At 30.7% G+C, this 107,205-nt stretch carries 101 protein-coding genes, 2 tRNA genes, 1 other RNA gene and 2 pseudogenes (1 of these 106 cut by a window edge); 74 read left to right on the top strand and 32 right to left on the bottom strand.

The window, feature by feature from the left end; genetic code table 11:
- From hemH to FBE93_RS07220, 3 genes are all read right to left on the bottom strand, one after another.
- Window positions 1-921, bottom strand: a 921-nt coding sequence (gene hemH / locus FBE93_RS07230; protein ID WP_165434320.1) for a ferrochelatase, incomplete at its 3' end; no start/stop codon positions are given.
- Window positions 918-1,784: a Gfo/Idh/MocA family oxidoreductase gene (locus FBE93_RS07225; RefSeq protein ID WP_002933367.1), complete on the bottom strand. Its 867-nt coding sequence runs from the start codon at window positions 1,782-1,784 to the stop codon at window positions 918-920. The genes hemH and FBE93_RS07225, both read right to left, overlap by 4 nt.
- 4 nt (window positions 1,785-1,788) lie before the next feature.
- Complete coding sequence (locus FBE93_RS07220) at window positions 1,789-2,862, bottom strand: DegT/DnrJ/EryC1/StrS aminotransferase family protein (protein ID WP_165434319.1); 1,074 nt, start codon at window positions 2,860-2,862, stop codon at window positions 1,789-1,791.
- Window positions 2,863-2,976: 114 nt separating this feature from the next.
- Here FBE93_RS07220 and alaS point away from each other — a divergent pair, with 114 nt between their 5' ends.
- Genes alaS through FBE93_RS07205 form a run of 3 tightly spaced genes read left to right on the top strand, consistent with a single transcriptional unit; the run spans window position 2,977 to window position 7,984 of the window.
- Window positions 2,977-5,505: an alanine--tRNA ligase gene (gene alaS, locus FBE93_RS07215; RefSeq protein ID WP_165434318.1), complete on the top strand. Its 2,529-nt coding sequence runs from the start codon at window positions 2,977-2,979 to the stop codon at window positions 5,503-5,505.
- Window positions 5,505-6,056 carry a septum formation inhibitor Maf gene (gene maf / locus FBE93_RS07210; protein ID WP_002855005.1) on the top strand — a complete coding sequence of 184 codons (552 nt, stop codon included), beginning with the start codon at window positions 5,505-5,507 and terminating at the stop codon, window positions 6,054-6,056. The genes alaS and maf overlap by 1 nt, the downstream gene beginning before the upstream one ends.
- Window positions 6,053-7,984, top strand: a complete 1,932-nt coding sequence (locus FBE93_RS07205; RefSeq protein WP_070316900.1) for a penicillin-binding protein 1A — start codon at window positions 6,053-6,055, stop codon at window positions 7,982-7,984. Before maf ends, FBE93_RS07205 begins: the two co-directional genes overlap by 4 nt.
- Before the next feature lie 27 nt (window positions 7,985-8,011).
- Here FBE93_RS07205 and FBE93_RS07200 read toward each other — a convergent pair whose 3' ends face one another.
- Together FBE93_RS07200 and FBE93_RS07195 are read right to left on the bottom strand one after the other, a co-directional pair.
- Window positions 8,012-10,585, bottom strand: a complete 2,574-nt coding sequence (locus tag FBE93_RS07200) for an AAA family ATPase (protein ID WP_002933378.1) — start codon at window positions 10,583-10,585, stop codon at window positions 8,012-8,014.
- Window positions 10,586-10,696: 111 nt separating this feature from the next.
- Complete coding sequence (locus FBE93_RS07195) at window positions 10,697-10,987, bottom strand: metal-sensing transcriptional repressor (protein WP_002855280.1); 291 nt, start codon at window positions 10,985-10,987, stop codon at window positions 10,697-10,699.
- Between the two features lie 117 nt (window positions 10,988-11,104).
- Between FBE93_RS07195 and FBE93_RS07190 the strand changes: the two genes are divergently transcribed.
- From FBE93_RS07190 to FBE93_RS07140, 11 genes and pseudogenes are all read left to right on the top strand, one after another.
- Window positions 11,105-12,439, top strand: a complete 1,335-nt coding sequence (locus tag FBE93_RS07190) for a S41 family peptidase (protein WP_002856815.1) — start codon at window positions 11,105-11,107, stop codon at window positions 12,437-12,439.
- Between the two features lies 1 nt (window position 12,440).
- On the top strand, window positions 12,441-13,151 hold the full coding sequence (purC, locus tag FBE93_RS07185; RefSeq protein ID WP_002933381.1) for a phosphoribosylaminoimidazolesuccinocarboxamide synthase: 711 nt from the start codon (window positions 12,441-12,443) through the stop codon (window positions 13,149-13,151).
- A gap of 8 nt (window positions 13,152-13,159) precedes the next feature.
- Window positions 13,160-13,405, top strand: coding sequence for a phosphoribosylformylglycinamidine synthase subunit PurS (gene purS / locus FBE93_RS07180; protein WP_002872631.1), 246 nt, complete (start codon window positions 13,160-13,162; stop codon window positions 13,403-13,405).
- 1 nt (window position 13,406) lies between these two features.
- Window positions 13,407-14,079: pseudogene (gene purQ / locus FBE93_RS07175) on the top strand (phosphoribosylformylglycinamidine synthase I).
- Window positions 14,051-15,247 (top strand): SH3 domain-containing protein, encoded by a 1,197-nt coding sequence (locus FBE93_RS07170; protein ID WP_002893747.1) that lies wholly within the window; start codon window positions 14,051-14,053, stop codon window positions 15,245-15,247. Before purQ ends, FBE93_RS07170 begins: the two are co-directional and overlap by 29 nt.
- Window positions 15,228-15,920 carry a lysophospholipid acyltransferase family protein gene (locus FBE93_RS07165; RefSeq protein WP_002882469.1) on the top strand — a complete coding sequence of 231 codons (693 nt, stop codon included), beginning with the start codon at window positions 15,228-15,230 and terminating at the stop codon, window positions 15,918-15,920. The genes FBE93_RS07170 and FBE93_RS07165 overlap by 20 nt, the downstream gene beginning before the upstream one ends.
- Window positions 15,914-16,282, top strand: coding sequence for a fluoride efflux transporter CrcB (crcB, locus tag FBE93_RS07160; protein WP_002859058.1), 369 nt, complete (start codon window positions 15,914-15,916; stop codon window positions 16,280-16,282). Before FBE93_RS07165 ends, crcB begins: the two co-directional genes overlap by 7 nt.
- A 73-nt stretch (window positions 16,283-16,355) precedes the next feature.
- On the top strand, window positions 16,356-18,182 hold the full coding sequence (gene htpG / locus FBE93_RS07155; protein WP_165434317.1) for a molecular chaperone HtpG: 1,827 nt from the start codon (window positions 16,356-16,358) through the stop codon (window positions 18,180-18,182).
- The gene (locus FBE93_RS07150) at window positions 18,179-18,496 is read left to right on the top strand and encodes a rhodanese-like domain-containing protein (protein WP_002870957.1); all 318 of its coding nucleotides are present in this window, start codon (window positions 18,179-18,181) and stop codon (window positions 18,494-18,496) included. The genes htpG and FBE93_RS07150 overlap by 4 nt, the downstream gene beginning before the upstream one ends.
- Window positions 18,496-18,930: a hypothetical protein gene (locus FBE93_RS07145; RefSeq protein ID WP_002866410.1), complete on the top strand. Its 435-nt coding sequence runs from the start codon at window positions 18,496-18,498 to the stop codon at window positions 18,928-18,930. The genes FBE93_RS07150 and FBE93_RS07145 overlap by 1 nt, the downstream gene beginning before the upstream one ends.
- Window positions 18,931-18,933: 3 nt before the next feature.
- On the top strand, window positions 18,934-20,703 hold the full coding sequence (locus FBE93_RS07140; protein ID WP_002933415.1) for a Na/Pi cotransporter family protein: 1,770 nt from the start codon (window positions 18,934-18,936) through the stop codon (window positions 20,701-20,703).
- On the opposite strand, the gene FBE93_RS07135 is transcribed toward FBE93_RS07140, so the two are convergent.
- From FBE93_RS07135 to mltG, 5 genes are all read right to left on the bottom strand, one after another.
- Window positions 20,700-22,508, bottom strand: coding sequence for a penicillin-binding protein 2 (locus FBE93_RS07135; protein ID WP_002880961.1), 1,809 nt, complete (start codon window positions 22,506-22,508; stop codon window positions 20,700-20,702). The two genes, FBE93_RS07140 and FBE93_RS07135, sit on opposite strands and share 4 nt — an antisense overlap.
- Window positions 22,509-22,514: 6 nt before the next feature.
- Entirely contained in the window at window positions 22,515-22,811 is a 297-nt protein-coding gene (fliE, locus tag FBE93_RS07130) for a flagellar hook-basal body complex protein FliE (RefSeq protein ID WP_002856884.1), read from the bottom strand.
- A gap of 6 nt (window positions 22,812-22,817) precedes the next feature.
- On the bottom strand, window positions 22,818-23,312 hold the full coding sequence (gene flgC / locus FBE93_RS07125; protein WP_002855235.1) for a flagellar basal body rod protein FlgC: 495 nt from the start codon (window positions 23,310-23,312) through the stop codon (window positions 22,818-22,820).
- A 9-nt stretch (window positions 23,313-23,321) separates the two neighbouring features.
- Entirely contained in the window at window positions 23,322-23,753 is a 432-nt protein-coding gene (gene flgB / locus FBE93_RS07120) for a flagellar basal body rod protein FlgB (protein ID WP_002861254.1), read from the bottom strand.
- A 79-nt stretch (window positions 23,754-23,832) separates the two neighbouring features.
- Entirely contained in the window at window positions 23,833-24,834 is a 1,002-nt protein-coding gene (mltG, locus tag FBE93_RS07115; protein ID WP_002880964.1) for an endolytic transglycosylase MltG, read from the bottom strand.
- Between mltG and FBE93_RS07110 the strand changes: the two genes are divergently transcribed.
- The 21 genes from FBE93_RS07110 (at window position 24,749) to FBE93_RS07010 (ending at window position 46,500) form a co-directional block, all read left to right on the top strand.
- Window positions 24,749-27,319 (top strand): DUF3971 domain-containing protein, encoded by a 2,571-nt coding sequence (locus FBE93_RS07110; protein ID WP_165434316.1) that lies wholly within the window; start codon window positions 24,749-24,751, stop codon window positions 27,317-27,319. The genes mltG and FBE93_RS07110 overlap by 86 nt on opposite strands.
- A 116-nt stretch (window positions 27,320-27,435) precedes the next feature.
- A complete protein-coding gene (locus tag FBE93_RS07105) occupies window positions 27,436-29,640 on the top strand; it encodes an NADP-dependent isocitrate dehydrogenase (RefSeq protein WP_002933424.1) in 2,205 nt (734 codons plus the stop codon).
- A complete protein-coding gene (locus tag FBE93_RS07100) occupies window positions 29,637-30,539 on the top strand; it encodes a malate dehydrogenase (protein WP_002933426.1) in 903 nt (300 codons plus the stop codon). The genes FBE93_RS07105 and FBE93_RS07100 overlap by 4 nt, the downstream gene beginning before the upstream one ends.
- Complete coding sequence (gene sucC, locus FBE93_RS07095) at window positions 30,540-31,703, top strand: ADP-forming succinate--CoA ligase subunit beta (protein ID WP_002933428.1); 1,164 nt, start codon at window positions 30,540-30,542, stop codon at window positions 31,701-31,703.
- Between the two features lie 9 nt (window positions 31,704-31,712).
- The gene (gene sucD, locus FBE93_RS07090) at window positions 31,713-32,582 is read left to right on the top strand and encodes a succinate--CoA ligase subunit alpha (RefSeq protein WP_052782881.1); all 870 of its coding nucleotides are present in this window, start codon (window positions 31,713-31,715) and stop codon (window positions 32,580-32,582) included.
- 13 nt (window positions 32,583-32,595) lie between these two features.
- Entirely contained in the window at window positions 32,596-32,907 is a 312-nt protein-coding gene (locus FBE93_RS07085) for a 4Fe-4S binding protein (protein ID WP_002933431.1), read from the top strand.
- Between the two features lie 8 nt (window positions 32,908-32,915).
- Window positions 32,916-34,040 carry a 2-oxoglutarate synthase subunit alpha gene (locus tag FBE93_RS07080; protein ID WP_002933433.1) on the top strand — a complete coding sequence of 375 codons (1,125 nt, stop codon included), beginning with the start codon at window positions 32,916-32,918 and terminating at the stop codon, window positions 34,038-34,040.
- Window positions 34,041-34,886 (top strand): 2-oxoglutarate ferredoxin oxidoreductase subunit beta, encoded by an 846-nt coding sequence (locus tag FBE93_RS07075; protein WP_002933439.1) that lies wholly within the window; start codon window positions 34,041-34,043, stop codon window positions 34,884-34,886.
- On the top strand, window positions 34,883-35,440 hold the full coding sequence (locus FBE93_RS07070; protein ID WP_002933440.1) for a 2-oxoacid:acceptor oxidoreductase family protein: 558 nt from the start codon (window positions 34,883-34,885) through the stop codon (window positions 35,438-35,440). Before FBE93_RS07075 ends, FBE93_RS07070 begins: the two co-directional genes overlap by 4 nt.
- Window positions 35,441-35,578: 138 nt before the next feature.
- Window positions 35,579-35,842: a DUF2018 family protein gene (locus tag FBE93_RS07065; RefSeq protein ID WP_002854834.1), complete on the top strand. Its 264-nt coding sequence runs from the start codon at window positions 35,579-35,581 to the stop codon at window positions 35,840-35,842.
- Between the two features lie 2 nt (window positions 35,843-35,844).
- Entirely contained in the window at window positions 35,845-36,381 is a 537-nt protein-coding gene (locus FBE93_RS07060; RefSeq protein ID WP_002933442.1) for a hypothetical protein, read from the top strand.
- A 13-nt stretch (window positions 36,382-36,394) separates the two neighbouring features.
- Window positions 36,395-37,288 (top strand): hexaprenyl-diphosphate synthase, encoded by an 894-nt coding sequence (locus FBE93_RS07055; RefSeq protein WP_002933443.1) that lies wholly within the window; start codon window positions 36,395-36,397, stop codon window positions 37,286-37,288.
- The gene (gene hemA, locus FBE93_RS07050) at window positions 37,288-38,586 is read left to right on the top strand and encodes a glutamyl-tRNA reductase (RefSeq protein WP_002933444.1); all 1,299 of its coding nucleotides are present in this window, start codon (window positions 37,288-37,290) and stop codon (window positions 38,584-38,586) included. The genes FBE93_RS07055 and hemA overlap by 1 nt, the downstream gene beginning before the upstream one ends.
- Window positions 38,570-40,279, top strand: a complete 1,710-nt coding sequence (locus FBE93_RS07045; RefSeq protein WP_072225840.1) for a proline--tRNA ligase — start codon at window positions 38,570-38,572, stop codon at window positions 40,277-40,279. Before hemA ends, FBE93_RS07045 begins: the two co-directional genes overlap by 17 nt.
- Window positions 40,276-40,665, top strand: a complete 390-nt coding sequence (gene fxsA / locus FBE93_RS07040) for an FxsA family membrane protein (RefSeq protein WP_002933450.1) — start codon at window positions 40,276-40,278, stop codon at window positions 40,663-40,665. The genes FBE93_RS07045 and fxsA overlap by 4 nt, the downstream gene beginning before the upstream one ends.
- A complete protein-coding gene (gene hemC / locus FBE93_RS07035) occupies window positions 40,662-41,585 on the top strand; it encodes a hydroxymethylbilane synthase (RefSeq protein ID WP_002933453.1) in 924 nt (307 codons plus the stop codon). The genes fxsA and hemC overlap by 4 nt, the downstream gene beginning before the upstream one ends.
- Window positions 41,582-43,384, top strand: coding sequence for a menaquinone biosynthesis decarboxylase (locus FBE93_RS07030; RefSeq protein WP_165434315.1), 1,803 nt, complete (start codon window positions 41,582-41,584; stop codon window positions 43,382-43,384). The genes hemC and FBE93_RS07030 overlap by 4 nt, the downstream gene beginning before the upstream one ends.
- Window positions 43,385-43,540: 156 nt before the next feature.
- On the top strand, window positions 43,541-43,906 hold the full coding sequence (locus FBE93_RS07025) for a FlaG family protein (protein WP_002933458.1): 366 nt from the start codon (window positions 43,541-43,543) through the stop codon (window positions 43,904-43,906).
- 2 nt (window positions 43,907-43,908) lie between these two features.
- A complete protein-coding gene (gene fliD, locus FBE93_RS07020; protein ID WP_002933462.1) occupies window positions 43,909-45,846 on the top strand; it encodes a flagellar filament capping protein FliD in 1,938 nt (645 codons plus the stop codon).
- Window positions 45,847-45,857: 11 nt separating this feature from the next.
- Window positions 45,858-46,244 carry a flagellar export chaperone FliS gene (fliS, locus tag FBE93_RS07015; protein WP_002933464.1) on the top strand — a complete coding sequence of 129 codons (387 nt, stop codon included), beginning with the start codon at window positions 45,858-45,860 and terminating at the stop codon, window positions 46,242-46,244.
- Complete coding sequence (locus FBE93_RS07010; RefSeq protein ID WP_002933471.1) at window positions 46,225-46,500, top strand: hypothetical protein; 276 nt, start codon at window positions 46,225-46,227, stop codon at window positions 46,498-46,500. Before fliS ends, FBE93_RS07010 begins: the two co-directional genes overlap by 20 nt.
- Here the strand turns inward: FBE93_RS07010 and rnpB are convergent.
- An RNA gene (gene rnpB, locus FBE93_RS07005) (RNase P RNA component class A) lies at window positions 46,497-46,817 on the bottom strand. The two genes, FBE93_RS07010 and rnpB, sit on opposite strands and share 4 nt — an antisense overlap.
- Window positions 46,818-46,930: 113 nt before the next feature.
- Between rnpB and efp the strand changes: the two genes are divergently transcribed.
- The 6 genes from efp (at window position 46,931) to FBE93_RS06975 (ending at window position 52,525) form a co-directional block, all read left to right on the top strand.
- Window positions 46,931-47,500, top strand: a complete 570-nt coding sequence (gene efp / locus FBE93_RS07000; protein WP_165434314.1) for an elongation factor P — start codon at window positions 46,931-46,933, stop codon at window positions 47,498-47,500.
- A 159-nt stretch (window positions 47,501-47,659) separates the two neighbouring features.
- The gene (locus FBE93_RS06995; RefSeq protein WP_002933474.1) at window positions 47,660-48,352 is read left to right on the top strand and encodes a DUF969 domain-containing protein; all 693 of its coding nucleotides are present in this window, start codon (window positions 47,660-47,662) and stop codon (window positions 48,350-48,352) included.
- On the top strand, window positions 48,339-49,292 hold the full coding sequence (locus FBE93_RS06990) for a DUF979 domain-containing protein (RefSeq protein ID WP_002933476.1): 954 nt from the start codon (window positions 48,339-48,341) through the stop codon (window positions 49,290-49,292). The genes FBE93_RS06995 and FBE93_RS06990 overlap by 14 nt, the downstream gene beginning before the upstream one ends.
- 9 nt (window positions 49,293-49,301) lie before the next feature.
- Window positions 49,302-50,306 (top strand): DUF2891 domain-containing protein, encoded by a 1,005-nt coding sequence (locus tag FBE93_RS06985; RefSeq protein WP_002933478.1) that lies wholly within the window; start codon window positions 49,302-49,304, stop codon window positions 50,304-50,306.
- A 118-nt stretch (window positions 50,307-50,424) separates the two neighbouring features.
- Window positions 50,425-51,717, top strand: a complete 1,293-nt coding sequence (locus FBE93_RS06980; RefSeq protein ID WP_165434313.1) for an SLC13 family permease — start codon at window positions 50,425-50,427, stop codon at window positions 51,715-51,717.
- 10 nt (window positions 51,718-51,727) lie between these two features.
- A complete protein-coding gene (locus tag FBE93_RS06975; RefSeq protein ID WP_002933481.1) occupies window positions 51,728-52,525 on the top strand; it encodes an amidohydrolase in 798 nt (265 codons plus the stop codon).
- Here the strand turns inward: FBE93_RS06975 and FBE93_RS06970 are convergent.
- Together FBE93_RS06970 and FBE93_RS06965 are read right to left on the bottom strand one after the other, a co-directional pair.
- Window positions 52,522-53,607: an FUSC family protein gene (locus FBE93_RS06970; protein ID WP_052785385.1), complete on the bottom strand. Its 1,086-nt coding sequence runs from the start codon at window positions 53,605-53,607 to the stop codon at window positions 52,522-52,524. The two genes, FBE93_RS06975 and FBE93_RS06970, sit on opposite strands and share 4 nt — an antisense overlap.
- Complete coding sequence (locus tag FBE93_RS06965; RefSeq protein ID WP_165434312.1) at window positions 53,604-54,836, bottom strand: glutamate-5-semialdehyde dehydrogenase; 1,233 nt, start codon at window positions 54,834-54,836, stop codon at window positions 53,604-53,606. The genes FBE93_RS06970 and FBE93_RS06965 overlap by 4 nt, the downstream gene beginning before the upstream one ends.
- A gap of 70 nt (window positions 54,837-54,906) precedes the next feature.
- Here FBE93_RS06965 and FBE93_RS06960 point away from each other — a divergent pair, with 70 nt between their 5' ends.
- Together FBE93_RS06960 and FBE93_RS06955 are read left to right on the top strand one after the other, a co-directional pair.
- The gene (locus tag FBE93_RS06960) at window positions 54,907-55,842 is read left to right on the top strand and encodes an NAD(P)-binding domain-containing protein (RefSeq protein ID WP_002933485.1); all 936 of its coding nucleotides are present in this window, start codon (window positions 54,907-54,909) and stop codon (window positions 55,840-55,842) included.
- Window positions 55,843-56,048: 206 nt separating this feature from the next.
- Complete coding sequence (locus FBE93_RS06955) at window positions 56,049-57,377, top strand: MATE family efflux transporter (protein WP_002933492.1); 1,329 nt, start codon at window positions 56,049-56,051, stop codon at window positions 57,375-57,377.
- A 38-nt stretch (window positions 57,378-57,415) separates the two neighbouring features.
- Here FBE93_RS06955 and FBE93_RS06950 read toward each other — a convergent pair whose 3' ends face one another.
- A complete protein-coding gene (locus tag FBE93_RS06950) occupies window positions 57,416-58,345 on the bottom strand; it encodes a DUF2860 family protein (protein ID WP_165434311.1) in 930 nt (309 codons plus the stop codon).
- 133 nt (window positions 58,346-58,478) lie between these two features.
- On the opposite strand from FBE93_RS06950, the gene FBE93_RS06945 reads away from it, so the two are divergent.
- Window positions 58,479-59,855 (top strand): replicative DNA helicase, encoded by a 1,377-nt coding sequence (locus tag FBE93_RS06945; protein ID WP_002933494.1) that lies wholly within the window; start codon window positions 58,479-58,481, stop codon window positions 59,853-59,855.
- 277 nt (window positions 59,856-60,132) lie between these two features.
- The gene (locus FBE93_RS06940; RefSeq protein ID WP_165434323.1) at window positions 60,133-63,216 is read left to right on the top strand and encodes a hypothetical protein; all 3,084 of its coding nucleotides are present in this window, start codon (window positions 60,133-60,135) and stop codon (window positions 63,214-63,216) included.
- Between the two features lie 226 nt (window positions 63,217-63,442).
- On the opposite strand, the gene FBE93_RS06935 is transcribed toward FBE93_RS06940, so the two are convergent.
- Together FBE93_RS06935 and FBE93_RS06930 are read right to left on the bottom strand one after the other, a co-directional pair.
- Window positions 63,443-63,518, bottom strand: a tRNA-Met gene (locus tag FBE93_RS06935).
- Window positions 63,519-63,552: 34 nt separating this feature from the next.
- Window positions 63,553-63,627 (bottom strand) — tRNA-Gln (locus FBE93_RS06930).
- Window positions 63,628-63,719: 92 nt separating this feature from the next.
- On the opposite strand from FBE93_RS06930, the gene FBE93_RS06925 reads away from it, so the two are divergent.
- From FBE93_RS06925 to lpxD, 5 genes are read left to right on the top strand one after another with little or no spacing between them, the layout of a single operon-like run.
- A complete protein-coding gene (locus FBE93_RS06925) occupies window positions 63,720-64,739 on the top strand; it encodes a bifunctional 3,4-dihydroxy-2-butanone 4-phosphate synthase/GTP cyclohydrolase II (protein WP_002933496.1) in 1,020 nt (339 codons plus the stop codon).
- 11 nt (window positions 64,740-64,750) lie between these two features.
- On the top strand, window positions 64,751-65,194 hold the full coding sequence (locus tag FBE93_RS06920) for a GatB/YqeY domain-containing protein (RefSeq protein ID WP_002933497.1): 444 nt from the start codon (window positions 64,751-64,753) through the stop codon (window positions 65,192-65,194).
- Window positions 65,195-65,211: 17 nt separating this feature from the next.
- The gene (locus FBE93_RS06915) at window positions 65,212-66,912 is read left to right on the top strand and encodes an acetolactate synthase large subunit (protein ID WP_165434310.1); all 1,701 of its coding nucleotides are present in this window, start codon (window positions 65,212-65,214) and stop codon (window positions 66,910-66,912) included.
- Window positions 66,909-67,373 (top strand): acetolactate synthase small subunit, encoded by a 465-nt coding sequence (gene ilvN / locus FBE93_RS06910; protein WP_002852211.1) that lies wholly within the window; start codon window positions 66,909-66,911, stop codon window positions 67,371-67,373. The genes FBE93_RS06915 and ilvN overlap by 4 nt, the downstream gene beginning before the upstream one ends.
- Window positions 67,370-68,335, top strand: coding sequence for a UDP-3-O-(3-hydroxymyristoyl)glucosamine N-acyltransferase (gene lpxD / locus FBE93_RS06905; RefSeq protein ID WP_002852180.1), 966 nt, complete (start codon window positions 67,370-67,372; stop codon window positions 68,333-68,335). Before ilvN ends, lpxD begins: the two co-directional genes overlap by 4 nt.
- On the opposite strand, the gene queA is transcribed toward lpxD, so the two are convergent.
- The 4 genes from queA to hemW are packed head-to-tail and all read right to left on the bottom strand — an operon-like array spanning window position 68,324 to window position 71,616.
- Complete coding sequence (gene queA / locus FBE93_RS06900) at window positions 68,324-69,352, bottom strand: tRNA preQ1(34) S-adenosylmethionine ribosyltransferase-isomerase QueA (protein ID WP_165434309.1); 1,029 nt, start codon at window positions 69,350-69,352, stop codon at window positions 68,324-68,326. The two genes, lpxD and queA, sit on opposite strands and share 12 nt — an antisense overlap.
- Entirely contained in the window at window positions 69,345-70,082 is a 738-nt protein-coding gene (gene tatC / locus FBE93_RS06895) for a twin-arginine translocase subunit TatC (RefSeq protein ID WP_002856930.1), read from the bottom strand. Before tatC ends, queA begins: the two co-directional genes overlap by 8 nt.
- Window positions 70,083-70,490, bottom strand: coding sequence for a Sec-independent protein translocase protein TatB (gene tatB / locus FBE93_RS06890; RefSeq protein WP_002933507.1), 408 nt, complete (start codon window positions 70,488-70,490; stop codon window positions 70,083-70,085).
- 58 nt (window positions 70,491-70,548) lie between these two features.
- The gene (hemW, locus tag FBE93_RS06885; protein WP_002933508.1) at window positions 70,549-71,616 is read right to left on the bottom strand and encodes a radical SAM family heme chaperone HemW; all 1,068 of its coding nucleotides are present in this window, start codon (window positions 71,614-71,616) and stop codon (window positions 70,549-70,551) included.
- Window positions 71,617-71,716: 100 nt separating this feature from the next.
- On the opposite strand from hemW, the gene FBE93_RS06880 reads away from it, so the two are divergent.
- Genes FBE93_RS06880 through cmoA form a run of 10 tightly spaced genes read left to right on the top strand, consistent with a single transcriptional unit; the run spans window position 71,717 to window position 80,881 of the window.
- The gene (locus FBE93_RS06880) at window positions 71,717-72,187 is read left to right on the top strand and encodes an RNA pyrophosphohydrolase (RefSeq protein WP_032581179.1); all 471 of its coding nucleotides are present in this window, start codon (window positions 71,717-71,719) and stop codon (window positions 72,185-72,187) included.
- 1 nt (window position 72,188) lies between these two features.
- Window positions 72,189-73,391 carry an aspartate kinase gene (locus tag FBE93_RS06875; RefSeq protein WP_165434308.1) on the top strand — a complete coding sequence of 401 codons (1,203 nt, stop codon included), beginning with the start codon at window positions 72,189-72,191 and terminating at the stop codon, window positions 73,389-73,391.
- Entirely contained in the window at window positions 73,392-73,928 is a 537-nt protein-coding gene (locus FBE93_RS06870; protein WP_002861289.1) for a HobA family DNA replication regulator, read from the top strand.
- Window positions 73,929-73,933: 5 nt separating this feature from the next.
- On the top strand, window positions 73,934-74,533 hold the full coding sequence (locus tag FBE93_RS06865) for a DNA polymerase III subunit delta' (protein WP_002867699.1): 600 nt from the start codon (window positions 73,934-73,936) through the stop codon (window positions 74,531-74,533).
- 1 nt (window position 74,534) lies between these two features.
- Window positions 74,535-75,677 carry a dihydropteroate synthase gene (gene folP / locus FBE93_RS06860; protein WP_002931927.1) on the top strand — a complete coding sequence of 381 codons (1,143 nt, stop codon included), beginning with the start codon at window positions 74,535-74,537 and terminating at the stop codon, window positions 75,675-75,677.
- Window positions 75,678-77,621: an NAD-dependent DNA ligase LigA gene (gene ligA / locus FBE93_RS06855; RefSeq protein ID WP_165434307.1), complete on the top strand. Its 1,944-nt coding sequence runs from the start codon at window positions 75,678-75,680 to the stop codon at window positions 77,619-77,621.
- Complete coding sequence (locus FBE93_RS06850) at window positions 77,602-78,606, top strand: hypothetical protein (RefSeq protein WP_165434322.1); 1,005 nt, start codon at window positions 77,602-77,604, stop codon at window positions 78,604-78,606. The genes ligA and FBE93_RS06850 overlap by 20 nt, the downstream gene beginning before the upstream one ends.
- Window positions 78,603-79,364 carry a TlyA family RNA methyltransferase gene (locus FBE93_RS06845; RefSeq protein ID WP_002931934.1) on the top strand — a complete coding sequence of 254 codons (762 nt, stop codon included), beginning with the start codon at window positions 78,603-78,605 and terminating at the stop codon, window positions 79,362-79,364. The genes FBE93_RS06850 and FBE93_RS06845 overlap by 4 nt, the downstream gene beginning before the upstream one ends.
- Window positions 79,330-80,184, top strand: a complete 855-nt coding sequence (locus FBE93_RS06840; RefSeq protein WP_002931935.1) for a bifunctional riboflavin kinase/FAD synthetase — start codon at window positions 79,330-79,332, stop codon at window positions 80,182-80,184. Before FBE93_RS06845 ends, FBE93_RS06840 begins: the two co-directional genes overlap by 35 nt.
- On the top strand, window positions 80,171-80,881 hold the full coding sequence (cmoA, locus tag FBE93_RS06835; protein ID WP_072225838.1) for a carboxy-S-adenosyl-L-methionine synthase CmoA: 711 nt from the start codon (window positions 80,171-80,173) through the stop codon (window positions 80,879-80,881). The genes FBE93_RS06840 and cmoA overlap by 14 nt, the downstream gene beginning before the upstream one ends.
- Here the strand turns inward: cmoA and FBE93_RS06830 are convergent.
- Genes FBE93_RS06830 through nth form a run of 5 tightly spaced genes read right to left on the bottom strand, consistent with a single transcriptional unit; the run spans window position 80,871 to window position 83,498 of the window.
- Window positions 80,871-81,092 (bottom strand): EexN family lipoprotein, encoded by a 222-nt coding sequence (locus FBE93_RS06830; RefSeq protein WP_072225837.1) that lies wholly within the window; start codon window positions 81,090-81,092, stop codon window positions 80,871-80,873. The genes cmoA and FBE93_RS06830 overlap by 11 nt on opposite strands.
- On the bottom strand, window positions 81,083-81,523 hold the full coding sequence (locus tag FBE93_RS06825) for an EexN family lipoprotein (protein ID WP_002931936.1): 441 nt from the start codon (window positions 81,521-81,523) through the stop codon (window positions 81,083-81,085). Before FBE93_RS06825 ends, FBE93_RS06830 begins: the two co-directional genes overlap by 10 nt.
- A 58-nt stretch (window positions 81,524-81,581) precedes the next feature.
- On the bottom strand, window positions 81,582-82,214 hold the full coding sequence (locus tag FBE93_RS06820; protein WP_002861298.1) for a trimeric intracellular cation channel family protein: 633 nt from the start codon (window positions 82,212-82,214) through the stop codon (window positions 81,582-81,584).
- A gap of 10 nt (window positions 82,215-82,224) precedes the next feature.
- A complete protein-coding gene (locus tag FBE93_RS06815; protein ID WP_059110965.1) occupies window positions 82,225-82,875 on the bottom strand; it encodes a DNA/RNA non-specific endonuclease in 651 nt (216 codons plus the stop codon).
- Entirely contained in the window at window positions 82,872-83,498 is a 627-nt protein-coding gene (gene nth / locus FBE93_RS06810; protein ID WP_002931938.1) for an endonuclease III, read from the bottom strand. The genes FBE93_RS06815 and nth overlap by 4 nt, the downstream gene beginning before the upstream one ends.
- A gap of 80 nt (window positions 83,499-83,578) precedes the next feature.
- Between nth and peb4 the strand changes: the two genes are divergently transcribed.
- The 5 genes from peb4 (at window position 83,579) to FBE93_RS06785 (ending at window position 88,813) form a co-directional block, all read left to right on the top strand.
- Window positions 83,579-84,400 carry a peptidylprolyl isomerase PEB4 gene (gene peb4 / locus FBE93_RS06805; protein ID WP_165434306.1) on the top strand — a complete coding sequence of 274 codons (822 nt, stop codon included), beginning with the start codon at window positions 83,579-83,581 and terminating at the stop codon, window positions 84,398-84,400.
- Window positions 84,400-85,464, top strand: a complete 1,065-nt coding sequence (gene fbaA, locus FBE93_RS06800; protein ID WP_002931943.1) for a class II fructose-bisphosphate aldolase — start codon at window positions 84,400-84,402, stop codon at window positions 85,462-85,464. Before peb4 ends, fbaA begins: the two co-directional genes overlap by 1 nt.
- A 94-nt stretch (window positions 85,465-85,558) precedes the next feature.
- On the top strand, window positions 85,559-87,001 hold the full coding sequence (locus FBE93_RS06795) for a MotA/TolQ/ExbB proton channel family protein (protein ID WP_126219551.1): 1,443 nt from the start codon (window positions 85,559-85,561) through the stop codon (window positions 86,999-87,001).
- On the top strand, window positions 86,998-87,951 hold the full coding sequence (locus FBE93_RS06790) for an OmpA family protein (RefSeq protein WP_002931952.1): 954 nt from the start codon (window positions 86,998-87,000) through the stop codon (window positions 87,949-87,951). Before FBE93_RS06795 ends, FBE93_RS06790 begins: the two co-directional genes overlap by 4 nt.
- Complete coding sequence (locus tag FBE93_RS06785) at window positions 87,938-88,813, top strand: 1-aminocyclopropane-1-carboxylate deaminase/D-cysteine desulfhydrase (RefSeq protein WP_002931953.1); 876 nt, start codon at window positions 87,938-87,940, stop codon at window positions 88,811-88,813. The genes FBE93_RS06790 and FBE93_RS06785 overlap by 14 nt, the downstream gene beginning before the upstream one ends.
- Here the strand turns inward: FBE93_RS06785 and FBE93_RS06780 are convergent.
- The 3 genes and pseudogenes from FBE93_RS06780 to FBE93_RS06770 all read right to left on the bottom strand — a co-directional run bounded on the left by FBE93_RS06780 (window position 88,805) and on the right by FBE93_RS06770 (window position 92,566).
- On the bottom strand, window positions 88,805-90,148 hold the full coding sequence (locus FBE93_RS06780) for a sodium-dependent transporter (protein WP_002899674.1): 1,344 nt from the start codon (window positions 90,146-90,148) through the stop codon (window positions 88,805-88,807). The genes FBE93_RS06785 and FBE93_RS06780 overlap by 9 nt on opposite strands.
- Before the next feature lie 50 nt (window positions 90,149-90,198).
- A pseudogene (locus FBE93_RS06775) lies at window positions 90,199-90,866 on the bottom strand (MOSC domain-containing protein).
- On the bottom strand, window positions 90,863-92,566 hold the full coding sequence (locus FBE93_RS06770) for a protein-disulfide reductase DsbD (protein ID WP_002931957.1): 1,704 nt from the start codon (window positions 92,564-92,566) through the stop codon (window positions 90,863-90,865). Before FBE93_RS06770 ends, FBE93_RS06775 begins: the two are co-directional and overlap by 4 nt.
- A gap of 94 nt (window positions 92,567-92,660) precedes the next feature.
- Here FBE93_RS06770 and ppk2 point away from each other — a divergent pair, with 94 nt between their 5' ends.
- The 5 genes from ppk2 (at window position 92,661) to FBE93_RS06745 (ending at window position 99,289) form a co-directional block, all read left to right on the top strand.
- Entirely contained in the window at window positions 92,661-93,542 is an 882-nt protein-coding gene (ppk2, locus tag FBE93_RS06765) for a polyphosphate kinase 2 (RefSeq protein WP_165434305.1), read from the top strand.
- 8 nt (window positions 93,543-93,550) lie between these two features.
- The gene (locus FBE93_RS06760; protein WP_002931963.1) at window positions 93,551-94,741 is read left to right on the top strand and encodes a M20 family metallopeptidase; all 1,191 of its coding nucleotides are present in this window, start codon (window positions 93,551-93,553) and stop codon (window positions 94,739-94,741) included.
- Between the two features lie 78 nt (window positions 94,742-94,819).
- Window positions 94,820-95,992, top strand: a complete 1,173-nt coding sequence (locus FBE93_RS06755) for an efflux RND transporter periplasmic adaptor subunit (RefSeq protein WP_165434304.1) — start codon at window positions 94,820-94,822, stop codon at window positions 95,990-95,992.
- Window positions 95,992-97,917, top strand: coding sequence for an ABC transporter permease (locus FBE93_RS06750; protein WP_048818602.1), 1,926 nt, complete (start codon window positions 95,992-95,994; stop codon window positions 97,915-97,917). The genes FBE93_RS06755 and FBE93_RS06750 overlap by 1 nt, the downstream gene beginning before the upstream one ends.
- A gap of 1 nt (window position 97,918) precedes the next feature.
- On the top strand, window positions 97,919-99,289 hold the full coding sequence (locus tag FBE93_RS06745) for a TolC family protein (protein ID WP_002931967.1): 1,371 nt from the start codon (window positions 97,919-97,921) through the stop codon (window positions 99,287-99,289).
- 2 nt (window positions 99,290-99,291) lie between these two features.
- Here the strand turns inward: FBE93_RS06745 and FBE93_RS06740 are convergent, their stop codons facing one another.
- The 4 genes from FBE93_RS06740 to ctf are packed head-to-tail and all read right to left on the bottom strand — an operon-like array spanning window position 99,292 to window position 103,390.
- Window positions 99,292-100,470, bottom strand: coding sequence for an SGNH/GDSL hydrolase family protein (locus FBE93_RS06740; protein ID WP_165434303.1), 1,179 nt, complete (start codon window positions 100,468-100,470; stop codon window positions 99,292-99,294).
- Window positions 100,457-101,467 (bottom strand): GDSL-type esterase/lipase family protein, encoded by a 1,011-nt coding sequence (locus FBE93_RS06735; RefSeq protein ID WP_002931970.1) that lies wholly within the window; start codon window positions 101,465-101,467, stop codon window positions 100,457-100,459. The genes FBE93_RS06740 and FBE93_RS06735 overlap by 14 nt, the downstream gene beginning before the upstream one ends.
- The gene (locus FBE93_RS06730; protein WP_002876670.1) at window positions 101,468-102,844 is read right to left on the bottom strand and encodes an MBOAT family protein; all 1,377 of its coding nucleotides are present in this window, start codon (window positions 102,842-102,844) and stop codon (window positions 101,468-101,470) included. It abuts the gene before it with no gap.
- A 42-nt stretch (window positions 102,845-102,886) separates the two neighbouring features.
- Window positions 102,887-103,390, bottom strand: coding sequence for a non-heme ferritin (ctf, locus tag FBE93_RS06725; RefSeq protein ID WP_002852256.1), 504 nt, complete (start codon window positions 103,388-103,390; stop codon window positions 102,887-102,889).
- Window positions 103,391-103,569: 179 nt separating this feature from the next.
- Here ctf and FBE93_RS06720 point away from each other — a divergent pair, with 179 nt between their 5' ends.
- The 4 genes in view from FBE93_RS06720 to pstB are tightly spaced (at most 9 nt apart) and all read left to right on the top strand, a layout consistent with a single transcriptional unit that may run on beyond the window.
- Window positions 103,570-104,565, top strand: a complete 996-nt coding sequence (locus tag FBE93_RS06720; RefSeq protein WP_002921170.1) for a substrate-binding domain-containing protein — start codon at window positions 103,570-103,572, stop codon at window positions 104,563-104,565.
- Between the two features lie 9 nt (window positions 104,566-104,574).
- Window positions 104,575-105,489, top strand: coding sequence for a phosphate ABC transporter permease subunit PstC (gene pstC, locus FBE93_RS06715; protein ID WP_165434302.1), 915 nt, complete (start codon window positions 104,575-104,577; stop codon window positions 105,487-105,489).
- Window positions 105,486-106,574: a phosphate ABC transporter permease PstA gene (gene pstA / locus FBE93_RS06710; RefSeq protein WP_002931974.1), complete on the top strand. Its 1,089-nt coding sequence runs from the start codon at window positions 105,486-105,488 to the stop codon at window positions 106,572-106,574. Before pstC ends, pstA begins: the two co-directional genes overlap by 4 nt.
- Window positions 106,571-107,205, top strand: partial view of a phosphate ABC transporter ATP-binding protein PstB gene (gene pstB, locus FBE93_RS06705; RefSeq protein WP_052786404.1) — the 5' portion only. 106 nt of this gene lie beyond the right edge of the window; only the first 635 of its 741 coding nucleotides appear in the window; it begins with the start codon at window positions 106,571-106,573; its stop codon lies off the right edge, out of view. Before pstA ends, pstB begins: the two co-directional genes overlap by 4 nt.

The raw sequence follows: 107,205 nt of genomic DNA, 5'->3' as shown, positions 1-107,205 counted from the left end.
AGTTTTTCTTGCTAAGGGTGAATTTATAGAATTTAAAATAAATTCCATAAATTCATCACTATCATTAGGGCAACTTATCAAATCATAATCACATTTTGCTAAATGTTTATACTCCATACCTAGTTCAAAAATCGTTTCAGAACAATCAATGCAAAAAGAAATAGGATAAATCAAAGCTTTATCGTTTAAATTTGCCAAAACATCGCTTGTATTTGGTTCAAGCCATTTTACAGGACCTAGTTTAGACTGATAAGCTAAAATAAATTTATCAAAATGATCTTTTAGCTTTTCTTTTAAAATTTCTACATGATCATTTACATGTTTTTCGTATAAATCACCTTTGTCAATAATGCTTTGTGGTAAAGAATGTGCTGAAAAAATCAAAATTTTGGCATCAAATTTACTTTTTTTATCCAAAATGTGCGAAACTATCATCTCATTATAAAGCTCATTTTTGTAAAAAATATCTATAGTTTTTACTTTTGCTTGAATTTTTTGCTTTGAAATTTCATTTTGCAGAACTTCTAAAGATGAAGTTACTGTGGTGCAAGAATGGTGCGGATAAAGTGGAAAAAGAATGATTTCATCACTTTCATTTAAAGTGTATTTTTGCAAAATTTCTGTGGCAAAAGGAGGCACATAAAGATTTACAAAATCAAATTTAAATTCATCTTGTTTTAAATTAAGCTTGTTACACAGGCTTTGAGTAAGTTCATTTAAAGGGGATTTTCCACCCATTTTTTTATAGTTTTCTTGCATGGCTTTAACGCGAGCCTTTGTTATGATCCATGCTACAAATTTTCTTAAAAATCGATTTTTGATTCCTAAAATATAAGGATCATTAAACATATTTTTTAAAAAAACTTCACAATCTTGTAAATTCGTAGCTCCGCCCATATTTAAAAATAAAACTAATTTCACGCAAACCTTTCTAAAATTTCTTGAACTTTGTAAGCATCGCTCGTACTGGCTAGATGATTGGGTTGATTATCGATAAGTTTTAACAAAGCCTCGTGTTCTGAAAAAAGTGGACTTTGTTGAGTAAGTTCTATAAAATTTCCATCTTTTAATAAAGAAAAGTCATTTAAATTGGCTTCATAAAAATGATTTTTAGTAATAAGATGAATTTTTCTTAGTTTTTGTGTGCTATTCCAACTTTGATGTATGCTAGCAATACATTTTTCAAGCTCACATAGAATAATGCTTTCACTTTCTCTTGTTTGATCTTGGGTGTATTTTTTAAGCAAATTGGTTTTTGTTATTTCTTGTTTGCTTAAAAAACAAAGCAAATCAAGATCATGCACAGCTAAATCTTGCAAAATCCCTACATCGCTGATTCTTTGCGGGTAGAGTGAAAATCTTTGTATGTTAATGCTGATAATTTCTTCATTTCTAAGCTCTTTTTTTAGGGCTAAAACCGCAGGATTAAATCTTTCACAAAAACCTACGCCTACTTTTACGCTGTATTCTTTAGCTAAATTTGAAATTTCGTCTATTTCTTTTAAATTTAGAGCTAAAGGCTTTTCGATTAAAACGCATTTGCATTGTTTAAAAATTTTTTTTGCTATTGCTAAATGTGAATTTGTAGGTGTTGCTATGATGATAATATCATTATTTTGATTTAAAAATTTATCCAAATCATCATAAAAAATAACATCAAAAATATTTAGATTTGGATTTTTGTAAAGATCAAAAAGTGCATTAAGCTTAAAATGAGAATTTTTACTAAGTTCATTTAAGTGGTTTTGCCCCATTTTTCCAAGGCCTATGATACCTATTTTCATGGAATTAATCTTTAAAAATACAAATAACTTGCTCTTGCTCTTCTTCACTTAAAAAAGGTGAAAAAGGCAAAGATAAGATGTGTTCGCTTGCGTATTCTGAATTTTTAAGTTCTAAATTTGAAAACTCACTAAAGCAAGGTTGTTTATGCAAAGGGGTTGGATAGTGTATAGCATAAGGTATATTAGCTTTTTCAAATTTTTGCAATACACTAGCTCTATCTTCAACTAAAACGCTGTATTGTGCATAAGCGCTAAAAGCATTTGGATCAATTTGCGGAATTTGGCAGTTTTTTAAATTTGCATTATAAGTTTGTGCTAATTTTTGTCTTTTGTCTAATTCTTTTTCTAGGTATTTTAACTTAACATTTAAAATCGCCGCTTGCAAGGTGTCAAGGCGTCCATTTATACCTATAAATTCATGTTTATAACGCTGAGTTTGTCCGTGATTGAGTAAAATTCTTATTTTTTTAGCAATTTCATCATCATGGCAAAAAATAGCCCCACCATCGCCATAAGCCCCCAAAGGCTTCGAAGGAAAAAAACTCGTACATGAAATTTTAGCTATAGAGCAGGATTTTTCTCCTTTGAAATTTGCACCAAAACTTTGTGCACCATCTTCGATCAAAGTGATATTTTTATCTTTTAAAATTTCTTCCAAAGCCCTTAAATCACTCATTTGTCCAAACATGCTTACTGCTATAACAGCTTTAGTTTTTGGGGTTATTGCTTTTTGCACTGCTTCAAAATCAAGATTGTAATTTGATAAATTTATATCTACAAAAACAGGTTTTGCGCCTACTAAGGCCACAACTTCAGCTGTTGCTATGAAAGTAAAACTAGGCACTATAACTTCATCATCTTTGCCAATATCTAAGGCTCTTAAGGCAAGATATAAAGCACTGGTTCCACTTGAACAACCTATAGCGTGTTTAACACCTAAAAAATGAGCTAAATTTTGCTCAAATTCGTTAAGCTTTGCACCGCCTATAAAAGAAGAGCTTGATAAAACGCTTTCAATTTCAGCATTGATTTCATCTTTGTATGCGAGATATTGGGCTTGAAGATTGATAAAATTCATAAAAAACCTTAGAGAAATAAAATTAAATAAAAATGTTTATTGTATTTTAGTTTTACTTAATTTAAAGTAATTTTGGTATGATATGTTTTTATAAAAATTTCTTTAGGAAAATTCATGGATATTAGAAAAGCTTATTTGGATTTTTTTGCATCAAAAGGACATGAGATAACCCCGTCAAGTCCTTTAGTTCCTGATGATGCAACTTTACTTTTTACTAATGCGGGTATGGTGCCTTTTAAAAGCATATTTACAGGAGAAATTCCACGCCCAAACCCTCCACGCAAAACAAGCTGTCAAACTTGTATAAGAGCGGGTGGAAAGCACAATGACTTAGATAATGTAGGATATACCGCACGCCATCATACTTTTTTTGAAATGCTTGGGAATTTTAGCTTTGGGGATTATTTTAAAGAACAAGCCATAGCTTATGCTTGGGAATTTGTAACTGAAGTTTTAAAACTACCTAAAGATAGACTTTATGTAACCGTGCATGAAAACGATGATGGAGCTTTTAATCTATGGCAAAAACACATTCAAAAAGAAAGAATTTACAAATTTGGCGATAAAGATAATTTCTGGCAAATGGGCGATACTGGTCCTTGTGGTCCTTGTAGTGAGATTTTTTATGACCAAGGAGAAGAGCATTTTAACTCAAGCGAAGATTATATGGGCGGAGATGGAGATAGATTTTTAGAAATCTGGAATCTTGTTTTTATGCAATACGAAAGAAGTGCTGATGGAGTGCTTAGCCCACTGCCAAAGCCAAGCATTGATACAGGAATGGGGCTTGAAAGAGTAACTGCAATTAAAGAAGGTAAATTCAGCAATTTTGATAGCTCGCTTTTTATGCCAATCATCAATGAAATTTCAAAACTTTGCAATAAAACTTATGTTTATGAAAGTGGAGCAAGTTTTAGAGTCATAGCTGATCATATAAGATCAAGTGTATTTTTACTTGCGCAAGGGGTAAGTTTTGATAAAGAAGGTAGAGGTTATGTTTTGCGTCGTATTTTGCGTCGTGCTTTAAGACATGGATATTTGCTAGGTTTTAAACAAGCTTTTATGTATAAACTAGTTGATATTGTATGCGATTTAATGGGCGGACATTATACCTATCTTAATGAGAAAAAAGACTTTATAAAAGAACAAATTCGCCTTGAAGAAGAAAGATTTTTAAGCACTATAGAAAATGGGATTGAAATTTTTAATGAAGAGCTTAAAAACACCAAAGAAATTTTTAGCGGAGAAGTAGCCTTTAAGCTTTATGATACTTATGGTTTTCCGCTTGATTTAACGGCTGATATGTTAAGGGAAAAAAATCTTAAAGTTGATGAAGAAAAATTTGAACTTTTAATGAATGAGCAAAAAGCACGCGCTAAGGCTTCTTGGAAAGGAAGTGGAGATAAAACTGCAAGCGGAGATTTTAAAAACTTGCTTGAAAAATTTGGAGAAAATCATTTCGTAGGTTATGAAAAAGCAGAATGCGAAAGTAAAATTTTAGCCCTTTTAGATGAAGATTTTAAAGAAGTTTTCACCCTTAAAGATGCGGGTTGGGTGATGCTTGAAAACACACCTTTTTATGCAACAAGTGGGGGGCAAAGTGCTGATAGTGGATTTATAATTAAGCGTGAAGTTTTAGATACGCAAAAGTTTTTTAATCTCAATCTTAGCTTTGTAAAAGCAGGCGAAGAACTAAAAGTTGGCGATATAGTTCATGCAAGAATCGATACAGAAAAAAGAGAGCAAATCGCACGCCACCACTCAGCCACTCATCTTTTACACCATGCTTTAAGAGAAATTTTAGGTTCTCATGTAAGTCAAGCAGGATCTTTGGTTGAAAGCAATAAACTAAGATTTGATTTTACTCATCATAAAGCTTTAAGCAAAGAAGAGCTAGAAAGCATTGAAAAAAGAGTCAATGAAATGATTATAAACTCAAGCGAAGCTATCTTAGAAAATATGCCTTTAGAAGAAGCTAAAAAAAGCGGTGCTATAGCATTGTTTAATGAAAAATACCAAGGCAATGTGCGTGTTTTGACTCTAGGTGAAAGCAAAGAACTTTGCGGGGGAACTCATGTTAAAAATACTGCTCAAATAGGAAGTTTTTACATAGTTAAAGAAAGTGGTGTGAGTGCTGGAGTTAGACGCATTGAAGCTGTGGTTTCTAAAGCGGCTTTAGAATTTGTAAAAAATCAACTTGAAGAACTTTCTAAAGTAAAAGATGAACTTAAAAATAATGATATTTTAAGCGGGGTTAAAAAGCTTAAAAATGAAATTTTAAGTTTAAAAAATGAGCTTAAAAATTCAAGTAAAACCGAGCTTGATTCTAAAAATATCCAAGGTGTTGAAATTTGCGTAAAACGCGTAGATAATGGCGATATTAAAGCTATGATTGATGATTTTAAAAATAAATTTGCTAAAGCGGTGATTTTACTTATTCAAGTAAAAGATGAAAAAATCACTTTAGCAGCTGGTGTTAAAGATGCACCTTTAAAAGCAGGAGCTTTGGTTAAAGAAGCGGCGCAAATTTTAGGTGGAAATGGTGGCGGAAGAGATGATTTTGCTACTGCAGGTGGAAAAGATTTAAGCAAAATCAATGAAGCTTTAAAACAAAGCTTAGAAACGATAGAAAAAGCACTTTAATGTTAATTCTTGCTTCAAGTTCCATTTCAAGAGCCAACTTGCTTAAAACCGCAAAGATTGATTTTAGGCAAGTTAGTTTTGATTATGATGAAAATTTAAATAAAAATATTTCACCTTTTTTATATGTTCAAAAAATAGTTCTTGAAAAAGAAAGACAATTTTTAAGTACTTTAGGCAAAGATTTTCAAAACCAAAATTTGCTTTTTGCAGATAGTATAGTTTGTATAGATGAAAAAATTCTTACCAAAGCAAAGGATAAAAAAGAAGCTTATGAAATGCTTGCCTTGCAAAATGGCAAGTATGCAAGTATTTTATCGGCTTTTTTGCTTGTAAAACCTGAAAAAAGAGTTTTTTCTCTTTCAAAAACTACGCTTTATTTTAAAAATTTTGATGAAAATGCTTTAAGAGATTATGTAGAAAATGATCTTTATAAAGGCAAGGCGGGTTGTATTATGTGTGAGGGTTTTCATCAAAATTTCATCACCCAACAAGTAGGAAATCTAAGCACTGCTTTAGGGCTTGATATCCAAACTTTAAAGGCTTATTTATGAAAATATTAAAATATATTTTTTCATTTTTTACTCTTTTGTTTATAGCTGGATTTATTTATGTGGCTTATCTTTTCACAAGTGCTGATACTGAGGGTTATACTTTTAAAGAATACAAACCTCCTCTTACAACACAAATTTACGATAGAAATGGCAAGCTTGTGGCTAATATTTTTGAACAGCATCGTTTTTACGCTCCTTATGAAGAGCTTCCTCCACGCCTTATAGAAGCTTTGGTTGCTATAGAAGATACAAGCTTTTTTGAACATAATGGAGTTAATATCGATGCCATTTTTAGAGCTGCTGTAAAAATCATAAAAAGCGGTGGAAAAACCATGGAAGGAGCTTCCACTCTTACCCAGCAATTTATTAAAAACACGGAATTAACCCCTGAAAGAACTATTACGCGTAAAATTCGCGAAGCTTTGCTTGCTTATAAAATGGAAACCATTTTAACTAAAGAGCAAATTTTAGAAAGGTATTTAAATTTTATCTTTTTTGGACATGGGTATTATGGAGTAAAAACCGCAGCTTTGGGGTATTTTCATAAAAATTTAAATGAATTAAGCCTTAAAGAGATTGCTATGCTAGTAGGTATGCCAAAAGCACCTAGCAGTTATGATCCTACAAAGCATTTAGATCTTTCCATCTCAAGAGCAAATAATGTTATTTCAAGAATGTATAATCTAGGTTGGATTTCAAAAGCAGATTATGATACAGCCATTAAAGAAATTCCGCAAGTTTATGATGATACGCTTACTCAAAATACTGCTCCTTATGTCGTAGATGAAGTGATTAAACAATTAAGCCCTAATATCAAAGACTTAAAAACAGGTGGATATAAAATCATTTTAAATATAGACTTAGATGTTCAAAATATGGCGCAGAATGCTTTGAAATTTGGTTATGATGAGATAGTAAAACGCGATAAAGATGCAAATTTAAGCACTTTAAACGGAGCTATGGTCGTGGTAAATCATCAAAGTGGCGATGTTTTAGCTTTGGTAGGTGGGGTTGATTATGAAAAAAGTAATTATAACCGTGCTACTCAAAGTATGCGTCAACCTGGAAGCTCTTTTAAACCTTTTGTGTATCAAGTGGCGATTAATTTAGGATATTCGCCTATGAGTGAAATTGCTGATATTTCTAGAATTTTTGAAGGTGGAGCGGGTAATAATGAGGATTGGAAACCTAAAAATGAAGGGGGTAAATTTTTAGGTTTAATTACCTTAAAAGAAGCTTTAACAAGATCAAGAAATTTAGCTACCATTAATCTCGCACTTGATATGGGGCTTGATGTTCTTTACTCTAAACTAATGGAATTTGGATTTAAAGATATACCGCCTAATTTATCAATCGTATTGGGAAGTTTTGGTATTTCTCCTTTGGAGTATTCGAAATTTTATACCATGTTTGGGAACTATGGTACGATTAAAGATCCTCAAATTATCAGACAAGTTCAGGATAAAACCGGTAAAACCATCATGGAATTTAACTCAAATGAGCGTAAAGTCAGCGATGAAGCGCAAAGTTTTCTGGTTTTAGATATGATGAGAAATGTTGTTGAAAAAGGCACAGGACGTAATGCAAGAGTAAAAGATATAGAAATAGCAGGAAAAACAGGAACAACGAATAAAAGTGTTGATGCTTGGTTTTGTGGACTTACGCCTGAAATAGAAGCAATCATTTGGTATGGAAATGATAATAACAAGCCTATGCGTTATACAGAAGGTGGGGCTAGAACAGCTGCTCCTGTGTTTAGAGAATTTTTAACTCAATATATAGAAAAATTCCCTGATACAACTAGAAAATTTAGCATTCCTAATGGGGTTTATCGTGGAAATTATAAAGGAGAAAGTGCTTATTATACCACCAAATCACCATTGCCAAAAGCAAATATGAAATTTAATGAAAGCGAGATTATATTTTGAAAGTAGAAAGATCTACTTTCAAAATGATTAAGCTTTTTTGATGATTATTTCATCATCTTTTGCATCAATGATAATGCTATCATTTTCATGAAGTTCATCAGCAAGTATCATATCGCTTAATTTATCTTCTATAAGATCATAAATAGCTCTTCTTAAAGGTCTAGCACCAAAATCAGGATCAAAACCATTTTTAGCGATTAAAAGGGCTGCATTTTCGCTTAAACTTGCTTTTATTCCCTTGTTTTCTAAGCTCATTTGTAAATCTTTAAATAAAAGCTTAACTATTTCATAAGCTTCATCTTTTCCAAGTGGATTAAAGGTGATAATATCATCTAAGCGGTTTAAAAACTCAGGTTTAAAGAAATTTTTTAACTCATTTTTTACCGCATCTTCTTGTTCTTTTCCGCTTAAATTCATAATAGCGCTTGAGGCAATATTAGAAGTTAAAATGATAATGGTATTTTTAAAATCCACTGTTACACCTTTGCTATCGGTTGCTCTACCATCATCTAAAATCCCTAAAAGCACATTAAATACATCTTTATGTGCTTTTTCAACTTCATCAAACAAAAGCACGCTATAAGGTTTTCTTCGCACAGCTTCAGTAAGCTCTCCACCTTCTTCATGTCCTATGTACCCTGGAGGTGCACCTAAGAGTCTTGAAACACTATGTTTTTCCATAAATTCACTCATATCAAAGCGAATCATTGCTTTTTCATCGTCAAATAAAAATTTTGCCAAAGCTTTAGCTGATTGTGTTTTTCCTACCCCTGTTGGCCCTAAAAATAAAAAGCTTCCTATAGGTTTATTGTCCGCATTAAGTCCTGCTTTGTTACGTTTAATGGCTCTAGCTAAAGCACTTAAGGCCTTATCTTGTCCTATGACACTTTCTTTTAAATGTTTTTCCACTTCTAAGAATTTTTGTTTTTCAGAAGTTAACATTTTTTGCACGCTAATACCCGTCCATTTGCTTAAAATTCCAGCAACCAAATCCTCATCTACTTGATTTTTAAGTAAAACTCCATTTTCACTCATTTTTTTCCATTTATCTTCTAAAATTTCTACTTCTTTTTCAAGACTTGGAATTTTTCCATACTCTAGCTCGGCTGCTTTTTGAAATTCACCTCTAGCTTTAGCTAAAGAAGCTTCATTTTTAAGCAAATCAATTTCTTTTTTCTTAGCGCTTATACCATCAAAAACACTTTTTTCATTTTCAAACTGCGAATTTAGGGCATTTTGTTTTTCTTTTAAATTGGCTAGTTCTTTTGCGATTTCATCGAGTCTTTTTTGATTTTTTTCATCATTTTCCATTTTTAAAGCTTCATTTTCAACTTCTAAAGTTTCTATATCTTTGCGTACTTTTCTTAAAGAACTTGGTTCACTTTCAATTTGCATTTTCAGTTCAGCTGCAGCTTCATCGATTAAATCAATGGCCTTATCAGGTAAAAAACGATCCGCTATATAACGCTTTGAAAGTTTAGCTGCAGCTACTAAAGCGCTATCATTTATAGTTACATTATGATGAATTTCAAGCTTTTCTTTTATACCCCTTAACATAGCCAAAGCCTCATTAACACTTGGCTCACCTACATTTACAGGTTGAAAACGGCGTTGCAAGGCTGCATCTTTTTCAAAATATTTACGATATTCTTTTAAAGTAGTTGCGCCTATGGTATGGAGTTCACCTCTTGCAAGAGCAGGTTTTAAAATATTTGCCGCATCCATGCTGCCTTCACTTGCTCCAGCCCCTACTATAGTGTGAATTTCATCGATAAAAAGAATGATATTTTCACTTTTTATCACTTCATTAACCACAGCTTTTAATCTATCTTCAAATTCTCCTCTGTATTTTGCACCTGCAATTAAAGCACTCATATCAAGAGCGATAACTTTTTTATTTTGCAAAGATTTTGGAACATCTTTTTTAATAATTCTTTGTGCTAAAGCTTCTACTATAGCTGTTTTTCCTACGCCTGGTTCGCCTAAAAGTATAGGGTTGTTTTTGGTTTTGCGTATTAAAATTTGCATCAAACGCTCGATTTCTTCTTCTCTGCCTATAACAGGATCAAGTTTACCCTCGCTTGCTTTTAAGGTTAAATCTATACCAAATTTATTTAAGCTATCTAAAGTTTCATCGCTTGTTTTGCTATCCATTTTGCGTCCCGCTCTTAGACTTTCAAGCTCTTTTTGAAATTCTCTTAAATCTAAAAATTGCGCCAAAATTTCTTTAATAGGACTTTTTTGACTTTCACTTATAAGCCAAGTATCCACACTTAAATAACTATCTCCATTGGCACTCATTAATCCTTTAGCATTTTCTAATGAATTTATAAGTTCATTGGAAAAGCGTATATTTTCACGGTTTACATTTGAACTCGTTGCAAGTTTTGAAATTCTGCTTTTAATTTCAAGTTCTAAGGCTTCTTTGGAAATATTTAATTTATTTAAAATTTGATTTAAAATACTTGTACTATCTACGCTTAAAGCCCATAAAAGATGTAAAGGTACAACTTCATTATTTTTAGAATGTATAGCTAAAGATGCTGCACTTTCAAGGTTTGAAAGCATATTATCAGTTAAAAAATCTTGTATATTTGCCATGTTTTATCCTTTATTTAGTTTATATACTTGACATTATATAACTTTAGTCATATAATGTCAAGTTAATTGAGTAAAATTTTTTAAATAATAGGACAAATGACTAATTTTAGATTATTTCATAAACATATCTATAGCCTTGTTTAATTCTTCTATACTTTGAATATCATTTTCTTCTACAGCATGTACCATACAATGAGCTAAATGTTCTTTTAAAACTACTTTTGCAGTATTGTTAACTTCGGCTTTTACGGCAGCAAGCTGGATTAAAATTTCACTACAATCTTTGTCATTTTCAACCATTCTTTTAATAGCGCTTAAATGCCCTATGGTTCTACTTAGACGATTGCAAACTGCTTTAAGATGTTTTTGAGAATGTGTATGAGTATGTTTTTCTTGGCACATTGTATTAACTTTCTTTTTGGAATTTTTAGTCTATTTTAACATATTTTTAAGAATTTAAATTTATTTACGAAGTTTTAAGCAATTTTTATTAAAATTTACTCTTTAAACTAAAACTCAATGATGGAGCTTATTTTGAAAACAAAACGATTTTTTGCGGGTCTTGCAGGCTTTGCCACTACTTTTATTTTATGTCTATTTTTAACAAGTCATTTACAAGCTAAAGTTGATCAAAAAGAAGAGCAGGTTCAAAAACGCCTAGAAGCTTTAGATAAGCTTACAAAAACTCTTGCTATAGTAGAGCAATACTATGTGGATGATCAAAATATCAGCGATTTGGTGGATAAATCTTTATCAGGACTTTTAAGCAATCTTGATGCGCATTCTTCTTTTTTAAATGAAAAAGATTTTAATGATATGAAAATTCAAACCAATGGTGAATTTGGCGGCCTTGGTATAACCGTAGGTATGAAAGATGGTGCTTTAACAGTTGTTTCTCCTATAGAAGGAACACCAGCAGATAAAGCAGGGATAAAATCAGGAGATATTATTTTAAAAATTAATGATGAGGCCACTTTAGGAATTAATCTCAATGATGCTGTAGATAAAATGCGTGGTAAGCCAAAAACTCAAATCACTTTAACCATTTTTAGAAAAGGTGCAACAAAACCTTTTGATGTTACACTTACAAGAGAAATTATTAAGATAGAAAGTGTTTATGCAAAAATGATAGAAAATGAAAACATTCTTTATCTTAGGGTTACAAATTTTGATAAAAATGTTGTAGATGTGGCAAGTAAAGAACTTAAAAAATATCCTAATGTTAAAGGAGTTATTTTAGATCTTAGAAATAATCCTGGTGGACTTTTAAATCAAGCCATAGGACTTGTAAATTTATTTGTAGATAAAGGTGTTATTGTTTCTCAAAAAGGACGCATCGCAAGTGAAAATCAAGAATATAAAGCCGATCCTAAAAACAAAATTTCTAATGCTTCTTTGGTTGTGCTTGTAAATGGTGGAAGTGCTAGTGCAAGTGAAATTGTAAGTGGAGCTTTACAAGATCTTAAACGCGGTGTTATTGTGGGTGAAAATACTTTTGGAAAAGGTAGTGTTCAGCAAATCATACCTATTAATAAAACTGAAGCTTTAAGGCTTACTATTGCAAGATATTATCTTCCAAGCGGGCGTACTATTCAAGCAGTGGGTGTAAAACCTGATATTGAAGTTTTTCCAGGTAAAGTAAATACTCAAGAAGATGGTTTTTCTATAAAAGAAAGCGACTTAAAACAACATTTAGAAAGTGAGCTTGAAAAAATAGATAAAAATAAAAAAGAAGATAAACAAGAAAATAAAGACAATAAAAATCTAATCAGTCAAAAACAAATCAATGATGACGCACAGTTAAAATCAGCTATTGATACTATTAAAATTTTAAATATCAAACAAGGACAATAAAATGACAAAAAAAGAAATGCTTTACGAAGGAAAAGGTAAAAAACTTTTCAAAACTGATAATGAAAATTTACTAATTAGTGAGTTTAAAGATGATTTAACTGCTTTTAATGCAGAAAAAAGAGGCAATGAAAGTGGAAAAGGCGCATTAAACTGTAAAATCAGTACTGAAATTTTTCATTTGCTCGAAAAAAATGGGATTAAAACTCATTTGGTAGAAACTATAAGCGATACAGAACAAGTGGTTAAAAAATGTAAAATTGTTCCTATTGAAGTTATAGTACGCAATGTTGCAACAGGTTCTCTTATAAAAAGACTGGGCATTAAAGATGGCACTGTGCTACCTTTTGCTTTGGTGGAATTTTGTCTTAAAGATGATGCCTTAGGCGATCCTTTTATCAATGATGAGCATTGTTTGATTTTAAATTTAGTGCAAAATGAAGCTCAAATTAGTGAAATTAAAAATATGGCTAGAAAGATTAACTCTATTTTAACTCCATTTTTTGACAATAAAAATTTAAGGCTGATTGACTTTAAAATCGAACTAGGTTTAACTAAAGATAATGAACTTGTTTTAGCCGATGAAATAAGCCCTGATAGTTGTAGATTTTGGGATAAATTTAGCAATGAAAAATTAGATAAAGATAGATTTCGTCAAGATCTAGGTAATGTAAAAATGGCTTATGAAGAAGTTTTAAAAAGAATATTAAATTAAGGAAAAATATGGAAGTTATTGTAAATATTTCTTTAAAAAATGGGGTTTTAGATCCACAAGGCAAAGCGGTGGAAAAAGCTTTGCATTCTTTAAATTTTAATAGTGTTAAAGAAGTAAAAATAGCAAAACAAATCAAAATTTCTCTTGATGAGAAAGATGAAAAATTAGCCAAAGAACAAGTAAAAAAAATGTGTGAAGAGTTGTTGGTAAATGGCGTCATTGAAGATTATGAGCTTATAATTGAGAAAGAGTAAAATGAAAGTTGCTATTATTAGATTTCCAGGGACAAATTGTGAATTTGATACAGCTTATGCCTTTGAAAAACTTGGAGTAAAAACGCAGATTGTTTGGCATGAAGAAAAAGAATTTGATACAGATTTAGTTGTTTTGCCAGGCGGATTTTCTTATGGAGATTATCTAAGATGTGCAGCTATTGCAAAACTTGCTCCTGCTATGCAAGGTGTTTTTAATCATGCAAAAAAGGGAGGATATATCTTAGGCATTTGCAATGGTTTTCAAATTTTACTTGAAAGCGGTCTTTTAAAAGGTGCAATGAAGCATAACAACAATCTTAGTTTTATCTCAAAAAACCAAAATTTAAGAGTAGTTTCTAATGATAATGCCTTTTTGAAAAATTTCAAAAAAGATGAAATTATTAATTTACCAATTGCCCATGGAGAGGGAAATTATTACGCTGATGAGACTACTTTAAAAGAATTACAAGATAAAGATCTTATTACTCTAAAATACGAGCCAAATCCAAATGGTTCTGTATTTGATATCGCAGGAATTTGTGATGAAAACAAAAAAATCTTTGGACTCATGCCACATCCTGAGCGTGCTTGTGAAAAAGTCCTAGGTAATGATGTAGGTTTAAAAATGCTTAAAGGCTTTTTATTTTGAAAATTTTATTAACTTTAATTTTTAGTGTTGTTGTATTGTTTGGCAGGGGTGAAATTTCTGTATTTAGTGGCCAAGATGAAAATATGCAAAAAGAATTACAAAAATTACCCCAAGAAGAACAAAAAATTTATCAAAATATTCCGCCAAGTGATGAAAACAATGACTTTGAAAGCAATGTAGACGATCCTTTTGTAGCCAAAGGGAGTTTGGTTCTTACAAATGATGAATATCCAAGTAGGGTATATGTTGGAGAAGTTTTTCCTATTACGATCTATGCTCGCACTACGGAAAATACAAAATTTGATTTTAACATAAGCGTAGAAAAAACTAATTTATCTTTTTTAAATCCAGATGCAAAATGGGAATTTATCAATAACGAATATAAAACAACTTTATGGTTTGAAGCCAAAAATTCAAATGCTAGTTTGAGTAAAATTTCTATCAAACTTCTTAGAAATAATGAAGCTTTTCAAGAGGCCGATATCAATCTTAATCCTATCAAATTTGAAAATACTTTATCCAATAAAGATTTTTCACACCTTGTGGCAAGTTCTTTGGAAATTAAAAAAGTTAAAGCGAGTTATTTTGATGATGCTAATATCATTATGATGGTAGAACTAAACGCAACCAATACAAATCTTAAAAGCTTTTTTATAGAAGGAATTCAAAAGCAAGGTATTGAAAATTTAAAAGGGGATTTTAATGCTTCTAGTGCTTTTTATTATGCTATTTTGCCATTAAGTAAAACAAATTTTGAATTTTCGTATTTCAATAAGGACAGTAAAAAGCTTGAAAATATAAATTTAAAACTAAAAATTAGTGACGATGAAATCAGCACTCAGAGTGATTTAAATCCAGTAAATAAAGACTTAAATATTTATAAACAATATACCTTATGGTTTTTAGCGGTTTTATTTGGAGCTTTATTTGTATGGAGAAAAAATTACATTATTCTGGCTTTGGCAGTTGTTTGTTTTGCACTTAGTTTTCTTGTAGATACCAATACTCAAAATGCAATTATCAAGGCTGGTTCTAGGGCTAAAATTTTACCTACAGAGCCTTCAACTTATTTTTATACGGCAAATGCAGATGAAAAAGTAGAAGTTTTAGGCAAAAGACAAAATTATATTAAAGTACTGTTTTCTGATGGAAAAATAGGTTGGGTTAATAAAGATGATTTACAAAAAAATTAAAGCTCTTTATTTTTGGATTTTTTTTGTTTTAAGCGTTGCTTTGGTGGTTTTTTGTTTTTGCTTTACAAAATCTCAAAACACACTTTGGAAAATCCGCAAAATTTGGGCTAAATTTCAAAGATATACCATCTCTTATAAACAAGAAATCATCGGCACTTTTAATCCGCAAGCTCAGATGATTTTAATGAATCATCAAAGTGCTTTAGATATTATCGCTTTAGAAGAATTATATCCTAAAAATTTATGCTGGATTGCCAAAAAAGAATTAGGAGAAATTCCTATTTTCAAAGTTGCTATGAAAAAACCAAAACTTCTTTGTATAGATAGAAAAAATCCGCGTGATTTAGTACGAGTTTTAAAAGAAGCAAAAGAAAGAATTAGCGAAGATAGGGTTTTGGCTATTTTTCCAGAAGGAACTAGATCTAAAAATGAAAAAATGCTTAAATTTCAAAGTGGAGCAAAAATTTTAAGTGAAAAATTAAATCTTAAAGTTCAACCCATTTTAATTGTGGATTCTGCAAAAATTTTAGACACAAAAAGTTTTAGTGCAAGCAGCGGAGTGCTTAAAATCATTTGTATGGATTTAGTCGATACAAATGATGACAAATGGCTTGAAAACACTAGAAAAAAAATGCAAGAATTACTCGATCAAGAAAGAGCTAAGCTTTGCTAAATACCCTTTTAGTTGTTGGTTTTGGGGGATTTATAGGAGCAATCTTAAGAATGTTTTCTATTAATTTAGTGAATAAATTTTTTCCTTATTCTATCAGCCTTGGAACTCTTTTTGTTAATGTTTTGGGTTCTTTTATCATAGGACTTTTGTTTTCTTATGCACAAAATAAAGGTTTATCTCCTTTACTTAAAAGCTTTATAAGTACAGGTTTTTTAGGAGCTTTTACAACTTTTTCTACTTTTTCTTATCAAAATTTACTTCTCTTGCAAAGTGGAAATTATCTTCATTTTGCGTTAAATATTATCTTAAATGTCTTTCTTTGCTTATTTGCCGCATGGCTTGGTTTTATAATTTTCAAATAAATCTTTAAATTTACTTTAGAATTTGTATTTTTTGCTAAAATACCACTTTAAAAAAATTACAAAGGAGAATAAAATGCAATTTCAAACCGAAGTAAATCAGCTTTTACAGCTTATGATACATTCTTTATATTCTAATAAAGAAATTTTTTTAAGAGAACTTATTTCAAACGCAAGTGATGCTTTAGACAAACTTAATTTTTTAAGCGTAAGTGATGATAAATATAAAAGCTTAAAATTCGAACCTAAAATTGAAATCAAAATTGACAAAGATAAAAAAACTTTAAGTATTAGTGATAATGGTATAGGTATGGATAAAGATGATCTTATCAACAACCTTGGAACCATAGCAAAAAGCGGCACTAAAAGCTTTTTAGAAAATTTGAGCGGTGATGCTAAAAAAGATTCTCAACTCATAGGACAATTTGGAGTAGGTTTTTATTCTGCTTTTATGGTGGCTAGTAAAATCGAAGTTTTAAGCAAAAAAGCTTTAGATGATAAAGCTTATCTTTGGAGTTCTGATGCAAATGGTTATGAGATTGATGACGCAAACAAAGAAGAACAAGGAACAAGCATTACTTTATACTTAAAAGATGATGAGTTTGCTAATACTTATAAAATCGAAAGCATTATAGAAAAATACTCTAATCACATTCAATTTCCAATTTTCATGGAAAAAGAAGAATTTACTCCTGCTAAAGAAGGCGAAGAAGAAGGGAAAACTGAACTTAAAATTTCTCAAATCAATAAAGCCAATGCTTTATGGAGAATGCAAAAATCAAGCCTTAAAGCAGAAGATTATGAAAGATTTTATGAGCAAAATTTTCATGATTCAAACAAACCTTTACTTTATCTTCACACTAAAAGTGAAGGAAAATTAGAATACAATTCTTTATTTTTCATACCACAAAATGCACCTTTTGATTTATTCCGTGTGGATTATCAAAGTGGCTTAAAACTTTATGTAAAACGCGTATTTATCAGCGATGACGATAAAGAACTTTTACCAACTTATTTGCGTTTTGTGCGAGGGATTATCGATGTAGAAGATTTACCACTTAATGTAAGTCGTGAAATTTTACAAGAAAATCAAATTTTAAAAGGTGTTAAAGAAGCTAGCGTTAAAAAGATTTTAGGTGAACTTGAAAAACTCAAAAACAATGATAAAGAAAAATACTTATCTTTCTTTAAAACCTTTGGTAAGGTATTAAAAGAAGGACTTTATGGTTTTGGCGGAGAAAAAGACAGTCTTTTAAAACTCATGCTTTATAAAAGTACCAAAGGTGAAAATTTACGCTCTTTAGAAGAGTATAAAAATGACCTTCAGGGCGAGCAAAAGGAAATTTTTTATATAGCAGGAAATAATGAAAGTTTATTAAGAACCTCTCCTTTACTTGAAGAATATAAGCAAAAAAATATAGAAGTTTTACTCATGGATGATGAGATTGATTCTTTAGTAACTCCTATGCTAGAATTTGAAGGTTTGAAATTTGTAGCCATTAATCAAGTAGAAGATAAAAATGAACTAAGCGATGAAGAAAAAAATACTTTTGCTCCACTTGTGGCTAAATTTAAAGAACTTCTAAAAGATCAAGTTGAAGATGTAAGACTAACCAGTCGCTTGAAAGATAGCCCAAGTTGTATAGTTTATGATAAAAATAAACCTGATTTTGCTATGCAACAACTCTTAAAACAAATGGGTCAAGAACAAAATTTCAAACCTATTTTAGAAATCAATCCAAAACACGCTATTTTTATAGGTCTTAAAAACAACGAAAGTTTTAGTGCAGATATAGCAACCCTAGTTTTAAATATGGCAAAACTAAGCGAAGGTATGGGAGTGGATAATCCTGCTGAATTTAATGCAAGCCTTACAAAAATTATCAATAAGGCTTTTTCATGATAGAAAATATCCCTGCAAGTCTTTGGACAAAGCAAGATTTAAACGCATATCAAATTTTTGATGTGCGTACTCCTTTAGAATGGGAAGAAGGTATTTTACCTAATGCGCAATGTGTGGCTTTATATGATAATCAAGGGCTTTTAAATGCTAAATTTTTAGATGAATTTCAAAGCAAAAGAGATGAAAGTAAAAAACTTGCTTTTATTTGTCGTAGTGGCCATAGAAGCATGGTTGCAGCTGAATTTATAGCTGAAAAATTGGGACTTGAAAGCATCAATTTAGATGGCGGAATGCTAGCCCTTAAGGGTTATTAATGCTAGGAATTTATTTACTCATAGCAGCTTTGTCTTTTTTAGCTCTTTATTTTGCTGTTAAAAAGCTTACTTTAAATATAGACGAGCAAACCCTTTTAGAGCCTATTAAAATGGATATTTATCCGAAATTTTGCGATTTAATCGATGAAAAAATCAGAGAATTTAAAGAAAATGTCCAAAATGCTAATTTAGCATTAAAAAATTCTGATCAAAAAGATGAATTTTTAGAAAAACTTGGGGATTTAAGCAGAGAGTTGACTTTCATACAAACCATGAATTTAAGCAATAAAAACGATAGTATCTGGCAAAATGAACTTTTTTCTTTTTTAAAGGAATTAGAAAATTTATTGCTTGAGTATCTAGAAAAAGGCGAAGAAGAAGCCGAAAATTTAAGAGAATTTCTGATGAATGAATTTGAAAAACTAAAAGGTTAGGCATTGCAAGAGGAAAGAAATTCTTTAAAATATTTTAAATTTATTTCATGGAGTATTTTTACTTTAGTTCTGATTTTTATTTTAATTCGTTATGACGAGCTTGCCAATCTTTTAGCAGGAGTGGCAATACTTCTTATTGGAATGACTAATTTAGGTATAGGTTTTAAAGCTTTTAGTGGTGGTTTGCTTGAAAAAATTTTAGCGAAGTCAACCGATACAAAGATAAAAAGTATACTTTTTGGTACTTTAAGTACTTTAATTATGCAATCTTCAACTTTAGTTTCTATTATTGCGATTTCTTTTTTGAGTGCAGGGCTTATTTCTTTGGGTACGGGCATAGGGATTATTTTTGGAGCAAATTTAGGAAATACGGCAAGTTCTTGGCTGATTGTTGGTTTGACAAATATTAAAATTTCAATGCTAGCTATCCCACTTTTGATTATTGGAGTATTATTTTTCTTTCAAAAAGATAGTGTTTTAAAAGGTTTAGGTAATATTTTTATTGGTATAGGATTTTTCTTTTTGGGTGTGGATTATATTAAAAGTGGTTTTGAAAATTTTAAACATATAATTGATCTTTCTCGTTTTGATTTTGCTGGGTTTAAAGGAGTTTTTGTTTTTTTAGGATTAGGTGCTTTGCTTACAGGAGTTATACAATCAAGCACAGCTACAATGGCTATTATTGTCGCTGCTTTACTTGCAGGACAAATCAGTTTGGAAAATTCCTTAGCAGCAACTTTAGGTACTAGTGTTGGAGGAGTTGTAACGGCTGTTTTAGCTTCTTTAAGTACCAATATTGAAGGAAAGAAATTAGCGTTTGCAAATTGTATTTTTAATTTTGGTATAGCTTTTTTAATAGTGCTTATTTTTCCTTATTTTATATATTTTCTTAATTTTTTATTCATTGTATTAAACATAGAAGATATAGCTTTGAAAGTAGCATTATTTCACACTTTGTTTAATTTAATTGGTGTTGTGCTTTTTTCATTCTTTACTCCTCAAATTGTTCTTTTTTTAAATAAGATAGTAAAAGCTCCTAAAGATAAGAATAAAGACAAGCCTTTATATCTTGATAGTAGTTTGGTTAAGTTTAGTGACACAGCCATCGAAGCTTTAAGGAAAGAAAGCGAGCATCTTTATAACAATACCTATGCAATTGTTGCTCATGCTATAGGTTTTAGTCGTAAAGATATACAAAGTGATAAAAGTTTTAAAGAAATTTTAGAAAATAAAAAGTGGTTTAGTAAAAATGTGGATTTGGACTATTTGTATCAAACTAGGATAAAGGTTCTTTTTGAAGCTATTATCGATTTTTCAACTAAAGCACAAGTTTATATTAACGATGAAACAAAGAATCATAAAATTTTTACCTTTAAGATGGCAGCTAAAAATTTAGCCGAAACAACTAAAAATTTAAAAATTATCCAAGCAAATATTAAGAAATATTCTAGTTCTTCTAATGAATTTTTGGCTTTAGAGTACAATAAAATTAGATCGAATTTAGGAGAGCTTTTAAGAAGTATCGAAGAGCTTAGAGTGGTTGAAGATCGTGAAAAGCTTTATTTGATTATTAAAAATCTTCAAAAAGGAAAAGAAATTTTAAAAGAAATCGATACTTTAACCTTGAGCAATGTTGAACATCTTATTTCAGTAAGAAAAATCACAACAGCTGAAGGAATTTCAATACTTAATGATACAACTTTTGCTGCTAAGATTGCTGAAGAACTTATAGGTGCTGTTGAGGTGATATTTTCTAAAGATATATCAAACTAGTTGTTTGTGCTAGTTTGGTTATTGTCTTGTATAGGCGTTAGAAATTCTTCATTGATTAAAATATCAACAACATCTTTAAACATAGGCAAAGCACTTTGTGCAGCATAATAACTATAAGGTTTAGTAGGATGTCTTACGAGAACTCCTATGGTATAGGCGTGATTTAAATCATTTGCAAAACCAAAAAAGGAAGCATTGTAGCGATTTGAGGTGTAACCTTGTCTTTCGGCTATTCTTGCCGTTCCTGTTTTACCTCCTGCAATAATACCTTGTGTAATTGCCTTTTTTCCTGTTCCTTTTTCTATAACATTTATAAGAACATTTTGCATCGTTTTAGCGGCTTCGCTAGAAAGAATTTTTTCTTTTTTTACATCATCATCAAGATTTGTAAAGCGTCCATTTTGATAGAATTTTTCAGCTAAACGTGGTGTGATATAAAACCCATCATTGTTGAAAACATTATAAGCTGCAAGGAGTTGTATAAAGGTTGTTTTAAGTCCATAACCATAACTTAAAACAGATTTTTCTATATCTCTTAAGCGCTTAGGATTTGGAATTTCTCCTTTTTGTTCATAGGGTAGATCAATACCGCTTTTTTCGCCAAATTTAAATATTTTAAGCCCTGATACGATTTCTATATTGTTAAGCCTTTTAGCAATTTGTATCATGCCTATATTTGAAGAATATCTTATAACTTCCTCCATAGTCATTTTGTCCATTTTGTGATCGTCTTTGATGGTGAAACGTCCTAGCTTATAAGAACCGCCATAAGTATTAATCACTTCATCCATTTTTATTTTACCAAGTCTTAAGGCTGTTGTAAAGATAAAAGGTTTGATAACAGAACCTGCTTCATAACCGTATTCTATAGCGCTTGCATTAAGAACTGATAGATCCTTTCCGCGATTTTGTGGGTCATAACGCCTTGAGCTTGCTAGAGCTAAAATTCTTCCTGTTTTGCTTTCCATTACCCCAACGATGATTTCATTGGCTTTTAAATCCTCATTTCTTTGATCTATAGCTTTCTCTATACTTTTTTGCAGTTTTAAAGAAAGATTTAAATATAAATCACAACCATTGATCTTTTTTTGTTGTAGTGAATTTAGATTTAAAATAATATTTCCACCTATATCTTTAAGTCCTTGAATTTTTTCATTTTGAACAGGACTTAGACATTCATCGTAGTATTTTTCTAAACCTTTAACTCCTATATTTTTTAAAATTCCACTTTCTGGATCTAATATCATTTTGGTATAACCGATAATAGGAGTAAAAGAATCTTTTGACATGTAAATTCTATCTTCTTCATGTTCGATGATATTTAATCCTCTTGTTTCAACTCTTCCAGAGTTGTTTGTAAAAGCTTTGAAAAAACCTTGTATATAAAGTTTTTTAGCAAGGTCTTTAAGATAGCTTGCTTGCTTGGAATCTAAGTTTTGCAAAAGAACAAAATTATAAGAGCGTTTTTTTTGATTTTGCATTCTTTTTTTAATATCTGCTACTTGATCGTTACTTATCCCACTATAAATTTGAAAAAGCTTTAAAAATAGATCAAATTTATCTTTGTTAATACTTCTAAGATCAATTTCAGCACGATAAATTTGTTTAGAACTTGTGATAGTAAAATTATCTTTAGTTATAATCGATCCTCTTAGAGCAAGAGCGTATTGATCTTTTTCAGTGTTAGGTATATGACGTTTTGATGTAAGAAAAAAAGTAGAGCTGATAAAAATAATCATAAACAAAAGTGCCATGCAGTAGGCAAAGGCAACTTTTGAAACCCTATTTTTTTTATATTCTTGCATTAGGGTTTAAATTTGAGTTCTTGTGATTTCTTTATAAGCACTGATCGCTTTATTTCTTACTTCTAGCATAAATTTCATACTGCTTTCAGCTTTAGTGATAGCTATAGCTGCTTGATGTAAATCTTTTACTTGTCCTGTGGCAATGTCTGTCATTGCAGCTTCTCCACTTTCTTGTGCTTTATTTAAATCATCGATTTCATTTTTAAGCATCTTGGCAAATTCATCACCAATTCCTGTGGAATTTTGACTTTTGTTGGTATTTGAAATATTATTATTTAATCTTAAATCATTAATATTGTTCATTTTTTATTATCCTCTTAATAAATCAATCGCACTTTGAGCTATAGTTTTCGCACTTGTAAAAGCGCTTACATTGGCTTGATAAGCTCTTGTAGCTTCAATCAAATCTGCCATTTCAATGACAGGGTTTACATTTGGATACGCTACATAACCTTCAGCATTTGCATCAGGATGGCTTGGATCATACTTCATACGAAAATCTTTGTCATCTCTGACCACTTTATCCACTACAACACTTTGAATAGCAGGTTTAGCTTCTTCTGGCGAACTTGGATCATTTAAAGGATTTTCATATTTTAAAAAATTATTATCTTTGTTAATTTGCTCATTTAAAAGCTTATCAAAATCTGTTGCTTTAAAGATCACTTCGCGTCTTCTATAAGGTCCACCTTCAGCTGTTCTTGTAGTGTTTGCATTAGCTATATTAGAGCTAATAACATTCATTCTAAAACGTTGAGCACTTAAACCATAACCACTAATATCAAAATCACTTAAGTATGCCATAATTTACCTTTAACTTAATTTAGAGCTTGCATCAAGTATAGAACTAAAGATATTGCTTTGTCTTCTTAAAACTCCATCAAGAGCTGTTATCATAACTGTATTTTTACTCATTTCTGTGGTTTCTACATCTAGATCAACAGTATTTGCATCATTTCTTGCTAAATGACCATCTCTTAAGTAAATAGTAGATTTACTAGGATCAGGGAATTTCCAAGGTTTTTGATGTCCTTCTTCGGTTATGGCTAATTGCAATTCTTTATTATCATTTTTTTTAAAAATTTCATTTGCACGATTTACCAAAGCTGTTTCAAATTCAATATCTCTTGCTTTATAAAAAGGAGTATCAACATTTGCAAGATTGGCATTGATGAGTTGATTTCTTAGATTTCTACCCGCTAAAGCACCAGTGACCAGTTCTTTTGATTTAAATGGGTTAATCATTTTTTATCCTTTTTATAATTTTTAATATTAACAAGCAAATACTGTTCCAATTTAACTATTTTGTATAAAAATATCAAAATTATTTTCCTTTTTGTAAATTTATGGCTTTATTGTGATCATCTATATTTGTGCTAAAAATATGAACTCCAGTATTTTTATCACGCACAAAATATAAATAATCTGTCTTTAAAGGAAAAATAGCTGCACGAATAGCAGCTAAAGAAACATTGCAAACCGCTTCTTTAGGCAATCCTGTAAATTTATAGGTATTATAAGAGCTATTATCTTGTCTTATTCTTTGTGGGGTAACTTTTACATGGGAATAAATTCCATAATTTAAAGTTCCATCCATTTGAAGCTTCATACCTTTTTTAAGTCGATTATAAATTACGCTTGCAACTATAGGCATTTCATTGTCATTAGCAGCTTCTTTTTGTATTACAGAAGCGATGATGATATATTGGTGCCATTTTTTTGGATTATAATCACCAAAAATTTTCTCAGAAGTTTTTTTATTGGAAATTTCAGCATGGTTTAAAAGCATTTGGATGAGTAGATTTTCTGTAATGCCTTTTGGGATTTTATAAGTTTCTGGTAAAAAAACTCCTTCATCATAAGGAGCTTGAGCTTGAAATTCTTTTAAAAGCATATCTTTATCAAGTTCAAGTTGTTTGGCTGCTTGTTCTAAAAAGATTACGCTTGTTTCTCCTGGGATAAGAGTAATGGTTTGAAGTGCTGCTTTAGCAATAGTGAGTTTATGTAGAAATTCAGCCCTATTTAAATCTTTTGTGCCTATGTTGATCCAGCCTGATTGAGGGTGTCCTAAAAAAAATAAAATATATTTATCAATACTACTCATCTGATATTTATTTTGCTTTAAATATGTTATAATTTGAGAAATTGAACCTTGGGGAATAAATACCACAGAATTGCTTTTTAAAGGCTGAGTTAGATAATAAAAAATCCCCAAAATAAATATCAAAAAGAAGTTGCGTATGAAAAAGAAAATTTTATATATTGTTGTATTTTTTGTTGTGCTTATATTAGCTTTGTTTATAGTGCTTAAAAATGGGATTGTCATCTCTAGTATCCAATTTGATTTTTTAAAATTGGAACAATTATATATTAAATTAGATAAAAAATTAATTGTACGAGCAAAAAATATCACTATAAATGAGACTCAAAATTCCGAAATTTCATCACAAACTCACTCTTCTGATAATGCTTCAACAGAGATTTTAAAAATAACAAAAAATTTAAAATATCTATATACTTTTGTTGAAGAGATTGATATACAAAATTTAAATATCAAAGATAATCATGTGCGTATTTTATTTAAAGATAATGAATTTTTTATAGATAATGATTTGTTATTTTTAAAATTAACATTACAGCGTCAAAATAAAGAACTTATAGCTAATATTAAAAAACTTTTATTAAAAGATTATGATTTAAATATTGATGGAAATTTAAGTATCAATACTAAGAGTGAGTTTTATTATTTTCAAGGTAGAGCAAGTGGAGAATTGCTTGACTTTAACGCAAGTATCTCTTACAAAGATAAAAATTTAGCTTATAAAATAGAAGATTTAAACATTAGAAATATTACGGAAATTTTTAAAAGAGTTAATAAAAGAATAGAACTTCCGCAGAGTTTAAATCTTTGGGTAGCATATAGGGCTAAGGGAGAATTTTATCATTTAGATTATTTGCAGGGCTTTATAGATTTTACTAAAGATAATTATTATTTAGACAATATTAGCGCATCAGGTTATGTTAATAATGTCAAAGTTCGTTTGGATGATAAAATGAATGCTATTGAAATTCCAAAACTCGATTTAAATTTAAACAAACAAAAGCTTGATTTTGTCTTTAATAAAGCTTTCTATAATGGTGCTGATTTAAGTTCTAGTAAGGTTTATCTATATGATTTGTTTGATGAAAAAAAAGCTGGGATTTATTTGCGCATTAAGTCTGATAATCTAAAATTTGACGAAAAACTTGCTAAAGCTTTAGAGGATTATCATTTTTCATTACCTTTTTATCAAAAAAGCGGAAAAATTAAAAGTGATTTAGAGCTTAAAATTGATTTTCATGATAAGGGTGAAATTTCTTATAGTGGTATTTTAGCTTTAGAGAATGCTAGTATTTCTTTGGTTGATTTTAATATTACAAAAGCATTTGTAAAATTAAATCAAAATGATTTAAATATAGAAAATGCTAGTGTTAAAAATGGCTTTTTAGAGGCTGATTTTAATGCTAAATTTGACTTACAAAAACAACAAGGAAATTTCAATACTCAGATTTCAAGGCTTTATTTTGACAATGGGGAGCTTTTAGATTTAAAAAATCAAAATGTAGAAGTAAAATTAGATTATTCGCAAAATGTTAACATTAGCATTCCTCAGTGGAATTTGATTTTAAATTTTAAAGATGGACTTGAGGCTAATCTTAATAATCCTAAGATTTTATTTTCATTTTCTCCATTACTTAAAAAGTTTGGGTTTATTGATGCTAAAAATGTTTATTATAAAACTTTAAATTTTGAAGATTTTAATGTAAGCGTTAATGATGCTTATTTTAAAAATAATTTACTTATCAACGGTCAAACTCCTTATGAAAATGATAGCTTTGATATTGTAAAAAATAAGGGCATTATGGAAATTCATACTCAAAGTGATACAGCAAGTGCTAAAATAAGTTCTGATAATAAAGAAATTCATTTGAAAAATTTAAGTTATATTTATAAAAAAGATTCCAACTCTTCAAATTCAACATTTGATATTTCTACTAATACCCAAAATATTAGTTTTGGTGGAGCAAATGTAGCTTTAATTTTGCCAGATTCTAATAAAACTTTGGCTTTTGATAGGGTAGAGGCTGATTTAAAAGGTAATGCTTTGGATCTTAAAGGTTCTAGAGGAAATGCAAAATTTGATCTTTATTATTCTTCTAATGATTTAAATTTAAACGTTAGCAATATTGATGATAATTATTTAAATGAGTTTTTACAAAAACAAGCTGTTCAAGATGGAGTGTTTAACTTAAGTATAAAAGGAAGTGGATTGGAGTATTTTGATGGACAGATCGATTTTAAAAATACTTATGTGAAGGATTTAAGAGGTATAAATCAGCTTATTTCCTTTATTGATACTGTACCAAGTTTATTGATGTTTAAATCTCCAACTTTTAATCAAAAAGGTTTAAGCCTACATGATGGAAAGATTATTTTTAATAGAAAAAAAGATCTTTTAAGTGTTTCAGCTATTAATTTAAACGGCGATAGTGTAGATATATATGGTTTAGGATCAGCAAATTTAAGATTAAATACAGTGGATTTTAGTTTAGAGCTTAAAACTTTAAAATCAGCTTCAGAAGCTATATCCAAGGTTCCAATTTTAAATTATGTAATTTTAGGTAAAAATCAAGAAATTAGCACAAACTTAAAAATAGATGGAAGTATAGATGACCCTAAATTTCATACCGAAATTTTAACAGATACTCTAAAAACTCCTTTTAATCTTATTAAAAATATCATACAACTTCCTGCTAATTTACTTAATTAAAAATATTTAAAGTTTGTTTGAAAACTAAAACAAACTTTAAACTTACTCTTGCATTTTTTTTTATTTGTAATATACTTAAAAATGAAAATAAAAATAAGTATTTTAAAGGACTAAAAATGCAAATTACTTATACTTTAACAGATGAGTCTCCAGCTCTTGCGACTTATTCGTTTTTGCCTATAGTGAAAGCTTTTTTAAGTAGGGCACATATAGGAGTAAAAACCTCGGATATTTCTTTGTCTGGAAGGATTTTAGCTAGTTTTAGTGAGTATTTAAAAGAGGAACAAAGATGTGAAGATGCTTTAGAGCTTTTAGGCGAGCTTGTCAAAAGATCGGATGCAAATCTTATTAAAACCCCAAATATTTCAGCTTCTATTCCTCAGCTTAAGGCGGCGATTAAAGAATTGCAAGATAAGGGTTATATGTTACCAAATTACCCAGATGAGCCAAAAAATGATGAAGAATTGCAAATTAAAACAAAATATCAAAAAGTTTTAGGTTCAGCGGTTAATCCTGTATTAAGACAAGGAAATTCAGATCGTCGTTCAACAAAAGCGGTAAAAGACTATGCAAAAAACAATCCTTATCGTGTGGTTGAGTTTAATCCAAACTCAAAAACTCGTGTTTCTTACATGAAAGAAGGGGATTTTTTCTCTAATGAAAAAGCGGTTTTAATCGATCAAGATTGTGTGGCTAATATAGAATTTACAAGCGTTGATGGTAAAAAAGAAATTTTAAAAGAGGGCTTAAAACTTGAAAAAAATGAAATTTTAGACGCTACTTTTATGGATGTGCAAAAACTTCAGGAATTTTATGCAAAAGAAATTAAAGCAAGCAAAGATGATGATGTGCTTTTTTCTTTGCATTTAAAAGCTACAATGATGAAAGTAAGTGATCCTATACTTTTTGGTTATGCAGTAAAAGTATTTTTTAAAGAATTATTTATCGAATTTCAAGATGAATTTGAAAAATTAGGTATTAATCCAAATAATGGTTTAAGTGAACTTTTAAGTAAGATCGAAAATTCAAGCAAAAAAGATGAAATTTTAAAAAAATACAATGAAATTTTAGCTAAATCTGCAGATATTTCTATGGTAAATTCCGATAAAGGCATTACAAATCTTCATGTTCCAAGCGATGTTATCGTTGATGCTTCTATGCCTGCAATGCTTAAAAATGGCGCAAGATTGTGGGATAAGGAAGGTAAGGAAAAGGACACAAATGCCGTAATTCCTGATCAAACTTACGCAACTATTTATGAGGCGGTTATTGAAGATTTGCATAAAAATGGTACTTTAAATCCTTCAAAACTTGGCAGTGTATCTAATGTAGGTTTAATGGCTAAAAAGGCTCAAGAATATGGCTCGCACAATAAAACCTTTGTGGCTAAAGAAGAAGGAACTTTTAAAATAGTTTCTGAGGGTAAAGTTTTATTAGAACATAAGGTTAGAAAAGGTGATATTTATAGAGCCAATCAAGCTAAATTTGATGCGGTGTTAAATTGGATTGATTTAGGTATAGAAAGATCGGAACTTAGTGGAGCCGAAGCTATTTTTTGGTTAGATAGCAAAAGAGCTAGTAATAAAATCATGATAACTTTGGTACAAAATCGTTTAAAAGAAAAGGGTAAAAATATAGCCATTTTAACTCCAAAAGAAGCTTGTTTAAGAAGTTTAGAGTTAATCCGAGAAGGTAAAGATGTTATTTCTATCACGGGTAATGTTTTAAGGGATTATTTAACCGATCTTTTTCCTATTTTAGAGCTTGGAACAAGTGCAAAAATGCTTTCTGTTGTGCCTATGTTAAAGGGTGGAGCTATGTTTGAAACAGGAGCAGGGGGTTCAGCACCTAAACAAGTAGAACAATTAGTCGAAGAAAATCATCTGCGTTGGGATAGTTTGGGTGAATTTTTGGCTTTGCAAGCAAGTTTGGAATTTTATGCAAATAAGTGTAGTAATCATAAAGCTAAGGTTTTAGCAGAATGTCTTGATGAGGCTATAGGCGAATGGCTTGAAAATAATAAAGCTCCATCAAGAAAAGTTAAAGAAGATGACAATAGAACAAGTCATTTTTACTTAGCAATGTATTTTGCAAATCATTTAGCAAGACAGGCAAGTGATATGGAGCTTCAAAGCTTTTTTAAAGATATTGCCCTAGAGCTTTCTTCTAATGAAGAAAAAATCAGAGCCGAATTTAACGATGCGCAAGGTGTGAAAGTGGATTTGGGTGGGTATTATAAATTTGATGATGAAAAAGCAAATAAAATCATGCGTCCAAGTGCAACTTTTAACGCTATTTTAGAAAAAATAGGACAAAGATGAAAATCACTGTTATAGGGGCTGGCAATGTGGGCTCAAGCGTAGCTTATGCTTTGATTTTAAGAGAAATAGCAAATGAAATTGTTTTAGTAGATATTAATGAGGATTTGCTTTATGCAAAAGAACTAGAACTTACTCAAAGCATAGCTGCTTTAAATTTAAATATAGATTTACTTTGCACTAAAGATTATACTCATACCAAAAATTCAGATATAGTGTTTTTTAGTGCAGGTTTTGCTAGAAAAGATGGGCAAAGTAGAGAAGAATTGCTTCAGTTAAATACAAGCATTATGCTTGATTGTGCTAAAAAAATTAAAGATTTTACAGAAGATCCGCTTTTTATTATTTTAACTAATCCTGTGGATTTTCTACTTAATACTCTTTATGAAAGCGGGATTTTTTCATCAAAGAAAATTATAGCCATGGCGGGTGTTTTAGACAATGCAAGATTTAAGTATGAACTTGCCAAAAAACTTAATGTCAAAATGTCAAGCGTGGATACAAGACTTATTGGTTTTCATAATGATGATATGGTTTTGGTAAAATCTTACGCAAGTGTTAAAAATAAAAATATAAGCGAATTTTTAAATGAAGAAGAATTTGAGGATTTAGAAAATGAAGTTAAAACAGGTGGAGCTAAAGTAATCAAACATCTTAAAACTTCAGCTTATTTAGCCCCTGCTAGTGCTTGTATAAGAATGCTTGAGTCTATAAGAAGTGGCGAGTTTTTACCTATGAGTGTGATTTTACATGGAGAATTTGGAGTGCAAAACAAAGCCTTGGGAGTTATGGCAAGATTAGGACTTGAAGGTGTGATTGAAATCATGAAAATGGATCTTAGTTTGCAAGAAAAAGACAAATTAGAAAAATCTTTAATCAAATATCAATATAAAGGAGAATAAATGAACATACATGAGTATCAAGCAAAAGCAATTTTTGCAGACAATGGCATCCCTACCTTAAAGGGAAAAGTTGCATTTAGCGTAGATGAAGCTGTATCTAATGCTAAAGAATTAGGCGGTAGTGTTTGGGCAGTTAAAGCTCAAATTCACGCAGGAGGCCGTGGTCTTGGTGGTGGTGTTAAAATCGCTAAGAATTTAGATGAGGTAAAAGATTATGCAAGTAAAATTTTAGGAATGAATTTAGTAACTCATCAAACAGGACCTGAAGGTAAGCTCGTGCAAAAACTTTATATAGAAAGTGGCGCTAATATAGTAAAAGAGTATTATTTGGCTATTTTATTTAATAGAATGGCAGAGCAAATTACCATTATCGCTTCAAGTGAAGGAGGGATGGATATAGAAAAAGTAGCCAAAGAAAGCCCTGAAAAAATTGCAAAAGTAGGTATTGATCCACAAATTGGATTTAAAATGTTTCATGGACTTGAAGTAGCGAGAATTTTAGGACTTGATAAAGATGAAGGCAAAAAACTCATTTCTATGATAGCTAAACTTTATAAGCTTTACATGGATAAAGATATGAATATGCTTGAAATCAATCCTTTAATTAAAACTGCAGAAGGGGATTTTTATGCCCTTGATGCAAAATGCAGTTTTGATGATAGTGCGCTTTATCGTCATCCTGAAATTGCTGAACTTAGAGATATTACTGAAGAAAATCCTGCTGAAAGAGAAGCGGCTGAATTTGGCTTAAGCTACGTGAAATTAGATGGAGATGTAGCTTGTATGGTAAATGGTGCGGGTCTAGCAATGGCAACTATGGATATTATTAATTATAGTGGTGCAAAACCTGCAAATTTCTTAGATGTAGGTGGGGGAGCTTCTCCTGAAACTGTTGCAAAGGCTTTTGAAATCATTTTAAGAGATAAGAATGTAAAAGTTATATTTATCAATATCTTTGGCGGTATTGTTCGTTGTGATAGGATAGCAAATGGAATTTTAGAAGCTACTAAGAATGTTGAGGTAAATATTCCAATTGTAGTGCGTCTTGATGGTACTAACGCAGCAGAAGCAAAGACAATTTTAGATAATTCAAATCTTAAAAATATCAAAGCAGCAACCAATCTTAAAAACGGTGCAGAGCTTGTAAAAAGTTTAGTAGGATAAGGATGGAAAATGAGTATATTGGTTAATAAAAATACAAAAGTAATAGTTCAAGGTTTTACAGGTAAAGAAGCAACTTTTCACGCTGAGCAATGCATGGCTTATGGTACAAATATAGTTGGAGGTGTCACTCCTCATAAAGGTGGACAAACTCATTTAGGTAAACCAGTTTTTGATACTGTTGCAGATGCGGTTAAAGCAACAAAGGCTGATGTGAGCTTGATTTTTGTGCCTGCTTTTGCTGTGGGTGATAGCGTGGTTGAAGCAGCTGATGCTGGTATTAAGCTTGCAGTTGTAATCACAGAGCATACGCCTGTAAAGGATATGATGTTTGCTAAGCAATATGCTAATAAAAAGGGTATGAAAATCATTGGACCAAATTGTCCAGGTATTATCACTTCTGAAGAATGTAAGTTAGGTATTATGCCAGGTTTTATTTTTAAAAAAGGTTGCGTGGGGCTTATTTCAAAAAGTGGAACTTTAACTTATGAAGCTGCCAATCAGGTAGTTCAAGGTGGTTATGGAATTTCTACTGCAGTAGGAATTGGCGGTGATCCTATTATAGGTCTTGCTTATAAAGAGCTTTTAAGTGAATTCCAAAAAGATGATGAAACTAGGGCTATTGTAATGATAGGTGAAATTGGTGGTAGTTTGGAAGTGGAAGCAGCTAAATTTATTAAAGAAAATATTAGCAAACCTGTGGTAGCATTCATTGCAGGTGCAACTGCTCCAAAAGGTAAAAGAATGGGGCATGCAGGTGCCATAGTAGGAAGTGCTGATGAAAGCGCTGCAGCTAAAAAAGAAGCTTTAAAAAGCTATGGAATTCATGTGGTGGATTCTCCGGCTTTAATTGGTGAAGAAATTCAAAAAATATTAGGTTAATAAAGGAAAAAACATGAGTATGACAGCTCCAAAAGATACCCCTGTTTGGGTAGATGAGCATAGATGTAAAGCATGCAATATTTGTGTTAGCTATTGCCCCGCTGGGGTTTTAGCTATGCGCGATGATGTGCATGCGGTTTTAGGACAAATGATAGAGGTAGTACACCCTGAATCCTGTATAGGCTGTACCGAGTGTGAGACACATTGCCCTGATTTTGCTATTATGGTGGCAAAAAGAGATGAATTTAAATTTGCCAAACTTACTACTGAGTCTAAAGATAGAGCTGTAGCCGTAAAAAATAACAAATACAAAAAATTAGCATAGGAAAAATAATGAGAGAAGTTATAGCAACAGGTAATGTTTTAATCGCCAAAGCTGCGATTGATTGTGGATGTAAATTTTTTGGAGGTTATCCTATTACTCCTAGTAGTGAGATAGCTCATGAATTAAGCCATATGCTTCCTGCAAATGATGGAACTTTTATACAAATGGAAGATGAAATTTCAGGTATTAGCGTGGCTATTGGTGCGGCAATGAGTGGAGTAAAATCCATGACTGCAAGTAGCGGTCCCGGAATTTCTTTAAAAGCAGAGCAAATAGGACTTGCATTTATTGCTGAAATTCCACTTGTAATTGTAAATGTTATGAGAGGTGGTCCTTCGACAGGTCTTCCAACTCGTGTAGCACAAGGAGATTTGTTTCAAGCTAAAGCACCAACTCATGGGGATTTTGCAAGTATTGCTATTGCTCCTGCAAGTCTTGAAGAAGCTTATACAGAAACCATTAGAGCGTTTAATTTAGCTGAAAAATATATGACTCCAGTATTTTTACTTATGGATGAAACTGTAGGGCACATGAATGGTAAAGCGGTTTTACCTGATTTAAAAGATATTAAAGTGTATAACCGTAAAAAATTTGAAGGAGATAAAAAGGATTATAAACCTTATGCAGCAGGAGAAAATGAGCCTGCAACTTTAAATCCTTTCTTTACAGGTTATCGTTATCATGTTACAGGACTTCATCATGGAGATATAGGTTTTCCAACTGAAGATGGAGCTATAGTGAAAAAAAATATGGAAAGACTCATAGGTAAAATAAAAAACAATCAAGAAGATATTTGTGCTTATGAAGAGTATATGCTTAATGATGCTGAATTTTTAATCATTGCTTATGGAAGCGTAAGTCGTTCAGCAAAAGAAGCTATGCAAAGATTAAGAGAACAAGGGATTAAAGTGGGACTTTTCCGTCCAATTACTCTTTATCCAGTGGCTGAGAAAAAAATTGCTGAAGTTGTAAGCAAATTTAAAAAAGTAATGGTAAGCGAGCTTAATATGGGACAATATCTTGAAGAGATTGAAAGAGTAACTTCGCGTCGCGATTTTATTAGCTTGCACCGTGCAAATGGTCGTCCTATCGCTCCAAGTGAAATTATTGCTAAGGTAAAGGAGAATATATAAATGGCTTTTAATTATGATGAATATCTAAGAGTAGATAAAATGCCTACTCAGTGGTGCTGGGGATGTGGCGATGGTGTTGTTTTAAAATGTATTATCCGTGCGATAGAAAAACTTGGTTGGAATATGGATGATGTTTGTCTTGTTTCGGGTATAGGTTGTAGTGGTAGAATGAGTTCTTATGTAAATTGCAATACAGTTCATACTACTCATGGTAGAGCAATAGTTTATGCAACAGGTATTAAATTAGCCAATCCTAGCAAACATGTTATTGTAGTAAGCGGAGATGGCGATACTTTGGCAATTGGTGGAAATCATACCATACATGGTTGTCGTAGAAATATTGATTTAACCCACATTGTGATCAATAACTTTATCTATGGACTTACGAATTCTCAAACAAGTCCAACTACTCCAAAAGGTTTTTATACAGTAACAGCTCAATTTGGAAATATTGACCCTAATTTTGATGCGTGTGAATTAACTAAAGCTGCAGGAGCTTCTTTTGTGGCAAGGGGCAATGTGATTGAAGCTAATAAGCTTGAAAATTTAATTTACAAAGCTTTAGCACATAAAGGTTATAGTTTTGTAGATGTTTTTTCAAATTGTCATATCAATCTAGGCAGAAAAAACAAAATGGGTGAAGCTGTGGCTATGCTTGATTGGATTAAAAACCGTGTTGTAGATAAAGCTAAATTTGAAAGCATGGATTTTGAAGAAAGAAAAGATAAATTTCCAACAGGAATTTTACATGAGGATAATTCTCAGCCAGAATACTGCCACGCTTATGAAGAAGTACGTCGTGCAGCCAAAGAAAAAAGAATGGTGGATTTAGGAGCTTTAAAATGAAATATCAATTAAGATTTGGCGGTGAAGGCGGACAAGGTGTTATCACCGCAGGAGAAATTTTAGCAGAAGCAGCCATTAAAGAAGGTCGCCAAGCTTTTAAGGCTTCAACTTATACTTCACAAGTGCGTGGTGGCCCTACTAAGGTGGATATTATCATTGATGATAAAGAAATTTTATTTCCTTATGCTGTAGAAGGGGAGATAGACTTTATGCTTTCGACTGCAGATAAGGGCTATAAAGGTTTTCGTGGCGGTGTAAAAGAAGGAGGCATCATAGTTGTAGAGCCAAATTTGGTACATCCTGAAAGTGAAGATTATAAAAAATGGCAAATTTTTGAAATTCCTATTATTACCATAGCTAAAGATGAGGTAGGAAATGTGGCTACTCAATCAGTTGTAGCACTTGCAATTGCTGCTTATATGAGCAAATGTATAGATTTAGATGTTTTAAAGGAAACTATGCTTCATATGGTTCCTGCAAAAACTCGTGACGCAAATGCTAAAGCTTTTGATTTGGGTGTAAAATACGCTACTCAAGCAAAACTACATTCATAATAAATTCCGCACCATGCGGAATTTAACTTCTAAAATTTTACATATTGCAAATAAAATTTAAATTTTAATTATTTTAATTTAGCTACTTTTAACGATTAAAATTTTATAATCAAAAACTTATATTTTCAAGGAAAATTAATGGATTTTTTTGATGAAATGTTTAATAAAACTCCAAAAGAAAAATTTATAGAAATTATACAAAATGGAAATTTAGGAGCCTTAGAAAAAGTTTTTGAGGAATTTTTTGCTGATCATATTGCTATGGTGGAACTTTTGGAAAAACAAGGTTTAACAGAAATGGATGTAAAAAATTTCATATTAGAAAATGGTGATTTTATAGAAGAAAGGCAAAATGATATTTATATAGAATTAGGCGCAAAAATTTTAGGACACGAAGGCTAAAATTGTTTAAAATAAGCCCTTGTTTAATTTGTATTTTTTTTATTTTTAGCAATGTTTTAGCATCTGAACCAACTTTTGATTATACTTATAAATTTATACTTAAAAAAGATGAGAGAGCTAGTGTGCAGATTAAAGAAATAGGCTATGAAGATAAGGTGCAAAATTTTGATTTTTATTGGACTTTGTTTGATAATACTAATATCATCGTACATTCGAAATTTCGCAAATATCCGCGTCAATTTGTGATGAGTTTAAGAAGAAATTTAGATTGGGTAACTCAAACTTTAATACCTGATTATACCAATCCACATATTGATAGAGCAAGACTGATTTTAGAATTTAGTGGTTATAATAAAGGTTTGGCAACTTTTACAGTTTATATAGAAGATAAGGAATCTCGTTTAATGGTAGAATTTTTAGATCCGAGAAAAAAAGCTTTACAAAATCCACCGCAAAACAATCAGGTTGTTCCTATGATTAATTTTAACGAACCTCAGGTAAAACCATTAACAAACAAAGAAAATAATAATAGCAATTAACAAGGAAAAGATAGTGCAAAAAATAGATGAATTAATAAAACAGTTTTTACAAGAGCTTGACTATGAACCTATTTTAAATATGCTTTCAAATGTAAAATCAGGAAAGAAATTACGTTCTAAATTATTATTAGCTATCGCAGATGAGAGTGAGATTGCTTTTAAAATTTGTGCAACTATAGAATTGATACATCTTGCTAGTTTGTTACATGATGATATTATCGATGAGAGTGAATTAAGGCGTGGAGCAAGATCTGTCAATGCTGAATTTGGTACAAAAAATGCTCTTATGTTGGGTGATATTTTGTATTCAAAAGCCTTTTATGAATTGAGCAAAATGGATGCTAGATTTGCAAGTATTATTTCAGATGCTGTTGTAAAGCTTGCTATAGGTGAACTTATGGATGTTGATTTGGGAGAGAAATTTAATATCAATAAAGAAGCTTATTTGAAAATGATTTATAATAAAACAGCTGTTTTGATCGAAGCAAGTGCGAGATGCGGAGCTATTTTGGCTGGGTTATATGAAAAAGATTTTGCAGAATATGGTAAAAATTTAGGACTCGCTTTTCAGATGATTGATGATATTTTAGATATTAAGAGTGATGAAAAAATTCTTGGAAAACCTGCTATGAATGATTTTAAAGAGGGTAAGACTACCTTACCTTATATTTATCTTTATGAAAATTTACAAGAACAAGATAGGATATATTTGCAGACTTTATTTAAAAAAGATTTAAATGAAAATGAAAAAGAGTGGCTAAAAACTAAATTTGAAGAACAAAAAGCTTTGGAAAAAGCTATTTTAGAAGCTAAAACTTATGCAAAAAAGGCTAGCAAAGCGATTGAAAAATATGATAATAACAAGCTTAATGATACTATTAAAGCTATGATAGATAGGGAATTTTAATGTATTATTGTATATCTTTTACTCATAAAAATACAGATATTGCCTTAAGGGAAAAGTTAAGCTTTTCCAATGAAGCTAAAAAAAGTGAGTTTTTAAAAATTATCAGTACTCATAAAAATATTGAAGAATGTTTGGTTATAAGTACTTGCAATCGTGTTGAAATTGTTGCTTTTGTAAAAATGGCCTGTGCGGAGTTTATTGTTAAATCTTTGGCTTTGCTTTGTGATGTGGATAAAGATATTTTACTTGAAAAAGTTGATATTTTTGAAGATAGTGGAGCAATTCACCATCTTTTTTCTGTAGCAAGTTCTTTGGATAGTTTGGTGGTTGGAGAAACTCAGATAGCAGGACAATTAAAAGATGCTTTTACTTTTGCTGTAAAAAATAGCTTTTGTGGAGTACACCTTTCAAGAGCAGTGCATAGTGCTTTTAAATGCGCTGCTAAGGTACGTAATGAAACTCAAATTTCTAAAAATCCTATTTCTGTAGCTAGCGTTGCTGTAGCAAAAGCAAAAGAACTTGCAGATTTAACGCAAAAAAAAGCTGTTGTTATTGGAGCTGGAGAGATGGGAGAACTTGCGGCAAAACATTTAATTGCTGCGGGTGCTAAAGTGATTATTTTAAATCGTGACTTGCAAAAAGCTAAAGATTTGTGTGAGAGACTTGGTGTTTTAAGCGAATATGATAGTTTAGAAAATTTAAAAAAATATTTAAATCAATATGAGTTTTTTTTCTCTGCTACTAATGCACCAAATGCTATTATTATAAATTCTTTAATAGAAGAACTTCCTTACAAAAGGTATTTTTTTGATATTGCAGTTCCAAGGGATATTGATATTAATGAAAATGAAAATATATCTGTTTTTGCTGTAGATGATCTTGAGATTGTAGTTCAAAAAAATTTAGCACTAAGAGAACAAGAAGCTCGCATGGCTTATGGGATAATAGGTCGTGAAACAAGTGAATTTTTTAGGTATTTAAACGATTTGGCTTTGATGCCTATTATCAAAGCTATACGCTTGCAAGCTAAAGAATATGCAGATAAACAACTTGAAATTGCGTTAAAAAAAGGATATTTGAAAAAATCCGATAAAGAAGAGGCTAGAAAGTTGATTCATCAAGTTTTTAAGGCTTTTTTACACACGCCTACTGTAAATTTGAAACATTTACAAGGTAAAATGCAAAGTGATACAGTAATTAATGCTATGCGTTATGTTTTTGATTTACAAAATAATCTTGAAGGTTTAAATCAATATAAATGTGAATTTGATATGGAGAATAATGATGAGATTTACTAAATTTTATGCACCAAGTTTAAAAGAAGCGCCAAAAGATGCGAGTTTGCCTAGTCATATTTTTTTAACACGTGCGGGTTTTGTAGAACAAATTGGTAGCGGACTTTATAATTTCTTGCCTTTAGGAAAAAGAGTTTTGGACAAAATTAAAAATATAGTTAAAGAAGAAATGGATAAGGCTGGAGCACAAGAAGTAAATCTTAGTTTTATTACTCCTGCAAGTTTGTGGCAAGAAAGTGGGCGTTATAATGTTTTTGGAAAAGAACTTTTGCGTTTTAAAGACAGAAAAGAAAATGAATTTGTTTTAGGTCCAACACATGAAGAAGCTATGCTTTCTTTGGTAAAAAACAAAATCACAAGTTATAAACAACTTCCTTTGCATTTATATCAAATCGGACTTAAATTTCGTGATGAAGCGAGGCCTAGATTTGGACTTTTAAGATGTCGTGAATTTTTGATGAAAGATGGATATAGTTTTCATGCTAATGAAGAAGATTTAGGGCGTGAGTTTGAGCTTATGTATAAAACTTATTCTCAAATTTTACAAAGAATGGGACTTGATTTTAGAGCAGTTGAAGCTGATAGTGGGGCTATTGGTGGAAGCGGTTCTAAGGAATTTATGGTTTTGGCAAAAAATGGGGAAGATGATATTTTAATTTGTGAAAATTGTGATTATGCGGCTAATGTTGAAGCTGCAAAAAGAGCTAAAAAAATTTGTCAAGATGAGCGTCCTGAAGCAAATTATGCAAGTAAATTTCACACTCCAAATATTAAAACTATAGATTCTTTAGCGCAATTTTTTAAAATTAATGCTTTTTATACGATTAAAGCAGTGGTAAAAAAAGCTATTTATGAAAATGAAAGCAAATTAGTTGTGTTTTTTATAAGAGGAAGTGATGATTTACAAGAAATCAAGGCTCAAAATGCTTGCAATGCCCTTGAACTAGTCGATGCAAGCGAAGAAGAATTAGAAAAAGCTGGTTTAGTAGCTGGTTTTATAGGTTTTGTGGGATTAAAAGATATAGATTTTTATATAGATTTTGAGCTTGAAAACGAAAAACAAATGATTATGGGTGCGAATGAAAAAGATTATCATTTGATCGGCATTGATGTTGTAAATTTAAACAAAGATCGTTTTAAAGATTTGATTGAAGTTAAAGAAGGGGATTGCTGTGCTAAATGTGGAGCAAAATTAAAACAAAGCAAAGGTATAGAAGTAGGGCATATTTTTAAACTAGGACAAAAATATTCTAAAGCGATGAATACAAATTTTTTAGATGAAAATGGCAAAAGCCAAGCTTTTTATATGGGATGTTACGGCATAGGTGTTTCACGCTTGTTGGCTGTAGCTATTGAAGCAAGTCATGATGAAAAAGGATGTATTTGGAATAAAACTTTAGCTCCTTTTGTGCTTGAAATTATTGTTTCAAATCTCAAAGATGAAAAGGTTTTAGAATTTGCTAATAAGCTTTATGAGGATTTAACTAATCTTGGATTAGAGGTATTGCTTGATGATAGAAATGAGCGTTTTGGGGTTAAAATGAATGATTTTGAACTTATGGGTTTTCCTTATGCGCTAGTTGTTGGCAAAGGATTAGAAAATAATGAAATAGAGTTTATCCAAAGAGAAGGTTTGATAAAAGAACTTATAAAAACTGATGAACTTATGGAAATTCTTAAAAAGAAAGTGTTATGAATTATAAATTAAGCTTAAGTCCTTTATTTGTACTTGAAATTATTGCAAGTGTGCTTTTTATAGTTTTTTTTGGTTTTGGTAATTTTTTATTTTTCATACTTTTGAGTATGATTTTTGGTGCGGTTTTATTGGGAATTTTTTGGAAAAATATGCTTGAATTTCAAATGGGTGGCTTAAAGGATATGTTGACGCAGTTTTCTTTTGTTATCGCAGGGTTTTTACTTGTTTTTCCAGGGATTATTACAAGCGTTTTTGGAATTTTTGTATTTTTCTTTGGTATTGCTTTGAAATTAATAACTAAATCAAAATATCAATACACTAAGCAAGAGTATCAAAATTCTAATGAAGAAATCATTGATGTTGAAATTATAGAGGATGGAAAATGAAGCTTATTATCGCAACAAGAAAAAGTCAATTAGCTCTTTGGCAAAGTGAACATGTAGCCCAAATTTTAAAAAATACACATCAAATTGAAGTGTTTTTAGAAGGTTTTAAAACAAAAGGCGATGTTTTACTGGATTCTCCTTTGGCAAAAATTGGCGGCAAAGGACTTTTTACAAAAGAACTTGAAGAAAGTATGTTAAGAAAAGAAGCACACTTAGCGGTGCATAGTTTAAAAGATGTGCCTAGTTTTTTTCCTCAAGGTTTAGTTTTGGCAGCGGTAAGCAAAAGAGAGCAAAGCAATGATGCTATGCTAAGTCAAAATTATAAAGATTTTCTTTCTTTGCCAAAAGGTGCAAAAATAGGCACTACTAGTCTTAGACGCAAGATGCAGCTTTTGTTATTAAGACCCGATTTAGAAATTGTTTCTTTGCGTGGTAATGTTAATTCTCGTATAGAGAAATTAAAAAATAATGATTTTGATGCGATTATTTTAGCTATGGCGGGAATTAAACGCTTAAATTTAGATAAGCAAGTGAATTTTGTTTATGAATTTAGCAAAGATGAGCTTATTCCTGCAGCTTCTCAAGGAGCTTTAGGTATAGAAAGCATAAATGATGAAAAAATTTTAAAACTTTTAAAATGTTTAAATGATGAAAATGCTTTGATTGAAACAAGCATTGAAAGAGAATTTATTGCTACTTTAGAAGGGGGTTGCCAAGTTCCTATAGGTATTAACGCAGAGCTTTTAGGAGACGAAATTTGTGTGCGTGCAGTACTTGGACTACCCGATGGAAGTGAAATTTTAAAAGATAAAAGAATGATTAAAAAGAATGATTTTAAAGGTTTTGGAGAGAGTTTGGCTAAGGAGTTTATTGCTAAAGGTGCTAAAGAACTTTTAAAAAAAGCTGAGAGTATGATATGAAAGAATTTATTCAAATTTTAAAAGAAAATGATCTTTTAAGGGTAATTGAAGAGCCTGTAGATGTAGATCTTGAAATCGCTCATTTAGCTTATATAGAAGCTAAAAAAGGAGAAAAAGGTAAGGCTTTATTGTTTAAAAATCCTATAGATAAAAAATTAAATAAACAATATAAATTTCCTGTTTTGATGAATACTTTTTGCAATGAAAAGGCTTTAAATTTAGCTTTTGGGCGTGATTATGAAGAGGTGGCTGAAGAAATTTCAAAACTCACCAAGCTTCATATTCCTACGAGTTTTAAAGCAAAAATGGATTTTTTTATGAATTTGTTAAGTTTTAAAAATGTTCCTCCTAAAAGACTGAAAAAAAATAAAGCCTTGTATGATTATGAAATTTTAAACTCACTTGAAGAACTTCCAGTGCTTAAAACTTGGGAAGATGATGCGGGTAAATTTATCACCATGGGGCAAGTTTATACACAAAATTTAGATAAAACTCAAAATAATCTTGGAATGTATCGTTTGCAAATGAGTGATAAAAATGAACTTTTAATGCATTGGCAAATTCATAAAGATGGAGCAAATTTTTATCACGAATACAAAAATGCTGGTTTTAAAAAAATGCCTGTAAGTATAGCCATAGGTGGAGATCCGCTTTATATTTGGTGTTCTCAAGCACCTTTACCTAAGGGAATTTTTGAACTTTTGCTTTATGGTTTTATTAAAAAAACTCCTGTAAAACTTACTCCTTGTGAAAATGGTATTTTTGTGCCTTATGATAGCGATATAGTCATTGAAGGTTATGTGGATTTAGAAGAGTTTAAAATCGAAGGTCCTTTTGGAGATCATACAGGTTTTTATACTCCTGCTGAACTTTTTCCTGTGATGAAAGTAGAAAAAATTTATGCTAAAAAAGATGCGATCTATCAAGCAACGGTTGTAGGGAAACCTCCTTTAGAAGATAAGATCATGGGGCTTGGTACTGAAAGAATTTTTTTACCCTTGCTTCAAACTTCGGTGCCTGATTTACTTGATTATAATATGCCTGAAAATGGAGTCTTTCATAATCTTATCTTAGCAAAAATCGATGCAAAATATCCAGCTCATGCACAACAAATCATGCACGCATTTTGGGGAGTAGGACAAATGAGTTTTGTAAAACATGCAATTTTTGTGGATAAAAACGCACCTTCTTTGAAGAATTATGATGCTTTAATCTCGTATATTTTAAATCGTTTTGATACGAAAAAAATTTTAATTTCAGAAGGAATTTGTGATCAATTAGATCATGCTTCGCCTAATTCTTGTTTTGGGGGTAAAGCAGGACTTGATGCTTGTGAAGAAACACAAGTAGAAGAGCTTGAAATTTTAGAAGATGAAAAATTATTAGAACTTTTTAAAACTAGGGTAGAGCTTTTAAATTTAAAGCAATTTTATAAAGAAAGCAAAAGTCCTATAGTTTGCATTTTACTTGATAAAAAAGAAAAAATCGAACAAAGTTTTAATAAGCTTTTGGAATTTAAAAAGCATTTTAGGATTTTAGTATTTTTAGATACTGAAAATAAGCTTGAAAATCCTTATATGCTTGTATGGCGTGTGGTAAATAACATAGATGCTAAAAGAGATATTTTTATCAAAGAAAAAAGACTTGGGGTGGATGCAAGTGCTAAGGGTGAGGCTGAGGGTTATTTAAAAACTTGGCCTAAGCAAACAGATTGCACTAAAAGCGTGATAGAAGATTTAATCTTGCGTAATATTTTAGAAAATAATCCAGATCTTTTTAATAAATTTGAAATTTTTTAAGATAGTTGAGATTTTTTTTAAAATTTTGGCACAGTTTTTGCTTATTGTTTTTTTATATTGAAAAATAAATTTTTCTTTACTAGGTGTTCATAAATTTATAAATTTGTCGATATAAGCTTTTAACTAGCAATAGGAAATTTTAAAAAGGATTTTAAAATGGAAATATCGAAGGCAAATGGACAAATGGATACAGCTTTGGCAAACATTAGCCAAAGAACAAGTGAGACACAGGCTAGTTCAAACATTCAAACCGATAGAAGTCAAAGCCAAGGAGGCGATGATGGGCAACAACAAGGTGTGAATGAAAAGTTAGCTGATATTACAAAAAAGCTAAATGAACAAATGGATTCTTTAGATACTAATGTTCGTTTTGGTTATAGCGATAAAATTAATTCTATGTATATTAGCGTGACTGAAAAAAGTACTGGAAGGGAAATTCGTCAAATTCCTAGCGAAGAAGCTATGAGATTGGCTGAATATTTTAGAGATGTGATAGGAATGATATTTGATAAGGAGAGTTAAAAATGGCATTTGGTAGTTTATCTAGTTTAGGATTTGGTTCTGGAGTTTTAACTCAAGATACTTTAGATAAGTTGAAAGAAGCTGAACAAAAAGCTCGCATTGATCCTTATACTAAAAAAATCGAAGAAAATACAACAAAACAAAAAGATTTAACTGAGCTTAAAACTAAGCTTTCCACTTTTCAAGCGGCTGTATCGTCTTTAGGAGACTCTACGGCTTTTGCAAAAAGAAAAGTTATAGCAAGTATTACCGATAATCCTCCTGCAAGCCTTAGCGTAACTTCAGGCGTTGCTTTGCAAAGTATGAATATCAATGTAACTCAACTTGCCCAAAAAGATGTTTATCAAAGTAAGGGTTTGGTAAATGATACAGGAATTATCAATGCAAGTTTAAAAGAACCTACAAATTTAACTTTTTTTTCTAATGGAAAAGAATATAGCGTTACTATAGATAAAAATACAACCTATAGTGATTTAGTTGATAAGATTAATACTGCTACAGGCGGAGAGATTGTTGCTAAGATGGTAAATACAGGAGAAAAAGACGCACCTTATCGCTTAACCTTAACGAGCAAGGAAACAGGTGAAGATAGTGCTATAAGCTTTTATCCGGGTGCAAAAGATTCTAATGGTAAATACGAGGTTGATGAAAATGCTAAAAGTGTTTTTGAAAGTCTTGGTTGGAAACTCGATGAAGATGCTTTAAAAGATTTTGACCCTTCTAAAAGTAAAAAAGGCGTTGGTATTATCGATAGTGAAGATGATCCTTTGCATATACAAAAAGCCCAAGATGCTAAATTTACTATGGATGGTATTAAGATGACAAGATCGAGCAATACTATAACTGATCTTGGAGTAGGGATTACTTTAACCTTAAACAAAACAGGTGAAATCAATTTTGATGTTCAGCAAGATAGTGAGTCTGTTACTAAAGCTATGCAAGATATGGTTGATGCCTATAATGACTTAGTGTTAAATCTTAATGCTGCTACAGACTATAACAGCGAAACAGGAACTAAGGGTTCATTACAAGGTGTGACAGAGGTAAATTCTATACGATCTAGTATCATTTCTGTGCTTTTTAAAACCCAATCGGTTGATGGTACTGTAGAAGATGATAATGGTAATAAGGTAAATACTAAAGTAATGCTTTCTTTGCAAGATTATGGTCTAAGTATGACTGACTCAGGGACTTTAAATTTTGACTCTTCTACTTTTGAAAGCAAGATGAAGGAAAATCCTGATTTAACTGAAAGCTTTTTTTCAGGCATTACTCAATACAAGGATATAAACTATACTGGTGATTTGATTAAAGAAAATAGTCTTAGCAAATATGTGGGCGAAGGTGATGATAAAGGTATAAGTTTTTCTTCAGGTAAGTTTCAAATTGTTACGAATTTTGAAACTTATGATTTATCTAAAAATGCTGATGGAACTGATTTTAAATTAACAGGAAAAACAGAACAAGAAATGCTTCAAAATTTGGCTAATCATATCAATAGTAAAGGTATTGAAGGTTTAACAGTTAAAGTTGAATCTTATGATAAAGATGGAGAAAAAGGATATAAGCTTAATTTTAAAACCGATGGAAGTTCTGATTTTGCCATAAAAGGAGATAGTGAATTTCTTAAACAATTTGGCTTAAGCCAAACGAGCATTGCCGCTGAGGCAGTTGAAGGTGTGGGTGTTTTTGCTCAGCTTAAAACAACTTTACAAGGCATAACTGGCACAAATGGCTCTTTAACAAAATACGATGAGAGTTTAACAAATGATACTAAGTCTTTAACTCAAACCAAAGAATCAACTCAAACTTTGATTGATACAAGATATGAAACTATGGCAAATCAATGGTTGCAATATGAGAGCATCTTAAATAAACTTAATCAGCAATTAACAACTGTAACTAATATGATTAACGCAGCGAATAATTCTAATAATTAAGGATAAAAAAGATGCAAAATAGTTTAGCTTATAATGCTTATTCTCAAAATCAAGCGGGGATAGAATCTCCGCAAAAACTTATTGAAATGCTTTATGAGGGGATTTTGCGTTTTTGTGCAAGAGCTAAAGTAGCTATAAGAAATGAAGATATAGAGCAAAGAGTGTATTTTGTAAAAAGGACAACGGCTATTTTTATAGAACTTATTAATACTTTAGATTATGAAAAAGGTGGAGATGTAGCGCATTATTTAAGTGGGCTTTATACAAGAGAAATTCAACTTTTATCTTTGGCAAATTTAGAAAATAACGAAGAAAGAATTAATGAAGTTATAAATGTAACCAAAGGTTTACTAGAGGCTTGGAGAGAAGTGCATAGTAATGAAACAATGGCTCAATGATTTTAAACTCGCATTAATTCAAGAAGATGTTAACAAACTTAAAAATTTACTTGATGAACTTGATATGAAAGCTTTTGTTAAAAATTTAGCCAAAAAATCGCCTTCAGAAGATTTTTTAAAAGAAAATGCAAATGATGTATTTTATCAAATTCAAGCTCTTTTACAAGAAGCTGTTGTACTAATTGAGCAAAAGAAAAAAACAAAGGCTGTTGAAATTCAAAAATTTCAAAAAGCGTTGACATATTTTAAATCTTAAAAAGCATAGCGATAAGCCGAGTTCTGTCTTGAATGCTCATTTATCTAGTTTTGTTTTTGCAAACAAAATCAAGCGAAGGGTTAAAACAAAGACGCTAACCATCCCTTCTTGCTGCACATTGGGTTTACATAGCCGAAATTGTTGCCAAAATCGCTGGTGGGCTTTTACCCCGCCGTTTCACCTTTTCCACTTGTGTGGTAGTTTTCTTTCTGTTGCACTATCCCTTAGGTTACCCTAGCCATCTGTTAGATGGAATGCTTGTCTTTAGCAGCTCGGACTTTCCTCTTCTAAAAAGAAGCGAGCATTTACTATGCTTTAAATTTGGATTTTAACGTAATTTTACTTATTTTTTTATCAAATAAAATAATTTTATTGTGATATCAATCAAAATTTGATAAAATTATTTTTTATTTTTTAACAAAGGAAATTTATGGCATCTTATTCAATGGGTGATTTAAAAAAGGGACTTAAAATAGAAATTGATGGAATTCCTTTTAAAATAGTTGAGTATCAGCATGTAAAACCAGGTAAAGGCCCTGCTTTTGTGCGTATTAAAATCAAATCTTTTATTGATGGTAAAGTGCTTGAAAAAACTTTCCATGCAGGCGATAAATGCGAAGCTCCAAATCTAGAAGATAAAACCATGCAGTATCTTTATGATGATGGTGAAAATTGCCAGTTTATGGATACACAAACGTATGATCAAGTAGCTATAAGTGATGATGATGTGGGTGAGGCAAAAAAATGGATGCTTGATGGTATGATGGTAGATGTGCTTTTCCACAATGGTAAAGCTATCGGCGTAGAAGTTCCACAAGTTGTTGAACTCAAAATCATCGAAACGGCTCCAAATTTCAAAGGTGATACTCAAGGATCAAATAAAAAACCAGCTACATTAGAAACAGGTGCGGTAGTGCAAATTCCTTTTCATGTGTTAGAAGGTGAAGTTATACGTGTTGATACTGTGCGTGGTGAGTATATAGAAAGAGCGAACAAATAATACAAAAAAAGCTTTTGGACTATTCCAAGGCTTTTTTAAATTTATATAAAATTTATTTTGTTACTTAATTTCTCATTCCATTCTTAAAAATATTTTTTTAAACTTTTCTTCAATTTAAAATTTCTATAATATTTCTAATTTATATTGTGGAGATGGTTGATGGAATGGTTACTTCTTGCTTCTATACCTTTGATTGTTTTAGGTTTTGCTTTAAAGATTAATCCTTTTTTAGTGGTAACTTCAGTTGGAATTTATGCTGGAATTGTTTCAGGTTTTGATTTTGTTAAGGTTGTTAGTGATATAGGAAAATCTTTTGTAGATAATCGCTATGTTGCTATAATTTGGCTTATTTTACCTTTGCTTGCTGTTTTGGAACGCAAAGGCTTAAGAGAGCAGGCTAAAAATTTAATATCCAAAATAAAAGTTGCCAGTACGGGACGAATTTTAATGTGTTATTTTATTTTTAGACAAGTTACTGCAGCTTTAGGGCTTTTATCTTTAGGTGGACATGCGCAGATGATAAGACCTTTAATAGCCCCTATGGCAGAAGCTGCAGCTAAGCTTAAATTTAAAAACTTAACACATAAAGATAGTCAAAAAATCAAAGCTTTTTCTGCAGGAACGGATAATGTTGCTGTATTTTTTGGAGAGGATATTTTTATAGCCGTGCATTCTATTTTATTTATTAAAGCTTTTTATGAGAGCAATGGTATTATTGTTGAGCCATTGCATTTATCAGTTTGGGCTATACCAACTGGAATTTTGGCTTTAATTATCCATTGTTCTAGACTTTATTTATTTGATAAAAGATTAGAAAAAACTTATAAAGGGTTGAGTGATGATAAGTCTTGATTTGCTTTATTATATTGTAGGAATTTTATTTTTAATTTTTGGAATTTTAAGTTTTTCTAATCAAGCTAAAGATATAAAATCAAGAATAAGCGGCGGGGTATTTTGGATAAGTTATAGTTTTACTTTTTTACTAGCAGGAGTTTTGCCTCATTTTGTGATGGGTTGTATAGTGATTTTACTAGCACTTATAGCAGGGTTTAATTTATTAAAACCAGCAAAGATTGAAGTTAGCAAAGAAGAAAAAGAATACGAGATAAAACATGCAAATATTTATAAAAATAAACTTTTTATTCCTGCTTTAATGGTTCCTTTGATTACACTTATTGGGACTTTTTTATTTCCTTGTTTGAGTTTTTTTGAAAATAAAAATGCTACATTGATGGCTTTGATTATAGGTATAATTATTTCTTCAGTTGTTGCTTGTTTTATGTTTAAGGCTTCTCCTAAAAGAGCCGTTAAAGATGCAGCGCATACTATGGATCACATTAGTTGGGCGGCACTTTTACCGCAAATTTTGGCTACACTTGGAGTAGTTTTTGTTTCTACAGGAATGGGTGATCAAGTATCTAAACTTTTATCTAGTTATATTAGTTTAGATAATGCTTTTATTGCGGTAGCTGTGTATTGTATCGCTATGGCGTTTTTTACTATAGTAATGGGCAATGCTTTTGCAGCTTTTCCTGTGATTACTGCTGCCATTGCTTTGCCGGTTTTAATCATACAAATGCATGCAAATCCTGCTATTATAGGTGCGATTGGAATGCTTAGTGGATTTTGCGGAACTTTAATGACGCCTATGGCTGCAAATTTTAATATAATTCCTGCAGCACTTTTAAATTTAGATGATAAAAATGGCGTAATTAAAGCCCAGTTTATGTCAGGACTTGTTTTGCTTGTAGCTAATATCTTTTTAATGTATTTTTTAGCTTTTAGATTTTAAGGAGAAACAATGGAAAAATTTATAAAACAATTTAGCTTTATTGCGCTAGAAAATATTTTTAGAGAATTACCAAATAAAATTACACATTCTTTTAATGATATCAATGATATTAAACCACCAAAACTTATGTATCCTATATTTTATGGTTCTTATGATTGGCATTCTAGTGTGCATTCTCACTGGCTTTTGGTGAAAATTTTAAAAGATTTTTCTCATTTTGCTCCAAAGGATGAAATCATCAAAGCCCTAGATTCTCAATTTGCCAAAGAAAAAGCAGAAGGAGAGCTTAAGTATCTTCAAAACCCTGCGCACAAAGGTTTTGAAAGACCTTATGGATGGGGATGGTTTTTAAAACTGGCTTTGGAGATAAATTTACTTGCTAAGGAAAATGACAAAGCTGAAATTTGGGCTAAAAATTTAGAAGGTATAGCTGATTTTTTTGTTAAAGAATTTAAGGAGTTTTTGCCTAAGATGGATTATCCTATACGAGTTGGAACTCATTTTAATAGCTCTTTTGCTTTGTATTTTGCTTTAGAATATGCAAGATTTAAAAAAGATCAAGAATTGGAGTATTGCATCATCCAAAGTGCTAAAAAGTGGTTTTTAAATGATAAAAATATGCAAGCTTTAGAGCCTTGTGGAGATGAGTTTTTATCTCCTGTTTTGATGGAAGCGGTGCTTTTAAGTGCTGTTTTACCTAAAAATGATTTTGTAAAATTTTTTAAAGCATATTTGCCAAATTTAGAAACAAAAGAACCTGCAACTTTATTTACCCCTGTGAGTGTGAGTGATAGGAGCGATGGTAAAATAGCACATTTAGATGGGCTAAATTTAAGTCGTGCTTGGTGTTTTAAAATACTTTCAAATTTTTGCGATGAAAATTTAAAAATTCTTTTAAGAAACAATGCTACAGAGCATTTTGATAAAGCCATAGCTCATATAGAAGATGATTATCTTGGGTCGCATTGGCTAGGAAGCTTTGCTTTGCTTGCTATGGATGTGGATATTTTATAAAAAATTTTATAAGATGAGTAAATTTGTTACTAAATAGATATTTTTTAAATTTATATTTTGTTTTTATGCTTTGAAAAATATATTTTTTGATATTATAAACCCAATAATATTTCAAAGGATGACAATGGTTTTTTTAATCATCTCTAGTATTATAGTGGCTATTATTTTGGGCTATATTACTAGACATAATGTTGGAATTTTTGCTATGATTTTTGCTTATATTATAGGAGCCTTTTTTATGGATTTAGCTCCTAAAAAAATCATAGCTTTTTGGCCTATTTCTATATTTTTTGTTATTTTTGCTGTTTCATTGTTTTATAATTTTGCAACCGTAAATGGAACTCTTGAAAAATTAGCTGGACATTTGATGTATCGTTTTGCTAATCATCCTTATTTACTTCCTTTTGTTATTTTTGTGGTTAGTGCTATTATAGCTGCTTTAGGAGCGGGTTTTTATACGGTTTTGGCTTTTATGGCACCCCTTACTTTTTTACTTTGCGATAAAATCGGTTTAAGTAAAATTGCCGGAGCTATGGCCATAAACTATGGTGCTTTGGGAGGAGCAAATTTTATGACTTCTCAAAGTGGGATTATTTTTCGTGGATTGATGGAAAATTCAGGCATTGAAGCAAATGAAGCTTTTGTAAATTCTAGTATTATTTTTGCTTTTACTATAATTTTGCCTATTGTGGTATTATCTTTTTTTGTGTTTAATGCTTTTAAAAATAAGATGCAAATCAGTGTTATTTCAAAACCTGATTCATTTGATTATAAACAAAAAACTACTTTAATTCTCATGTTTATGATGATTGTTGTTGTTTTAATCTTTCCTGTGCTAAATATTATTTTTCCACATAATGAGACAATTAGTTATTTTAATAAAAAAATAGATATAGCCATGATAGCCATGATTTTTGTTGCCATTGCTTTATTTTTAAAATTGGCCGATGAGAAACAAGTTGTTGCTTTAATTCCTTGGGGAACCTTGATAATGATTTGTGGAGTAGGGATGTTAATTAGCATAGCGGTTGAAGCAGGGGCTATAAAATTATTTTCAGATCTTGTAGAAAATGAGATCAATGTGATTTTTATTCCGTTAATAATGTGTGCTATTGCAGCTTTTATGTCGCTTTTTTCAAGTACTTTGGGTGTGGTTACTCCAGCTCTTTTTCCTATAGTTCCAAGTATTGCTGCAAGCAGTGGGTTAAGCGAGGTATTGCTTTTTTCTTGTATTGTTGTAGGGGCTCAAGCTTCTGCTATTTCTCCTTTTTCTTCTGGAGGAAGTTTAATTTTAGGATCTTGTCCTGATAAATATAAGGAAAAATTATTTAAAGATTTGCTTATTAAAGCTGTGCCTATAGGATTTATGGCGGCGATTTTAGCCACTATTATAATGAGTTTTATTTTATAAGGATAATTTAGTGAAGATTGATACTCATGCACATATATTTTTGAAAAAGTTAAATACGGTTGCAAATGCAAGATATAAACCTGATTATGACGCTAGTTTTAAAGATTATAAAGCAAATTTAGATCATTATGATTTTGATAAAGGGGTTTTAGTTCAGCCAAGTTTTTTAGGTGTTGATAATGAATTTTTGCTTCAGAGTATCGAAAAAGATGAAAATATAAAAGCTATAGTTGTGGTTGATGAAGGTATTAAATTTGATGAGCTTAAAAAACTAAAACAAAGAAAAGCTTGTGGAGTTAGATTAAATTTAATTGGCAAAGAATTGCCAAATTTTAAAAGTACGGTTTGGACTCAATTTTTTGAAAATTTAAGTAAGCTTAAAATGCAAATAGAAATTCAAAGAGATTTAGACAATAATCTTGTTGATATTGTTGAAAATTTAATTCCTTATGGTTGTAATATTGTTATCGATCATTTAGCAAGAGCTAATACAAACTTAACAAATTTAGAGGATCTAATTTGTTTAAAAAACTCTAGAATATTTTTTAAAATTAGCGGTTTTTATAGGGCAAAAATAGATTATGCTAATAATGAACAAGCTGTAAAATTTGCAAAGAAAATATATGAAATTTTAAAAGAACATTTTCCACTTAGCAATTTTGTTTTTGGAAGCGATTGGCCGCATACAAATTTTGAAGTAAATGTTAATTTTTCATCGGCTCTAGTAGCTTTCAATGAAGTTGTCGTATCTAAAAAAGAACAAGAGCAAATTTTGGGGGATAATGCTTGTGCTTTATTTGACTTTTAAGCTTTTTGTTTTATCCTAAAGATGTATTTTGCAATGCGTTCAAAATGTACTCTTAGATAAGGTTTGTAAATTACAAAACCACCTAAAAGTCCTAAAATGCTTCCTATTACGACATCAATCAAACGAGCGAGTATCAATGTATCTGCATTTTCACTCATAAAATTAGCTGCTTCTGAAAGATAAGTAGCATAAGGAGTAAAGAAAATCATAGCTAAAGCATAGTTTCGATTGACTAAAAATTGTCCTATAAAAAACAAAGACATCATAAGTAAAACAAGCTCTATATTGTGAAATTGTTTAGATAAAAGCCACCATGCAAAACATACTCCTAAGGCCGTTCCTATGATACGTTGAATTTGTTTAATCCATATAGAGTTTAAAGTTACACCTTGCATAATAGCTGTGCAAGAAATGGCTATCCAATAACTTCTTTCAAGTTCTAAAAAAGTTCCTAAAAATATAGAAAAAGCCACAAAAGAACCCATAATCAAAGAATCCACAAAAACTGCATCAAAACCTATGTATTCTCTAGGTGGAATTTCGCCAGGTAAAGCATTTTTAAATCCATAAATCACAACGATAGAATATAACAAAGCCATTAAATTAGCCACCATTGCTCCAAGAAAAACAAGACCCACTAAAAAAATAAAATCCTTAGCTTCAAAAGGAGAATAAGCTCCTAAAACACAAGAAAATACAAAGAAGAAATATCCAGGTGCGCCAATGTTATAATATCTAATTAAAACAGAACTTCCCATGGCCACAAGTCCTATAGGGATGAAGGCAAAAACTGAAGGCAAAAAATGAGTTAAAATTCCTAAGAAAAAACTAGAAACTATGCCAAAAGAACAGCACATCACAACAGCCATTCTATGATATAAAGGAGTGTTTGGAACATATAAAAAAGATAAAGCTCCTATCATGGCAATGAGCCCATAGTTTAATTTTCCAAAAAATACACTAAACCCTAAAACTATACCCACACCCAAAGCTGCAAAAAAAGGCATTTGCCAAACTTGTTCGCTTGAATTTAGTTTAGCAATTTCTTTAAAGTGTTGCTTTAGTATTTCTAATTTATTCACTCTCGAATTTGTCCTTCCCCATTGATTATATATTTATAAGTGCAAATATCTTCAACCCCCATAGGACCTCTAGCATGCAATTTGTTAGTTGAAATTCCAACTTCTCCACCAAAGCCAAATTCTCCTCCATCACTAAAACGCGTTGAAGCATTAGCATAAATACAAGATGAGTTTATAAGGCGTTGAAATTTAGCGATATTTGAAGCATCATTTGAGATAATGCTTTCAGAATGCAAGGAGCTGTGTTTGTTGATATGCTCTATAGCTTCATCGCAATCTTTTACTAATTTTACACTTAAAGCAAAATCAAGCCATTCTGTATCAAAGGTATTTTCATTTGCTTTAAAAACTTCTAAATTTGAGTTGTTAAAATAAGCCAAAGCATTTTCATGAGCGTGAATTTTTACCTTAAATTTTTTAAATTCAGGGATTAAAAGACTTATAAAATTTTTAGCAATTTTTTCATGGATTAAAAGCGTTTCTAAAGCATTGCAAACACTTACTCTTTGACACTTTGCATTAAGGATTATTTTTAAAGCCATATCTAAGTTAGCACTTTGATCTACAAAAGCATGACACAAGCCCTTATTTTGCTTAATGAGAGGAATTTTAGTATTGTTTGCAATTTCTTGTATCATATTTGAACTACCGCGAGGTATGATCACATTGATTAAATCATCAAAAGTTAGAATTTGTTTGATCTCGTCTCTTTTAGTAAGCATGGCAAAACAATCTTGCAAACTAAATTCCTTAAGTGCTTTGCTAACAAGAGTAAATATAGCTTTGTTTGTAAATTTTGCTTCACTTCCACCTTTAAATACACAAGCATTAGAACTTTTTATCATTAAAGCTGCAATTTCAGCACTAAGACTAGGCCTTGCTTCGTAAATAACACAAATAAGTCCTAAAGGAATGCTTATTTTTTGTATGCTCAAACCCGCATAATTTTTCCAAGCTTTAGAAATTTTGCCTATAGGATCCTCGATGCAAGCGATTTTTTCTAGGCCTTCACAAAGAGTTAAAATGCGTTTTTCATCTAACAAAAGCCTATCTTTTATTGCTTCACTTTTTGTGAAATTTGCTATATCTTTTTCATTTGCTTCTAGGATAATTTTGAAATTTTCTCTTAAATTTTGAGCTAATTTTAAAATAATTTTTTCTTTATCTTTGGGTGTTAAGTTAAGTAGTTTTTGAGAATTTTTCTTAATATTTTCAAGCAAATTTCGCATTTTTAATCCTTTATTTACAAAAAACTTGATAAATTATACAAAAAAAATCAGAATTGAAAGGTAAATATAAATGAAAAAAATAGATTTAATTATAGTAGGTGCAGGTCCAACAGGCATAGGCTGTGCGGTTGAAGCCAAGCTTAAAAACAAAGAAGTTTTGATACTGGAAAAATCAAATAACATTTGCCAAACTTTAATGCAATTTTATAAAGATGGCAAGAGAGTAGATAAAGCTTATAAGGGATGCGAAGGAACTAATCATGGACATGTTCCTTTTGAAGATGGCACCAAAGAAAGCACTATAGAAACTTTTCAAAACGCATTGAAAGAGCACAATATAGAAATTGAATTTGGCTCTGAAGTTGAGAGTGTTAAAAATGAAAATGGAGTTTTTTTAGTAAGCACAGCTAAAGGTGTTTATGAGTGTAAAAACATTATCGTTGCTATAGGTAGAATGGGCAAACCTAATAAGCCTGATTACAAACTTCCTATGACTTTAACAAAAATCATTAATTTTAATGCCAATTCAGTTTTGGGAAATGAAAAAATTCTTGTTGTAGGTGGCGGAAATTCAGCAGCAGAATACGCTGTGGATTTGGCTAATTCAAATCAAGTTAGCCTTTGTTATCGTAAAAAAGAATTTACAAGATTAAATGATATCAATCTTAAAGATATTCACGAAGCTGGAAATTCGGGTGAAGTAGAGTTAAAACTAGGAATCGACATTAATGAAGTAGAAGATGATAGTGGCAAGGCTAAGGTAAATTTTACCGATGGTACAAGCGATATTTATGATAGAATCATTTATGCTATTGGTGGTTCTACTCCACTTGATTTTTTACAAAAATGCGGGATTAATGTTGATGATAAAGGTGTGCCTTTAATGGATGAAAATAAACAAAGCAATGTTAAAGGTATCTTTGTAGCGGGAGATATTGCTACTAAAAATGGAGCAAGTATAGTTACAGGGTTAAATGACGCTGTAAAAATTCTTTCCGTGCTTTAAAATTTAGCCTTTGGGCTAAATTTGACTTATTAATAAGTAAATTTTATAATTCTTATTATTTTAATTTAAATCTATGAAAATGCAAAATAAAATCAATACAAAAACAACAATAAGAACTTATCGTCTAAATTTCTATATTTTAGGACTTCAAGCACTATACTAGCGTCTTTAAAAATATTTTATTTTAATATTTTTAAAGGATTTATATGTCAAATATTTTTAGCACTTTAAGCCCTTTTAGGCTTTTTATAAAATGCGCCGTGCCAAATGTTATAAGCATGGCTTTTATTTCTTTTTATTATATAGTTGATGGAATTTTTGTTGGAAAATATCTAGGAAGTGATGCTTTAGCAGCACTAGCCTTGATTATTCCCTTTATTATGATGTCTTTTGCTTTGGCTGATATGATAGCTATAGGTTCAGCAGTGCAAATTTCTATGCATTTGGGTTTGGGCAAGAAGAATTTAGCTAGAAAGATATTTAGTTCTAGTATATTGATTATTTTTCTAATCTCTTGTTTTATTGGAATTTTGGAGTATTTTTTAGGACCTGTTTTGATTGATTGTCTAAATGTTAGTGATGAGATTAAAACTATGGCTAAAAAATGTATGTTTGTTTTTGCTTTATTTGCACCTTTTACCATGCTTTCTTTTGCCTTGGACAATTATTTAAGAATTTGTGGAAAAACAACCTATAGTATGATTATGAATATAATCATAGCTTTAAGTAATATTGTATTTGATTATCTTTTTATAGTTGTATTTGGTTGGGGCTTGTTTTCGGTAGCCCTTGCAACTTGTTTAGGAATTGTTTTAAGTGGTATTTTTGGAATTATTCCTTTTTTATTTCAAAATTTAGAGCTTAAATTCTCAAGTTTATATATAAATTTGAGAATTTTTAAAAATATTCTTTATAATGGAAGTAGTGAGTTTTTTGGCAATGTTTCGGGTTCTTTATATAGTATTTTTGCAAATTTTGTTTTATTAAAAATTTCTACCACTCAAGCCGTGGCAGCTTTTTCTATTATTTTATATATTGATAGTTTTATTATAATGCTTATTATTGCTATGGGGGATGCGATGCAACCTGCGCTTAGTTATAATTATGCTAAAAAAGATTTTTTAAGGATTAAAGCCATTATAAAAGTGGTATTTTTTGCAGGGGGAATTTTATCTTTATTTTCTATAGTGTTTATATTGATATTTGGAGAAAATTTGATAACACTTTTTGCAAAAGAAAATGATCAAGAATTTAAAACTTTTGCTTATACAGCTTTGATGCTTTTTGCTTTTAATTATCTTTTTGCATGGTTTAATATTCTAAGCGGTTCTTTTTTGACAGCTTTTAATAAGGCAAGCTTTTCTTTGGTTTTAAGTTTAACGCAAAATTTATTCATGCCTTTATTTTTTCTTTTGCTTTTATCCTATTTTATAGGTTTAAATGGAGTATGGTTAAGTCCATTTTTTGCTGAATTTTGTGTTTTGATTTTAGCTTGGATTTTTCTTAAAAGGATTTTTAAAGATCTATCTTTATAGTGGATAGATCTTTTTTAAATTTTATCAAAGGAGCTTTTTTAGAATTTATATCCTATTCCAGTTAAAACAACTTGATAAGTTTCATCATAAAATCCTATATCGCTATTTCTTTTTTCTATACCATAATTTGCAAAACCATAAAGTCCATTATAGCCCAAAAATTGATTTTTAACAACTTTTAGATTAAGCTTAACTATATTACCGTCTTGTTTTTTGTAGAAGATAGGATCTGTTCCTACTGCTTCATATTTGCTAAGACTTAAATTTGGGGTGAAGATATAGTCATTAGCAAAAGCTAAATTTGCTCCCATGCTTAAACCATATCTTGAGTAACTTTGAGCTTTTCCATCTGCATCATTATAATCATAACTTAGTCCTAAATTTAACAAACTGTAATTGTAATTTAATTCAAACTCGTGATAATACCCCTCTCTTTTTAAAGAGCTGTACTCAACTGCGTCTTTATCATATTTGTTTTTGCTAAATAAATATGAAGCTGTAAATTTTCCTAAATCACTTTCGTAAAGTTGAGAGATTTTAAAACCATATCTATCAACATCAGTTTCTTCTCTATTGCCTGTTTGATAAGGATTTGCATAAGCTTTTTCTCTTAAAGAAGAGATTACAGAAAAAGAAGTGCTAAAACGCTCTAAATAAGCTTTTTCGTAACCTAAAGCTATACCGCTGATATCTCTTCCATTATAGTTTTTGATAAAAACTCTATCATTGTCTATAAGGTTGCCATAGTAAAGTTCTACACCGATAAAAGGAATAAAAGAAGAGTCCGAATTATCAGCATTATAACCACCTAAGTAATCACTATCTGCTAAAGTTGAAATATTACTTTTAATATCTCTTGCACCTACACCTATGCTTAAATTTCCACTAAAACCTTCTTGAAAATCCACAGCCATAGCTGACTGGGCTAAAATGGAAGCTAAAATACATGAAAATAAATGTTTTTTCAAGCGTTCTCCTAATAAAATAAATGTTATGATGATAATTGTAACTAATATTACTTTAAATATTTATAAAAAATTAAAGTTTATAATTTTAAGTTTTTTTAGATAAAATTTTTAAAACTATTTATAAGGAAATTTAGTGCAACAAGAGTATTATGACTTGGATTTAGAACGAGCTATTTTAAGCAGTTGTATCATGAGTGAAGAAGCTTACGCTAGTATAGCAGGCGATATTAGCCCAAAAGATTTTAGTCTTAAAGCTCATGAAGATATTTTTAAAGCAATTATAGCTTGCAGCAACAACAAAGAGCCTATTTCTATAAGTTTTTTAAAAAAACATAAAAAAATAGATGAAGAGATTTTAGCAGAAATTCTTGCTACTCCTTCTATGATAGATTTGCCTGCTTATGTAAATGAACTTCGTGAAAAGTCCGTAAAAAGACAACTTTTGAGTTTTGCACATCTTTTACCAACTCGTATCAATGAAGATCGTGCCGTAAGTGAAATCGCAGATGAAATTGGTAAAGAAATTTTTAGCATTACAAATCGTGTGAATTCTAGAGATATTAAAGATGTTGATATGGTAATATCAGAACTTTTTGAAGAATTTAAAAAGCAAAAAACTTTAGAAAATAAAGGTATTATAGGACTTGATACAGGTTTTGAAGGTTTAAATAAAATGACAAAAGGTTTTAAAGGGGGTGAACTTATAATAATCGCTGCACGCCCAGGTATGGGAAAGACAACTCTTTGTTTAAATTTCATTGATAAGGTTTTAAGACAAAATAAAGGCGTGGCTTTGTTTTCTCTTGAAATGCCTGCAATTCAAATCATGCAAAGAATGCTATCTTCCAAAACTTCCATTCCTTTGCAAAAAATTTTAACTGCAGATTTAAACGATGACGAATGGGAGCGTTTAGGAGATGCTTGTAATGATTATAGTCAAAAGAAATTATATATTTACGATAGTGGTTATGCAACTATTGCTGATGTAAGGGCTATTTTAAGGCGTTTAAAATCCCAAGATGAAAGTATAGGACTTTGTGTGATTGACTATATAGGACTTATGATGAGTAATTCAAATTTTAATGATAGGCATTTGCAAGTGAGTGAAATTTCAAGAGGACTTAAGCTTTTGGCTAGGGAGCTTGATATGCCGATTATCGCACTTTCACAACTTAATCGTGGTTTAGAGCAAAGAGCAAATAAGCGTCCTTTGATGAGTGATTTGCGAGAAAGTGGAGCTATAGAGCAAGATGCAGATGCTATTTTATTTGTATATCGCGATGAGGTTTATAGGGAGCAAGAAGAAAAAGAAAGAGAGAATAAAGCTAAAGCTGAAGGCAAAGCTTATCAAAGGCTTTTTATACCAAATCCTATGCAAGAAAATGCTGAAATTATTGTTGGAAAAAATAGAAATGGACCGGTCGGAACTATAGAGGTTATATTTTTAAAAGAAAAATCTTGTTTTGTAGATAAACCTATAGGCTATGAAGCTACTGAATTTACAGGCTAGCTTTAATTAATATAAATTAATTAAAAATATCTCACAAATAATTTTAATATTTAATCAAATTTACTCTCATTAAATCAATTTTTTTATAAAATAAAATTTAAATTCAAACTATATAGTTTTATAATAATTAGTATTTAATTATATTTTAAGTTTAAATATTTTATTATTCCGCTATTTTATTTTTATATTTTATATTGTTATTTAAAAATAAATAATATGAAATTAATTTCAAAATAAACCATTTTAAATAAGGAAGGAGAAAAATATTTGAGTAAAAATATTATTTCAAATAAAGTGTCCATGGGGGGGGGTTAAAGAACCCTGTTTAAATTCTAAAAAGATAGTTTTATCTTTAGCTACTATTTCTTTTTTGGCAAGTTGTGCTAATGCTAAATTAAATTCTGAAATAAAAACTTATGATGAAGCAAATAAAAATCTTAAGGCTAGACCAGTAGCAAGTGTTTATACTCCTCAAGCTAGAATTAATACAACTATAAACACCTCAGAGACTAGTACAATCAACATTTCTGATTCAGGTCCACATACCATAATAATTGAAGCAGGTGGAACTCTAGGTAGTATAGGTAATAACGATAGAATCATCTATGCTCATGCTAATGGTAGCAATACCCTTACTCTTACCAATCTTACTAATAAAGGAACTATTAATGGCAATGTAAATGTAGAGCATGATAACAATTTTAATGGAACCATCACTGTCAATACCTTTGAAAATACAGGTCAAGTTAATGGTCAAATTTATATGGGAGTTTGGGGTGGTAATTCAGGAACTCTTAACATTGGTAAATTTAACAATAGTGGAACCATAGCAGTTTCTAATAACAATCAAGGAGTGTTTTTCGAAGGAAAAAATACTAATATACAAACCTTTAACAATAATGGTTTTATTAGCGGAAGCGAAGGTGTAAGCTTATCTAGCGGAACTATAAATAGTTTTAATAATAATGGAACTATCAATGGTAGCTCTTCTGGCATATTTGTATATGGTGGCAATATACAAACTCTTGAAAATTCAGGAACTATAATATCTAATGGTAATTATAGTAATCATGCTGGTATAAAACTAGAAAATGGTGGCTCCATAGAAAACATTATCAACACAGGAACTATAGAATCAAATTATTCTGGTATAATGGTAACTTGGGGTAAATTTGGAACACTTACCATAAGAGATGGAGGTGTAATTCATGGCAAATACATAGGAATAGGAGTAGGTCAATGGCAAACTCTAGGGGATTTATACATAGATGGAGCAAGCTCAAAAAAAGATGGCACAGTAAGTGGAGTTTATGGTGATAGTTATGGAATTTCATTAGATGTTCACTCACGAACTCAAAAAATAGAACTTAAAAATGGTGGTGTTATTAAAGGTAATATTAGCGGTATAAGATTAGATAGTGGAGCTTCTTTAAGTGGAGAAATGATTTTATCTGGTGAAGGCTCTAGAGTAGAGGGTGGAAGTGATGCTGGTATTTTTAATTTTGGTGGAAAAATAGAAGGCTCTATAACCGTAAAAGATGGAGCAACTATAACAGCCACTTCAAGTCAAGCCATATCTAATGTTGGCTCAGGAAGTATAACAGGTGGTATTACAGTTAGTGGGGAAAACACTAAACTTGAAGGAAATATAATCAATGCAGATAGTGCTTCTATAGGTAGCGATATCAAGATAGAAGGTGGAGCTAAGGTAGAAGGTGGTCTTGTTAATCAAGGCAATGGAAGTATCTCAGGAAGTGTTCAAGTAAGTGGTGGTAGTAGTATTGATTCCATTACCAATGAGGGTAATGGAGCTATTTCTGGTTCAATTACTGTAGATAAAGATAGCAAACTTGATTCCATCACTAACACTTCTACTTCTGATACAGGTATAAGTGGTTCTATCACTAACAATAGTGATAATAAACTTGAAATTTCTAATGGAGAAGGTGCTACTATAGGTGGAGGTATTGCAAATAATGGTAATGCTGATTTAGTTATTTCCAACCAAGGCTCAGTAGGTAAAGATGAAAATGGTAATACAGTAACTAACAATGGTAGTGGTAGTGTTGGAATCAAAGATTGGGTTGTTTCTACAGATAAAGATACAGGTAAATTAGACACTGTGGTTGTAGGTGGAAGTGGTAAAGATAATGTAAAAGTAGAAAACATCACCATAGATCAAAGCAATGTTAATCTTGATGAATTAGGCAATATCAATAATATCATCTCAGGTGTTAATCAAGGCAATATTGGCAATATAGGAACTAATGGAGGTGGAGAAATATCTTTAAGCTATGATCCATTAACAGGAAAACTTTCTACAGATTTTAATCTTAATGCTTCCATATCAGGTGCAACCTTTAGATCTTTAATCTCTACTACTACAAGAAGATCAACCTTTATAGACAATGTTATGGGTAATTCTATGCAAAGCTTTTCTTTGGCTTCTTCAAGTAAGTCTCAAAGCATCGCTATGTCTGAAAAGGGTAATTTATATGCAGATGCAAGTGATTATATAAAGAGTGATTTAAATAATGGAAGCTATGGTTCTAATAAAGAACATTCTTTATTCATCCTTCCTTATACTTCTTCACAGAATGTTGAACTTTCTTTAAATGAGGAAAGTAAAGGACACACTAAAGGAACCATTATAGGTTATTCTACTTTAAAAGACAGTGGTATATATGGTGTGTATGCAGGTTATGAAGATACAAAGATGAGTTCAACTTATTTTGATATTAATAATAGAACCTATTATGCAGGTTTAAAATACTTTAATACCTTACTTACTACAGAAAAAGGGCAAGAAGTTTATATCAAAGCTCAAGGTAAAACAGCTTTAATTAAAAATGATTTAACTAAAAAAATAGGAAATAATGAAGCTAAAGCAAATCCTAATTCTTATGCTTATGGAGTTAATGCAGGCTTAGGTATGAATTTTATTTCTAATAAAGATATATTCTCCCCTGAAGTAGGTTTAACCTATGAAGGAGGTTATACAGAAGCTTTTAGCATGATTAATACCAAAGAAGAAGCTACAGTTATGGGTGGTGAAAGAACCTATGCAAATTATTTAAATCTATTCTCTACTAAAACAAGCTTTACTTGGTTTAGAGATTGGTTGCCTAATTTAAAAACTTCAGTAGAACTTGGAGCTAAGCTTAATATCAATCCTAGTGTAAAAGCTAAAGCTAGATTTGGTAGTGTTAAGATTGACCTACCAAGAGTTCAAAAATTTGTAAGCACTTCTTTAATCGTTCCTGTTAATGAAGCTTTCTATTTTAGTTTAAACTATAATGGAATGTTTGATAAAGATGGCAATACCCATACAGGATTTGCTCAGTTTAATTATCTTTGGTAATCTTATAAAAGATAATACTTAGTTTAATTTAGTTTACTCTCCTACTTGTTAAAAATTTCATCCTGATAATTTAAAATTATTGGGATGGATGTTTTTAAGGTTGTTAAACTCTTTTTGGATTGCAATCATTCTTTTAAAGTATTTTAAAAACTCAATGAAGATTATAACGATACAATTACTTTAAGACAATTAAAAAGAAGTGAAGAGAATTGAAGATTAATACATTTGGTTGCGAAGGGGAGATTTGAACTCCCGACCTTCGGGTTATGAGCCCGACGAGCTAACCACTGCTCTACTTCGCGGCATATAAGATACTTTGAAATATAAAATAAGAAGTGGATGGGGTAAAGGGATTCGAACCCCTGAATGACAGGACCAAAACCTGTTGCCTTACCGCTTGGCGATACCCCAATAAATATTTTTTAAAATTGTGATTATAGTGAATTTTAATTTATTTGTCAAGCAATTTAAGTTATAATTTTAAAAATTTTAAGGAAATAAAAATGAAATTTGTTAGCGTAGAACAAGCGATTAAGGATTTACAAGCAGGAAAAATGCTTGTTATGGTAGATGCAGAAGATAGAGAAAATGAAGGCGATTTAATCTTTCCTGCGCAATTTAGCACTCAAGAAAAAGTAAATTTCATGATAAAAGAAGCTCGTGGTGTGGTTTGTGTAGCCTTAGATGAAGCTTTAGCAAAAAAATTTGAACTTCCTTTAATGGTGCCTAAAAATACTTCAAACCACGAAACTGCTTTTACTATAACTGTGGATGCAAAAGATGCTACAACGGGAGTTAGTGCTTATGAAAGAAATATGACTATACAAATTTTTGCTGACGATAATGCTAAAGCGAGTGATTTTGTAAGACCAGGGCATATCAATCCTTTAATCGCAAAAAAAGGTGGGGTTTTAGAACGCACAGGTCATACAGAAGGCACGGTTGATCTTTGTAAATTAGCAGGATTAAAAGGCGCTTGTGTGATTTGTGAAATTGTAAAAGATAATGGAGATATGGCAAGAAGAGAAGATCTAGAAATTTTTTGCCAAAAATATGATCTAAACATGATAGCCGTAAGCGATCTTATAGAATATCGCCTAAAACATGAAAGCCTTATTAAGCTTGAAGAAAAAAGTCAAAGTGTTTTAGCAGGCTTTAAAGCAGAAAAATTTATCTTTAGCGATCATAATCAAACCCAACACATAGCTTTTTGCTTTAAAGATATTAAAAAATGTGAAAATGTTAAATTTCATATCAGTGGTAGTGATTTTGAGCTTTTAACTTCAGATAAATTTTCAAAACTTTTAGAGCAAATCAAATTTCTTAGTGAAAATGGTGGCGTTATAGTTTTCATGCAAGGAGAAAAATCCAGTACTACTCAATACAAAAACTATGGTATAGGAGCACAGATTTTAAGATATTTTGATATAGAAGAAATTAAACTTTTATCTCAAAGTTGTGATAAAGACTATATAGGCTTAGAAGGTTTTGGTTTAAACCTTAAAGCTTGTAATTTTAACTAAAAAGGAAAAAAATGACTTTAAAAGAACAAATTTTAAACGATATCAAAGAGGCAATGAAACAAAAAGATGATTTTAAAAGAGATAGTCTAAGAACTCTAAATGCAGCTTTTAAGCAAATAGAAGTGGATGAAAGAATAGAATTAGATAATGAAAGAATTTATAAAATCATTGCAAGTGAAATCAAAAAACGCAAAGACGCAATCGAACTTTATCTTAAGGCAAATCGTGAAGATTTAGCACAAAAAGAACAAAATGAAATAAGTCTTTTTGAAATTTATCTGCCTAAACAACTAAGTGATGAGGAGTTAACTTTAGCCTTAAAACAATTTATAGAAGAATTGGGTGTAAGTTCACTAAAAGAACAAGGTTTGGTAATGAAAGAAGCTAAAATAAAATTAGGTGCGAGTGTTGATGGCAAAAGACTTAATTTAGCACTTAAAGAGCTTTTACAATAATTTTTTGGAGTGTTATTATGAAAGAGTTAAGCGGTTCAGCAATGATTTGCGAGGCTTTAAAAGAAGAAAATGTTAAAATTGTTTTTGGTTATCCTGGAGGCGCTGCACTTAATATTTATGATGAAATTTACAATCAAAAGTACTTTAAACATATTTTAGTGCGTCATGAACAAGCGGCTTTGCATGCTGCTGATGCTTATGCAAGAATGAGTGGAGAAGTTGGCGTAGCCATAGTTACAAGTGGACCAGGTTTTACAAATACTATTACAGGCCTAGCTACAGCTTATAGCGATTCCATTCCTTTGGTGTTGATTTCAGGGCAGGTGGCAAATTCTCTTATTGGTACAGATGCTTTTCAAGAAATTGATGCAGTAGGCATTTCAAGACCTTGTGTAAAGCATAATTATTTAGTTACTTGCATAGAAGAGTTTCCACGCATTTTAAAAGAGGCTTTTTACATAGCAAGAAGTGGTAGACCCGGGCCTGTGCATATAGATGTACCAAAAGATGTAAGTGCAACTTTGGGACTTTGGGAATATCCTAAAGAAATTTCTATGAAAACTTATAAGCCCGTTTATAAGGGTAACTCAAAGCAAATTAAAAAATTTGTAGAGCTTTTAAAAGAAGCAAAAAGACCTTTATTTTACTTGGGTGGAGGATGTATCAGTTCTAATGCAAGTGAGCAAATCAGAGAGCTTGTAAAATTTACAAAAATTCCAGCAGTTGAAACCTTGATGGCGCTTGGAACTTTAAGAAGTGATGATGTTTTTAATCTTAAAATGGCAGGCATGCATGGAAGCTATGCTGCTAATATGGCTTTAAGTGAGTGTGATTTGCTTGTGAGTGTAGGAGCGAGATTTGATGATAGGATTACAGGAAAAACAAGTGAATTTGCTAAACATGCGACTATAGTTCATGTTGATATTGATCCTAGTTCTATTTCAAAGATTATCAATGCGCATTATCCTATAGTAGGAGATATTAAAGAAGTTCTTAAAGAGCTTTTAGAAGAGCTTAAAAAGGAAAATTTCAACACAACTTTTAAAGAATGGCACGAAACTTTAAAGCGTTATAATGAACTTTATCCGCTTTCTTATGAAGATAGCAATGAGATTTTAAAACCGCAATGGGTGATTGAAGAATGTGCGAAAATGGCTCCAGATGCAAGGATTATTACTGATGTGGGTCAGCATCAAATGTGGGTGGCGCAGTTTTATCCTTTTAATTATCCAAGACAACTTGCAACAAGTGGAGGGCAAGGAACTATGGGATATTCTTTACCTGCGGCTTTGGGTGCAAAACTTGCTGTGGGTGAAGAAGTGGTGATTAATTTCGTAGGCGATGGATCGGTTTTGATGAATATCCAAGAGCTTATGACTGCTTATGAGTATGGTATAAAAACTATAAATATTATTTTAAATAATGCCTTTTTGGGTATGGTGAGACAATGGCAAAGTATGTTTTATAAGGAGCATTTTTCGCAAACTGATTTAAGCACTCAGCCTGATTTTGTCAAAATTGCTCAAGGTTTTGGCTGTGAAGGTTATGAAATTTCAAACAAAGAAGAATTTATCCAAGCTTTTAGCCAAGCTTTAAAAAGTGATAAAACCTCTCTTTTAAATGTAAAAATTGATCGCTTTGAAGATGTTTTACCTATGGTGCCTGCAGGAGGTGCGATTTATAATATGATTTTACCAAAGGCAAAGGATAGACAATGAGAAGGGTTTTATCGGTAATTGTTTTAAATGAGCATGGGGTTTTATCTCGTATAGTAGGACTTTTTTCAGGAAGAGGTTATAATATTGACTCGCTTACAGTAGCACCTTTGGAAAATAAAGAATTTTCTCGTATTAATATAGTCACTTCAGGAAATGAAAGAACTTTTGAGCAGATAGTCAAACAACTTCATAAGCTCATTCCTACTTATAAAGTGATAGAAAGTGAAGAATTTATTGACAAAGAAATGGCTTTGGTGAAAATTCCTTTAAATGAAAATTTAGGTGGACTTGATGCCGTTTTGAAAGCTTATAATGGTACTATTGCAAATAGCAATGAGAATTTTTTGTTTTTAATGGTTGCTGATGATGCAAATCGCATTGATAATTTTTTAAAAACAATTAAAAAATACAATCCTAGTGATATAGTTCGCAGTGGATCTGTTTTGATGGAGATTAAATGAAATTAAGTGAAATAGCAGAATTTTTAAGCTTGGAATATAAAGGCGAGGATATAGAAATCAGTGCTTTAAATTCTTTATTGAAAGCAAATTTTACAGAGCTTACTTATTGTGATGGTGAGAAAAATACCAAAGATATACCTCACACAGGAGCTGCTGCTATTTTAGTATCTAAAGAATATGAAAATTTAGTACCTAAAGATACTAAAGCTTTGATTACTCAAAGCCCACATTTGAGTTTTGCTTTTTTAAGCAAGCTTTTTGCTAAACCTTTGATAAGCACAGCTAAAGAAAAAGTACAAAATATCGCAAAAAGCGCAAGAATCATGCCTAATGTCTATATAGGCGATAATGTAAATATCGGTGAAAATGTAATCATTATGGCAGGAGCTTATATAGGCGATAATGTCAGCATTGGTGATGAGAGTATTATCCATCCTAATGTAGTTATTTATAATGACACTAAAATCGGTAAAAAATGTCATCTGCTTGCTAATTGTGTAATAGGAAGCGACGGTTTTGGTTATGCACACAATAAAAACGGCGAACATTATAAAATTTATCATAATGGCAACGTGGTTTTAGAAGATTTTGTAGAAGTGGGGGCTTGTACAACTATAGATAGAGCAGTTTTTGATAGTACTATTATCAAAGCAGGTACTAAGGTAGACAATCTAGTTCAAATCGGACATAATTGCAATATAGGTCAAAATTGCATCATTGTGGCGCAAACTGGAATTTCAGGTTCAAGTGAGTTAGGACGCAATGTTATTATGGGTGGTCAAAGTGCAACGAGTGGACATTTAAAAATAGGCGATTTTAGTACTATAGCTGCAAGAGGCGGTGTGAGTAAAAATTTAGAAGGCGGGCGTGTTTATGGAGGTTTTCCTATCATGCTTCAAAAAGATTGGCTAAAACTTCAAGCTAAAATAGCAATAAATTTTAAAGAAAAATCACAAGATTAGCATCGCATCGCCATAAGAGTAAAAGCGATATTTTTCTTTTATGGCGAGTTCATAAAGTTTTAAACACTGTTCTCTACCGATAAAAGCTGAAACTAGCATGATAAGAGTAGATTTTGGTAAATGAAAATTGGTTAAAAGATGATTTTGTCTTATAGGTGGATTTTGCGGGTGTAAAAAAAGATCACAAAAACCGCTTTTTGTTTTAGTTCTTGCATAATATTCTATGGTTCTTGTTACCGTTGTTCCTACGCCTAAAATAGCTTGTTTAGAATCTATAATTTCACATGCTTGCTGCGGAATATTAAAAAATTCACTATGCATTTTATGCTCTTGTATATTTTCACATTCCACGCTTTTAAAGGTTCCAGCTCCTACATGTAAGGTTAAATGATAAATTTCGTGTTTTTTTCTTAAATTTTCAAGCATAGTCTCACTAAAATGTAAACTTGCAGTCGGAGCAGCCACTGCGCCTAAATTTTTTGCAAAGATACTTTGATAATCTTTCAAATCGCTTTTTTCATCTTCCCTTTTAATATAAGGAGGCAAGGGTATATGTCCTATCTTGTCAAGCAGGTTGTAAAGATTTGAGGTGTCTAAGGTTTTATCATTTTGAAAAAATTGAACCTTTCGAAGACCATCATCTAAAAGTTCTACAACGCGCGCTTTTAAATTCTCTTTAAAATATAAGATTTCATCTTTTTTAACCCGCCCTTTAATTTGAGCTAGAAAAAGCGGATTGTGAGAATTTAAAAAAGGTTGATGTAAGAAAAGCTCTATTTTTCCTCCACTTGCTTTATTGCCATAAATTCTTGCTTTAATAACTTTGGTATCATTGAAAAAAATCGCGCAGTCGGGTAAAAAGTCTTTTAAATTTTTAAAAGTAGTGTGAAAAATTTCTTTGTTTTTGCGATCAAAAACCAAAAGCCTAGCATCTTCTTTTGGATTTGCAGGATAGTTGGCTATGAGTTCATTAGCTAGAGTGTAATCATAGCTTGAAAGAAGTAAGTCTTTATTCATCACTTTCTTTATCTTTTGGGGCAGGATTTACCTTTTGAACAATTAAAATAGAAAGTCCATAAAGTCCGCAAAGTGGTCCTGCCATTAAAAATTGAGATAAAACATCAGGTGGAGTCATAAAGGCTGAAAAAACAAAAATAACTAAAACAGCTATGCGAAAATGGCGTTTTAAAAAACTATCATCTATAAGTCCGATTTTAGCAAAGAAAAAGGCAATTACAGGCATTTCAAAAGCTAAGCCAAAAGCCACAACAACTTTCGTAAAAAAATCTACATAAGTTCCTATGGTAATCACAGGATTAAAATCTTCATTTAAACCAAAATTAATCAAAAATTTAAAAGCCAAAGGCACTACAACAAAATAGCAAAAACAAGCCCCCAAGGCAAACATAATGCTTGCAAAGCTAACAAAAGGCACCACAAGGCGTTTTTCATTATCATAAAGTCCTGGAGCTACAAATTTCCAAAATTGCCAAAAAATCACAGGTAGAGAAAAGATAAAGGCTGCAAAAAAACTAACCTTCATTGCGGTAAATAAGGCTTCTTGTACTTCAATTACATTCACATGTTTGGCTACTTCGGGTAAAACAGCTATAAGTGGAGCTTTTAAAATATCTAAGATATAGCTTCGTAGAGCAAAACATACAATAAACATAACTACAATGCAAGCAACGCTTATAAAAAGGCGTTTTCTAAGTTCTATTAAATGAGGTCTTAATTCTTCAAACATTTATTTTTCCGTTTTATCTTGTGTTTCTAATTTGCTAAGATTTGGTTTTTCTTCTGTATTTAAATTTTGTCCGCTAAGGTTATTTTTTACGTTATCATCTCTGCTATCAAAGGTTAAATCTACCTTTGTTTTATCTAAAATATCTCTTTTAAGGTCATCAAATTCTTCAAAACTGAGTTTTTTGCGTATATTTTCATTAGTGCTTGAAAATTCATCTTTGTATTTCTTAGCCTCTTCTTTTAAGTCATTGATGCGTATTTCTTTTTCTATGCTTGATTTTGCATCATCTATGTTGCGTTTTACAGCCTTTAGAATTTTTGCTATTTGTACTATAGCTTCTGGAAGTTTATCAGGCCCTAAGACTAAAATCGCTACAACTAAAATAACTATAATTTCACCAAAACTCATTAATCGTTACTCTTTGATTTGATATTTTAAATAAATATTTTACTTAAAAAACTTAAATTTAAGATGAGAGATATAAAGCAAGTTCGTCGCTAATGAGAAAATTAGGATTAAAATATCTTTTATTTTTGTAAAAAAGTTTTTTTTCTTTTAATAATATATTTATTTTGTCTTTTTGCCATTGATTGAGTTTTGTTTCATCAATCCCTACTATACTTCTAAGTCCTAAAAATAGATGTTCTAAATTCAAGTCTTTGGAGCTTAGTTGCTCTATAGATCTAAAAGTAGGATTTTCTATGTAATTTTTTAAATTTTTTGCTGTATAAAAACGCTTATTTTCATAAAATCCTACTGCACTTAATCCACAAGCTAGGTAGTTTTTTCCTTGCCAATAAGCAAGATTATGTTTGCAAATTTGGGCTTTGGTTTTTGAAAAATTACTGATTTCATATTGAAAAAAGTCAAGTTCTAGGAGTTGTTTGATGAAAAATTTCATTAAATTAGGAGCATTTTTTTTAAAGTGTTCTTTTTTGGCAAAGGCTGTGTTTGATTCTATGGTTAAATTATAAGCACTAAGGTGTGTGATTAAAGCCTTGATTTGTTTTAAGTGTAAGAGTTCAAATTCAAGCATTTTTTTATTGTCTAATTTTGTATCATAAATAAGATCTAAATTGATATTTTTAAAACCTACTTTATTTGCATTTTCTAATGCTTTGATAATCATTTCTTGATTGTGAATTCTTCCAAGAAAGTGAAGTTTTTTAGGATGAAAACTTTGAGCTCCAAAAGAAATGCGATTAACTCCTAAATTTTTCATATTTTTAAGCCAATTTAATGTTGCTGAGTTGGGATTAGCTTCGCATGAAATTTCTACATTTTTATCTAGTAAGGGATATAAAATTTTAAAAATATCTTCATAATTATACGCATCGACACAACTTGGTGTTCCTCCGCCTATGAATAAGGTTTTAATTTGATTTGATTGAATGTTAAATTGTTTTAATTGAAAAACAATATCTTCTTTTAAAGCCTGAAAATAAGCTTTTTCATAATCATTTTTTTTCAAACTTGTAAAAGCGCAATAATTACATTTGCTTTCACAAAATGGAATATGGATATAAAAATACATAAAAACCCTAAAATATTTTATTAAATTTTTAATGTATTTTAATAAAAATTTGATTTGATTTAGGTTAAAATTATATTCTTGAGATTTAAGGAAAAATATTGTGGAAAACGAGAAAAATTATAGACCAAATGTTGCAGCTATTGTTTTATCAAGTTCTTATCCTTTTGAGTGTAAGATTTTTATAGCTAAAAGAAGTGATATGGATAATATTTGGCAATTTCCACAAGGAGGTATTGATAAAGGTGAAAGTGTCAAAAACGCTTTATTTAGAGAACTAAAAGAAGAAATAGGCACTGATGAGGTTGAAATCATTGCTGAGTATCCAGAATGGTTGAGTTATGATTTTCCGAGTAAAATTGTTAAAAAAATGTATCCTTATGATGGACAGATTCAAAAATATTTTTTAGTGCGTTTAAAGCACGGTGCTACAATCAATATCAATACCAAGCATCCTGAATTTGATGATTATCAATTTGTGAGTGTTAAACAAATTTTTGAAATGATTAATCATTTCAAAAAAAATATTTATGTTAGAGTGATCAAATATTTTGAAGAGAAAGGTTATATCTAAAATGCTTATAGTTCAAAAATATGGTGGAACAAGCGTTGGAACACTTGAGCGTATCGAAGCAGTAGCCAATAGGGTTATCCAAAGTGTGCAACAGGGTAATCAACTTGTTGTTGTAGTGTCTGCAATGAGTGGGGTGACAAATACTCTTATCGAGCAAGCTGAATATTTTAGTAAAACTCCTAATGGTAAAGATATGGATATGCTTTTAAGCAGTGGAGAGCGTGTAACAAGCGCTTTACTTTCCATCGCTTTAAATGAAAAGGGTTATCCTGCTATATCATTTTCTGGGAGAAAAGCGGGAATTATTACAGATAGTGTTTTTACAAAGGCAAGAATTCATCATATTGATATAAAAGCGATAAAATCAGAACTTCAAAATGGTAAAATAGTTGTTATAGCAGGTTTTCAAGGTGTAGATGAGGAAGGTAATGTAACTACCTTAGGGCGTGGTGGAAGCGACTTAAGTGCTGTGGCGGTAGCAGGTGCCTTAAATGCGGATTTGTGTGAAATTTATACCGATGTTGATGGGGTTTATACAACAGATCCAAGAATTGAACCAAAGGCAAAGAAATTGGATAAAATTTCTTATGAAGAAATGCTTGAACTTGCAAGTTTGGGTGCAAAAATTTTGCAAAATCGCTCTGTAGAGCTTGCAAAAAAATTAAATGTTAACTTAGTAACTAGAAGTAGTTTTAACAATAACGAAGGAACAATGATAACAAAGGAAGATGGAATGGAACAAGCTTTAGTAAGTGGTATTGCTTTGGATAAAAATCAAGCAAGAGTGACTTTAAGAAATGTAGAAGATAAGCCTGGAATCGCAGCTGAAATTTTTTCTGTTTTAGCAAATGAAAATATTAATGTAGATATGATTATACAAAATGTTGGAGTTGATGGCGCTACAAATTTGGGTTTTACGGTTCCTCAAAATGAACTTGAATTAGCTAAAAATGCTATGCAAAAAATTTTAAGCTCAAAAACAACTATAGAAAGTGATAGTGCTGTAGTAAAAGTTTCTATAGTCGGCGTAGGCATGAAATCACATTCAGGAGTGGCAAGTAAAGCTTTTAAAGCTTTAGCTGATGAGGGGATTAATATCGGTATGATTTCTACTAGTGAAATAAAAATTTCAATGATAGTTCATGAAAAATACGGAGAACTTGCAGTTAGAGCACTACATGAGTGCTACGGACTTGATAAATAAATGAGTGATTTTTTAAGTTTTACTCTTGAAAATATTCGCAATGGCGGAGCTTTTATGGCATGGTTGGAGTCGCGTCGTTTAGAATGGGCTCCTTTGATGGCTGCAAGACTTAAATATCTTTTAGAGGGACGCACTTTTGTCTTAATGTGCGATGAACAAAGATCTTGGTATGAAGAGTATTTTTTAAAAAATATAAATTCAAAAGCCGCTCGTCCCATGCTTCCTTTTGTGTCGTTAAATTCTTTATGCAAGAAGAAAGTACAAAGTTCAGAAGATATAGCTTTACTTAATGACTTGCTTGACATTTCTTTTCCTAATGGTTATGTGTATTTTTACATAGGAAGTGCTTCTGATAATAAATCTTTAATCGCTAAATCAAGAGATGATAGTTTATTGTGGCTTTTTGATGAGCAGTTACAAGATAGTTTTTATTTAAATTCTAAAGATAAAGACTTGGATATCAAGCTTATTAGTTTATATCAACTTTTTGATGTAAGTTTGGATGCAATATTATTTTCCAAGGTGCAATTAGGATAAATATTTTGTTTATTAGTAAGATTATTATCAGTGAAGATTTTTTAGGTATTAAAGAAGAAATGATTAATAATTTTGGTATTAAAAAATTAAGATTTTTTATGCCACAAAATGAATTTTTACTTGATGATGCAAGAGCAGTTGAAAAAGAAAGCTATATCGCAGAAACCGAAGAAAAAATTATTGTTTTAATGGCGGATTCTTATAGGATAGAAGCACAAAATTTTTTACTTAAACTTCTCGAAGAACCTCCAAAAAATATTAAATTTCTTATTGTGGTACCTTCTAAAAATTTACTTTTACCTACTATAAAATCACGTCTTATTTGTGAAAAAAGAAAAGTTGAAAAGGAAGTTAAAAAACTTGATTTAGATCTTAAAAGAATGGATTTAAGAATGCTTTTTGATTTTTTGCAAAAAAATGAAAATTTGGATAAAAATGAACTTATGGATCAAATCGCATTACTTGCTAAAGAATGTGTGAAATATAAAGATTTTAATGCTGAAGAATTAGAGTTTTTTTATGAAGGCTATGAGCTTGCAAAATTAAATTCTAAAAGCGGGGTGCTTTTAGCTACTCTTTTACTAAATTATTATACAAAGAAATAAAATGAAATTTTTTAAAATCAATCCAAATACCGATTTTAATTTGCTTTGTTCTTTCATAAATCCCCATAAAATGGGACAAAAGATTATGAGTGAAAAAACAAAAATTCATTTTATTTTTATCAAAGATATTTCCACTCCTGCAGCAAATATTTTAAAACAAGATGCTTTAAGAGTAGGAGCTGAACTTATTACTCATAAAGAAGTAATTACTGCAAAAATCACTCATTCAAATGCACTTTTAATGGCAAGTAAAGAACAAATTCAAAAGCTTATTGCTAAAGAAAAGCTTCAAGATTTTGGACTTAAAAATTTGGCTCTTTTTTTGCAAAAAGATTTTTTAAAACCAAAAAAAGCTGAGCTTATGGTAGTGATTAATGTCAATGAAGACAGTTTTAATGCAAAAAGTCGTGTGAGTGAAGAAGACTTTGAAAAAAGGCTTAATGACTTTCTTGCTTTAAAGCCTGAATATATCGATATAGGTGCGGTAAGTTCAAGACCTGGGAGTGAGTATTGTGGTAAGGAAGAGGAATTTAAAAGACTGAAAAAAGTACTTGACTTAATTTATGAGAAAAATTATCATGAAAAAGCGATTTTTAGTTTAGATAGTTTTGATGAATATTGTCTAGAATATGCTTTAAATAAGGGTTTTAAACTCATTAATGATATTACAAGTTTAAGAAATCTTAATCTAGCCAAACTTGCAAGTAAATATGAGGCAAAATATTGCTTAATGCACATGCAAAACAATCCAAATAACATGCAAGATAATCCTTTTTATGAAGATTTACTTGATGAGATGACTTTATTTTTTAAAGAAAAACTTGAACTTTTAGAAAGTTTTGGAGTAAAAGAAAGTATTTTAGATGTAGGTATTGGTTTTGGAAAGAGTGCGGGGCATAATATGATTTTAATCAAACACTTAGAGCATTTTTTGCAATTTAACAAGCCTTTGCTTATAGGTGCGAGTCGCAAAAGTGTGATTAATGCGTATTTTCAAAGCGAGATTAAAGATCGTTTAGCAGGAACTTTGTATTTGCATTTAAAGGCTTTTGAAAATGGTGCTAGTATTATAAGAGTGCATGATTTATATGAGCACAAACAACTTTTTGCTTTAGCGCAGGCAATGGATAATATAGGAGTTTAGATGAAAAAAGAAGAGTATTTAGAAAAAGTTGCTTTAGCCAATTTGTGGATGAGGGCATATTATGAAAAAGATGAACCCTTGGCTAGCGATGAAGAATACGATGCTTTAATCAGAGAATTAAGAGCTTTTGAAGAACAAAATAAAGATGAAATTTCAAAAGACTCTCCAACGCAAAAAATAGCTCCTACTATACAAAGCGAGTTTAAAAAAATAGCTCATTTAAAGCGTATGTGGTCGATGGAAGATGTGTTTGATGAGAGTGAGCTTAGGGCTTGGGCAAAACGCGCAAAATGTGAAAAAAACTTTTTTATAGAGCCTAAATTTGATGGAGCGAGTTTAAATTTGCTTTATGAAAATGGTAAATTAGTAAGCGGTGCCACTAGGGGCGATGGCGAAGTGGGTGAGGATATAACGCTTAATGTTTTTGAGATAGAAAATATACCTAAAAATATAGCCTATAAAGAAAGGATAGAAATTCTTGGAGAAGTGGTGATTTTAAAAGATGATTTTGAGAAAATCAACGAAAAAAGAGCCCTTTTAAATCAAAGTTTATTTGCCAATCCACGCAATGCTGCAAGTGGGAGTTTAAGGCAGCTTGATACAAGCATCACCAAAGAAAGGAATTTGAAATTTTATCCTTGGGGAGTAGGGGAAAATACCTTAAATTTTACCAAACATAGCGAGGTGATGCAATTTATCAGAGAGCTCGGTTTTTTAAAAGATGATTTTGTAAGACTTTGTGTTAATTTAGACGAGGTTTTAAAAGCTTATGATGAGCTTTTAGCTTTAAGAGAAAAAAAGCCTATGATGATGGATGGTATGGTGGTAAGAATTGATGATCTTGCACTTTGTGAAGAATTAGGCTATACGGTAAAATTTCCAAAATTTATGGCAGCTTTTAAATTTCCTGCACTTGAAAAAACCACGCGTTTAATAGGCGTAAATTTACAAGTGGGAAGAAGTGGAGTGATCACTCCTGTGGCGGTTTTAGAACCTGTAAATTTAGATGGGGTTGTAGTAAAATCAGCCACACTCCATAATTTTGATGAGATTGCAAGACTTGATGTTAAAATCAATGATTTTGTAAGCGTGATAAGAAGTGGCGATGTTATCCCTAAAATCACTAAGGTTTTTAAAGATCGTAGAGAAGGTTTAGAGATGGAAATTTCACGCCCTAAGCTTTGTCCTACTTGCCAAAGTGAGCTTTTAGATGAAGGAACTTTAATAAAATGTCAAAATATAGACTGTGAAGATAGACTTATAAATTCTATCATTCATTTTGTTTCTAAAAAATGTCTTAATATCGACGGACTGGGAGAAAATATAGTAGAGCTTTTATACAAGCACAAAAAAATCACTACGCTTGAGAGTATTTTTCATTTAAAATTTAATGATTTTGAAGGTTTGGAAGGCTTTAAAGAAAAGAAAATTAACAATCTTTTAAATGCCATAGAACAAGCAAGAGAATGTGAGCTTTTTCGTTTTATCACAGCTTTAGGGATAGAGCATATTGGCGAGGTTGCGGCTAAAAAATTAAGTTTAAGTTTTGGTAAAGAGTGGCACAAGCAAAGCTTTGAAGCTTATGCCAATTTAGAAGGTTTTGGAGAGCAAATGGCTTTAAGTCTTTGCGAATTTACGCGTGTTAATCGCACAAGAATTGATGAGTTTTACAAGCTTTTAAATTTGAAAATAGAAAAACTTGAAATCAAAAGCGATGGTGTGATTTTTGGTAAAACTTTTGTGATTACAGGCACTCTTTCACGCCCAAGAGATGAGTTTAAGGCTTTAATAGAAAAGCTTGGAGGTAAGGTAAGTGGTTCGGTTTCTAAAAAGACTGACTATGTGCTTTTTGGAGAAGAGGCAGGTTCTAAGCTGATTAAGGCTAAAGAGCTTGAAGTAAAATGTATAGATGAAAGTGCCTTTAATGAGCTTGTTAAAGAATAGTTCTTATATTTTAACGCTTTTAAGCCTTTTTGGCTTTTTGCTAACTTGGCAAAGGACTGTTTTTTCTTTATTTTTTTTAATTCCTATTTTTTTAACACTTTTTTGGGAATTCTTTTTATTTTTAAAGCTTAGAAAAAATATTATAAAAGAAGCTACTTTGATTAAGGGAAGTTTGTTTTATCGTATTAGTATGGGGGATTTTTATCTTTATATTTTTAGTTTTTTCTTGGCGATTTTTGGACTTATTTCTTTATTTTTAAATTTTTTAAATCTTGAAAAAATTGATTTTGTTTTTATATTTATAATTTTGCCTTTATTGATGATATTTTTAAAAAAAGAATTACATTTGCAATTTGTAGATAATGCTTATAATGATTTTAGAATAGTTGTTATCGCTAGTTTTTTTACTGCTTTATTTTATGCATTTTATGGGCTTTTTTTTACTTACAATGAAATTTTAAATTTAGAACTTTTTTCTAGGAAAATCATTGCCTATAAGAGTGCTTCTTTTGTTTATTTTGATTTTTTGTCTGAATTTTTACATTTTATTTCAAATTTAAAATTTTTTATTTTTTCTTATTTTGGATATTTGGGATTTAGGGTTTTAAATTTTATTTTTGATTTTTTTAATTTTTTTATGTTTTGTTCTCTTTTGGCTTTTGTTTTTAATTTTGTTTTGAAAATAAAGATAAAAATAATTGTTTTATTTTTGTGTTTTATCATGGTTTTAGCAGGTTATTTTTTAAAAGAGCAAAGAAATAATGCCTTAAAATCCGAACAAGAACAAATACTTTTATGGATGAATAATTTTGATTTTTTAAAAGATCATAATTTAAGTTTAATTCAAAAAGAAAAAGATCTTTTTGAAAAAGAACTTAAAGATCTTAGAGAAATTTTTAAAAAAAATGCTTTTGAAATAGGCATTTGGTGGTTTTCTAAAGAAAAAGAAGACTTCGAAAAAAGAATAAATGAGAGTTTAAAATGAGATTTGATTTTTTTGTTTCAAAGCGTTTAAATATCAGTAGAAATAAAGCTTTAGAGCTTATAGAAAATGAAGAGATTTTACTTAATGGTAAAAGTTTTAAAGCTTCTTTTGATGTGAAAAATTTTTTAGAAAATTTAAAAAAAACGCAAGATTTAAATCTTGAAGATATACTTTTAGCCAATGAGTTAAAATTGGATCTTTTAAGTGAAATTTATGTTTCAAGAGCAGCTTTGAAATTAAAAAATTTTTTAGAAGAAAATGATATTGAAATAAAACATAAAAATTGTCTTGATATAGGATCTAGCACGGGTGGTTTTGTGCAAATTTTACTTGAAAATCAGGCTTTAAAAATCACTGCTCTTGATGTGGGTAGTAATCAACTCCATTCAAGTTTAAGAGTAAATGAAAAAATTATCTTGCATGAAAATACAGATCTTAGAACCTTTAAAAGTGAAGAAAAATTTGAACTTGTTACTTGTGATGTGAGTTTTATTTCTCTTATTAATTTACTTTATTATATCGATAATTTAGCTTTAAAGGAAATTATCTTACTTTTTAAACCTCAGTTTGAAGTGGGAAAAAATATCAAAAGAGATAAAAAAGGTGTTTTAAAAGATGATAAGGCAATCTTAAAGGCAAGAATGGATTTTGAAAAAGCATGTGCTAAATTGGGTTGGCTTTTAAAAAATACGCAAAAATCAAGCATTAAAGGAAAGGAAGGTAATGTTGAATATTTTTACTACTATATCAAAAATTAATATTACCTCTTTAGCCATAGGTTGTTTTGATGGTATGCATTTAGGACATCTAAAACTTGTAAAATGTTTAGATGAGAATGGGGCTTTATTAGTTATTAATAAATTTAAGGGTCAATTTCTTTGTTCAAATCGTCAAAAAGAAGAAATTTCAGGAAAAAAAGTTATAGAAGTGGATTTTGAAAGTATAAAATCTTTAGATGGTAGAGATTTTTTAAGCTTTTTGAAAAAAGAATTTGTCAATTTAAAATTTATAGTGGTGGGATATGATTTTTCTTTTGGGAAAAATAGAGCTTATAATGCTAAAGATATTGAGTTTTTAAGTGGGATAAAAACTATAATAGTTGATGAATTTAGCATAGACGGAATAGGTGTTCATGCAAGTTTAATTAAGGATTTTTTATCAAAAGCAAATTTGCAAAAAGCAAAAGAATTTTTAGGAAGAGATTATAGTATTAAAGGAAAGTTGATTAAAGGACAAGGTTTGGGCTCTAAAGAACTTTTTGCGACTATAAATTTAGATTGTGAAGGTTATTTTTTACCTCAAAATGGTGTTTATGCTACTTTGTTAAAAAGTCAAAGAAAAACTTATAAAAGTGTGAGTTTTTTAGGTGTAAGATCAAGCGATGAAAATTTTGCTATAGAAAGTCATATTTTAGAAGAATTAGGTGAAAATTTCACACAAGGGGAGTTTTTCGAACTTGAGTTTATATCTTTTCTAAGAGAGAATCAAAAATTTCAAGATCTAAAAAAACTTAAAAATCAAATTGCCAAAGACATAGAACAAGCTAGAGAATTATTAAGGAAAAATGATGAAAGATGAACTTTTTAAACAAAGCCCTAAAAAACAATTTGAATTTGATAAAAGCGTGGCTAGTGTTTTTGATGATATGATTAATCGTTCTGTACCATTTTATAGGGAAAATTTAGAACTTTGTGCTAATTTATTGGCTAAAATTTTACTTGCAAATGCAAGTATTTGTGATTTGGGCTGTTCAAGTGCTAATTTTTTGATTTTGTTGGCAAATCTAAGAAAGGATTTTAAACTTTTTGGCGTGGATAATTCTGCTTCTATGCTTGAAGTTGCAAAGTCAAAAACTAAAGCTTATGGACTTGATATAAGTTTTTTTGAAGCTAATTTATGCGAATTTGATTTTTTTACTTGCGATGTTTTTGTGGCAAATTATACCATGCAGTTTATTCGTCCTCCTAAAAGACAGGAATTGCTTGATAAAATTTATAAAAATTTAAATCCTAAAGGCATTTTGATTATGAGTGAAAAAATCCTTTATGAAGATGCTTTTTTGTCTAAAAATATCATAGAACTTTATGCAGACTACAAAGAAAAACAAGGCTATTCTAAATTTGAAATTGCAGCTAAAAGAGAAGCCTTAGAAAATGTTTTAATTCCTTATAGTCAAAAAGAAAATTTAAACATGCTAGAAAAGGCAGGTTTTAAGAAAATAGAAAGTATTTTTAAATGGGCAAATTTTGAAACTTTTATAGCTTTTAAGGATTAGAGATATTTTCATTTTCCCATTCATCTTTTGGAAAACCTACCTTATACGCATTAACACAATCTTGACTGATGATAGCTTTGTGCCTGCATTCTAAACTTCTTTTTTTTGCTTCTTCAGGGTGATTTTGATAATATTCTACACTTTTGGTTTGTTCGCATGCTGCAAAAAATATACCAATAAGGCTTAAAAAAAGAGTTATTTTCATGGTAATTTTTCCTGTGTTATATTAATATCATCACTAAAGATAGAACTTTGATTGTTTTCTGTTGTTTTGGAAAGATAAATTTCAGAAGGTGTTTCTGCTATGGGCGGCATTATAATACTTTCATTATTTTCTGAACTTTGGTTAATATCTTTTGTGATTTTTTCTTTTTTTAAATTATTTTGTTTTAAAGCTTCTAATATCTGATTATCAGATTTTTTTGGTGTGTTTGGACTGTATTTACTCTCTTCATTTGTTGGCTTAATACCAATTTCTAATGCATTAATACAATCTTCGCTAAGAGTTCCGCTTTCTTTGCATTCTTTTGCTTTTTCTTTTGCTTCGCTAGGATGATTTTTGTAGTAATTTTCTGTTTTGCTATCGCAAGCTGTTATATTAATAATTATTAAAATTGTAAGTAAAATACTTAGTCTTTGCATTTATCAATCTCCTAAAAATTTTTAGCATCTTAGCAAACTTGTATAAAGCAACGATAAATTATTTTTCTTCATTATAAGAAAAAATAGGTAAAGACCATTGATATTTGATAGCTAAAAGCCTTGCAATAACTCCTATAAAAAGAGTTAAAAGTGTGCAAACTAGAGCATTAAGCTCAAGCCACATTATTAGAGAATAATAGATTGCTCCTGCAATTATGGCAATTCCTGCATAAATTTCTTTTTGAAATACCAAAGGGATTCTCATACATAAAATATCTCTTAAAATTCCACCAAAAACACCCGTAATTACAGCAGCAGCAACGGCTATGATAAACCCATGATTTTGATCTATGGCTATTTGAGCTCCAAGTATGCTAAAAACAACAAGTCCTATAGCATCAAGAGTTAGAAATAAAGTTTCAAGTTTGGTTACTACACGTGGAATTTTTGTGGCTATAAGGGCGCAAAAACAGATTAAAATAATATATTCAGGATGTTTAACCCAAGTTAAAGGATAATGTCCTAAAAGCACATCTCGTATGCTTCCGCCTCCAATTGCTGTTACGAGAGCAATAAAAATAACTCCAAAAAGGTCCATTTTATGGCGTCCTGCAGCTAAAGCCCCTGTCATTCCTTCTGCGGAAATACCTATGATATAAAGAGTGGTTATTGTAAGAGCATTTATCTCCATAATTTATACCTTAAAATTTATCACAATTTATTTGATACTGTTTAATATTTTCATCATTTACTTCGTGGTTTGGTACTTGATAGCATTCTTTAAATTTCGGAGTTTTAATAATTTTTACATAAAAACTTGGTATAGCAATATGGTTTTTAATGTATTGTGGTTCTTTATCGTAAAGTACTAAATTTAAAACTTCAATACTTTGAAATTTTAAAGCCAAATTTCTTTCTCTTTGTTCGATTTCATTCCAAATTATATTATTTATTTGCGCATTTTGTGGGGTAATATTACTCATTAAAAATACTGAATTTTGGGCAGCTTTACTAAAGCTAAAAGAAGCATTGGGTGCAGTGTGTCCTCGCGTGTAGCCGCTGTTTTTATAATCACTCCAAGTAGTGCGGTATTTTTTAGGAATATTTGTATCATCTTCAAAGCGAGGACGTTTTTTAATTTGTTTATTTTTTAAATTTGAAGCTTCTACTTTATAAGCAACGGCTTTTGTACCTTTGAGTTTATAATCATAGCAATTTAGATAAAAAAACTTATCTAAGATTTGCGAGCAATTTATGTTGTTAAAATAAGAAGAAAAAACAGCACTAGGCTTGTAAGATTCTAAGGCGAAAATATTAAGAAATATAGCGAGTAAAAAGATGAAAATTTTCATTTAAGTTCCTTATCTTTACTTTTGCAAAGATGATTTAAAAAACATTCTTTACATAAAGGTTTTTTAGCTTTACAAGTGTAGCGTCCAAAAAGAACCATGGCTTGATGAAGATAGTTAAGATTATCTTTAAATATGCGTGTTAAATCTTCTTCTGTAGCTTCTGGAGTTTTTGCTTTGCTAAGTCCTAAGCGGTGAGAAACTCTAAAAACATGAGTATCTACAGCCATGAAATTTGCTCCACACCATTCTATTAAAACCACATGGGCGGTTTTTTGTCCCACGCCTGCTAAGGATTTTAATTTCTCTTCTTCAAGGGGAATTTCTCCGTCAAAATTTTCACAAACTGCTTTTGCCATTTTTATAAGATTTTGTGCTTTATTATTAAAAAATGAACAAGTTTGTATGTAGGTTTTAAGGCTTGATAAATTTGCATTTGCAAGAGATTTGATATCAGGATAAGCTTTAAAAAGATCAGGAGTGATGAGATTAACTCTTTTATCAGTGCATTGGGCTGAAAGCATCACACAGACTAATAGTTCGTATAAATTTGAAAATTTAAGTTCTGTTACAGGTTTCTCAAAATGTTTTAAAAAAAGCTCTTTGATTTCTAAATTTCTTTTCATTTTTTAATTTTAGTTAATTAGCTTTAAACCAAGTTTAGATATAATCGATTTTATATACATTTTATTAAAAAGGAAACCCAATGAAAAAAATTTCTTTAGTTGCAGCAGCTTTGATTGCAGGTGTAGCTTTAAATGTAAATGCAGCTACAGTAGCCACTGTTAATGGCAAGAGCATTAGTGATACAGAAGTAAGTGAATTTTTTGCCCCTATGCTTAGAGGACAGGATTTTAAAACTTTGCCAAATAATCAAAAAAAAGCTCTTATTCAGCAGTATATTATGCAAGACTTAATTTTGCAAGATGCTAAAAAACAAAATTTAGAAAAAGATCCTTTATACACAAAAGAACTTGATCGTGCAAAAGATGCAATACTTGTTAATGTTTATCAAGAGAAAATTTTAAATACAATTAAAATTGATGCGGCTAAAGTTAAAGCTTTTTATGATCAAAATAAAGACAAATACGTAAAACCTGCGAGAGTGCAAGCAAAACATATCTTAGTAGCGACAGAAAAAGAAGCTAAGGATATTATTAACGAACTTAAAGGTTTAAAAGGTAAAGAACTAGATGCTAAATTTAGTGAGCTTGCTAAAGAGAAATCAATTGATCCAGGTTCAAAAAACCAAGGTGGTGAGCTTGGTTGGTTTGATCAATCAACTATGGTAAAGCCTTTTACAGATGCTGCTTTTGCACTTAAAAATGGTACTATTACTACAACTCCAATAAAAACGAATTTTGGCTATCATGTAATCTTAAAAGAAAATTCGCAGGCTAAAGGTCAAATCAAATTTGATGAAGTAAAACAAGGTATTGAAAACGGACTTAAATTTGAAGAATTTAAAAAAGTTATCAATCAAAAAGGCCAAGATCTTTTAAATAGTGCTAAAGTGGAATATAAATAATGGGTGTTTTAGACATTGTAAAAGCAGGGGTGATTAGCGGAGATGAGCTTAATAAAGTTTATGACTATGCTAAAGCAGAGGGTTTTGCTATCCCTGCTGTTAATGTTGTAGGAACTGATTCTATTAATGCAGTTTTAGAATCTGCAAAAAAAGTTAACTCTCCAGTTATTATCCAGTTTTCAAATGGTGGGGCAAAATTTTATGCAGGGAAAAATTGTCCTAATGGAGAAGTTTTAGGTGCAATTAGTGGGGCTAAACATGTACATTTACTTGCTAAAGCTTATGGTGTACCTGTGATTTTACACACTGATCATGCCGCAAGAAAACTTTTACCTTGGATTGATGGGCTTATTGAGGCAAATGCACAATATAAAAAAACCCATGGACAAGCTTTATTTAGTTCTCATATGCTTGATCTTAGTGAAGAAAGTTTAGAAGAAAATCTTAACACTTGTGAAGTCTATCTTCAAAAACTTGATGCTTTAGGTGTCGCACTTGAAATAGAACTAGGTTGTACAGGTGGCGAAGAAGATGGAGTGGATAATACAGGTATTGATAATTCTAAGCTTTATACCCAACCAGAAGATGTAGCACTTGCATATGAAAGACTTGGAAAAATTAGTGATAAATTTTCAATTGCAGCAAGCTTTGGAAATGTACATGGAGTTTACAAACCAGGAAATGTTAGCTTACAACCTGAAATTTTAAAAAATTCGCAAAAATTTGTCAAAGATAAATTTGCTTTAAAAAATGATAAGCCTATAAATTTTGTATTTCATGGTGGTAGCGGTAGCGAGCTAAAAGATATTAAAAATGCAGTAAGTTATGGCGTAATTAAGATGAATATTGACACAGATACCCAGTGGGCTTTTTGGGATGGGGTACGTGAATATGAACTTAAAAATAGGGCTTATTTGCAAGGACAAATTGGAAATCCAGAAGGTGATGACAAGCCAAATAAAAAATACTATGATCCGCGTGTTTGGTTAAGGAGTGGTGAAGAAAGCATGATAAAGCGTCTTGAAGTCGCTTTTGAAGATTTAAACTGTATAAACAAAAACTAAGCATTTTAAAGGCTTAGTTTTATTTTGTTTTAAAAATTTTTATCAAATTAAGTAGCAATCTTTAAAATAAAATTTTTATTGAGGTATTGGTTTCATGGAGATTAAATCAGATGAAATTTCAGAACTTGTTTTGCCTGAAGGCAAAGATGCAAGAGGTTCTTTGGTTTATTTTAAAATTATTTTTATTCCAGCTTTTCTTTATATTTTGATTTTATTAGGTTATTTTAATGTAATTGACTTTAAGGTTGAATTACATACGGTTATTATGACAGGTGTGATTTTTTTTACAGCATTGATTTTTGCTAGACATAGTGCTGAGTATGCGTATAGTATTTTTGAACAACAAAAAGATGAATTTAAACAGGCTTTAAAAAGACATATTATGAGGCATTTTCTTGCCATAGGGAAAGACACGAAATCAAATGCCAATTTTGATGACTTTGCTTATACATATATTAAAGGTGCAAGAAATGAGAATTTTGCTAGTATAGGTTCGGCAATTTTTCCAATGATGGGAATTTTAGGAACTTTTATCAGCATAGCTTTTTCAATGCCAAATTTTAGTTCTAGTGATACAGCCGCTTTAGAACAAGAAATTGCAGATTTATTAAGTGGAGTAGGAACTGCTTTTTATGTTTCAATTTATGGAATTTTTCTTGCATTATGGTGGATGTTTTTTGAAAAATATGGTAAAAGTAAAATAGATCGTTTGCTAAATCGTCAAAAAAACGCTACAAGTGGATTTTTTTGGACAAAAGAAGAGCTTGATCAAAGATATTTAACTGAGAGTTTGCAACATTTTGAAAAAATTGGAGCAATTTTTAAACAAGTTAGTAACGATGATTTTTTTGCAGAGCTTGATCATGCTATTGATAGAAAATTTGGTATTTTCCAAGATATGCTAAATGTAGAAGAAAAGGCCATTAGATTAAGTAGTGAACACATCAAACAAACCATGGGTGAGCTTAGTAAAGCACAAAGAGATCAACGCGATCTTGGAAAGCTTTATAGTGAAATGTTAAATGGTATAGGTTTACTCAATCAAAATTTAAAAGAAATCAATACAAGAATGTCAGAACAATATAATCGCTTGCTCGATATCAGTAGTGATAAAATTCATCATCTTGATAAGACGCTAAGTGCATTCGATGAAAAAGTAGAGCGTTTTGGTAAAAATTTTGAACTTTATGAAAAAGCAATGTTGGAAAGTCAAGAAAAGGTTTTTGAGGGATTTAAAGCAAGCTTGTTTGAAGGTATGCATAAATTTAAAGAAGTATACGAAGAAGAAAAAAGCATCGATGCTAAAATCAAAATGATGGATGAGCTTAAAAAAGAAATGAAAGCACTTGATGAAGAAACAAGTCAAATGATGAGCAAGCTTTCTGGGGATGAAAATCAGAATAAAGAAAATGAAACCAAACAAATAGAAGATTTTTCAGAGTCTAAGACTGAAGAAAATCAAGATGAAATTCAAGCAGAAATATCTAAGCAAGAAAGCAATGATGAGCTAAAAAACGAAGATAAAGAAAATAAATGAAAAATGAGTCAAAAGAAGATAGCAATTTTTGGATAGCTTATGCTGATTTAATGGCAGGATTGCTGTTTGTTTTTATTTTGCTAATAGGTGCTATTGTTGTAAAATATGTTTTAACTCAAAGTGATTTAAAAGAAATCAAAGACAATCTCAATAAACAAGAGGCACGCTTAGAGGAGAGCAAAGAAGAGCTTAGAAATAAAGAAGCCATAGTGTTTAAACTAAGTTCTGATTTAAACAATGCTTCTAGTGCTTTAAATCTTGCTAATTCTCAAAAAGCAGAATTAGAGGCTAATATTACAAATTACAAGCAGTTAAGCAAAGATTTAAACTCAACTTTAGATAATAAAGATAAGCAAATTTTGATTTTACTAGGTCAACTAGAGAAAAAAGATGAAGAGCTTAAAAATTTACAAGAAGATTTTCAAAAAGCTAAAGAAAAGGTGCAAAATCTTGGTTTGATTCGTGAAAATTTAAGCAAGGAATTGCAAAGCAAACTTGATAATAATATCACTATAGATGAAAAGACAGGATCTATTTCTTTGCCTGCTGAAGTACTTTTTGATAAAGATTCTTATGTGTTAAAAAATGAGGCAAAGGCAAGTTTGAGAAAAATCTTAAGCGAATATTTTGATGCTATTCTTGAAGATCCAAAAATTTTTTCTAACATTGAAAATATCATTATTGAAGGACATACTGATAGTGATGGATCTTATATTTATAATTTAGATTTATCACAAAAAAGAGCATATGAGGTGATGAATTTTATCTATACTTTTTATAAAAATGATAAACTTCAAAAGCTTTTAATGGCAAGCGGGCGTTCTTTTTCAGATCCTGTGTTTATCAATGGGATTGAAGATAAGGATAAGAGTCGTCGTATAGAGATAAAATTTAGCATTAAAAATGACAATGCTTTAAAAGATATAGAAAAATTCTTTGAATTTCATTAAAACAATCAGCCCTATACAAAAGATAAATTTTAATGGGTTTGAATTTTATGTTAAAAGAGATGATTTATTAGGAGAGATTAATGGAAATAAAGCTAGAAAACTTGCATTTTATTTTCATCAAGAATATCCTAAAAATCAATGTTTTATAAGTTATGGTGGAACTCAAAGTAATGCTTTAGCAGCATTAAGTATTTTTGCTAAACAAAGATCATATAAGCTTGTTTTTGCTTGTGAAAAAATTTCTACTTTTCTTAAGAATAATCCTTGTGGAAACTATGCTTTAGCTTTAGAAAATGGTGTTGATTTTGTAGAAAATATCCATTCTTTATCCTTAAAGCAATTTGCTTTGTCTTTGTGTAAAAAAGATGATATTTTTATAGAACAAGGCATAGCTAATTTAGAAGCTCAATATGGCTATATGGAACTTGCTCAAGAAATTCAAATGCAAAGTCAAAGTTTAAAGCTTGATTTTGATATTTTTTTACCTTCGGGTACAGGCACTTCGGCAGCTTTTTTGGCAAAGTATTCTAAATTTAAAGTATTTACTTGCGCTTGTGTAGGTGATATTAAATATCTTAAAAAACAAATTTTAACATTAGATCCAAGCTATGATTTTTCAAATTTAGAATTTTTAACAAGTGATAAAAAATATCACTTTGCTAAGCCGTATAAAGAATTTTATGAGCTTTATATGGATTTAAAGTTAAAGTGCAATATAGAATTTGACTTGTTGTATGATATTTTAGGATTAAGTATAGCATTAAAACAAGAGTGGAAAAAACCATTGCTTTATATACATCAAGGTGGAATTTTAGGAAATTCCACTATGTTAGAGAGATATAAATTTAAAAAATTAGTTTAAAATTCCATAGATAAAAATGATTAAAATAATCAAAGGTACTATATATTTTACATAATAAAACCAAATTCCAAACCATGAACTTTTAAGTGTATTGTTATTGCTAAGTTCTTTTAGACTTTCTTGTTTGCCTAAAATCCAACCTACATAAATGCAGCAAAAAAATGCAGTTAAAACAAACAAAATATTTCCACTAATGAAATCAAAACTATCAAAAATGTTTTTTCCTTTGATGATAACAATATCACGCCAAGGCCCATAAGTTAGAATACAAGGAAGATTACCAAGTATGAAGATAAACCCTAGAGTTAGGTTAATAGAAAGATTTTTAGAATATTTAAATTTTTCTTCTAATACGCTAATAATAACTTGATAAATTGGCAAGCTTGTGGTTAAAGCTGCAATCAAGAGTAAGACAAAAAATAAAATACACACAATGGTGCCAAAATGGATATGAGAAAATGCTATAGGTAAAGTTTCAAAAACCAAAGAAGGCCCGCTATCTGGAGCAAGTCCCGCTGAGAAAAGTGCTGGAAAAATCATAAAACCAGCCAAAACAGCTATGATAGTATTTAAAACCCCTGTATAAATAGCGGTTTTTGCCATATTTTCATTTTTATTAAGATGAGATGAAAGTGTTATCATTACCCCAAAACCTAGGGATAAAGCAAAAAAGACTTGTCCTAAAACATCGATTAAAAGTTTTGGTGATAAAATTTTACTAAAATCAGGTTCAAGATAAAATTTAACTCCAGCCATAGCTCCATCAAGGGTTAAATTGCGTCCTACAACAATAATAAGACAAATAAATAATAAAGGCATTAAAAATTTTACGGATTTTTCTATACCATCTATAATGCCTCTTTTTAAAATAATATAATTAATAATTACAAAAACAGTGGTAAAAATACCAACTCCTAAAGGATTGAAGGCTATTTTGTCGTTAAAAAACTGATGAGTAAATTCTTTGTTTACTACATTGGCAAGACTAAAATTCCCTAGGGTTAATTCCCAAATATAAACTAAAACCCATCCTCCAAGTACCATGTAGTAAGCCATTATGCCAAAGCTTCCTAAAAGTCCCATATATCCAATACTTTGCCATTTTTGTTTGAAAGCATCTACGCTATTTGTCATCGCTTTTCTGCCTATGACATTTTCAACTAAAATAACAGGAATGCCTATGATAATCATAGCTATACAAAAAACTAATACATAAGCACCGCCACCATTTTCTCCTACAAGATAGGGAAAACGCCAAGTTGCTCCAAATCCTATGGTTGCTCCAGCGACTGTTAGAATATAAGTTAGTGTGCTACTCCATGTTTGTCTTTGCATGATTATCCTTTCGAAAAAGAATTATTTTACCTAAAAATAACTTTAAAAACTTATAAGCTATCCATATAGCTTATATCGTAAGTATTTTTTAAGCGTTTGTGTATCGTTTCGTGCCAATTTTGAGATATGAGAGAGTTTAATTTTTCTAATTTATCTAATAAAATCGGATTTTGTCTAAGAGCTTGATGTGGGGAGTAAAAAAGTTGATTGAGTTCAAATACACTAAGTGAAGTAGAATTTTTTTCTAAAATTTTAATGTTTTCATGCTTTCGTATTTGTCCAACTTGTAAAACTTTATAATACCATCCACTCAAGCCCGTTTTAAAAATTTCATGTGTAAAATTTGAATTATTGTGAATTTTAGAAATTTTTACACAAGGTTTTCTAGGTTCGCTTACTTGCAGTATTGCATTTGAAATTTGATGTATATCACCTATGCAAACATTTTGTTCACAAAGCCCATCGATGCTCAAATTTTCACCCATTGAGCCAAAATTTAGCTTTTTATTAAGAAATCTTTCCCATATAGGATAGTTTTACAAGAGTTGGCAAAAATAGCCTTATGGTAGCCTCCATGATGAATTTTATCAGCTATTTGATCATCTAAAATACCTAGAAAATCAATTTGTATTTCTTCTAGGTAAGTATCTTTAATAAATGCACTTTGGAAATTTTTATAGTTTTTAATTTTCCCTATTTGCAAACTTTGAATTTTCATGGTTCTAGTTTTTTTAATAAATCATCAGCACTGATAAAACCCGTGATTTTTAATTTTTCTTTTCCATTTTCAAAGAAGATTAAAACAGGTGGGCCAAAAACATTAAATTCTTTCATGGTTTTAATTTGTTCATTATTATTTTCGCTTACATCAACTTTGATAAGTTTGTAATTTTGCATTTTTTGTATGATTCTTTCATCGCTAAAGGTTAATTCATCTAAAAGTTTGCAATTTTCACACCAAGATGCTGTAAAATCAAGCATTATGGGCTTTGTATTTGTTTGTATTTCTTGCTTTAATTGTTCAAAATTGTTGATATAATCATAGCTTAAAGCAGGTTTTGAGGCAGATATAGTATTGAAATTTAAAGGATTTAAGAAATTTTTAGCCCCAAAAAGTCCCCCTAGGAAAATACTTAGAGAATAAGCTAAAATAAGAATTAAAATACTTTTTTTAATTTTAGAAATTATTGTAAAACTTTTTTCAAAAATTCCCATAAAAACACTAAAAAATACACCTAAAATTCCATAGGCAATTAAAATGTAATTTTCTTCAATAATTCTAGAAAGTATCCAAATAGCCATAGCCAACATAACAAAACCAAAGAAAATTTTTACTTTTTCCATCCAAAAACCAGGTTTAATAAAACCTAATCCTAAGCCTATGAAAAGCAAAGGTATACCCATGCCAAAACTCATGATAAAAAGCGCACTACCACCTAATAAAGCATTGCCTGTATTGGCTATATAAATTAAAGCACCTGCTAAAGGAGCTGCTACGCAAGGACCTACTATTAAAGCAGATAAAAATCCCATGATGGCTATACCTACAACTCCCTTCCCTTTTTCGCTTTTTTTATGTATAAAGGTTTGAAATCTTAATGGCAATTCAAAGCGAAAAGCTCCAAACATAGCAAAAGCAAAAGCTATGAAAATTAGAGCAAAAAGAATTAAAATAATAGGTTTTTGTAAAATTCCTTGAATACTTGCTCCTAGAAAACTTGCTATAACTCCAGCAATAGCATAGGCTAAAGACATGAAAAAAACATAGATAAGAGAGAGAAAAAAACTATATTTTTTTGAAAATTTAGCATTACTTTTTACTATGATAAGAGAAGATAAAATCGGAATCATAGGTAAAATACAAGGTGTTAAGGAGAGTAAAAGTCCATAGCCAAAAAAACTTAGCAAAATCCAAAAAAAGTTATCTGTTGCTAAAAAATTTGCTATAGAGCTTTCTTCAGATTCAATTTTAGTTTTTTTATCTATTTTTTGAGCTTTGTAAGGTTTTGAAATTTCAAAAGCATCTTTTTTAGAAATGAGATCAAAGTACCAAGTTTGAGGATTATAACACAAGCCTTGTTCAGAACAGCCTTGAAATTCGAGTTTGATTAAATTTGTGGTATTTTTTGCAAAGCGCTCTAGTAATAAATTTGGCAAAGCTAAATTTAATTTTTGATAATAAACATTTTCATTACCTCTTGTAGAACTTTGAGGTAGATTAATCAAAGAACTTATATCTTTTTCGTTTATATATAATTTAAGTTTATTAGAATAAAGATAAATATCTTTTCCAAGTTTAATATCAATTGAGATAGAGTTATTATAAGAGTTTGATTTTACATTAAAAGCTTCATTTAAAGATAATATAGAAGCAAAACATAAACAAAAACTTAATAAAATAATACCAAAAATACGCATAAATTTCCTAAAAACTTATTTTTTCCTTTATTTTTAGCTTCAATTATAATTTATTATGGTAAATTTGCTTTAAATACTTTATAAAGGTTTGAAAATGCAAGAAAATAATTCTCCAAAAACGCAAGGGGCTGTTAAAAAGAATGAAATTTATGTTTCTGTTAAAAGAAAGAAAAGTACAATAGAATATGAAAAAGATTTAAAGAATTTGCAAATTGAGCTTTTGAAATTTCAAAATCATGTTAAAGCCAAGGGTTTAAAGGTTCTTATACTTATAGAAGGGCGTGATGCGACTGGAAAAGGTGGGGCGATTAAACGTTTGATTGAGCATTTAAATCCGCGTGGTTGCCGCGTTGTGGCTCTTGAAAAACCTAGTGATGTGGAAAAAACACAGTGGTATTTTCAGCGTTATATAGCACATTTGCCCTCAGCTGGTGAGATTGTGATTTTTGACAGATCTTGGTATAATCGCGCAGGAGTAGAACCGGTTATGGGTTTTTGTACACCGCAACAACATAAAGATTTTTTAAGAGAAGTGCCTTTGTTTGAAAATATGATTTCAAATAGTGATATTATTTTTTTTAAATTTTATTTTTCGGTATCAAAAGACGAGCAAAAAAAACGTTTTGAAAAACGCCGAAGTGATCCACTTAAACAATATAAATTATCTCCTGTGGATCAAAAATCGCAAGAATTATGGGATAAATATACTTTAGCTAAATACTCTATGCTTTTAGCATCTAATACTCCAACTTGTCCTTGGACTATTATTTCTTCTGATGATAAGAAAAAAGCAAGATTAAATTTATTGCGTTTTATACTTTCTAAGGTAGAATATCCAAATAAAAAAACTGGAGATTTTTCCAAAATTGATGCAAAATTAGTGCGTAGTGGAGAAGAAGAAATACGAAAAATGGAGGCGAATTTGGAAAAACTTGACAGTAAAAAAGCAGATGAGAAAATAAAAGATTTAGATTAAGGAAAAGAATGCAAAAGCTGGTTGAAAATTTAGCACTAAAGTACTATGATAAAGTAGTTGATTTAAGACATCAAATTCATATGCATCCTGAGCTTGAATTTGAAGAAGAAAATACAGCTCGTTTAGTGTGTAAAATTTTAGATGAGTTTGGCATTAAATATCAAAAAAATATTACAAAAACAGGAATTTTAGCTACTATAGAAGGAAAAAAGAAGAGTCAGAAAAAACCAAAATGCGTTCTTTTAAGAGCGGATATGGATGCTTTGCCTGTACAAGAAAAAACTAATCTAAGTTATGCTTCAAAAATTGATGGTAAGATGCACGCATGTGGACATGATGGACATACAGCAGGACTTTTGGGAGCTGCTTTGATATTAAATGAGCTCAAAGATGAATTTTGTGGCACGATTAAATTTATGTTTCAGCCCGCAGAAGAGGGAAGCGGTGGAGCTAAACCTATGATAGAATCAGGTGTATTGGAAAATCCTTATGTTGATGCGGTTTTTGGTTGTCATTTATGGGGGTCTTTGCTTGAAAATACTGCTCAAATTGTAAGTGGCGAAATGATGGCTGGAACGGATATTTTTGATTTGGAATTTATTGGCAGAGGAGGACATGGAGCTCATCCGCATACTTGTATAGATCCTATAATTATGGCAACGCAATTTGTAAATAATATACAAAGTGTTGTTTCTAGGCGTTTAGCCCCTTATGAAGCAGGGGTGATTACCGTAGGTCAAATTTGCGCAGGAACTACTTATAATGTTATTCCTACAAATGCTTATTTAAAAGGAACCGTGCGTTTTTTAAATGATAAAACACAAGATATTTTAAAAAGTTCTCTAGAAGAAGTGGCTGCTGCTACAGCAAAATCTAATGGTGGAGATTATAAGCTTAAATATACTAAAGAATTTCCTCCATTGATTAATGATGAAAAAGCTGCTTTAATAGCAAGAAAAGCTTTTGTAAAGGTCTTAGGAGAAGAAAATATCATTGTTTCTTCTAAACCTGACATGGGGGCTGAAGATTTTGCTTTTTTAACACGAGAAAGAATGGGAGCTTATGTATTTGTTGGAATTTCAAAGGATTTAAATCATCCAGCTTTGCACCATAGTTCTACTTTTTGTTGGGATGATGAAAATTTAAAAGTTTTAATGCAGGGTGATGTGATGATGGCTTTAGAATTTTTAAATTTATAAAATAGAATTAAAAATTCACAAAAAATTCACAAAAAATGAGTAAAATTTAACCTTGATTTTTCTTTAGGATTTGTTATTATGAAAAAGAAGATTGTTTTAATCATTTTAATTGCAATACTTGGAAGTGTTGGAGCTTATTTTATTTTTTTTAATAATGATGAAAAAATCAGCTATTTAACTCAAAAAATACAAAAAAAAGATATATCTCAAACCATAGAGGCAGTAGGAAAGGTATATGCCAAAGATCAAGTTGATGTGGGTGCTCAAGTTAGCGGACAAATTATAAAACTTTATGTGGATGTGGGAACTCATGTAAAGCAAGGTGATTTGATCGCTCAAATTGACAAAGATAAACAACAAAATGATTTAGATATTACAAAAGCTCAACTTGAAAGTGCTAAGGCTAATTTAGAGAGTAAAAAAGTTGCTCTTGAGATTGCGAGTAAGCAATATCAAAGAGAACAAAAACTTTATGCAGCTAAAGCAAGTTCTCTTGAAAATTTAGAAACTCAAAAAAATAATTATTATACTTTAAAAGCCAATGTTGCAGAGCTTAATGCTCAAGTAGTTCAGCTTGAAATCACTCTTAAAAATGCACAAAAAGATTTAGGTTATACAACCATTACTGCTCCTATAGATGGTGTTGTGATTAATGTAGCCGTAGATGAAGGACAAACAGTTAATGCTAATCAAAACACCCCTACTATAGTTCGTATAGCTAATTTAGATGAAATGGAAGTAAGGATGGAAATAGCAGAGGCTGATGTGAGTAAGATAAAAGTAGGAACGGAGCTTGATTTTTCTTTGCTTAATGATCCTCAAAAAACTTATCATGCTAAGATTGCAAGTATAGATCCAGCTGATACTGAAGTAAGTGATTCTAGTACAAGCTCAAACTCATCAAGTTCGAGTTCTTCAAGCTCAAACTCATCAAATGCTATTTATTATTACGCAAAATTTTATGTAGCCAATAAAGATGATTTTTTGCGTATTGGTATGAGTATACAAAATGAAATTGTCGTAGCAAGTGCAAAGGCTGTTTTAGCAGTGCCAACTTATGCAATTAAAAGCGATCCAAAAGGCTATTATGTTGAAATTTTAGAAAATCAAAAAGCTGTTAAAAAATATGTCAAACTTGGCATTAAAGATTCTATCAATACTCAAATTTTAGAAGGCGTAAATGAAAATGAAGAATTGATAGTAAGCTCAAGTGCTGATGACTTAGCCCCTAAAATGAAGTTGAGATTTTAATGATTTTTCTTAAAAATATTTGCAAGAATATAGGCGAAAATGCCATTTTAAAAAATGTAAGTTTAAGTATAGAAAAAGGTGAATTTGTTGCCATTATAGGACAAAGTGGAAGTGGTAAAACTTCACTTTTGAATATCATAGGAACATTAGATACGCCAAGTAGCGGAACTTATGTTTTTGATGAGTATGAAGTCACTAAACTTAATAACGATGAAAAAGCAAGATTAAGGCGTGAAAAAATAGGCTTTATATTCCAAAGATATAATCTTTTAAGCTTGCTTAGTGCTAAAGAAAATGTTTCTTTACCTGCAGTTTATGCGGGAAAAAATTTACAAGAAAGAAGTCAAAATGCTAAAAAACTCTTAAATGATTTAGAATTAGCTCACAAATTAGATTCTAAGCCAAACGAATTAAGCGGAGGGCAGCAGCAACGCGTTTCTATAGCAAGAGCTTTAATGAATGGCGGAGAGCTTATTTTGGCTGATGAGCCAACAGGAGCTTTGGATAGTAAAAGCGGTATTATGGTGCTTGAAATTTTACAAAAACTTAACGCACAAGGTCATACTATAGTCTTAGTAACTCACGATCCAAAAATTGCAGCACAAGCTAAAAGGGTTATAGAGATTAAAGATGGAGAAATTTTAAGTGATACTAAAAAGGAAAAAGCTCAAGAAAAACTCACTTTAAAAACAATGCCCAAAGAGAAAAAAACACTTACTTTGCTTAAAAATCAAGCCTTTGAGTGTTTTAAGATAGCTTATTCTTCCATACTTGCACACAAACTTCGTTCTATTTTAACTATGCTTGGAATCATCATAGGTATTGCTTCTGTAGTTTGTGTTGTAGCTTTGGGATTGGGTTCTCAAGCTAAGGTGCTTGAGTCCATTGCAAGACTTGGAACAAATACTATTGAAATTCGTCCTGGAAGGGGTTTTGGAGATTTGCGTTCAGGTAAAACAAGGCTTAATTTTAGCGATTTAGAAACGCTAAGATCCCTAGAATATTTAGAAGCAGTGGATGCTCATTCAAATACTTCAGGTGTGGCAACTTATACCAATATTTCTTTAAGTGCAAGAGCTGAAGGAGTGGGGGTAAATAATTTTGCTATAGAAGGTTTAAGGATAGATGCGGGAAGAATTTTAAATAATGATGATGTAAAAAATAGTACCAATGTTGCTGTGTTGGATTTTAATGCTAAAAAAAATCTTTTTCCTGATGAAAAAAGTGAAAATATTTTAGGTCGTGTGGTACTTTTTAATTCTCAACCTTTTAAGATTATAGGAGTTTTGCAAAAAGATACAGACAAACCTATAGAAGATAATGTAGTGCGTCTTTATATACCCTATACAACGTTGATGAATAAGCTTACAGGAGATAGAAATTTGCGTGAAATCATAGTTAAGGTTAAAGATGATGTGAGTTCAACTTTGGCTGAAAATGCTATTATAAGAATTTTAGAAATTAAACGCGGACAAAAGGATTTTTTTACTTTTAATTCTGATACTTTTAAGCAAGCTATTACAGCAAATAAACGCACTACAACGATACTTACAGCTTGTGTGGCTGTGATTGCTTTGATTGTTGGGGGTATAGGAGTGATGAATATCATGCTTGTTTCTGTAAGTGAAAGAACAAGAGAAATAGGCATACGCATGGCTATAGGGGCTAGAAGAGAAGATATTATGATGCAGTTTTTAATCGAAGCGGTTATGATTTGTACTATAGGGGCGATTTTAGGTGTGATTTTATCGATTTTTGTTATTTTTGCTTTTAATACTTTAAGTACTGATTTTCCTATGATTTTAAATGCCTATTCTGTGCTTTTGGGACTTTTAAGTTCTATGTTTATCGGTATGGTTTTTGGTTTTTTCCCTGCAAGAAATGCAGCAAATTTAAATCCTATTAGTGCATTATCAAAGGAATGATATGAGAGTAATATTTAGCATTTTTTTAGCATTTTTCTTGAGCGCTTGTGGTGCAAAACTTAGCTTGCCTAAAGAAGTTGATTTAACCCAAGAACAAATGAAAGATTTAAATCTTACTTATGATTGGTATAGATCTTATGATAATGCAAAATTAAATGAATTTCTAAATTTTGTTTTATTGAATAATAGCGATATTAATATTGCTAGAAAAACTTTGCTTTCAGCTTTGGCTAGAGCCGATTTGATTGATTATGATTTATATCCGACTTTAAGTGGAAATTTGGGTTTTGGTGGAGATAAAGATTTAAATTCAGGCAAACAAAGTAAAAATTTCAATAATTCTTTAAATTTAAGCTATGAGCTTGATATTTATGGCAAATTAAGAGATAGTGCAAGTGCGAGTGAATTTAGTGCAAAAGCAAGTGCTTATGATCTTGAAAATTTAAAAATAAGCATGATCAATACAGCTTTAAATGATGTGTTTGAGCTGGCTTATTTTAACGATGTAGATAAATTGCTTCGAGCTTATCTTTCAAATTTAGAACAAATGAAAGAGCTTTATAGTTATAAATACAAGCTTGGAAAAATAGAAGAATTAGATCTTTTAAACATAGAACAAAGCTTATTAAGAGCTAAACAAAATTTATTAAGCAATGATCAAAATCGTAATTTACTCATAAAAAATTTACAAGATTTATTGGCAAAGCAAGAAGGTTTTGCTTACATAGAGTATTTTAAAACTTTATCTTTAAATGATTTTAAAACCTTAAGTCCTGATTTTAATATACCTTTAAAAGCTTTAGCGTACCGTGCGGATGTGAGATCTAAACTCAATAGCTTAAAATCAGCCTTTAAGGATTATTCTTCCATGCAAAAATCTATTTTGCCTAGCATTTCTTTAGGTGGAGCATTAAGCGGAAGTGATAAAAAAATCGATGATAGTTTTAAATTTGAAATTTTAAGTGGCAATGTTAAGATTTCTTTACCTTTCTTAGATTATGGTAGAGTAAAGCAAAATATCAAAATTTCACAATTTACTTATGAGCAACTTTTAATTTCTTATGAGCAAGCCTTGCAAAGTGCGATGAATGAATTTGCATTGAATTATAAAGATTATCAAAGCGACACCTTGCTTTTGCAAAATTTGCAAAATATTAACATTAAACAAGAGCTTATCACTAAGGCGTATTATGAAAAATATATTTTAGGAAAAAGTGAATTAAAAGATTATTTGGATGCAAACAATACTTTAAATTCTACCCAGCAAGAATTTTTAAGAGCTAGATTTAATCTTTTAAAAACCATTAATTCTTACTATCAAATCACAGCTTTAAGTTTTAATGATGAAAACTTAGAATTTCCTAAGTATTAAATTTAATAATCAATAATATTTTTTAAATCCTCGAGTAATTTTTTAGCCATCAGCTCATAGCCTTTTATAGTAAGATGTACATCATTGAGCGAAAGCTTTTGTTCTATCCATTTGTTTTTTCCTCCACTATCTTGCATAAACTGATGCATATCAAAAATAAGAGTTTTTTCTTCTTTGGCAACTTCATATAATGCTTTGCGTATGGTAAAAAAATCAGGAGCAAGCTTGTAGTTTTTACCTTGTTTTTGAACTACAGTTGGTGGAGAGATTAGCATGATAACAGCGTTTTTATTGTAAGTTTTTAAAATGTTAATCCATTTTTTTAAATTATTTTTAAATTTTTGTTTTTCAAACCCTTTAAAGAGTGCATCATTAGAACCATAGGCAAGAATAATTAAATCATTGTGTAAAAGTTCTAGTTCTTTTTTTACAACCGCTTGATTCCAAGAGAGCCATAAATCACTTTTGGCACCATTGATTGCAATGGTATCTAAGAAAACATTATTATCTTTATTTGTGATGAAATATCCTCCTAGCTCAGCATCCTTTTGTAAGGCTGAAATTTGCAAAGGAAGATCAAGTTCTAGTTCTTTATAAGACCATTTATTAGTTTGTGTAGTTCTTAACTCATAGCTTTGGTTTTTTGCATCTTTGATGTTAAAAGCATTGGTATTTTGTTTGGCTTTAAATAAAAATCCTATCTTGAATTTTTTTTTATCTAAGGTTGTATCAAGGTTGATTTTTGCGCCTTTGATTTTTGCTTTGGCTATTATCCCACCTAGTGGAAAATTATGTCCAGCATTAGCAGGATTTCTTGAGTTTAAAATTTCAAAGTTTTTATAAGAATAAACAAGATTAAGATTTTGTTGATATTTGGGCTGTAGAGGATAGGCAAAACCTATAGAGTTAGAGCGGATTAAATATCCTCTTATGACACGCGGAAAGAAATCAGCCGCCATATGAGAATCTCCATAAATTCTAATTCCTATGTTTTGATTTTTTTCTAATTTTTTTTCTAGATTTTTAAGATCTTTTTTTGATACATAACTTGTTAAAGCAGAGTGATTTTTGTTTTGATTGAGTATGGAATCTATTGTGTCATTTGTATTTAAATTTTGTGCATAAGAGCTAGTAAAAATAATAAAAAACAATAAGATAATTTTAAATTTATTTACTAGCATTTTCTTCCTTAAGTTTTATGTGTTCTAATAAAAGTTTAGACATTTCTCTTGCGCCACTTGGAGTAAAATGAACCCCATCATCTGTTCTTACTTTTATACTTCTATTGTTTTCATCTTTTATATAAGCTGAGTATTCATCATTGACACTAAAAAATAGCTTAGTGTTAATAAAAATTTCTTTATTTCTAAGAATTTCATCGCTGTAAATTTTATTGAGCACTTGTATTTTTTTGTTCAAATCTTCTTTTTTTACAGGAGGGATTTCAAACCAAAAAACTTTGGCTTTATGTTTTTTAGCGATTTTAATGATTTCATCTACACGATTTGTATAAATATCTATCCAAGAAGGGGAGCCAAAACGATGGTAATTTCCTCCTTTTTTAATATCCCAAGGATCATTAGCGCCAAGAAGAACAACAAGATATTTAATATTTGAGTTTTTAACAAAAGCTTCATTAGTCGCTTTTGACCAGTCAAAATAGGATTTATAAGAAAGGCCTGTATTTTGTTTACTAAGATCGGTTACCTTAAGATTTAAATTTCTTAAATCTCTATTTAAGGCTATTGCAACACCTTGCATTAAAGAATCTCCGATAAATAAAAACTCATCTCCATTTTGTAGTTCTAATTTGGTATTGTCGATAAAACTAATATTTGCATCTTGGATTAAGGTTAGATTTGTTTCTTTATGAGAAGTGTTTTCATCATTTTCTAAAGTGTTTAGAACTTTATCTATTTTACTTAAGTTTTCATCTGTTGATTTACTTTCTTGATTTGTAGCTTCTTCATTGGTTTGAGGCAAGGGTTCGTTGCTTAAAATTGCACGAATTTGTTCTAATTTAATTTTGAAGCCATTGGCTTCTTTTAAAAGATCATTATGAGGATAGAATGCAAAATGATATTTTTGTTCTATATAAGAGCTAATACTCTGATTCATAACTACAACAACCAAGCCAAGCACTATAATCAAAATGAAGAAAAATCTAACTACACTCATCTAAAAACTCGAATAAATAAAATCAGGAATTCCATCTGGCATAAAAGCAAAAACCAAAAGTAAAATAAAAGCTATAATAAAAGGTTTTAGCAAAAATGGAGTAAGATTTAAAATCTTAATGCAATATTCTTTAAAATTAATAAATAAAGGATAGACCATAAAAAGAACCCCAAAAGCAACCAACATATAAATATCATTATAAGATGGAATTTGGAAGAAATTATAATAACAAGCTTTAAAATATTCTATTGCATCTTCTAGATTTTTACTATAATAAAAGAAAATCCAAGTAAAACATACAAATTGAAAGGTTAAAAATCTTCCTAAAGCTGGAATTTTTTGTAAACTAAATTTGCTTAAAGCTAGCAAATGTATAAAAACTATGCCAATACCATGCAATAAACCCCAAACAATAAAAGCAAGTGTATTGCCATGCCACATACCTGAAAGTATAAAAGCGATGAGTATGTTAACTATAGTGCGTGGCATTCCTTTTCTATTGCCCCCTAAAGGTATATAGATATAATCTCTTATAAAGGTTGAAAGACTGATATGCCATCTAGCCCAAAAATCTTTTAGGTTTTTTGCAAGATAAGGCATGTTAAAGTTAGGCGGAAGGGTAAAACCTAGCATTAAAGCAAAAGCACAAACTAAGTCAACATATCCGCTAAAATCGCAGTATATTTGAATCGCATAGGCGTAAATTGCGCTTAAAAGTTGTATGAAATTATAAGATTGTGGAAAGTCTAAAATACTTTTAGCATAAATTCCAAGGTAATTGGCTATTAAAACTTTTTTAACTATACCAAAAACAAGCAAGATGATGATTAAATTTGCATGTTTAAATTCGCGTTTTTGATAGGCCTGCTCAAAGAAAAAAGAACTTCGCATAATAGGCCCTGAAAGTAGTGTTGGAAAAAATGATAAAAAGGTTGCTAAATTTAAAAAACTTTCTAAACGGCGTTTTTGATAAACTTCCACAAGATAAGTGATAGAAGTAAAAGTATAAAAACTAATTCCTATTGGTAATACTAAATCAATATTTAAAAATTCTAAACCGAAAAAATTTAATATCTCATCAACACTTCCTTTGATACTAGGAAAGTATTTAAAAAAACATAAATTTAAAATAATAAAAGCCATACAAGTAGCGAAAATATAACGCTTGCGACGCACAAAAATTAGCAAGGCAAAATAGTGTATAAAAAAGGTATATATAAATAAAACCAAGGCGAAATAAGGATTGATTAAAATATAAATAATATAAGAGAAAATTAAAATTAAAATATTTTGTATTTTGTAATCATTTTTAAAAGTCCAATAAATAGCAAAAAAAGCTATCATTAAAATACTAAATTCTAGAGAAAAATAAGTCATACCTTCAATCCAAAGCGAGATTTGCCCATAGTAGGGCAAAGATTATTTTTTTCTGCTTAATGCAATATTTTTGATGTATTGATCAGCTAAATAAAGTCCATTTCCGTGTTCTCCGATTAACTTAATCTTGTCAACTATACCGCGGAAAAGTGCTTCTTCTTCGTGTTGTTCGCTTACATACCATTGTAAGAAATTAAAAGTAGAATAATCTTTATGTGTTAGCATGTGTTCAACTAAAGTATTGATTGACTTTGTGATAAATTGCTCATGTTCATAGGTTTTTTCAAAAACATCAAGTAAAGATTTGAAATTTTGTTCAGGCTGTTTTACTTCTTGAAGCTCTACATGAGAATCTGTCTCATTAAGATAAGTGATAAGCTTTTTAGCATGATCGCTTTCTTCGCTTGCATGTGCAAACAAGAAGGCTCCAGCTCCATCAAGACTGTTTTCATAGCACCAAGAACTCATACTAAGATATAAGTTTGCTGCATACATTTCTTTGTTTATTTGTTCATTGAGTAATTTTACAACTTCTTTAGAAAGCATTCTTATCTCCTTATTAAAATTTAAAATGTTTTATAATGATATATTATTTTTTTAAAAACAAGCTAAATTTTTTGATAGTTAAAAATTATATTTAAGAAAAATACAAAATAAAAAATGTTTCCAAAATGTTTCCAAGTTTTTTTAAACTTCCATTACTTTTTTAAAGTTAAGGAGAAAAAATGAAAAAAATTCTATCTTTGAGTGTGGCAAGTTTTGCACTTTGTGGTGCTTTAAATGCAGCAGATTTAAAAATCGCAGGTTCATCGACTGTGTATCCTTTTACTTCTTTTGTAGCTGAAGAATACGCTTCGATTAAAAATACAAAAACTCCTATAGTAGAGAGCTTGGGAACAGGGGGTGGATTTAAGGTATTTTGCGAAGGAACTACTGATATTTCTAATGCTTCAAGACCTATGAAATTAAGCGAATTTGAAACTTGCAAAAAAGCAGGAGTAACTGACATAGTAGGGATTATGATAGGCTATGATGGTATAGTTTTAGCTCAAAATAAAACTAATGCTCCATTAAATATCACAAAAAAAGAACTTTTCTTAGCATTAGCAAAAGAAATTCCACAAAATGGAAAACTTATACCAAATCCTTATACAAACTGGAATCAAATCAATAAAAATTTACCAAATCGTAAAATTAGTGTTTATGGTCCACCATCAAGTTCAGGAACAAGAGATACTATAGAAGAGCTTGTAATGAGTGATGTGTCTAAAAAAATTCCTGAGTATAAAGGTGAGTATAAAACCATACGCCAAGATGGTGCTTATATCCCAAGTGGCGAAAATGACAATCTAATCGTTTCAAAACTTACTATTGATAAAGATGCTTTTGGAATTTTTGGTTATAGCTTTTTGGTGAGCAATTCAGACAAAATCAATGCTGCTAATATCGATGGTGTTACGCCAAGCGAAGAAAGCATCGCAGATGAAAAATACGAACTTGCAAGAAGTTTGTTTATTTATATCAATGCTAAGAAAAATCCAAAAGAAGCCTTTGAATTTGCAAAAATTTATATGAGTGATGATTTGGCAAAAAGTGGTGGAGAGCTTGAAAAAATAGGACTTGTTCCTTTAAGTGATGATAAATTAAAAGCTTCTCAAAAACATGTAGAAGATAGAAAAATTTTAAATGATGAGCTTGTAAAAGCTGGAAAAGTTTTTTAAGGAAAAACTTTGCTAAAAGAAAAAATAATCAAATTTGCACTTTTTTTATGTGCTTTTGTAAGCGTGATAGTAAGCTTTGCTATCATGCTTACAATTTTAATTGAAGCTTTAAAATTCTTTCAAAAAGAAAGTGTTGTTACCTTTTTATTCTCAAGTCAGTGGGCAGCTGATGCAGCTTTTATGAATGCAGATGGCACGAGCAAACAAGGTGTTTTTGGAGCGCTATCGCTTTTTTGGGGAACTTTTTATATTTCATTGATTGCTATGCTAACGGCTTTACCTTTAGGGGTTATGTGTGCTATATATTTAGGTGTTTTTGCTGGCAAAAAATCTAAAAATTACTTAAAACCTATTTTAGAAATCATTGCAGGGATTCCTACTGTTGTTTTTGGATTTTTTGCGGCTATAGTTGTAGCGCCTTTTATAGTGTGGTTTTTTTCTTTATTTGGCATACAAGCAAGTTTTCAAAGTGTTTTAGGCGCAGGTTTTATCATGGGGATCATGATAGTACCTATAGTGGCTTCGTTATCTCAAGATTGCATTGAAGCAGTAAGCGAGAAAAGGATTAATGGCGCTTATGCTTTAGGTATGACAAAAAAAGAAGTGGTTTTTGCTGTGATTTTACCTGAGGCTATTCCTGGTATAGTTGCAGCTTGTCTTTTAGGACTTTCAAGAGCCTTAGGTGAAACCATGATAGTGGTAATGGCAGCCTCTTTGCGTCCAAATTTAACGATGAATTTTTTAGAAGATATGACAACAGTAACGGTAAAAATCGTAGAAGCTTTAAGTGGAGATCAAGCTTTTGATAGTTCTTTGGCTTTGAGTGCTTTTTCTTTAGGTTTGGTGCTTTTTATCATCACTTTAATCATCAATATGTTTAGCGTTTATCTCATCAATCGCTTTCACAAAAGGAAAAATTTATGAAAAAACTTTTTAAAAAAAGACAAAAAGCTTCAAAGTCTTTTAAAAGACTTTGTAAAATGGGGCTTTATATTAATTTAATTTTTCTTTGTATCTTTTTAGGAAGTGTGGCTTATCTTGGATTTCCTGCTTTTAAGCAAACCTATATTTTTGTAGAGGCTAATAGAATTTCTCCTGCTTATGATCTTTTATCTCGCGCTGAGCAAAGAAAGATAAGAACAGGGCAAATCACTGAAAAATCTTGGCTTTTGGCAAATTCAGAAGTAGATCAATATATGAAGCAAAAATATAATCGCCTTAGTGAAAAACAAAGAACTTTAGTCGATGATCTTGTGCAAAAAGGCGAGATAGAGCTTAAATTTAATAGTAATTTCTTTTTAAATGGGGACTCAAAATCTCCTGAAAATTCGGGAATTTTATCTTCAGTTGTAGGGACTTTGCTTGTTATGCTTGTTTGTATGGTTGTGAGTGTTCCTATAGGCGTTGCAGCGGCAATTTACTTAGAAGAATTTGCGCCACAAAATATTCTTACACATTTTATAGAAGTGTGTATTAACAACCTTGCAAGTATTCCTAGTATCTTGTTTGGACTTTTAGGACTTGGAGTGTTTATCAATCTTTTTGGAATGCCTCGCTCAAGTGCTTTAGTGGGTGGGCTTACTTTGGCGATTATGAGTTTGCCTATTATCATTGTTTCAACCAAAGCAGCTTTAAAAAGTGTGGATATCAATATGAAAAATGCCGCTTATGCCTTAGGCATGACAAAGGTTCAAATGGTAAAAGGCATTATGTTGCCTTTAGCTATGCCTATGATTTTAACAGGTTCTATTTTGACTTTAGCGCAAGCTATAGGAGAGACTGCACCTTTGATGATTATCGGTATGATAGCCTTTATCCCTGATGTAGCTAGTTCGATTTTTGATCCAACTAGCGTTTTACCTGCTCAAATTTACTCATGGTCGGCTATGCCAGAGCGTGCATTTTTAGAAAGAACAGCAGCGGGTATTATTGTGCTTTTAGGACTTTTAGTCGTGTTAAATCTTAGTGCGATATTATTAAGAAAATATTTTCAAGGAAAATTAAAGTGATAGCAAAAACAACAAATTTAAATTTATTTTATGGAAAAAAACAAGCTTTATTTGATATTAATATGCAAATAGAACAAAACAAAATTACCGCTTTAATCGGTGCTTCTGGATGTGGTAAATCCACTTTTTTGCGTTGTTTTAATAGAATGAATGATAAAATCGCAAAAATCGATGGTTTAGTGGAAATTGAAGGAAAAGATGTTAAAAATCAAGATGTAGTAGCTTTGCGTAAAAATGTAGGCATGGTTTTTCAACAACCTAATGTTTTCGTAAAAAGCATTTATGAAAATATCTCTTATGCACCAAAACTTCATGGTATGATTAAAAACAAAGATGAAGAAGAAGCTTTGGTGGTGGATTGTTTGCAAAAAGTAGGGCTTTTTGAAGAGATTAAAGACAAATTAAAGCAAAATGCCCTAGCTCTTTCAGGCGGACAACAACAACGCCTTTGTATCGCAAGAGCTTTAGCAATAAAACCCAAACTCTTGCTTTTAGATGAGCCAACTTCCGCGCTTGATCCTATAAGTTCAGGCGTGATTGAAGAGCTTTTAAAAGAATTAAGCCATAATCTTTCCATGATTATGGTAACGCACAATATGCAACAAGGCAAACGCGTAGCTGATTATACAGC

The sequence above is a fragment of the Campylobacter sp. CFSAN093229 genome (assembly GCF_011068225.1).
GTDB lineage: Bacteria > Campylobacterota > Campylobacteria > Campylobacterales > Campylobacteraceae > Campylobacter_D > Campylobacter_D jejuni.
This window is presented reverse-complemented; position numbering and strand designations above follow the sequence as displayed.

Excerpts from the sequence above, each read along its gene's own strand:
- hemA (WP_002933444.1), top strand. The coding sequence starts at position 37,288 with ATGTATTATTGTATATCTTTTACTCATAAAAATACAGATATTGCCTTA.
- FBE93_RS06780 (WP_002899674.1), bottom strand. The coding sequence starts at position 90,148 with ATGCAAAGACAAACATGGAGTAGCACACTAACTTATATTCTAACAGTC.
- fliS (WP_002933464.1), top strand. The coding sequence starts at position 45,858 with ATGCAAAATAGTTTAGCTTATAATGCTTATTCTCAAAATCAAGCGGGG.
- FBE93_RS07225 (WP_002933367.1), bottom strand. The coding sequence starts at position 1,784 with ATGAAAATAGGTATCATAGGCCTTGGAAAAATGGGGCAAAACCACTTA.
- FBE93_RS06985 (WP_002933478.1), top strand. The coding sequence starts at position 49,302 with ATGGAAAAATTTATAAAACAATTTAGCTTTATTGCGCTAGAAAATATT.
- nth (WP_002931938.1), bottom strand. The coding sequence starts at position 83,498 with ATGAAAAGAAATTTAGAAATCAAAGAGCTTTTTTTAAAACATTTTGAG.
- fbaA (WP_002931943.1), top strand. The coding sequence starts at position 84,400 with ATGGGTGTTTTAGACATTGTAAAAGCAGGGGTGATTAGCGGAGATGAG.
- FBE93_RS06845 (WP_002931934.1), top strand. The coding sequence starts at position 78,603 with ATGAGATTTGATTTTTTTGTTTCAAAGCGTTTAAATATCAGTAGAAAT.
- FBE93_RS06720 (WP_002921170.1), top strand. The coding sequence starts at position 103,570 with ATGAAAAAAATTCTATCTTTGAGTGTGGCAAGTTTTGCACTTTGTGGT.
- FBE93_RS07145 (WP_002866410.1), top strand. The coding sequence starts at position 18,496 with ATGCTAGGAATTTATTTACTCATAGCAGCTTTGTCTTTTTTAGCTCTT.
- purC (WP_002933381.1), top strand. The coding sequence starts at position 12,441 with ATGACAAAAAAAGAAATGCTTTACGAAGGAAAAGGTAAAAAACTTTTC.
- FBE93_RS06920 (WP_002933497.1), top strand. The coding sequence starts at position 64,751 with ATGACTTTAAAAGAACAAATTTTAAACGATATCAAAGAGGCAATGAAA.
- hemW (WP_002933508.1), bottom strand. The coding sequence starts at position 71,616 with ATGTATTTTTATATCCATATTCCATTTTGTGAAAGCAAATGTAATTAT.
- FBE93_RS06875 (WP_165434308.1), top strand. The coding sequence starts at position 72,189 with ATGCTTATAGTTCAAAAATATGGTGGAACAAGCGTTGGAACACTTGAG.
- maf (WP_002855005.1), top strand. The coding sequence starts at position 5,505 with ATGTTAATTCTTGCTTCAAGTTCCATTTCAAGAGCCAACTTGCTTAAA.
- pstA (WP_002931974.1), top strand. The coding sequence starts at position 105,486 with ATGAAAAAACTTTTTAAAAAAAGACAAAAAGCTTCAAAGTCTTTTAAA.
- FBE93_RS07045 (WP_072225840.1), top strand. The coding sequence starts at position 38,570 with ATGATGAGATTTACTAAATTTTATGCACCAAGTTTAAAAGAAGCGCCA.
- tatB (WP_002933507.1), bottom strand. The coding sequence starts at position 70,490 with ATGAGTTTTGGTGAAATTATAGTTATTTTAGTTGTAGCGATTTTAGTC.
- FBE93_RS06730 (WP_002876670.1), bottom strand. The coding sequence starts at position 102,844 with ATGACTTATTTTTCTCTAGAATTTAGTATTTTAATGATAGCTTTTTTT.
- FBE93_RS06820 (WP_002861298.1), bottom strand. The coding sequence starts at position 82,214 with ATGGAGATAAATGCTCTTACAATAACCACTCTTTATATCATAGGTATT.
- tatC (WP_002856930.1), bottom strand. The coding sequence starts at position 70,082 with ATGTTTGAAGAATTAAGACCTCATTTAATAGAACTTAGAAAACGCCTT.
- FBE93_RS06760 (WP_002931963.1), top strand. The coding sequence starts at position 93,551 with ATGCAAAAGCTGGTTGAAAATTTAGCACTAAAGTACTATGATAAAGTA.
- flgC (WP_002855235.1), bottom strand. The coding sequence starts at position 23,312 with ATGGCATACTTAAGTGATTTTGATATTAGTGGTTATGGTTTAAGTGCT.
- FBE93_RS06735 (WP_002931970.1), bottom strand. The coding sequence starts at position 101,467 with ATGAGTGTAGTTAGATTTTTCTTCATTTTGATTATAGTGCTTGGCTTG.
- FBE93_RS06955 (WP_002933492.1), top strand. The coding sequence starts at position 56,049 with ATGTCAAATATTTTTAGCACTTTAAGCCCTTTTAGGCTTTTTATAAAA.
- peb4 (WP_165434306.1), top strand. The coding sequence starts at position 83,579 with ATGAAAAAAATTTCTTTAGTTGCAGCAGCTTTGATTGCAGGTGTAGCT.
- FBE93_RS06750 (WP_048818602.1), top strand. The coding sequence starts at position 95,992 with ATGATTTTTCTTAAAAATATTTGCAAGAATATAGGCGAAAATGCCATT.
- FBE93_RS07135 (WP_002880961.1), bottom strand. The coding sequence starts at position 22,508 with ATGCAAGAATATAAAAAAAATAGGGTTTCAAAAGTTGCCTTTGCCTAC.
- lpxD (WP_002852180.1), top strand. The coding sequence starts at position 67,370 with ATGAAATTAAGTGAAATAGCAGAATTTTTAAGCTTGGAATATAAAGGC.
- folP (WP_002931927.1), top strand. The coding sequence starts at position 74,535 with ATGAAATTTTTTAAAATCAATCCAAATACCGATTTTAATTTGCTTTGT.
- FBE93_RS06850 (WP_165434322.1), top strand. The coding sequence starts at position 77,602 with ATGAGCTTGTTAAAGAATAGTTCTTATATTTTAACGCTTTTAAGCCTT.
- FBE93_RS06960 (WP_002933485.1), top strand. The coding sequence starts at position 54,907 with ATGAAAAAAATAGATTTAATTATAGTAGGTGCAGGTCCAACAGGCATA.
- FBE93_RS07195 (WP_002855280.1), bottom strand. The coding sequence starts at position 10,987 with ATGTGCCAAGAAAAACATACTCATACACATTCTCAAAAACATCTTAAA.
- FBE93_RS06980 (WP_165434313.1), top strand. The coding sequence starts at position 50,425 with ATGACAATGGTTTTTTTAATCATCTCTAGTATTATAGTGGCTATTATT.
- FBE93_RS06755 (WP_165434304.1), top strand. The coding sequence starts at position 94,820 with ATGAAAAAGAAGATTGTTTTAATCATTTTAATTGCAATACTTGGAAGT.
- fliE (WP_002856884.1), bottom strand. The coding sequence starts at position 22,811 with ATGAACAATATTAATGATTTAAGATTAAATAATAATATTTCAAATACC.
- FBE93_RS06770 (WP_002931957.1), bottom strand. The coding sequence starts at position 92,566 with ATGCGTATTTTTGGTATTATTTTATTAAGTTTTTGTTTATGTTTTGCT.
- flgB (WP_002861254.1), bottom strand. The coding sequence starts at position 23,753 with ATGATTAACCCATTTAAATCAAAAGAACTGGTCACTGGTGCTTTAGCG.
- htpG (WP_165434317.1), top strand. The coding sequence starts at position 16,356 with ATGCAATTTCAAACCGAAGTAAATCAGCTTTTACAGCTTATGATACAT.
- FBE93_RS07200 (WP_002933378.1), bottom strand. The coding sequence starts at position 10,585 with ATGGCAAATATACAAGATTTTTTAACTGATAATATGCTTTCAAACCTT.
- FBE93_RS06840 (WP_002931935.1), top strand. The coding sequence starts at position 79,330 with ATGTTGAATATTTTTACTACTATATCAAAAATTAATATTACCTCTTTA.
- FBE93_RS06740 (WP_165434303.1), bottom strand. The coding sequence starts at position 100,470 with ATGCTAGTAAATAAATTTAAAATTATCTTATTGTTTTTTATTATTTTT.
- alaS (WP_165434318.1), top strand. The coding sequence starts at position 2,977 with ATGGATATTAGAAAAGCTTATTTGGATTTTTTTGCATCAAAAGGACAT.
- FBE93_RS06915 (WP_165434310.1), top strand. The coding sequence starts at position 65,212 with ATGAAAGAGTTAAGCGGTTCAGCAATGATTTGCGAGGCTTTAAAAGAA.
- FBE93_RS07165 (WP_002882469.1), top strand. The coding sequence starts at position 15,228 with ATGATTTACAAAAAAATTAAAGCTCTTTATTTTTGGATTTTTTTTGTT.
- FBE93_RS06825 (WP_002931936.1), bottom strand. The coding sequence starts at position 81,523 with ATGCAAAGACTAAGTATTTTACTTACAATTTTAATAATTATTAATATA.
- FBE93_RS06965 (WP_165434312.1), bottom strand. The coding sequence starts at position 54,836 with ATGCGAAATTTGCTTGAAAATATTAAGAAAAATTCTCAAAAACTACTT.
- fxsA (WP_002933450.1), top strand. The coding sequence starts at position 40,276 with ATGAATTATAAATTAAGCTTAAGTCCTTTATTTGTACTTGAAATTATT.
- FBE93_RS06990 (WP_002933476.1), top strand. The coding sequence starts at position 48,339 with ATGATAAGTCTTGATTTGCTTTATTATATTGTAGGAATTTTATTTTTA.
- FBE93_RS06790 (WP_002931952.1), top strand. The coding sequence starts at position 86,998 with ATGAAAAATGAGTCAAAAGAAGATAGCAATTTTTGGATAGCTTATGCT.
- FBE93_RS07110 (WP_165434316.1), top strand. The coding sequence starts at position 24,749 with ATGAAAAAGAAAATTTTATATATTGTTGTATTTTTTGTTGTGCTTATA.
- ppk2 (WP_165434305.1), top strand. The coding sequence starts at position 92,661 with ATGCAAGAAAATAATTCTCCAAAAACGCAAGGGGCTGTTAAAAAGAAT.
- FBE93_RS07025 (WP_002933458.1), top strand. The coding sequence starts at position 43,541 with ATGGAAATATCGAAGGCAAATGGACAAATGGATACAGCTTTGGCAAAC.
- sucC (WP_002933428.1), top strand. The coding sequence starts at position 30,540 with ATGAACATACATGAGTATCAAGCAAAAGCAATTTTTGCAGACAATGGC.
- hemC (WP_002933453.1), top strand. The coding sequence starts at position 40,662 with ATGAAGCTTATTATCGCAACAAGAAAAAGTCAATTAGCTCTTTGGCAA.
- FBE93_RS06870 (WP_002861289.1), top strand. The coding sequence starts at position 73,392 with ATGAGTGATTTTTTAAGTTTTACTCTTGAAAATATTCGCAATGGCGGA.
- FBE93_RS06745 (WP_002931967.1), top strand. The coding sequence starts at position 97,919 with ATGAGAGTAATATTTAGCATTTTTTTAGCATTTTTCTTGAGCGCTTGT.
- purS (WP_002872631.1), top strand. The coding sequence starts at position 13,160 with ATGGAAGTTATTGTAAATATTTCTTTAAAAAATGGGGTTTTAGATCCA.
- FBE93_RS07070 (WP_002933440.1), top strand. The coding sequence starts at position 34,883 with ATGAAATATCAATTAAGATTTGGCGGTGAAGGCGGACAAGGTGTTATC.
- cmoA (WP_072225838.1), top strand. The coding sequence starts at position 80,171 with ATGATGAAAGATGAACTTTTTAAACAAAGCCCTAAAAAACAATTTGAA.
- FBE93_RS07030 (WP_165434315.1), top strand. The coding sequence starts at position 41,582 with ATGAAAGAATTTATTCAAATTTTAAAAGAAAATGATCTTTTAAGGGTA.
- FBE93_RS07085 (WP_002933431.1), top strand. The coding sequence starts at position 32,596 with ATGAGTATGACAGCTCCAAAAGATACCCCTGTTTGGGTAGATGAGCAT.
- FBE93_RS06995 (WP_002933474.1), top strand. The coding sequence starts at position 47,660 with ATGGAATGGTTACTTCTTGCTTCTATACCTTTGATTGTTTTAGGTTTT.
- FBE93_RS07205 (WP_070316900.1), top strand. The coding sequence starts at position 6,053 with ATGAAAATATTAAAATATATTTTTTCATTTTTTACTCTTTTGTTTATA.
- FBE93_RS07075 (WP_002933439.1), top strand. The coding sequence starts at position 34,041 with ATGGCTTTTAATTATGATGAATATCTAAGAGTAGATAAAATGCCTACT.
- FBE93_RS07065 (WP_002854834.1), top strand. The coding sequence starts at position 35,579 with ATGGATTTTTTTGATGAAATGTTTAATAAAACTCCAAAAGAAAAATTT.
- ilvN (WP_002852211.1), top strand. The coding sequence starts at position 66,909 with ATGAGAAGGGTTTTATCGGTAATTGTTTTAAATGAGCATGGGGTTTTA.
- queA (WP_165434309.1), bottom strand. The coding sequence starts at position 69,352 with ATGAATAAAGACTTACTTCTTTCAAGCTATGATTACACTCTAGCTAAT.
- FBE93_RS07080 (WP_002933433.1), top strand. The coding sequence starts at position 32,916 with ATGAGAGAAGTTATAGCAACAGGTAATGTTTTAATCGCCAAAGCTGCG.
- FBE93_RS07190 (WP_002856815.1), top strand. The coding sequence starts at position 11,105 with ATGATGGAGCTTATTTTGAAAACAAAACGATTTTTTGCGGGTCTTGCA.
- FBE93_RS07220 (WP_165434319.1), bottom strand. The coding sequence starts at position 2,862 with ATGAATTTTATCAATCTTCAAGCCCAATATCTCGCATACAAAGATGAA.
- FBE93_RS06795 (WP_126219551.1), top strand. The coding sequence starts at position 85,559 with ATGGAGATTAAATCAGATGAAATTTCAGAACTTGTTTTGCCTGAAGGC.
- FBE93_RS07010 (WP_002933471.1), top strand. The coding sequence starts at position 46,225 with ATGAAACAATGGCTCAATGATTTTAAACTCGCATTAATTCAAGAAGAT.
- efp (WP_165434314.1), top strand. The coding sequence starts at position 46,931 with ATGGCATCTTATTCAATGGGTGATTTAAAAAAGGGACTTAAAATAGAA.
- ctf (WP_002852256.1), bottom strand. The coding sequence starts at position 103,390 with ATGCTTTCTAAAGAAGTTGTAAAATTACTCAATGAACAAATAAACAAA.
- fliD (WP_002933462.1), top strand. The coding sequence starts at position 43,909 with ATGGCATTTGGTAGTTTATCTAGTTTAGGATTTGGTTCTGGAGTTTTA.
- FBE93_RS06815 (WP_059110965.1), bottom strand. The coding sequence starts at position 82,875 with ATGAAAATTTTCATCTTTTTACTCGCTATATTTCTTAATATTTTCGCC.
- mltG (WP_002880964.1), bottom strand. The coding sequence starts at position 24,834 with ATGACAATCCCATTTTTAAGCACTATAAACAAAGCTAATATAAGCACA.
- sucD (WP_052782881.1), top strand. The coding sequence starts at position 31,713 with ATGAGTATATTGGTTAATAAAAATACAAAAGTAATAGTTCAAGGTTTT.
- FBE93_RS07100 (WP_002933426.1), top strand. The coding sequence starts at position 29,637 with ATGAAAATCACTGTTATAGGGGCTGGCAATGTGGGCTCAAGCGTAGCT.
- FBE93_RS07105 (WP_002933424.1), top strand. The coding sequence starts at position 27,436 with ATGCAAATTACTTATACTTTAACAGATGAGTCTCCAGCTCTTGCGACT.
- ligA (WP_165434307.1), top strand. The coding sequence starts at position 75,678 with ATGAAAAAAGAAGAGTATTTAGAAAAAGTTGCTTTAGCCAATTTGTGG.
- FBE93_RS07150 (WP_002870957.1), top strand. The coding sequence starts at position 18,179 with ATGATAGAAAATATCCCTGCAAGTCTTTGGACAAAGCAAGATTTAAAC.
- FBE93_RS06925 (WP_002933496.1), top strand. The coding sequence starts at position 63,720 with ATGAAATTTGTTAGCGTAGAACAAGCGATTAAGGATTTACAAGCAGGA.